Raw genomic sequence first — 111,509 nt, forward strand, 5'->3', positions numbered from 1 at the left:
GGCCAGCACTACAACCATCTCCATTTCTGGAACTGGATGAAGAAGGACGGCGGCGGCAAGAAGCTTCCGAGCAAGCTGCAGGCGGCGTTTGATTCCGACCTCGGCGGCTATGACAAGTTCCGCGCCGATTTCATCGCTGCCGGCACGACGCAGTTCGGTTCCGGCTGGGCCTGGGTCGCGGTCAAGGATGGCAAGCTCGCCATCTCCAAGACCCCGAACGGCGAGAACCCGCTCGTCCATGGCGGCGCGATCCCGATCCTCGGCGTCGACGTCTGGGAGCACTCCTATTACATCGACTACCGCAACGCCCGCCCGAAGTACCTCGAGGCGTTCGTAGACAGCCTGATCAACTGGGACTACGTCCTGGAGCAGTACGAGAAGGCCGTCTGATCCCACGGATCGGATTTGAATACGGAAACCCCGGCCTTGCGTCGGGGTTTTTCGTTTTCGGGGGAGCGTCTAGTGCGCTCCGGCGAGGCCTGCCTGCGCCAGCCATTCGCGCATCAGCGCGTCGGCGCGTCCGGCCAGAGCGGGACCATATTGTGCCGCCTCCCGCCGCAGGGCCGGGATATCGATGCCGGCGCCTGCCAGCTCGGCCGCATGGCCGACCAGCCAGCGCTCGAAGCGCGGGCCGGTATCCGCCTCGGGATGGAACTGCAGGGCGAGGATCGATGGCCCGAGCGAGAAGGCCTGCTGCGGGCAGGGGCCCGTCGACGCCAGATGAATTGCCCCCTCCGGCAGGTCATAGGTATCGCCGTGCCAATGCAGCACCGGGCCGCCTTCGAGATGACGCAGCGGGCTTTCGGCACCGGCAGGGGTCAGCGTCACCGGCGCGAAGCCGATTTCCTTGACCCCGGATGGGAACACACGGCTGCCGAGCGCCGCCGCTATCAGTTGCGCCCCGAGGCAGAGGCCAAGCGTCGGGCGGCCGGACGCCAGCCTTCGGGCGATGAAGTCGCGCTCCGCCCTGAGGAAGGGATAGGTCTCGTCCTCATAAACGCCGATCGGCCCGCCGAGCACGACCAGCAGGTCGGGCGCCAAGGGATCGCCGGCCAGGAAATCGGCGTCACCTGCATCGCGATAGGTGATGGAGAAGCCTGCATCGGCGAGGGCCGGCGCGAACACGCCAAGGTCCTCGAACTGGACATGGCGGAGCGCCAGGACTGTCTTCGGCATCGTTTCGATCTGTCATTCGGGGAAATGGTGGCGGGACCGGAACGGTGGGCGCTCCGGTCGTCCAGCAGGTAGGAAAGGGCGGCTCAGAACCTTGCCGGCAAGCCTTGCGCGCAGCGGGTAAAGTTCATCAGACGGGGCCATTCGGTCTGGGTGTCGTAAAGCCAGCGCTTGCATTCCTTCTGGGTGCGGAAGCAGCCGACGCCCCAGGCGGGCTCCAGGCCGCGATCCCAGACATCCGGCTTCGAGCCGGAAAAGCGCGAGAACCAGACTTTTCGCGCGCCGAGCGACGCGGCGAGCGCCTGACAATTGCCCTGCGAAACATTCTGCCCGTAGCTCAGTCCGAAGAAGACCTGCGCGCTAGCGGGCGCAGGCACCGCAAATGCGCCTGCGAGTGACGATGCAACCAGCGCCATTGCCGCCAAACGTTTCATCGAAATGCCCTCGATTGTGCTTGGCAATTAAGGTGCGGCAGCGCTCGACGAAGTCAAGCGCCGCCGCGTTTTCGAGGAGAACGATCAGCCGTTACCGATGATCTTGCTGGCCACGACCTTGATGGCGAAGGCGGTCGAGAAGGCCGTCTCCTTCAACCGGTCGAACCGACCGGAAGCGCCGCCATGCCCGGCGTCCATGTTGGTCTTCAGCAGCAGCAACGCGTCGCCGGTCTTCTTTTCGCGCAGCTTGGCGACCCACTTCGCCGGTTCCCAATAGGTAACGCGGGGATCCGTCAGGCCGCCGATTGCCAGGATCGGCGGATAGTCGTGGGCGCCGACATTGTCATAGGGCGAATAGGCCGCGATGGTTTTGAAGTCCTCGGCGCTCTCGATCGGGTTGCCCCATTCCGGCCACTCCGGCGGAGTGAGCGGCAGCGTGTCGTCGAGCATGGTGTTGAGCACGTCGACGAAAGGCACTTCGGCGATGATGCCGCCGAACAGGTCCGGCTGCAGGTTGGCGACGGCGCCCATCAACTGGCCACCGGCCGATCCGCCCCAGGCGACGATCTTGCCGCGAGCGGTGAAGCCTTCCTTCGCCAGATATTCACCGGCGGCAATGAAATCCGTGAAGGTGTTCATCTTCTTTTCGCGACGGCCATCCGCATACCAGCGGAAGCCCTTGTCCTTGCCGCCGCGAATATGGGCGATGGCATAGACAAAGCCGCGATCGACCAGCGACAGCCGCGAAATCGAGAACGAGGCGGGAATGGTGATGCCGTAGGCGCCATAGCCGTAGAGCAGGCAAGGCGCACTGCCGTCGAGCGGCGTGTCCTTGTGGTAGAGCAGCGACACCGGCACCGTCTCGCCATCGGCCGCCTTAGCGAACACGCGGCGCGTGACATAGTCGGCCGGGTTGTGACCGGAGGGGATTTCCTCTTCCTTGCGAAGGGTCCGTTCGCGGGTCGCCATGTCGTAATCATAGACTCGCGACGGCGTCGTCATCGACGAATAGGTGAAGCGCAGCGTCGAGGTATCGAACTCGTAGCCGTCGCCCATGCCGAGCGAATAGGCTTCCTCGTCGAAGGCGATCGAATGTTCTTCGCCGGAAGCGAGCACCCGGACGACGATGCGCGGAAGGCCGGCAAAGCGTTCCAGCCGGACCATGTAGTCCTGATAAACCGTCATGCCGAGGATCAGCGTGCCGGGATTGTGCGGCACCAGATCGACCCAGTTTTCGCGACCGGGCGAGGCGACCGGCGCGGTAACGATCTTGAAGTCCTCGGCGCCGCCGGCGTTGGTCAGGATGTAGAGCTTGTCGCCGCTGTGATCGACGGAATATTCCTCCGCCGTCAGCCGCTCGGCGATCAAATGGTGCGCGCCGGTCGGGTCTTCCGCGTCGAGCAAATAGACTTCCGATGTCTCGTGATCATGGCTGTCGATCAGGATGTAGCGCGCCGACTGCGTCTGGCCGACACCGAGGAAGAAGCCCGGATCCTTTTCCTCGAAGACGAGCACGTCTTCCGCCTGCGGCGTGCCGATGACATGGCGGTAGATGCGGCAGGGGCGGTGGTTGTCGTCGAGCACGGTGTAGAACAGCGTGTTGCTGTCGGCAGCCCAGACGCCGCCGCCGGTCGTCGCCTCGATCGTGTCGGAGAGATCCGCGCCGCTCTCGATGTCGCGCACATGCAGCGTGTAATATTCCGAGCCCTTGTCGTCATAGGCAAAAGCAAGGCGCTTGTGATCGGGGCTGTGATCGGCGCTGCCGAGGCGGAAATAGGCGCGGCCCGCCGCCATCTGGTTGCCATCGAGCAGGATCGTCTCCGGGCCGGCTCCGTCGCGCGCCGTCCGTACGACCAGCGGCTGTTCGGCGCCTTCGGTGAAGCGCATCGCATAGGCAAACGCGCCATCGGGCGAGGGGACGGAAGAGTCGTCCTCCTTGATGCGGCCGCGCATTTCCGCGAACAGCTTGGCCTGCAACGCTTCGGTTTCCGCCATCGCGGTCGCCGTATAGGCATTTTCGGCTTCGAGATAGGCGCGGATGTCGGGCGCGAGCAGGGAAGGGTCGCGCATGACCTCCTGCCAGTTGCCGGCGCGCAGCCAGGCATAGTCATCGGTGAGCGAGATGCCGTGATGTTCTGTAGTCACGGGGTGCTTGGCGGCGAGCGGCGGTGTCACGAGTGAGGATACTCCGGCGGAAAACGGAAGTTGAAACGTGGAAACGAGGACGGTCGATCGGGCGAACGGGATTCGGCGCCCTCAGCGCGGTGGGGAAGCATCGTCGACAACAACCTTCTCCCGCATCCAGGATACGCGAGCGAAAACGGTGGCTTCCTCCCCATTCGACGATGGCAGGCGAAGCGGGGCGCTCACCAGGTCGAGATGATCTCCATCCAAGGTGTAGTACCGGACCTGATCGCTGCCAACCCAGGGCGGAAACCAGGCGATGTCGACATGTGTCACCAGCCGGTTGGGCGGTTCGATCCGGTAGCGGCCGGAATAGGCGACTAGCGACTGGAATGCCGCCGCTTGTTCGGCCTCGGTCCTTGGCAGGGGCCGATCGCTCGGCGTCATCAGGGCGAAGAAGCGGCCATCGGCGTGGAAAAGGATGGTGCCGGACGGATTAGCCCCGAACGGTTCGCTGCGCTCACCCGTATTGATGGTCTCGAAGACGAAGGATTTCAGCGTCCACGATCCAAGTAACCGGTCCCTGTCCATCGCCGCGCCTCGCCCTGGCGGGTTGCCGGAGAATGCCTCCGGCGCCCCGTGTCGTTTAGCTCTGGCTGTCGTCCGGCTTCAGCTTCAGCGCGGTGCCGTTGGTGCAATAGCGCAGGCCGGTCGGGTTCGGACCATCGGGGAACAGATGGCCGAGATGCGCCTCGCAACTGGCGCAGACGATTTCGGTTCGCACCATGCCATGCGAGACATCCGTCACTTCGCCCACCGCCACATCGTCGACGGCCGCGAAGAAGCTCGGCCAACCGCTGCCGGACTCATACTTGGTCTCGGAGCGGAACAGCGGCGCGCCGCAGGCGACGCATGTGTAGAGGCCAGCGCGCTTTTCATGGAGGTAAGGGCCGGTGCCAGGCCGCTCGGTCGCCTGCTGGCGGGTCACGGCATATTGCTCGGGCGTCAGTTCCGCCCGCCATTCGGCATCCGTCTTCTCGACCTTGGTGCGTCCGGCGTCGGGGCGATCGGTGGTGGTCATGCGCGCTCCTGTTGATTGGCGGTCGCCAAGGCGGTCCGCAAATCGCAATCGGGTGAAACACAAGCTGAGACCTCTAGATAGGCCATCGGCGCGATTTCACAATCTGCCATGTTCATGTTGTCGCGTTCGTCGAAGAGCCAGCCAACTTGTCTTGGGCTGACCGTCCCAGCGTGCTTTACCTGTGTCTAACCATCGAATCACGCGCGCCTTGCGGGATGTCCGAGCAGAAGGAGCCGACTACATGCTGCGCACCGCTAGTCTTGCTCTGGCTCTGTTTGCCTTCTGGCTGCTCTTGTCGGGCCACTACACTGTGTGGCTGGTGATTTCCGGCCTGGTCATCTCGATCCTGCTCGCTCTAGCGGGGCGCAAGCTCGGCTTTGCCGACGAGGAAGGGCATCCGATCGATCGGCTTTTCTCCGGTTTGATCTATTGGCCGTGGTTGGCGCGCGAGATCGTCAAGTCGTCGATTTCGGTGACCAGGATCATCCTCGATCCGAAATTGCCGATCTCGCCGCAGCTTTTCCACACCAAGGTGTCAGCCCGCACGTCCATCGGCGTCGCGACCTATGCCAATTCGATCACGCTGACGCCCGGCACGATCACCGTCGGCGTCGACCGCGAGCACGACCGCTTCCTCGTCCATGCGCTGACCAAGGCGGGCGCCGACGATGTCGAGGCAGGCGATATGGATCGCCGGGTCCGGCGTTTCGAGGGGAGGGCGGAATGATCGCCGCAGCCCTCCTGGCCGTGCTCGTCGCCATGGCGCTGGTCGTGGTGCGCGCCTTGCGCGGGCCAACCACTTTCGACCGGCTGCTGGCCGCCAATTCGATCGGCAATCTCGCGATCGTCGTGCTGGCGCTGTTCGGCTTTCTGACCGAGCGGCCGGAATTCCTTGATCTCGGCCTGACCTACGCGCTGCTCAATTATGTCGGCATCTTCGCCGTGCTGAAGTTCTTCCGGCACGGCTCGCTCGGTGCCGAGGCGGAGGCCGACAAGCCATGATCGACCTTGTTCGCGAAATCGCAGCCGGACTGTTCCTGTTCGCGGGCGCGTTCTTCCTGCTCGCCGGCGCCATCGGCATGAACCGGATGCCGGATCTGTTCACCCGCATGCACGCGGCTTCCGTCGGCGACACGCTCGGCGTCAGCCTGATGCTGATCGGCATGGTGTTTTTGGCCGGTTTCACGCTGGTCACGGTCAAGCTCGTCTTCCTGCTGGCTTTCCTGCTGTTCATGGGGCCGGTGGCCTCGCATGCCCTTGCTGCGGCGGCGCTGCAGGCGGGCGTCAAGCCGTTGCTCGCGAGCGAACGCACGAAGAAGCCGAGCGGAAAGCGCAAGCCGTCGTCGGTGAAGGGGAGCGGCAAGCCATGATCGAGACTGCCGTCACCATCATCCTTCTGTTGCTGCTGGGTGCCGTCACCATCGGCATCGTCCGGGTGCGCGGGCTGTTCGCCGCCGTGGTGCTGCTCGGAATCTACAGCCTGCTGATGGCGACCTTGTTCATTGTGCTCGACGCGGTGGACGTCGCCATGACGGAAGCGGCTGTCGGCGCCGGTGTATCGACCGTCTTCTTCCTCGGCGCGCTGTCGCTGACCGATACCGTCGAGGCGTCCGCCAAGCGCCCGCAGATCATGCCTGTGGTCGTTGCGCTGGTGACAGCCGGGGCATTGCTCTGGGGCTTGAGCGATCTGCCGGAATTCGGCTCGCCCAATCAACCGATCCACAGCCAGGGCGCGGATTACCTCGCCCGGTCGATACCGGAAACCGGCATTGCCAACGTGGTCAGCGCGGTGCTCGCCAGCTATCGCAGCTTCGATACGCTGGGCGAAACCACCGTCGTCTTCACCGCCGGCATCGGCATCCTGGCGCTGTTGCGGCGTCGGCGGGGCGAGGGGAAAAGCTGATGCGGCTCGATGTTGTCCTGCACGTCACGACCAAGTTCATCCTGGCGCCGCTGCTGCTCTTCGCCCTCTACGTTCAGTTCCATGGCGATTACGGTCCGGGCGGCGGCTTCCAGGCCGGCGTCATCGCGGCCGCCGCGATCATCCTCTACGGCTTGATCAATGGACTCGGCCCGGCGCAGAAGATCGTGCCTGTCGGCCTGCTCGAAGTGCTGATCCCCGGCGGCGTGCTGATCTATCTGAGCGTCGGCATCGCCGGCATGCTGCTGGGCGACAATTTTCTCGACTACAACCATCTCGCCCATGACCGCGTGCATGGCCAGGAATGGGGCGTCTTCCTCGTCGAGATCGGCGTGTTCGTGACCGTCTTTTCGACAATGATCGCGATCTTCTATGCGTTTGCCGGCCGGAGGCGCTCGTGATCGCGCATTTCAGCCAGATAGCCACTGTTTTCCTGATGGTCGCCGGACTTTACGTCGTCATCGCGCGCGGCAATCTGATCAAGAAGCTGATTGGCCTCTCCCTGTTCCAGACCTCCGTCTATCTCCTCTACATCCTGCCGGGAAAGGTGCTGGGCGGCACCGCGCCGATCCTCGACGCCGGTTATTCGGTCTATGCCAACCCGCTGCCGCACGTGTTGATCCTGACGGCCATTGTCGTCGGCATCGCCACGCTCGCGCTTGGCCTGACGCTGGTTGTCCGGATCAAGGAAGCCTACGGCACGATCGAGGAAGATGAGATTTTCGCCAAGGATGGTCCGCGCGCGAAGGTTGATCCCAAAGTCTCGAAGGCTAGCGTGAGCCCGCTCAACAAGACCGGCCGTGGCGGGAAATCGGCATGATCGCCACGCACCTGCCGGTCCTTCTGATCCTCGCCCCGCTGCTTGGCGCCGTTCTGGCGGCGCTGTCACGCAACGGTTTTGCCGCCTGGCTGATCGCGCTTGTCGCCTCGGCGCTGACGGCGACGTTTTCACTGGCGCTGTTGTGGCGCGTGCAGGCGGAAGGCGTCATTTCCTATCGTCTCGGCGGCTGGGCGCCCGAACTCGGCATCGAGTATCGCATCGATGCGGTCAATGCCTTCATCGTCGTTCTGATCGGCATCGTCGCCTTCCTGACGATGATCTTCGCCCGCCGCAGCGTGCTCGCGCCCGAGCGCATCGCGTGGTTCTACACGATGATGCTGCTTTGCGTGGCGGGCCTGCTCGGCATCTCGGTGACCGGCGACGCCTTCAACGCCTTCGTCTTCCTCGAGATTTCGTCGCTTTCGACCTACACGCTGATCGCATTGGGGCGGGATCGCCGGGCGCTGGTCGCCGCCTATCAATATCTGATCGTCGGCACCATCGGCGCGACCTTCTATGTCATTGGCGTCGGCCTGCTCTACCTTATCACCGGCACGCTCAATCTCGGCCTGATCGTCGAGCGGCTTGGCGCCATCGAAAGCTCGCGCGCGCTCATCGTCGCCGAGGCGTTCATCGTCGTCGGAATCGGCCTGAAGCTGGCGCTATTTCCGCTGCATGCCTGGCTGCCCAACGCCTATGCCTATGCGCCGTCCAGCGCCGCGGTATTGCTCGCCTCTACGGCGACGAAGGTGGCGATCTACCTGCTGGCGCGCTTCCTGTTCACGGTGTTTGGCGGCCATGTCGATGTCGGGCAGGTTCCGCTCGGCTCGATCCTGATCGGGCTGTCGCTGGCGGCGATGTTCATCCCGTCCGCCGCCGCCGTTTTCCAGAATGACATCAAGCGCGTCCTCGCCTTCTCGTCGCTCGGGCAGATCGGCTACATCACGCTCGGCCTGGCGCTCGCCAATCCGACCGGCCTGACCGGCGGCCTGCTGCATCTCTTCAATCACGCGCTTATGAAGGGCGCCGCCTTCATGGCCATCGGCGCGATCGTCCTGCGCACCGGCACGGCCAAGCTCGATGAACTCTCCGGCATCGGCCGCACCATGCCCTGGACTGCCGGAGCGCTCACCGTGGCCGGTCTTGCCCTGATCGGCGTTCCCGGCACCAGCGGCTTCGTCTCGAAATATTACCTCATCCTTGGATCGATGGAGGCGGGGCTCGGCTGGCTGGCGATCCTGATCGTCGCGAGCTCGCTGATCGCCGTGCTCTATGTCGGCCGCATCGTCGAGGTGATCTGGTTCCGCGAACCGGCGCTTGCCGCACGCGAAGCCAGCGAAGCGCCGGGCGAACTCCTGCTGCCGATGCTCATCCTTGCCGGTGTGACGATCTATTTCGGTCTGGATGCCGAATGGCCTGCCGGGCTGGCGTCCGCTGCGGCGCAAGCGCTGCTCGGGGTGGCGCGATGAACGGTCTCGCCCTCAATGATGCCATGCTGCTTGGCTGGGCGCTGGCGCTGCCCGCATTGGCGACGCTCGCCATCCTGCGCCTCGACCGCTGGCCGAATATTCGCGAGGCCGTGACGCTGATCGCCTCGGTGCTGCTCTTCGCCGTCGTCATGGCCCTGACAACCCGCGTACTGGCCGGCGCGCGGCCGGAACTGCACCTTGCCTCCGTCGCGCCCGGCCTGACGCTGGCGCTCAAGATCGATCCGCTCGGCATGCTGTTCGCCGCCGTCGCCGCAACGCTGTGGATCGTCAATTCGCTCTATTCGATCGGCTACATGCGCGGCAATGAAGAGCCGCGCCAGACGATCTTCTATGCCTGTTTCGCCATCGCCATCTTCGCCACCATGGGGCTGGCATTTTCCGGCAACCTGTTCACGCTGTTCGTCTTCTACGAGATCCTGTCGCTCTCGACCTATCCGCTTGTCACGCACAAGCAGACTCCGGCGGCGATGCGGGCAGGGCGGGTCTATCTTTTGACCCTGATCGGCGCGTCGATGGTGCTGTTGCTGCCGGCAATTGTCTGGACCGGCCTTGTCGCCGGCACGCTCGATTTCCGTACCGGCGGCATTCTCTCCGGCAAGCTCGGCGACGGCGCGCTGGCCTTGCTATTCGCGCTGTTCGTGTTCGGCGCGGCGAAGGCGGCGGTCATGCCGCTGCATCGCTGGCTGCCGGCGGCGATGGTGGCGCCGACGCCCGTCTCCGCGCTTCTCCATGCTGTCGCCGTGGTCAAGGCGGGTGTCTTCACCATCCTGAAGATTGCCGTCTCGGTGTTCGGCATCGAGACGCTGCAGACGAGCGGCGCCAGTGAATGGCTGGTCTATGTCGCCGGCTTTACCATCATCGCTGCCTCGGTCGTCGCCCTGCACGCCGACGATCTGAAGCGCCGGCTCGCCTATTCAACCATCGGCCAGCTTTCCTACATCGTGCTGGCGGCGGCCCTCGCATCGCCCGTCGCCGTTATCGGCGCGGCGTTGCACATCGCCGCCCATGCCGTCTCGAAGATCACCTTGTTCTTCGCCGCAGGCTCCGTTTACACGGCCGAGCATGTGACCAAGATCAGCCAGATGGACGGCATCGGCCGCCGCATGCCCTGGACGATGGGCGCTTTCGCTATCGGCGCGCTGTCGATGATCGGCCTGCCGCCAACGGCGGGCTTTTTGGGGAAATGGTTCATCCTCGATGCAGCGACCGGCGCTGCCAACTGGTTCGCGGTCAGCGTCATTGTCGTCTCGACGGTGCTGAATGCGGCTTATTTCCTGCCGATCCTGACGCGCGCCTTCCTGCGTCCGGCCAACGGGCCGAGGCAGGAAGCGCCGTTGCCGATGGTGATCGCGTTGACGGTCACGGCCGCTGGAACCGTGCTGTTGTTCATCTTCCCCAGCGTGCCGTTCCGTCTCGCTTCTATGATCGTGGGAGGGTGAGATGCGCTGTTTCGGAAGCAAGACCCTCACTCAACCCTCTCCCGCAAGCGGGCGAGGGCTTTTGGGCCCGCGCGCTTCAGCAGCAACCCTGTCGAATGTGCACGCTCTGGAGAACTGCCTCGCCCGCTTGCGGGAGAGGGTTGGGGTGAGGGGCTTTCCTGAATCCACCGTCGGGAGCCCCCCATGACCGTCACCGGTCGCAAGATCCTGTTCGCCCTCGTCGCCGTTCTCGCGCTGCTGGTCGTCGTCGATTCCTTCGTCACCCATCACCCCAGCTTCGGCATCGACGGCACGCCGGGCTTTGCCGCCTGGTTCGGCTTGGTCAGCGCGGCCATCGCGGTTGTGGTTGCCTATGGCTGGGGATTGCTGATGCGACGTCCGGGGGAGCGTGCAGATGACTGAGACCTTCGGGCCGCTGTCGCCCGCCCTCATCCTGATCCTCTCCGGATTGCTTCTGCCACTCCTGCGCGGCCCGTTGCGCAACGCTCTGTTCCTGTTCGCGCCTGTTGCGGCCCTCGTGCTCGTCTGGGCGTTGCCGCTGGAACCGGGACTCGCGATCGACTGGCTCGGCCTGCACCTCGTGCCTCTCGCATCCGACAATATGTCCCGCATCTTCGGAACAGCCTTCGGCATCGCGGCGATTGCCGGCGCGCTCTATGGCGTTTCGCAGCCCAGCGTCACCGAGAAGGCCGCGGCTTTGGTCTATGCGGGTGCGGCGCAGGGCATCGCCTTTGCCGGCGATCTCGTAACCCTGTTCGTATTCTGGGAAATCCTGGCAATCGGCTCGACGCTGGTGATCTGGTCGAACGGCAACACGCGCGCCGGGCTGCGCTATGCGCTGATCCATGTGCTGGGCGGCGTGCTGTTCTTCGCTGGCATCTCCGCGGAGATTTCCGCCTCCGGCAGTGTCGCGATGCACGCCATGCGCGCCGACACGATCGGCCGCTGGCTGATGCTGTCCGGCATTCTCGTCAATGCCGGCGCGCTGCCGCTCTCGGCCTGGGTCGCGGACGCTTATCCGAAGGCATCATGGTCCGGCGCCGTGTTCCTCTCTGCCTTCACCACCAAGGCGGCGGTTCTGGTGCTGATCCGTCTCTTCCCGGGCGAGCCGGCGCTGCTCTGGATCGGCCTTGCCATGGCGATCTACGGGCTGATCTATGCCCTGCTCGAAAACGACATCCGCAAGCTGCTTTCCTATTCGATCGTCGGCCAGGTCGGCTTCATGGTGGTGGCGGTGGGCATCGGCTCGCCGCTGGCGCTGGCCGCCGCCGCGCTCCATGCGCTGGCGCATATTCTCTACAAGTCACTGCTGATGATGGCCGCCGGCTCGATCCTGCGCTCGACCGGCGAGACGCGGCTGACCGAGTTGGGCGGGCTGTTCCGCGTCATGCCGTTCACGGCGGTGGCGATGCTGGTCGGCGGCTTTTCGCTCGCCGCCATGCCGCTGACGGCTGGATTTATCAGCAAGTCGGCAATCTTCGCGGCGCTGGCGGAAGATCAGGCGCGGTTCTACTGGTTCGCGCTTATGGCGATCTCGACAGGTTCCGTCCTGTATATCGCGCTGAAGCTGCCCTGGTTCGCGTTATTCGGGCAGCGCAGGAGCGATGTGGCGGTCGAGCCCACGGGCTCGATGAAAGCTGCGATGGGCGGGCTCTGTGCGTTGATTGTGGCGCTTGGTTGCTTTCCGGCCTGGCTCGAAAGTCTTGCGCCGGAAATCGTCGGTGTACCGATCCTGACGGTCGATCACATCCTGTTCCAATGGCTGATGTTAATCGCCGCAAGTTGCATATTTATCGGCTTGTTCGCGTTACTTCGGCCAAGTGTTGGATCTACGCTTGATGTCGATTGGCTATGGCGCGAATTGCCGCGTCAGGTAATTCCGTTCTCGAATGGCATTCGTGATCGCTTCCGCAAACCCGCCGATCGCGGGCTGAGCCAAGCGAAACAGGGGATAGCCTTGTTTTCGCAAGCGTTTCAGTCGCGTCTGCGAATGGCGGGCAACTGGCGAACCGGCGAAGTGGCCGCCTGGGCGACGGCGCTGTTGGCAATCTATGTGTTGATCGCGGCATTGTGAATGGCGTTCAGAGGCCGTTGTGTGATCACGGGAAGATTGGCCGAGACGAATCGCCGCGACCACAAAGATGTGTCATCGGCTATCAATGCACGGACTTAGCGCTTGTCTTTGCGGAAGCTGACTTATATAGCTGCCACGAAGTAACGGATTTAGCGCGCCAATGGCCACTGTCGATGCTTGGATTTTCCGGCTCTGGCGCCCGCGTAGCTGCAAGCTCTGAATTTCTTCGTTACAGAATTTGTTATGAAACAACCGAAGCTAGGGTAACCCATGATTGAAAAAACGGCAGGAAGCGATCTCATCGATCTGACGGCAGATATCGTCTCCGCTTATGTCAGCAACAACTCGGTTTCGGCTCAAGATCTCCCGGGTCTGATCACGGAAGTCTATCAGGCTCTGAATCGCACCCATGGCGGCGTTGTCGAGCCCGAGCCCGAGCCCCAGAAGCCGGCCGTGAACCCGAAGAAGTCGGTATTCCCGGATTTCATCATCTGTCTCGAAGACGGCAAGAAGTTCAAGTCGCTGAAGCGCCACCTGCGCACGCACTATGACCTGTCGCCGGAAGAGTATCGCGAGAAGTGGGGCCTCCCGGCCGACTATCCGATGGTCGCTCCGAGCTACGCCGCAGCCCGTTCCGAGCTGGCGAAGAAGATGGGTCTCGGCCAGCAGCGCAAGCGCCGCCCGTAGTCCTGATCGATTGAAATCTCAAAAGGCCCGGCATCCGCCGGGCCTTTTTTGTTTGGGCCACTCCAGCGCGCCGCACTGTTACGGCTGCAATTGCCGTCTTTCGCCTTCATAGGCCTGATGCAGAGCAATGTGGCGGTTGAGGTCGTAGGTCCAGTGGCCGGCCCGGCCGCGCATTCGCTCGGCTCTTAGCGCCCGGGCGAGCCTGGCCAGAATTCGCCGTCGCGCCGCCTCGCTTTCGTCGGCAAGCTCCGTTGGGGGCAGGGGCAGCAGGCGTGGCAGGGAAGTTTGGCGTTGATAAAGCGCGATGCCGGCCCCGATCACCGCGTCGATCGCGTGATGGGCGCTTCGACGCATTCGTGCTCGCAAGGCTGGTTCGTCGGGACAAGCGGTGGCTTCCGTCATGACTGGCTCCTCTTTCGAAGGCCGTCATTTTCGCTCTGCTCGCGAGTTGGGGGATAAACAGGCTGTCTATCCTCCTCTCGGCACGTCCGGATGGATGTCCGGCGCGCTCCAAAATTCTATCCCCGGCAAAGGAGTTTGGATCTAAACTGCGTTAGGTTTAAATTCCTAGTGTAGTCGAATAGGAGGTTCCCATGAGCGTACAGGTGGATCGAGCTGAGCATCGCGACAGCCGTTGCCGCCGCGCGCGGGCCGAGGGCACCAGACGGATGCTGGTGTCGCTGGTCGGTTCGGCGCTTTCGGTGGATCGGGATCGGCTTTGCGCGGCCGGTCGCGGCACGGCCGAGGAAGCCTATGCGCGTCAGATCGCCGTCTATATCGCCCATACGACGCTGGGGCTTTCCTATACCGAGGCCGGCCGGCTGTTCGGGCGCGACCGGACCACGGTTGCGCATGCCTGCCGCATCATCGAGGAACGCCGCGAAAGCCCGCGCGTCGATCAGTTCGTCGATCGTTTGGAGCGGGCGGCCTGCGGCAATACTGCCGAGAGGAGGGCGTGATGGCGACGCGCGAAACCGACCGTCTGGCCCGTCGCCTGGCGACGGCAGGCGCCCGCATCGAGCCGGAAGGCGAAGGTTTCGGCCTCGTGTCGCCCTTGACCGCCCGGCGCGCTGTCGTCGAGACGGCGAGCGTCCGGTCGGTACTGGCGGATGGGGCACTGGAGACCGATGGTGCGGGCTATGTCCTCTCCCGCGCCGGCCGGGCCAAGGTTCGCCGGATGCTTGCCGGTGGCGAGGACTTTTCCGTCCAACATCAAAGTCGCGCGCAACAAGCCATCGAGATGGACGGGGCGCATGTCACCGTCCTGGTCGACCAGAGCGAAAGCCCGCTCTCATGGCTGCGCAGTCGCAAGGGGCGCGATGGCAAGCCGTTGATCGACGACGCCGCCTTCGGGGCGGGGGAGCGTTTGCGGGCTGATTTCACGCGGGGCCAATTGATGCCGCGCGTGACCTCGAACTGGTCGGCGGCGGTGGCAAGCGGAAGGCGCGGCGGGGCGGGCGGCATGGCCGATCTGACTGAATCGGCGCTTTCGGCGCGGCTGCGGGTCGAGCGGGCGCTGGCGGCGACGGGGCCGGAATTCTCCGGCATTCTTGTGGACTTTTGCTGCTTCCTGAAAGGCATCGAGGAAATCGAACACGAGCGCGACTGGCCGAAACGCTCGGCCAAGCTGGTACTGCAACTGGCGCTTTCGGCGCTCGCCCGGCACTACGGCCTTGGCGCCAGCGTGAAAGCTCGTCCGTCAGGCGGAGGCGTTCGCCACTGGGGAACCGACGACTTCAAGCCGACCGCCGGCTGATCAGGCCGCGGCTTCGGCCGCCGCTTCCGTCTTGATGCGATTAACCATCGAGCGCAGGCCGTTGGAGCGCTGCGCCGTCAGATGCTCGCGCAGGCCGATTTTCTCAAACACCGCTTCCGCGTCTGTCGCGACGATTTCGGCAGCCGGACGACCGGAGAACAGCGCGATCACGATCGCGACGAGGCCGCTGACGATCAGCGCATCGCTGTCGCCCTTGAAGTCGAGATGCGGGCCGTCGGCCTCCTGCCGCACGTCTTTCTGCAGCCAGACCTGGCTGGCGCAGCCCTGCACCCGGTTGGCCTCGTTGTGGGCTTCGGGCGAAAGTGGCTCAAGCGTGCGGCCGAGTTCGATCAGATAGCGATAGCGATCATCCCAATCGTCGAGAAAGGCGAAGTCGTCGAGAATCCGGTCGATGGGCGAAAGCGTCGTGGTGATGTTCATGGCACCCCGCATATAGCGTCTCGCGCGTCGCTGTGAAACGGCAGACGCAGAAAAGAATGCGGGTTTCGCCAAGCGGGGCCGAGTGGGAAAAGCTCAGGCCTTGCGCTCATGCGGCGTCGGAGCGTGCCAGTTTGGCTCGACATCGGAAGGTGTCAGCGTGCCGCCCGAATTGGCGCCGGGAAGGATGGGCGTCGCGGCGGAGAGCGATCCGTCGATGGTGCTGTAGATCAGCTGCGCGCCATAGCGCGCCTTGGCGCCGAACGCTGCAAGCGCCGCGCCACCATTGGTGCAGACGTCCGGCTGGCGTTCGCACATGCCGGAAAGATCGGCGACGGCGCCGCGGGCGGCAAGCAGGGCATCGATGGCGTCGACACGCGGCGCCTGGACACCGTGGCTTGGATCGCCGGGGATCATCAGGACGACGACCGAAAACCAGAATGCTGCCCGCAGGATAAACATGGATCCGGTCCTTCCGCCTTCATGGGTGCCGCGTCGCCTCGGCTCGCCCGGGGCTCTTGATTGTCACCCTAGTCGAAGCAACTGAAGGCTAGGTTCAGGGAAAACGCAGCAATTGAAAGAGCTTGGTCAGGATCGGTTAACCATGGTGAGGCGCTTCTACTGGGGCTTGCTCGCCGGCTTTAGGGTTCCCTTAAGCGGGGACTGCCATGATGCGGGCATTGCCGGAAGGTCCTGCGCGTTGCCTTCGCAGCGGGCCGGAAGGCCGGAACGAGCGTCATTGGTGTGTTGTGTATGACGGTTTCATTCGAGCCTTTGCGGCGAATCATCGACGGGCTGGTCCACAGCTCGGCGGCTGACGATTCGCTGATTGCCGCGCGCCATCGCGCCTTCATCGCGGCGCATCTGGCGGTCGGGCTCGGCGTTCTCCTGCTGTTCCCGATCTGGCTGGCGCTGGCCGGTCGGCCTTCCTTCGTGTCCGCGCTCGCCTTTGCCTGGCTCGCCGCGCCGCTGCCGATCGCCGCGTTCCTGTCGCGCACCGGCCGCTATGGCGAGGCGCATCTCCTTTCGGCCCTGGCGCTCGCCGGTCTCGTCGTCTGGGGCGGCGCGCTGACCGGTGGTCTTGGCTCGCCGGCGCTGGTGCTGCTGGCGATCGTGCCGGCCGAGGCTGCCTTGTCTGGTTCGCGCCGCATCACGCTGGCGTCGATCGCGATTGCCGCCTTCGCACTCATTGGTTTGGCCCTCGTGGCACTCACCGGCTTGATGCCCGCGCCGCTGGTTGGATCCGCCTCCTTCGCGCCGATATTGATCGCCGCCGCCATCCTTTATGGCTGCGGTCTTGCGCTGCGCATCGAACTGGTCCAGCGCGTCGCGGAAGGGGCCGCTCGCGATGGCGAGGCGCGCTACCGGATGCTGGCCGACAACACGATCGATCTCGTCACCCGCCACAATAGCGTCGGTGCGGTCGAATTCGCCTCGCCTGCCACCCGCTCGATGCTCGGCTGTTCTTCGGCGGAATTGATCGACCATGGCCTGTTCGACCGGGTCCATGTCGCCGACCGCCCCAGCTATCTCCATGCGCTTTCGGAAGCCGACCGCACCCACGAACCGCGCACCGTCGAGTTCCGTCTGCGTCGAGCCGGAAGCGAGGGGACGGCAGGCTTCATCTGGGTCGAAATGCGCTGTCGTCCGGCGCTGGATGCCTCGACCGGCACACGCACGGTCGTCGCGGTGATGCGCGACATCACGGCGACCCGCAGCCAGCAATCCGCATTTGCCGAGGTTCAGTCCTCCGTCGACCAGGCCAACCAGTCGAAGGTCGCGTTCCTGGCCCATATGAGCCATGAACTGCGTACGCCGCTCAACGCCATCATCGGCTTCTCGGAGCTGTTGCAGCGTGAGCTGTTCGGCAAGTTCGAAATGGCGCGCCACCGCGATTACATCCGGTTGATCCATTCCTCCGGCGAGCATCTGCTGCAGGTGGTCAACAGCGTCCTCGACATGTCGAAGATCGAGGCCGGCAAGTTCGATGTCGTGGCGGTGCCGTTCCCGGTCGTGCCGGTGATCGACAGCGCGCTCGACATGGTTGCGCAGCAGATCGCCAGCCGGGGCGTCAGGCTCGTGCGTCGGATCGATCGCGACCTGCCGGACATCGTCGCCGACCGGCGCGCCTGCCGGCAGATCCTGCTCAACCTGCTGTCCAATGCCGCCAAGTTCACGGAGGCCGGCGGCACCGTGACGGTCACGGCCTCACTGGAGCACGGCGATCTGGTGATCGAAGTCCGCGATACCGGCATCGGCATCGCCGCCAACGACCTGCCGCACATTGGCACGCCGTTCGTCCAGGCAGACGCCTGCGCCGATCGGCGCGGCGAAGGCACGGGCCTTGGCATCTCCGTCGTCAAGGGCCTGGTGGCGCTGCAGGGCGGCACGTTCAGGCTCGAAAGCGAAGCCGGACGCGGCACGGTCGCGACTGTACGTCTGCCGGTGCGCCCGGAGCGCGCAATGATCCCGCGTGCCGATTCCGCCGATATGGTCCTCCAGCAGAGGGAGCGCAGGCGTGCGTGAGCGTCAGGCGCCAGCCAAGCGGAAGCGTCCCTCGGCCGCCCGGTCTCGTCCGGTCGTGCAGGAGAGCGAAAGCCTGCTTGGACGGCTGGCCGACAAGGTCATTGAGAATCCGGGGCGCGCGGGCGGTTTCACCCTGATTACGATCGCCGTGACGGCGATCGTCTCCAACGCCGCTTTCCTGCAGACCAAGCATCATCCTGACCCGCTCTTCGTCACGCGCGAAGTCGCCGAGAGACCCATACTCGACATCGGCCCGGCCACGGCTTCCGTGCCGCTGCCGAAGAGCCGCCAGACCGCGACGGTGCGGTTGCCGGGAGCCGCCAATCCGGCGCAGCCACTGCCGCAGGCGATTTCCGCCTCGTCCAGCAGTGCCGCCCCGGTGGTCAATCTCGTCGCCGCCACGCAGAAGGCGCTCGCGGATGCGCGGCTCTATGATGGTGCCGTCGATGGCGTCATGGGTCCGCAGACAAAGGCAGCCATCTCCGCCTTCGAGAAGAAGATCGGCCTGATCCCGACCGGACAGCCAAGCGCCCGGCTGCTTGGCCAGATGCGCAAGGGCACGCCGCGCGCCCAGATCGCCGATCCGATTTCGACCGGCTCGATCGACGATTCAGCCGAGCGCGAGCGGATGACGCGGGTCCAGGCCGCGCTGAACGAGATCGGCTATGGTCCGATCGAGACCGACGGCCATGGCGGCGGCAAGACAGCCACGGCCATTCGCCGCTTCGAACTCGACAACGGCCTGCCACTGACTGGCGCTGCCGGTGACGCCGTCATCGCCAAGCTGGTGATGATCGGCGCCATGAATACGCTGTGAAGATTCCGAGGCAGCCATGCGCGTGACATCCGGCCTCTGGGTCGCGGCCTATATCCGCCGTGCCTTCGTCGAAGGAGCGTTCGCGGCCGTGGTGCGGCGCGGGTCGGAAGAAGCGGGCGCCATTTTCGTGGTCGTGGACTGGCTGGATGGTACCGTCGACCTGTACGGCCCCGCGCCGCAGACCGCCTTCGATGATGGCAAGCCAACAGACCGGTTGTTCAACCGGATCGGCGATCGGATCGATCGGCTCGCGATGCAGGAGCGGATCGCGTCGGAAACGCGGTTCGATTCCGATATCTGGGTAGTCGAGATCGAGGATCGCCAGGGGCGGTCCTTTCTCGAGATCGCCGCCGACTGACGTCGCCTCAGGCGATCTTTTCCGCCCATTTCACGCGCTCGTTTACGCCTTGGCGTTCTGTCGCGACAGGGCGAGAATCCTTGCGCGGAACGTCCGCGAAATGAGGCTGGTGCACGGGTTCGGCCTCGGCATCGCCGCGCCAATAGCCCACCAGCTGGTTCGCAGCGGGCTGAGCGACGCCCGACAGCAATTCCGTCAGCCGGAAGAAGGCTTCGACCGCGTCGCGCATCACCGGATTGGCGAAAAGCAGCACCTGCTGCGCCTCGGTGTCGGACAGGCCGATGGCCTTCAGCAAGACGACAAGCGCCTCGCCGGACGGATCATCCAGCAGTGTCGTGACCTGGTCGATGTCGAGCCGGAGCCCTTCGGAAAGCGCCGCGATCAGCGCTTCGCGCTGGCGTTGGCGCGCCAGCATGGGAAGGCGGGCTCGACTCAGCGCCGCGCGAAACGCGTGGTCGACCTGCATCGAGGAGGGCTTTGGGATTGAGATCTGCCCCGGCGACAGCGCAGCGATCAGTGCCAGCCGATCGGCGCGGTCGAGGTGCAGGAAGGCAACTGCCGGATCGCCGGCAACCACATCGTCTGCCTCGGAGGACTGTGCGTCAGCGACAACCGGAGTGTCTTCGAGAAAGGCCATTTCCGGCACCGCCGGAGCGGGCTCGGTCGTAACCTCGGTCGGCGTGCCGGCTGCAACTTTGGCGGCAAGATGCGGAGTCTGGGCGGGTATCTCGACGGCTGCCTGAGCTTCAACAGGCGGTGGCGGCGTGGCAGCAGTCGGGCCGGCAACCGGCTTCAGCGTCGGCCGCAAATGGCCGGGCTGTCCGATTTCGGAGGCAAGCGCGCTCATTTCCGCGCTCAGGCTCGCGGTCAGGACGCGGGCTGCGGCGAGCGCCGAAAGCGGTTCCGACGCCGTTTTCAATGGCGGGTGATTCGTTTGTTCCGAAACGGGCTGGACAACATCTGGCGCGATTGCGGGTGTTTCGGCCTCGAACTCGGTCGGCAATTGCAGAATAGGCTCGGCGATTTCGACGGCCGGAATCTCGGCTGTCTCTATCTCGAATGGCGGAATCGTTGGCGCGAGCGGCGCCTCTTCGGCAACCGCCGGCAGCAGAGCGATGGTCTCGGCGTCGCCAGTCATCCGCAGGGCGCCGATGATATCCGGCGCGAGGTCGTGGCGCGATGCGATCATCCGGTAATGCGCCGGGCCGGTGGCGGCCATGATCGCCAGCAGATCAAACGAATTCAGGTCCGGCGCGTGACGCAGGATCGGGGAGGCGATCTCGGGCAAGTCCTTGCCGAGCAACCGTAAAATCGCGCCGGGCGTGTCCGGGTGACGCGCCAGCCGCTCGGCCACGAAGGCGCGATCGGCAGACGTTACCTTGGTTAGGAAATGCGCCGCCAGTTCCTCGAAGCGGCGAATGCCCGTCTGGTCGTGCGTCTTGTCGAGCACGAACAATTCCGTCGTCGCCCGAAGCAACGCGGCATCGCGGCTTTGCTGGCTCGATACGGCCATGGCCATGAGTCCATCCGAAAAATGCGAGGGATGCATGATGACGCGTTACCCGAAGAGCAGTCGACGCGATCGCAAATTCCGTCCGGGTGCCCCGATCGCCAAGCCCTGGCCGATCATGACGAAAAGTTGTTAGCGATCCGTTAACCTTGCCGGTTGGTAAATGATGCTATTGTTGATGAGAGCGTCCGCCGGGCTAATGGGGCGACGATGCAGCCGGACGGACCTCCAAGGAGGTCACATGGGCACCATCCTGAGCTACTCGGGCGATCGGCGTAGACGCGTCCGGTCCACCCTGCCGCGACAGGGAACTTGCGAGATCATCATTTTCACGGGCGTACGGATTGAGCGGTCGCGTCCTGACCGTCCCCCCTTGCCGCAACTCCCGCTTGCACAGCAGCCGAAGCCCGGCCGCGGCGCTTGATCGACTATTGTTTCTCGTCGCCGGGATCGGCGGGGGGAGGGGCATCGGCCGATGGCAGCTCGGCCGAGCAACTGGCGGCGCGCAACATCGTTTCCGCCCGGCCGACCAGCGTCGGGTCGGCGACAAAACTGCGGATCAGCGCAAAGCCGCGCGTGATCGGCACCTCGATGACGATCGACTGGTCGAGCGCCGCGATCGGGTTCTCGCGCAGTTGCGCCATCTGCACCGGCGTCGCGATCACCAGGTCGATGTCGGCGCGTTCGGCCGAGCGGTCGTTCAGGCTGTAGACATTGCTGCCGCGCCGGTTGAACACCGCGATTGACCAGAAATCCTCCGGCATCGCCGCCTTGATGCGGATCGGCCCGTCCTCGAGCGAAAAGCGGCAGGCGGCATAGGCCATTTGCGGATCGAGATAGGGCAGCGGTTCCGTGCCCGGCTCCGACATCGGCAGAAGATGAAACGCGCCGTCCTGGCCGAAGCGACCAAGCGAGGTCCAGGCGTCGCGATTGGCGAAATCGGGCATCAGCAGGATCACGGCGATGTGGATGATACCGCCGAGCAGCAGGCCGCCTATGACATAGAGCAGGGTGCGGATCACGGACATCCGACCCTCTCGATCGCCGGCACGACGATGGCGCCGATGGTCGCGCCGCCGGCCAGCGGCGTGTCGTAGAGGCGCAGGATCAGCCGGAACCGGTCTTCCGTCGTCACCGGCAACCAGTTGCCCGGCTGTGCCGAGCGCGACACGGCGATGGTGAAGCTGCCGTTTTCGTGGCGCAAAACCTCGCGCGAATGAAACACCGTGCGCTGGGCCGGGTTCTCCATCAGGTGCCCGTCGCCGTCATAGACGGTCAGCGTCCAGAGCCGCGCCGGCGGCGTCTGGCCGGTGATGCGATAGGTGCAGCCGCCATTCAACCGCGAGCCCTGGTCGTCGGCATCGGCCGAGAAGGCGAGGCCTTCGCCGGCGCCGAGCGGCACTTCGCCGGTGCGCGCCAGCATCGCCGCCGTATAGGGGTCGGCGTCCGCGCTGCCGGTATCGGGCCATGCCGTCCAGGCGCCGCGCGTCACCGCCCCGAACATCCGTTCGCGGTCGAGCACGAGCGCGGCCGAGCCGAATCCGACGATCACGGCGATGGCAATGGCGATGGCGAGGTTGATGAGAAGTCGCAAGAACAGGCCTCGAAGCGGAGTGTGGCGAAGATAGCGTGGCCGAACGCCGGGCGATAGCACGGTTGATGCAAACCATCGGCGGATGCACGCCGCTTTGCATGACCGCCGCAAGAAACGGGTTGCCACCGAAGGGCAAGGCGGGCAGAGCAGGCGGGTGTTCCGCAACCTCCCGAGGCGATGATGACGACGGCGATCCGCCAGACGATGACGCGCGGCGACTGGGCCCTGCTGGCGACCCTCTCGGCGCTCTGGGGCGGTTCGTTCTTCTTCAATTCGGTCGCCGGCAAGGCGTTGCCGCCCTTCACAATCGTGTCGCTGCGTGTCGGCATCGCGGCGTTGATTCTGATCGCGCTGATCCGCCTGACGGGCAAGACGCTGCCGGAAGGCTGGCGGGTCTGGCGCGTGCTGTTCGGCATGGGCCTGATCAACAACGTCATCCCGTTTTCGCTGATCGTCTGGGGCCAGACCCAGGTGCCGAGCGGGCTCGCCTCCGTGCTCAATGCCACCACGCCGTTCTGGACGGCGCTGGTCGTCAACTTCCTCACTGCGGACGAGAAGCTGACGGCGGCAAAGCTCACCGGCATCGCCATCGGCGTCGTCGGCGTCGCGGTGCTGATCGGCCCCGCCGTCTTCCTCAATCTCGGTTCGCATGGGCTTGGCGAATTCGCGATTCTGCTGGCAACCCTCAGCTACGGCTTTTCCGGCGCACTTGCGCGGCATCTGCCGCGCCTCGGCGTCGCGCCGATGACGGCCGCGACCGGGCAGATGATCGCCGCGACGACGATGATGGTGCCGCTGGCGCTGATCTTCGATCGCCCCTGGCAGCTGGACATGCCGGGCTGGCATGTCTGGGCGGCCATCCTCGGCCTCGCCGCGCTCTCGACCGCGCTCGGCTACCTGATCTTCTTCCGCCTGCTCGCCCGCGCCGGCGCGACCAACACCTCGCTGGTGACGCTGCTGGTCCCCGTCTCGGCGATCCTGCTCGGCACGCTGGTGCTGAACGAGACGCTGGAGCCAAAGCATTTTGCCGGCATGGCGCTGATCGGCCTGGGGCTGCTGGCGTTCGACGGCAGGGCGTGGCGCACGCTGCGGGCGCGCCGCGCCGTCGAAGCCACGTGACATCAAGAGTGGCGGCACGCTCCGTCGGCTCCCTCGCCCACGCAGTGGGAGAGGGCGGGGGTGAGGGTCTTGCTTTCCTCTAGAAGGCCTGCGTGCAACCCGGCGCCGCCGCGTCGCCTTCAGCCCAGCACGGCGCGCACGAAAGCGCCCATCTCGGCCAGCGAGCGACGCCCATCGGCAAGCTGCGGATAGAACAGGTGCCAGGCGTGGATCATCTGCGGCCAGACCTGCAGGCTGGTTCGCACATCGGCGGAAGCCGCGACGCCGGCCAGCCGGATCGCATCCTCGAGCAGCGTCTCGTCGGACCCGACCTGGATCAGCAGCGGCGGCAAGCCCTTGAGATCCGCATGGATCGGCGAAACCAGCGGATTGCGGGGATCGGCGCCATGCAGATAGGCCGTCGCCAGTTCCTGCAGATACGGACGCTGGATCAACGGATCGACCGCCGCCTTGCTCTCCATCGTGGCAGCAGACATTTCGAGATCCACCCAGGGCGAGGCGCACCACGCGCAGGCGGGCAGGGGCGTGCCCGCATCGCGCAGCGAAACCAGCGTCGAGATCGCCAGCCCGCCGCCGGCGCTCTCGCCTGCCAGCACGATGTTTTCCGGCAGAAACCCTTGCGCCAGCAGGAAGCGATAGCCTGTCAGCGCATCCTCGAGCGCCGCCGGAAAGGGGTTTTCCGGCGCCAGCCGATAATCTAGCGCCAGCGTGCGCGTCCCGGCTTCCCGCCCGGCCTGCGCCAGCATGTGCCGGTGGCTCCGGATCGACCCGGCGGCATAGCCGCCGCCATGCAGGAACAGGATTGCGCGCTTCGGATCGGCATCGGGCGTCAACGTCCATTCCGCCTTAACGCCATCCGCATCCACCGGCTTGACGACGACATCCGCCGGCATGTCGTAGCGCGCCGTCAGTCCATCCAGCCGCTTCCGCCGCCCCGCCAGATCCGCCGGCCGCTCCCCCGCCGCCAGCAGGGCGCGAACGGCTGCGATTTCTGTGGCTGTGTCGGTCATTTTTGCCTCCCCCGGTTTGAGTTCGATCCCTCGACCGCCCGGACGCGGATGTCCCAGCGGAGCCGATCGTTCGCCCAAGATTTGCGCGCGCCGTTCCGGTAGCGTCAATACGGGATGCGGAAACGGCAGTTGGAAGGATTGGGGCGCGTCGAAGGACGGATTCAGTTTGACAGCGGGGCGCTGCCTCCTTGGAGCCGAACCATGTTCGCCGGCATGGCGCTGATCGGCGGCAGGGTAAGCAGACGGTGACGGCGTGACGACGTCGCGGGTGAAAGTTGTGAGGGCTGTGTTGCAAAGCGTTGACAGGGGTCCCGCATGGCCGCTTTAGGACTAGTAACTGTCATTTGGCTGTCGACCCCATTCCCGCCATTCACGATCAAACTCGGGTAACGTGAAAGCCGTCGTCTCCCCACCCCTGATCGTCATCTGAAACGGGCGGATTCATAAGCTCGCCGAAGTCGCGAAAGATTCCCAATGTGTCACCGCAAGCGGATGCTCACTCCAGGTTCCCATTTTACCGGTTTTCAGCGATCAGCGTTACGGTTAGATATGCGGTCGCAAGCACGCGGCCGCCGATATTTTTGCAGAAAGAGATTTAGACCGTGGCGATTTCCTCTTTCCAGCTGAAATCAGCGCAGTTCCTTATGAATGGGGGTGTTCCACAGGTCATTGATTTCCTCGGACCCAATGCACACGCCGACAGGTCGCATATAACACTGATTACAGGAGCCAATGGCAGTAGTAAGAGCCGGATATTGGCAAGCGTTGTGGATCGCTTCTGCGAACTCCACGATGAGAGTTCCGAAAAAAAGGTATCAAAACGGTACAGCACGTCTGGAACTCACGGACTTATTTGTGAGAGAATCGACAGTCGAGGAGACCGGGCCAGAGATACTCACAATAACTTACATCGCACCGTTCTGCCGACAAAGATCTTAGTGCTGTCCAATCTTGTTATGGACCGATTTCGCTTTGTATCAAACGACCCCAACGATGATCAGTTTTACCAGTATCTCGGTGTAAGGCAGGCAACAAACCTGATGACAACGGGCTCAATGCAACGCTCCGTTGCTGAGGCTGTTATGCGGCTCTATGCAGATGAAGCCAAACGCGATCTGTTCCAAGGTTGGGCCGAGTTGGTGTTTGGTAGCACCCGTGAAATTGCCCTCACTTTTGATCGCGTCTCAATTTCGCAGATCGAGAAGTTTCTGTCAGAGGCAGATCCTGTGAACGCCTTGGTCGAGCGGATGGCCCGCGTGCGGGGTAGCGCTAGGCCCAGCGATGAACGGCTGCTTGAGGGCGCCAGCAAGTCAGCTCCGCAACTCATCCATTTTTTCAGTATCTCCTCAGCCGAACTGAAAATGTTGAAAGCCTCGGGGGTAGAGGACTTAGCCGCCCTGGCCTTAGGTTAAGGTTAGATGCGTTGAGCCACACCGCTCTGCTTGAGTTGGCAGAACTACAGCCGGCGGTTGCGACAGCCATTAGAGGTCGGTTTTTTTCTTGGCCGACTGTAGCGATTGAAGGAGACGCCTGGCAGGGCTGGACGGAATTCGGACAGTTAAGCTCAGGGGAGCAGAATATTCTATCTACCGGGGCAAAACTCATCGCACACGCCGAGCCTGGCTGTTTGATCGCGGTCGACGAACCTGAAGTAAGTCTCAATACCGCGTGGCAACAACACTACACCGACCTCGTCTCTCGATCTCTGTCAGAGGCTCCGGGAAGCCACGTATTAATCGCCACCCATTCGCCGCATCTGATATCCAGCCTGCCATTCGGCGAGTCCAGTATTGTACAGATAGAGCGAAACAAAGAGCGGCTAAAAGCTTCAACCATCGATGCCGAATTTGAAGGTTGGGGGTCTGAATCAGTGCTGTATCAAGTTTTGGATATTCCATCTGCTTCAAGCTTTGGATTCCAAAGGGAGTTGGCATCTATACTTTTGCACATTCAAGAAAATGGAGCAGACCGAGACCGTCTCGATGAATTCTTGGAAAAGGCGAATCGTCTGAATTTCGAAGGCGCAGACGCACTGGCACAGGTTATCGCGTCAATAAGAGATTACCGAGACGATTTGGTATGAAAAAGTTGAGCGTTCCGCAAATCCAATGGAGTACTGTCCGTTTCTTGCGCTGTAAGCTCTTGGATATTCCGACTGCCCAGGTTTTATGGAAGCGTAGGGATGGAAGATACAAGATTTTTAAAGATAGCATAACGACAACAATGTTGGCCGCGCAATCAAAGCGGTGTGCATATTGCGGCACCCGTCTATTCGAGAAGAGGCCCCACAGAGATCATATCGCCCCCAAGAGCCCCCATTACCGCTGGACATTTTGGCCAGCCAACCTAGTCTTGGCCTGCTATTGTTGTAACGTTGATTGTAAGGGTGAGACCGATACAGTCGCGGCGGCAGCGTCTAGTTATCGGCGCACCACCTTTTCCATCGTACATCCGTTCTTTGACGATCCTGCTGACCACCTGAACTTTGGAGTGGCTGATAGGGCCATACTGATCAGTCCAAAGAACGGTTCGGCGAAAGGGGCCGAGACGATCAGGCTTTTCAATTTGATGGACCCTGAACGTGCCAAGGAACGAGCTAAAGATGTTCTCTTGGATGACGATATCCAGCATCTCCAAGGCGTCACTCGGGATTTGTTTATTGCCGCAACCGAAGAGTTGCGTAGCAATAGAATTGTCATGAAGACATGACGCGATAGAAATATTTCTCGCATTGTACGCAAGAACTCGGGCCAAATTTATATAGGGGTGTGGTGCTTGGAGCAGTATGAACTGCCAGCTTGGGGACGAATTATCGCAGGTTGGCGCCGGAGCGGAGGTCTGCTCGGGGCCGGTTAGAACTGTGATTGCCATAAATGGCCGTCCGCTTCGATTACTCGGAACCGTAAGCAGACTGTCTCCTATCTGCCCCAGCTTTGCCAACCGCAGCGTCCGCTTTCCCTCGAAACCGCTGGAAACCCGCTAGCCCGCTTCCCACCCCATCTCGGACATTGCCGGCAGGTGGGCGGTCGACATCTTCCTCGATCCTTTCGCGGTCACGCCGCGCCGAGCCGAGCTCTAGTGCCCCCGCGTCGTAAGGCCCGGCCGGCCGGGGCGCGCCCTCTTTGTGCGAACCGGCATCCGCTTCGTTGAAAAAGAATGCCTAGCCGGATGTCGGCGCGGACCGGTTGTCCAGCGCTTGCCTGAGGTTTGCGCGCGCCGTTTCGTTGCGGCTCATCATCAGCGCGATCGCGGCTTCCGAAGCCTTGTCCGGGTGGCCGGCATCGAAGGGCGGGGCGGGGTCGTATTCGATCGCCAGCTGGATCGCCTTGGCGACTTCCGCACCGGCAAGCTCCGCGACGATGGCGAAGGCGAAATCGATGCCCGAGGTAACGCCGCCCGAGGTGAAGACATTTCCGTCGCGCACGACGCGCGCTTTCTCATGCCGGGCGCCGACCCGCGGCAGCAGGTCGACATAGGCCCAGTGTGTCGTGGCGCGACGTCCCCGGAGCAGGCCGGCCGCGCCGAGCAGGAAGGCGCCGACGCAGACGGACGTCACATAGTCGGCGCGCTCGCCCTCGCGGCGGATGAAATCGATCGTCTCGTCATCGGCCAGCGCATCGACGACGCCCGCGCCGCCGGGCAGGCAGATAAGGTTCAGCGGCGGACAATCCTGGAAGGTGCAGCTCGGCAGGATGCCGAGCCCGCGATCGCTCATAACCGGCAGCCGCGTTTTCGCGATGACATGGGTTTTCGCGTCCGGGAACGGGCTGGGCGCGGAAAGCGACGGCGGCGTTCCCAGCCGGCTCAAAACCTCGAACGGCCCGGTGAAGTCGAGCTGGGTCATGCCGGGGAAGATCACGAAGCCGACGTTGAAGTCCGACATCCAAACCCCCTCCGGATGCGCCGCGATCCGGTCCCGCTGCCTAGGCCGGCAGGACGAGCACCTTCGTGTCGACGGGCGTGCGCGCATAGAGGTCGAGCATGTCCTGCGTCAGCAGGCCGGTGCAGCCGCTGGTCACGCCGGTTCCGATCGAGCGCGCCACGCGCGTGCTGTAGATCGTGTAAAGCGTGTATTTGCCGTCCTGGTAGAGGTAGAGCGTGCGGGCGCCGAGCGGATTGTCGGGGCCTCCGGGCATGCCGGCGGCATATTTGGCCGCCTCGGGCTGGCGCGCGATCATCTCCTTGGGCGGCGTCCAGGTCGGCCATTCGGCCTTGCGGCCGACATAGGCCTCGCCGCTCCACAGGAAGCCCTCGCGGCCGACATTGGCGCCGTAGCGCGTGGCGTTGTCGTTGCCCTCGATGCGGTAGACATAGTGCTTGGCGGGATCGATGATGATCGTGCCCGGCGCTTCCTTGCTGGGATAGCGCACGGTGCGGCGGTAATATTTCGGGTCGACCTTGCTGATATCCACCGCGGCAATCGGGAATTTGGCGTCGGCCACCGGTCCGTAGGCCCGGACGGCCTCCGAATAGCTCATGCCGCCCGAAGACGCGCAACCGGCGAGGCTCAGCGCGCCGAGGCCGGCAGCGGAGCCGATCAGAAACGAGCGGCGGTTGAGCGCTGCAGGCGCAGCCGCCTCCGGCATCGGGCCACCCTCGGCCACCATGTTGTCCATATCCATGATCTCGGCGTTTCCCGTATCTGCTGCCCGACCAGCGACTTGCCGAACTGAGATTGCCGTCAAAACGCTCGATTGGCAAACCCGGGCCTTCGCTGCGCTGAAGGTGATCGAGGATGACGGCATGATTGTGTCTGTCGGGTTGTTGTTCGCCAGGCTGCAACTGGGCCCTCTCACGATCAATCCAGAGGGCGGCAACGCGTCAATGCGCTGTGCAAGCCGCGAGACTCAGCTAAAGCAGGCGGGTGTGCATTGGGACCCAAGCGAAGTTGATGGCGGAGACGGATCTCTATCTTCCACTGAAGGCCTTCATGGAAGGCGCCGGCTATTCCGTCAAAGGCGAGGTCAATGGCTGCGACCTGGTCGGCGTGAAAGACGGCGACCCGCCCGTGCTCATCGTTTGCGAGATGAAGCTGAGCTTCAATCTTGAACTGGTCATGCAGGGCGTCAACCGGGCGGCAGCCTGCGACGAAGTCTGGCTTGCAGCGCGATCCTCCAAGACCGGGAAAGGTCGGGAGCACGATGCGCGGTTCCGCAATCTGTGCCGGCGGCTTGGTTTCGGGCTCATCGCCGTCTCGGCATCCGGCGCTGTGGACGTCATCCTCGAACCCTTCGTCGCGACGCCGCGCCGAGATCCCAAGCGACGCTCCCGGCTGCTCGCGGAGCACAAGCTCCGGGTCGGCGATCCCCAGATCGGCGGCGGGCGCGGCAAGCCGATCATGACTGCCTACCGGCAGGACTGCATTTTGTGCGCGACGTCGTTGCTGACCGGCCCCCAAAGCCCGAAGCAGTTGAAGACGCTGGTTGCGAGAGCTCCGACAATCCTGCGGAGCAATGTCTATGGCTGGTTTGTCCGGGAGAGCAGGGGAGTCTACGGGCTGACGGAGCTTGGCCGGGCCGCCGTCCAGCCGGCGTAGAGCGCAAGCGGCTTCACCGTGTGGATCGCCGTTGCCCGGTTTTGGCGCGGGCGATCCACGGGTTTCAGGGGCGAGGGCGCTTACTTGACGGTGATTGCCAGGCCGCTGAGATCGGCATTGACCTGAAGGCCGACCTGCTTGCCGGTCAGTTCGAGCCGCGCGCCCTTTTCGTTCGTCATGACGATGACCTGGGCGCCCTTGCCGACCGCGCCGCCGCCGCCAACCGCGGCATAGGCGCCGGTCACGTCGCTGGCGCGGCGGATATTGCGCACGGTGCCCTGGAAATAGGTCTTGGAGGCGCCGAAGGCGAGGCCGCCCGAAATGCCGGCGATCGAGACGGGATAGCGGCGTCCCTTGAAGGTCAGCGTCCCGTCGCCGCCGGAACCGCCGACGAAGAAGGCAGCCTTGAAGACGGAGAAGCGGATCGTCCCGCTGTCGGCATGCGCGGCGGTGGCCATGCTGACAGCCCCGGCGGCGATGACGGCAACCGCGACCGAACGAATTCTGGACGAAATCATCATGATGGGAGGTTCCTCAAGGTTACCGCTTCCCCAGCGGCAGGGTTTTTCAGCATCGTATCCAATTCAACAATTGAACAGTCTCGTCCGTCATTGGTTCCACGCAAGCGGCTGGAATCTGGCCCTAAAACGCCGGTCGCGCATAGTAAGGCAGTTGCCTTAGTTTTCTTGACCGACGCGCTTTTCCGGTTTACTAAGGCATATGCCTTACCATTTAGCCCCCCTCGACCTTGCCTTTCACGCGCTCAGCGACCCGACCCGCCGCGCGGTGGTGTCGCGGCTGGCGGAAGGGGAGGTGGCGGTGAGCGCCCTGGCCGAGCCTTTCGACATGGCGCTGCCCTCCTTCGCCCAGCATTTGAAGGTGCTGGAGGATTGCGGGCTGATCGTCAGCGAGAAGCGCGGGCGCAGTCGCTGGTGCCGGTTGGTGCCGGCGCGCTTCGACGAGGCGGCCGACTGGATGGAGGCGGAGCGCCGGCGCTGGACGGAGCGGATGGATCGCCTGGAAATCTACCTGGACAAGAAGGGAGAGGACGATGAAGGACATGGCCAACCCGTTTGAGACCTGGTCGCTCGATCGTGAGATCGTGGTGGTGAAGCTGCTCAACCACCCTCGCGAAAAAGTCTTTGCCGCCTGGATGGACCCGAAGGCCCTGGCCGAATGGTATGGCCCGGCCGGCCTCGCCATCGAGAGCCACGAGGCCGATATCCGCGAGGGCGGGGTTTGGCGGTTCGATATGGTGGGCGTGTTCGAGGGCCGGGAACAGCGCTTCCCGAACCTGATGCGCTTTCTGGAGATCGTGCCGAACGAGCGGATCGTGATGGACTATGGCACGCCCGACCCCGACGATCCCGACCGGTTTCGCGCCACGGTGACCTTCGACGAGCAGGCCGACGGCAAGACGGTGCTGACCCTGCGCCAGCTCCATCCCAGTCCCGAGCGCCGCAAGGTGGTCATCGGCTTCGGCGCCGTGGAATACGGATTGCAGACCCTGGACGGGCTCGCAGCCTGGCTGGACGGCTGATCCTTGCGCCGATCAGATCGCGCGGCCTGCGGGTGATGGCAGCCTCTCCTCGCAGCTTCACCCTGCCTTCAGCAGCGAGAGAAATTCCTGGGCCGCCTTGCCCAGCGGGGTCTGTTTCATCCAGCGGGCGTAGAGCGGCAGTTTCAGGCCGTTCGTCACATTGGTGAAGGGCAGGATCCGGATGCTGCCGTCTCGGCGCAGCGGCTCGGCGATGGCCAGCGGCAGGTTGGCCCAGCCGAGGCCCGCCTTCACCATGTTGACCGCCATGGCCTGATTGTCGGTGCGCCAGTAGGTCGGCGCAATCAGCTGGCGGAAATTGGAAAGCGGAAGCTCGCCGCTGGCGATGACAATCTGGCGATGCTGAAACAGATCATCGAGCCTCAGCGTCTCGGCCGTCAGTAATTCCGAATCGTGTTGTGCCGAGACGACCGCGACCAGCGTCTCCGTGCCGACAAACTGGAAATCTTCCTGAAGGCTGGTCTCCAACTCGCCATAGGCGACGCAGAGATTGATCTCCGAATTGCGCATTCGGCGAAGAATGTCGTCATGCGGCGCCGCCACCACCTCGATCGTCAGCAGCGGATAGTGGCCGGCGACGACCGAGATCGCCTTCATCAGCCTGGAACTGTCTATCTCCGCGCCGACACCGATTGACAGCCGCGTCTCCAGCCCATCGGACAAGCCGGCGGCGTGGGCGTCGAGTTGCTTCAGCTGTTCGGCGATCAGGCGGGCCTGCGGCAGCAGGGCCTGCGCTGCCTGCGTGGGAAATACCTGCCGGGCGCGACGGTCGAACAGCGCATAGCCAAGCTCGGCCTCCAGATTGCCGATGCCCATGCTGACGGCGGACGGAACCCGGTGCAAAGCGCGGGCGGCGGCCGAAAACGAGCCGTGATCGATCACCGCCAGGAAGAGTTCGATGCTGTCGCTGGAGAACATGATGTCCATCATCTATCAATCGAATTGATAGATAGCAACTTTTTCTATCTCGAAAAGCGTCTATAAGCCGCCAACTCCAGCCGGGTTCCGGCGTGTTGCAAGAGGATTTTTCGGTGCAGGGTGTTCTACGCAGAGTGGTCTATATCTCGACGTTCGAGGTTACCGGGATCATCATATCCGCGCTCATACTGGCGTATCTTTCCGGCACCGCGCCCTCGCATACCGGTCCGCTCGCCGTCATGACCTCGGCGCTCGCCGTCACGGTGAACCTTGCCTATACGAGCTTGTTCGAGCGCTGGGAGGCGAGCCGCCCGGTTCGGTCGCGCTCGCTAGGCCGCCGCGTCCTGCACGCACTCGGCTTCCAGATCACGCTGCTGGTGTTCCTCATTCCGCTGATGGCGTGGTGGATGGATATGTCGCTCGTCGAGGCGCTGATCCTCGATACAGCGCTGATCGTGTTTTTCCCGGTCTACATGTTCGTCTTCAACTGGGTGTTCGACACGATCTTCGGCCTGCCCGACGCCGTCACCAAGGGTTTTGATCAGGAAGCAGGCGAGGCGGCCTGAGCGTCGGGCCCGTCATTCGATACGCGAGCCCGATTTCCACACCCGACCCGCGCTGCTCCTTACCTCTCCCCGAGGGAGAGGTCGGAGCGAAGCTCCGGGCGAGCGTTTAGGAAACCATCCGGTGAGGCCGTAAACCCTCACCCGCCGGCCTTCGGCCGTCGACCTCTCCCTCAGGGAGAGGTGAAGGGATGGTGGCGCCCCCCCCCTTGGCGGACCCGAAAAAAAACTATCCGTAGACGGCAGCCTTGATGGCGTCGGGGTAGGGGCCGTTGACGCCGGCCAGCGCCGTGTTCGAGAACGACACCACCGACAGCTTGCGGACCGGATCGACGAACCAGGAATGGCCGTAGACGCCGCCCCATTGCCAGGTGCCGGGCGAGAACGGCGAGGCGCTGGCGGCCGGATCCCAGGTGATCGACCAGCCGAGGCTGAAGCCGCGTCCGGGAACCGTGGTGTCGAATTTGCCGATCGCATTGGTCGACAGCAGCGCCAGGCTTTCGGCGGAAAGAACCGGGCCGCCGCCCCGCCGCATCGCTTCCAGGAAGGCCAGGATGTCGCCGGCCGTGCCGAACATGCCCGCGCCGCCTGAAGGGAACGAATTCGGATCGAAATTGCGGTTCGGCGCGAAAGTGACGGTGCCCATCTTGCCGGTGACGGGCTGATGCTCCGCCATCACCACCGGGCGGGGATCGCCATCGGCATAGGCGGCGGCGAGGCGGCTCCGGTCGGTCGGCAGGAACGCGGTGTCGGTCATGCCGAGCGGTTTCGTCACGCGGTTGGCGACGATATCGGGCAGGCTTTCGCCGGTCGCCTTTTCGAGCACACCACCCAGCACGTCGATGCCGACCGAATAGTACCAGGCCGTGCCCGGCGCAAAGGCCAGCGGATGCGCGGCGATCTTGGCGAGGTTTTCTTCCATGCCGCGTCCCGGCTGGTCGAGCCCCTCCGAGATGCCGGCTGATTTGTCATAGCCGTAGATCAGCCCGCTCGTATGGGTAAGCAGGTGGCGCAGCGTGATGACGGGTTCGCTGCCATCGGCAAGCTTTGGCCGGAAATCCGGCAGGAAGCGCGTCACCGGATCGTCAAGGCCGATCACACCCGCTTCCGCCAGCGAAAGCGCGGCGGCGGCGACCAGCGGCTTGGTGACGGAAGCGAGGCGGAAGATGGTGTCCTCGGTGGTGCGGCGACCGCTCTCGCGATCGGCATGGCCGGCTGTGCGCCGATAGACCAGTTCGCCATCTTCCGCGACCAGCACGACGGCGCCGACGATCACTTCGTCCCGGATCGCCGCGTCGATGACTGCATCGAGCCGCGCGGCGCGCTTGTCCTGGGCAGCGGTTAGGGCGGTATCGACGGCGGCCATGGAAAACTCCGAGACGAGAAACGGGGCGACAGAATGATCAGGAAGACGGCGCGATGCAACCCAGCGTCAAAGACGGAACGGTTGCATCCGGACTGAGCGCGCAGGGGCGCGGCGGACAGCCCGTTCGGGGGCTGGACGAGAAAGTCCCCGCGCTGGTCTGCACGGGGACTTCGGGAGCATAGCGCGCGAGGCGTCGATCAGAACTTGTAGTTCAGGCCGAACTTGACCGTCTGCAGCGAGGAGAGGTCGGCGTTCAGCCGGCTCCCTGGTCCAAACACCTCGACGTTGTATTCTTTCGAGCCGAGATCGGCATAGAGATACTCGACCTTGGCGGTGACGTTGTCGGTGACGGCATATTCGACGCCGGCGCCGACCGTCCAGCCGGTGTGCATCTGGCTGTCGCCAACGCCAAAGTTCGGAAGGCCCGGATAGCCACTGACGTCCAGGCCGGATTTGGCATTGGCCCAGGCGAAGCCGCCCGTGACATAGGGCAGGAAGCGGTCGATGGCATAGCCGGCGCGGGCGCGAACCGTGCCGAGCGCGGTGATCTTCGTATAGGCGGTAAACAGGCCGCCATCGGGACCCGGGGCCGCGAAGTCATCCTTGAAGTCGGCAAAAGCGGCGTCCGCTTCGAGGCCGAGAACGATCTGGTTCGAGAGCTGGTAATTGTAGCCGATCTGGCCACCGCCGAAGAAGCCATCCGGCTTGTTGCCCGCGCCTGCGGCATCGGTCAAATCATTGTCGAGGTCGGCCCAGCCATAGCCGGCATGGACGCCGGCGTAGAAGCCGGTCCAGCTGAAGACCGGAGCGGCGATGACGACGTCCTCGGTGACCACTGTCAGGTCCGCCGCATGGGCAGTCGATCCGAGCCCGAATGCGGCGACGAAAGCCAGGCCGAGTGCGTGCTTGATCATGATGTTTCCCCCAAGAGTTGAGAGAACGTAGCTGGAATGACGTGCGCCGTCCGTGCCCGACGAGCAACACCCTATATTATTGGTCCGAAATCAAAATGACCGCCAATACGACGGTTGCCACAGTGTTTCGCCATAAAAATGGCGGCGCTGCCGTGGCAACGCCGCCGTCTCGAAGGAGCTCTGATCAGAACTTGTAGTTCAGGCCAAACTTGACCGTCTGGAGCGAGGAGAGGTCGGCGTTGTACTGGCCGCTTCCGCCCAAAACATTCGCGGTGAAATCATTCGAGCCGAGGTCGGCATAGAGATATTCGACTTTGGCGGTGATGTTGTTGGTGACGGCATATTCGAGGCCGGCGCCGATCGTCCAGCCGGTGAAGACCTGGCTGTCGCTGGAGCTGACGTTTGAAGCGTTCGGGATGTTGCTGGCGATGTAGACCTCAGACTCTGCGTTGGCCCAGGCAAAACCACCCGTCACATAGGGGAGAAAGCGATCGACGGCATAGCCGGCGCGCGCGCGAACCGTGCCAAGCGCCGTGATTTTGCTGCGGGTGCCAACTTCGAAGTACTGGTCTCTGTCGCCTATGCGCAGGGCGCCGTTGTCCTTCAGGTCGGCGAAAGCGGCGTCTGCCTCGATACCGAGCACGATGTTGTTGGAGAACTGGTAGTTGTAGCCGAGCTGGCCGCCGCCGAAGAAGCCATCCGGCTTGTTGCCATTGCCCTCGCCGTACGTATCGGTCATTTCGCTATCGAGTGTGGCCTTGCCGTAGCCCGCGTGGACACCGGCGTAGAAGCCGGTCCAGTTGAAGGACGGGGCCGCGATGACGACGTCCTCGGGGACGACTGTCAGGTCCGCCGCATGGGCCGTCGAACCGAGGCTGAAGGCGGTCGCGAAAGCGAGGCCGAATGCTTGCTTGATCATAATGTTCCCCAAGAGTTGGAGGAACGTCTAGCCGGAATGAAGCGCACCGTCCGTGGCCGACAAGCAACATATTAAATTATTGAACTGAAATTGAAATTTCTGACAATGCGAAGGGAGACAAAGTGTTTCGCCATAGAAACGGCGGCGCTGCCATGGCAACGCCGCCGTCTCGAAGGAGCTCTGATCAGAACTTGTAGTTCAGGCCGAACTTGACCGTCTGCAGGGTGAGGTCGGCGGAGACCGGCGTTCCGAGGTCGAAATCCGTCGAGCCGAGATCGGCATAGAGATATTCGACCTTCGCCGTGATGTTGTTGGTGACGGCGTATTCGAGGCCGGCGCCGACGGTCCAGCCGGTGGAGGTCTGCTTGTCGGACGCGCTGTTGTCGATCGCGACTACCCCGTCCGCCGTCACGACCCGACGAAAGTCGAATTCGGTCTTCGCCCAGGCAAGGCCGCCTGTGACATAGGGCAGGAAGCGGTCGAAGGCATAGCCGGCGCGGGCGCGCACCGTGCCGAAGGCGTCGATCTTGGTGTTGTAGTCGAGGGCAAAGGATGTGTCCGCCGGGTCGCCGAGCAGGACGGAGATATCGTCCTTCTGGTCGCCGAAGGAAGCGTCCGCCTCGATGCCCAGGACGATGTTGTTCGAGAATTGATAATTGTAGCCGGCCTGGGCGCCACCGAAGAAGCCGTCCGGCTTCTGGCCGCCATAGGCGTCGGTCGGCTCAGACTTGAAGTCGCCCCAAGCATAGCCGCCATGGACGCCGATATAGACGCCGGTCCAGGTGAATATCGGCTCCGGCGCGGGCAAGGGCGCTGGCGCCAGGTCTGCGGCGTGGGCCGTGCCGGCCAGCCCGAGCGCGATGGCGAGCGCGATTGCGGTCTTCATCCAATAGCCTCCGTGATCCATTCTCGTCTAAAGGAACGATAGTGGATCTAGCCATGACGAAAGGGTGAACGTCGAGCGATAAACGAACCCTTCCCCGTTATAGTTGTGGTCCTGTTGCAATATTACATAGTTAGTTAAACTATACGTAAGTATATATTTGGAATATAGTTTTGATCTGATTTTTTAATGGCGACAAATTGTTCTGAAAATCGGTCGAAGTTCAGAGGGCGTCCGCCGTCCGGCTATGACCATGCCGGTGGCTTTGCGCGGTCGGGCCGGAAAATGGCCACCCCGACTGATGTCAGGGCTGCGCCGTCTCCGCGCCGAGCTGGGCGGCGCGGATGTTCGGCTCGGACTCGAAGTAAACCGCCTGCAGCGGCTTCAGCGGCGGCGCTGTCTGGAACAGCTTTTCGAGCGCAAGCAGTCGCTCGGTCGTTCGGGCCGAAAGCGAAAGCGGGCGCTGGTTCGCGTCGGTGCTGGCGATGGCGGGCGCCGGGCGCGGGCCGTCGGATGCCGGTTCGTCGATAAAGGGGATCGGCTTCAGCTCGATGCCGTTATGGGCATAGGTCATGACGCGCTTCCACGTCTGCGCCGGCAGCGAGCCGCCGGTCATCTTGTTCGACGAGGTGAAGTCGTCATTGCCGAACCAGACGCCGCCGACATAATTGCCGGTGAAGCCCATGAACCAGGCGTCGCGATAGGCGTTGGTCGTGCCGGTCTTGCCGGCCGTCTTGATGCCTTCCAGCTTGGCGCCGCGGCCGGTGCCGCGTTCGGGAACCTGGCCCAGCATCTCGTTCATCATGCCGACGACCTTTTCGTCGAGCACGCGCTCGGGCGGGGCGACGTCGCGCTTGCGGTCGAAGACCACCTTGCCCTGGCTGTTGACGATCTGGGTGAAGGGATAGGGCGTCGCCTTGAGGCCGCCATTGGCGAACACGGCATAGGCGCCCGTCATGTCGACGACGCGCACATCGGTTGCGCCCAGCGGCAGCGACTTCGAATTGATGATGTTGGTGGTGATGCCCATCTTGTGGGCCAATTCGATGATCGCCGGCCGGCCGACAGCGCCGGCAAGACGCACGGCGACGGTATTGAGCGAATGCACCAGCGCGGTGGTGAGCGGGATCGAACCCATGAAGCGGCCGCCATAGTTCTTCGGCGACCAGTTGCCGATCGAGATCGGCGCGTCGACGACGATGCTCTTCGGCGTGTAGCCGTGCTGGATCGCCGCCGTATAGACGAAGGGCTTGAACGAGGAGCCCGGCTGGCGCAGCGCATCGGTGGCGCGGTTGAACTGGCTGTCGCCATAGTCGCGGCCGCCGACCATCGCGCGGACGGCGCCATCCGGCTCCGCCACCACCATGGCCGCTTGGCTGACGCGGTAACGCTCGCCGGAATCGCGCAAGGCCCCCTCGATGGCTTCATCAGCGGCGGTCTGCAGGTTCATATCGACGGTCGAGCGGACGATCAGGCTGCGATCGCCATTCGGCACCTGTTTCTTGGTCTCCTCGAACGCCCAGTCGAGGAAATAGTCGGGCGAGGCGTCGGCGGCGCGGCGGACCACGTCGGCGGGCTTGCGGCGAGCCCCCATCACCTGGCCCTCGGTCATGAAGCCAGCCTGCACCATGTTGGTGAGCACGTCATTGGCGCGGGCGCGCGCCGCCGGCAAATTGACATGCGGCGCCCAGCGCGAGGGCGCCTTGTAGAGGCCGGCGAGCATGGCGGACTCGGCCAGGTTGATATCGCCGACCTTCTTGCCGAAATAGAATTCCGCCGCCGCGGCTGCTCCCGAATTGCCGCCGCCCATATAGGCGCGGTCGAGGTAGAGCTGCAGGATATCGTGCTTGGAAAGGTTGCTCTCCAGATAGAGCGCGAGGAAGGCTTCCTTGATCTTGCGGTCGAGCGAGCGCTCGTTGGTCAGGAACAGGTTCTTCGCTAGTTGCTGGGTGATCGACGATCCGCCCTGGCGCACGGCGTCGTTGCGCAGATTCTCGACCAGCGCGCGCGCGGTGCCGATGATGTCGATGCCGAAATGGGTGTAGAAGCGCCGGTCCTCGGTCGCCAGCGTCGCCTTGATCAGGCTGTCCGGCATGTCTTCCAGCGGCACGGCGTCGGAATGGCGCGCGCCGCGCTTGCCGATCTCGGCGCCGTAGCGGTCGAGGAAGGTGACGGAATAATCCGATTGCGCCAGCCAGTCCTGCTTGGTCGCGTCGAAGGCGGGCAGGGCCAGCGTCAGCATCACGATAGCGCCGCCGGTCGCCATGGTCAGGCCGTCGCCCAAGAGCTCGAACGGCGCGCGGCGCCAGCCGGTCATGCGGAAGCGCCGGGTGAAGCGCGACAGCGCCTCGGCTCCGTCCTTCAGCCCGGTCCAGATCCGATAGAGCGTGGAATCGATATAGGCATCGATCTCGATCAGCCGCAGCGGCCGCTTCGGCTCAGCGGGTGTATCGGAGGGAGCGTTCGGGGCGCCGGAGGCAGAGTTCGGACGACCCGCGCCTGGCAGGCGGGAGTGGATCCAATCTGAAATGCGATCCCAAAGCTTGCGCAAGGCCTGTTCCAATAACCCTCGAATGGTTCTAAAAGGCGGTCGAACATTGCATTCCCAGCGCTTGGCCGCGCCATTCGGAATGCCCGGTGATCGGACCGCCTCAAGCCCAGGCTGGTTTTCGCCGATTGACAGAGGATACGCAATCTCCATGCCCGTGCAAGGAAAGGACGCACCCGATGCTGCGACCTCCGCGCCACAGGATGCCGCAACGGTAGTCTTGCCATCGAGCTCCCCCCTGCCGTCGAGCGACCCGCTTTTGTCAGTCGGCGACCAAGCTTTGCCTGCAAGCGACGAAACGCCGTTCTGGAAGCGGCTGACGCTGGAGGAGATGAGTTCGACGCAGTGGGAATCGCTCTGCGACGGCTGCGCGCGTTGCTGTTTGAACAAGCTCGAGGATTGGGACACGGGTGAGATCGTCTGGACGGCGATCGCCTGCGAACTGCTCGACGATGAAACCTGCCGTTGCCGCGATTATCCGAACCGGCATGATTTTGTTCCCGATTGCATCCCGCTCGATCCCGAGACGGTGCGCACGCTGACCTGGCTGCCGCCGACCTGCGGCTATCGCCTGATCGCCGAGGGACGCGACCTCTACTGGTGGCACCCGCTGGTTTCAGGCGATCCGGAAACGGTGCACGAAGCCGGCATTTCAGCGGCTGGCCGGACGGTGAGCGAGAGCGACATTCCGGTCGAGGAATATGAAGAGTTCATCGTCGCCTGGCCGGGCGAGATCCCCGAGACGGAAGCGCCGAAGGGGTAGGGCACACTCATCCGTCCTTTACCTCTCCCTGAGGGAGAGGTCGGAGCGAAGCTCCGGGTGAGGGTTTAGGAAACCATCCGGTGAGGCCGTAAACCCTCACCCGCCGCACTGCGTGCGTCGACCTCTCCCTCAGGGAGAGGTGAAGTTCGCGCCTGTTGCCGGGTTCTTCCCGGCGAACCTCCCGATGTTTCGGCTGTATGGATCCCTGCTTTCGCAGGGATGACGGGGAGGGTGTCATGGCCTTGGCGAGGACGCCGCCGGAGGATGCGTCACCGGGGGGCGCCTACCCACCCATCCGAAACCTCTGCCGATACTGGCGCGGTGTCACGGAACGTTGCGCCTTGAACTGGCGATTGAAATTGGCCAGCGAGTCATAGCCGACATCGTCGGCAATCATTGCGATCGGCCGGGTTCCGCCAGAGAGCAGCGCGCAGGCGGCGCCGATGCGCAATCTTGCCAGGTAGCTAGTCACACTTTGGCCGGTGTGACGCAGGAACAGCCGGTGCAGGCCGGAAGGGCTCAGCGCCGCGATGTCGGCCAGCGCTTCGATCGTCAGTTTCTCGGCATAGTGACGATGCACATGATCAAGAACCCGGTCGATGCGGCCGCGATCGACGGGCTTGTCCGGCGCAGGCAAAGCGAGCGGCGAGGCCAGCGGTTCGGCTTCCGCATCGCGCGAAAGCAGCGTCAGCACTAGCAGAAGCTGGATCAACCGCTCGTCCGGCGGCAGCGTGAACAGTTCCTCGATCAAGGGGCGCGCACTTGAGGCGGTGGCGGCCGAGAACTGCAGCCCCGTCTGGGCCCGCGCCAGCATGGCGGCTACGGCGCGCAGTTCGGTGAACACGCCGCCGAGCGGCGCCGTCCATTGCGGCAAAAACCACATCACCAGCGCCACATGCGGTTTGGCAGCCTCGACCTTCTCGGCCGAGCACCAGCTATGCGGCAGATTGGGCCCGACCAGCACGAGGTCGCCGTCGTCATAGCTGCCGATATGGTCGCCGATGAAGCGCTGGCCGCGCGAGTTCAGCGTCATCGTCAATTCGAACTCGGGATGATGATGCCACTGGAACGGGATTTCGCCGTCGAGACGGCGGTTCAGCGTCGCCCAGGAGGCGTCTTCCGGCAGCGCCAATCTCTCAAGAAACGGCCTCATCTGGATCTCGCTGGCTCGTTGACGCTGGAATCGTATCAGTTTTCGCCGGGATCCGCGAACACGCGCGCCGCCGTCTCGCTAATCTTGCGTCAGAAGCATCCGAGAGGGATGCGGGAGATCAGGGAGAGAAATGATGTCCATGGCCGCCAAGCGCGACAGCCACCCGACGACGCACCAGGAAACGCAGCTGAAGGACATCGTGAAGACGCTGCCTTTGCGCGTCCTGAGCGAAGCCGACTGGCAGCACTGGACCACCAAGGGCTATGTCATTCTCCGCCAGGCCGTGCCGAAGGAGAATGTCGAGCGGCTGGTCGAGCTGCTCTGGCAGTTCGACGAGAAGGACCCCGCCGATCCGGCCACCTGGTATGCGCCGCAGCGCCGCGATCACCTGATGAAGGAGCTGAATGGCACAGGCATGCTGGAGATCTACAATCACCAGTATCTCTGGGACAATCGCCAGCAGCAGCGGGTCTATGATGCCTTCGTCGACATCTGGGACCGCGAGGACCTATGGGTGACGATCGACCGCGCCAATCTCAATCCGCCGAAGAAGGTGAAGGGCAATCCGAACGGCTTCATCCATTGGGATGCCGACACCTCGCTGGTTCCAGCTCCGATCGGCGTGCAGGGCGTTTTGAGCCTGAAGAAGCAGGACGGCGACGTCGGCGGCTTCCAGTGCATCCCGGAACTGTTTGCCAATTTCGATGCATGGGTGAAGACGCAGCCTGAAGACCGCGACCCGATGCATCCCGACACGACGGGGCTCACGATCACCAATATCGAGATGGAAGCCGGCGACTTGCTGATCTTCAATTCGCTGCTGGCCCATGGCGTCCGGCCCAACCATTCGGACGACCGCGTCCGCATGGCGCAGTACATTTCCATGCATCCCGCCGAAGAGGCGAATGTCGCCGAGCGAGCCGAGCGCATCCGCCTCTGGCGCGAGCATGACCATCCGCAGCGCGAAGCCTTCCCGGGCGACCCGCGCGAATGGGAAAAGCATAATGCCGAAACGGCGACGCTCTCGCCGCTGGGCGAGAAGTTGCTGGGCCTGAAGAGCTGGAACGAGTAGGGGGCGACCCGCAGGGTTGCCGCGCACTACGCGAGACGCCCGCTCGATGGGCGTCTCTAGCTCGCTAGCCGAACCGGGCATCCTGTCCGCGCAGCCGGGCGACGTCGCGCTTGGGCGAGAGCTGGTGGATGCGGACATAGTCGCGCGAGAATTGCGACGGGCTTTCATAGCCGACCGCAAAGCCGGCCTCGGCCGCCGTCAGGCCGTCCATGACCATCATCCGGCGCGCTTCCTGCAGCCGGATATGGTTGCGGAACTGCAGCGGCGTCATGGTCGTGACAGCGCGAAAATGCTCGTGAAAGCTCGACAAACTCATGCCCGCCATGGCAGCGAGATCGTCGACGGCGAATGCCTCCCGATACGACCCGCGCAGGAAGCGGACAACGCGCTCGATCTGGCCCAGCCGGCCTTCGCCGCTGGCGATCTGGCGCAGCAGCGCGCCATGCGGGCCGGACAGGATCCGGTGCAGGATTTCCCGTTCGGCGAGCGGGGCGAGATGCTTCGCCTCGGCTTGATCTTCCGTCAGAGCCAGCAATCGAACCGCCGCATCGATCAGGCCGGGCGTCGCGGCGCTGGTTGCCAGCGGTGAAGCTTGCTCCGCTGCCGGCATGTCCGCCCGCGTCGTGACGATCTCGGAAAGCAAAGCGCGGTCGAGTTCCAGCCGCAGGCAGAGGAAGGGCGCCTCGGGGCTCGCCGATACCACGGCGCCGATGACGGGCAGGTCGATGCCGACGATGAGAAAGCTCGATGGATCGTAGAGAAACGGCCGGCCGCTGATCGTTACCTGCTTCCGGCCCTGGGCGACGAGGCAGATGGACGGAGGGTACAGCGTGTGCACCGGCTCGGTCCGCGACGATGATCGGACAAGGCTCACCCGTTCCAGCGTCGTCTCGACGATGCCGTCTTCCGGCGCAAGGCGGCCGATCAGATCCGCCAGATCATTGCAATTTTGCATGCGGGCATCATCGATTGCGCGGCCGCGCAAGGCAACCTGATTTCGACCGGTTCGGACGATCGTGCAAGAGTCTCGGAGTTCCGTTCTACCGCCCGGCGGGCGGGATGGGCGATGTCGGTGTGTCTTCAAAAGGAGCACGACATGACGGATATCCGGAACAAGGTTGTTTTGATCACGGGCGCCAGCAGCGGTATCGGTGCCGCCCTGGCCCGCGAACTGGCAGCGGCCGACGCGAAGCTGGTGATCGGCGCGCGGCGCACCGATCGCATCGAGGCGCTGGCAGCCGAACTGGAAGGGGCGGGCGGAACCGTGCTGGCGAAGTCGCTCGATGTCACCGATCGCGACAGCATGAACCAGTTTGCCCAAGCGGCGCTCGATGCCTTCGGACGCATCGACGTGATTGTCAACAATGCGGGCATCATGCCGCTGTCGCCGATGGCATCGCTCAAAGTTGACGAATGGGACCGCATGATCGACGTCAACATCCGCGGCGTGCTGCATGGCATCGCGGCGGTGTTGCCCGTGATGAACCGGCAGGGCGCGGGCCAGATCATCAATGTCTCGTCGATCGGCGGGCTTGGCGTGGTGCCGACCGCCGCTGTCTATTGCGCCACCAAATATGCCGTGCGGGCGATCTCGGATGGCCTGCGGCAGGAGAACGACAGGATCCGCGTCACCTGCGTCTATCCGGGCGTCGTGGAATCGGAGCTCGCCGGCACGATCACCGATCCGGTCGCGGCGGCGGCGATGGTCGCCTATCGCAGCATCGCCCTGAAGCCGGCGGCGATCGCGGCCGCCATTGCCCATGTCATCGGCCAGCCGGCCGATGTCGACACCAGCGAAATCGTCATCCGTCCGACGGCGAGCGCCTAGGGAAGAGCCGAGGGCGGCGTCGTTCACGCGTCCGTGATCGGCGTCGCCCTTTGATATCGCCCGCCGCGCGCCCATTTCTGGGAGGCCCCTCCCGGGGGCATCCATTGCGAGACGAGCGGGTGTCATGGCCAGGGTGCCTTGCCTGCTTTCCGTCGCACAGCGGATTTCGATTCCGGCTGGATGCGCGTGCCGCAAAGGGCGTCGCTTCCGGCCTCCTCATCGAAGGACGACACCATGCCAAACGACATCAACGCCGCAGCGTCCGGTCAGTTTTTGATCGGCGGTGATTTGCCCGTCAACCGGCTCGGCTTCGGCGCCATGCGCATCACCGGCGACGGCATCTGGGGCGACCCCAAGGATATCGCCGAGGCCAAGCGCACGCTGAAGCGCGTCCCGGAACTCGGCATCGACCTGATCGACACCGCCGACAGCTACGGCCCCTATGTCAGCGAGGATCTGATCGCCGACGTCCTGCATCCTTACAAGAACCTCGTCATCGCCACCAAGGGCGCGCTGACCCGGCATGGTCCCAATATCTGGCAGGTGGTCGGCCGGCCGGAATATCTGCGCCAGGCCGTGCTGATGAGCCTGCGCCGGCTCAAGATCGAGCGCATCGATCTCTGGCAGTTGCACCGGATCGATCCGCGCGTGCCGCAGGACGAGCAGTTCCAGGTGATCGCCGACATGCGTCGGGAAGGCCTGATCCGCCATGTCGGCCTTTCGGAAGTCTCGGTTGCCGAGATCAAGGCGGCGCAGAAGTTCTTCCCGGTCACGACGGTGCAGAACCAGTACAACCTGGTCGATCGCAAGAGCGAGGCGGTGCTCGATTTCGCCGAGGCCAACGATATCGGCTTCATCCCCTGGGCGCCGCTCGCCTCCGGCAATCTTGCGCGTCCGGGCTCGGCCCTGACCTCGATTGCCGAAAAGCTCGGCGCGACGCCGGGTCAGGTGGCGCTCGCCTGGCTGCTGAAGCGCTCGAAGGTGATGCTGCCGATCCCCGGTACGGGCAGCGTCAAGCACCTTGAGGAAAACACCGCCGCCGCATCGCTCAAGCTGTCCGACGAGGATTTTGCCGCCCTCGACACGGAAGCCCGCCGCGCCGCCTAGGCCGTCCGTTCCCTCCTGCCGGTCGCGGGTTTCCCGCGGCCGGCGCGATCAGGCCGGCACATAGGTCAGCCGGATCACGCCCTCGTCGAGAGGGTCTGTTGAAACCAGCTTGAGCGGCGGGCAAGGCCCGGCGAAGAAGGGCGTACCGCTGCCGAGCACGACGGGATGCAGATAGAGCCGGTATTCATCGACAAGGCCTAGTTCGGTCAGGCCCTGCGCCAGCTTCGGTCCCGCGACGGCGATCTCGCCGGAAATCTTCTCCTTCAGGCCGCGTATCGCCGCCTCGAAATCCTCGCCGAGCAGGGTCGCATTGGCGCCGACCGATTTCAGCGAGCGTGACACGACCCATTTGGGCTGGCGCCGCCAGGCGGTCGCGAACGCCCGCTCGGCCGCGCTCCATTCCGGCCGATCCTCATCCCAATAGCGCATGATCTCGTAGATGCGCCGGCCATAGATGCTGCCTGCGAGGCCGTCGACATGCTCGGTCCAGTGGCGAAAAAGGGCTGGGCCCGTCGCCATCGCCTCATGGTCGACATAGCCGTCGAGCGACTGGTTCATTCCAAAGACGAGCTTCGCCATGCCGGGCCACTCCTGACGTTAGGTCACCAGACTAGCCCGGGACTGTGCCCGCATGAAATGGAAACGATCGGGTGGCGCGCGCGGGGCTTTTGGGTCCAGAGTGCAGGGATGGGTGATCCCCGGCCGGCGCACCGGCCGCCCCCCGGATCGCGCCCGCCCGACTGCCTCAGGAGCCCGCCATGGAATATACCCGTCTCGGTCGCACCGGCCTTGAAGTTTCCCGACTTTGCCTCGGCTGCATGAGCTATGGCGACCCGGCGCGCGGCAACCATGCCTGGACGCTGCCGGAGGCGGAAAGCCGGCCCTTCATCAAGAAGGCGCTCGATCTCGGCATCAATTTCTTCGACACCGCGAACGTCTATTCCGACGGCTCGAGCGAGGAGATCGTCGGCAAGGCGCTGCACGATTTCGCTAAACGTGAAGAGGTGGTGATCGCCACCAAGGTGCATGGCCGCATGCGCCCCGGTCCGAATGGCGCCGGCCTGTCGCGAAAAGCGATCCTGCACGAGATCGACGAGAGTTTGCGCCGCCTCGGCACCGATTATGTCGACCTCTACCAGATCCACCGTTTCGACTATCAGACGCCGATCGAGGAGACGATCGAGGCGCTCGACGAGGTCGTGAAGATGGGCAAGGCCCGCTATATCGGCGCGTCGTCGATGTATGCGTGGCAGTTCGCCAAGATGCTGGCAATGCAGGAAAATCGCGGTCTCGCCCGCTTCGTCTCGATGCAGGATTACGTCAACCTGCTCTATCGCGAGGAGGAGCGCGAGATGCTGCCGCTCTGCGCCTCGGAGGGGATCGGCGTCATTCCCTGGAGCCCGCTCGCGCGAGGCCGGCTGACGCGCCCATGGGACGAAAAGACGGCCCGCGCCGAGACGGACGAATTCGGCAAGGGGCTCTACTCCCGCACCGCCGACGCCGACAAGCTGGTGGTCGAGGCGGTCGCGCGTGTCGCGGCGCAGCGCGACCTTCCGCGCGCCCAGATCGCGCTCGCCTGGGTCTTGTCGAAATCGGTCATCTCCGCGCCGATCGTCGGCGCGACCAAGATGCAGCATCTCGACGACGCGGCGGCGGCGCTGTCGATCCGCCTCGACGAATTCGAGATCGCCGCGCTGGAAGCCGCCTATATTCCGCATTCGGTGGCGGGGTTCGTCTGAGGGACGGGCTTGTCTGAGGAGGCAGGTCCACAACGTCCGGACGCGTCAGAACCTGTCCTCGCTCGAAGGCCGTCAAGCGAGGCCGGATGGTGGTGCCATCGGGTGTCGCGTGCGTCGGCGGGCGGGCATGGAGGAAGCCGTCCGGACCTGCTAGACGTGCCGGAAATTCCAGCGCCATCCAGAGGATTTCACAGTGATCCAGCCCACGGCTACCTTCAAAGAGAACCTGCGATTGCTGCCCTCGACCGACGGTCTTGCCCGTATCGACCTCATCGATCCGGCTGGCGCGGTCGTGGCAACGATCGAAAACCAGCCGGGCAAGCAGGGTTCGCTGGCTGTCTATCAGTATCTCCAGCAGAGTTTTGGCGCGCTCCATGCCGAAGCCGCTGCCCATGGCCTAGACGTCTTTGCCGAGCACACGACCGATGCCAGGAACCGGCCGGGCGCTCATCCCAATGTCGACCGCCTGCTGGAAATTGTTGGCGGGGCCGCCCCGCTCAGCATCGGGCTTGTCGCTGCCTGATGCAGGCACCCCCGGCCTCATGGGCCAGGCGGTGACCCTGGGACCATGAACGGAAACGCCTTCGCAAAATGCCTGCGTTCGGACGTCCGGTCATGACGGATGGCAACGACCGGCACGGCCGCCATTGCCATCCGCATCGTGGTCGGGAAGCTGGACTCTCAGGTCCAGCTTGGCATCCAAGCATCAATGTAGCGGGCTCCAAAGCCGCCCTTCGGCAGGATGTCGCGGATTTTTGCGAGATCGGCCTCGGTAAGCTGGACCTCGGCGGCGCCGACATTTTCCTCGATCCGCTCGCGGCTGCGCGTGCCGGGAATGGGGACGATATCATCGCCCTGGGCGAGCAGCCAGGCCAGCGCCAATTGCGCAACCGTCGCGTCCTTGGTGGCCGCGAGCTCCGTCAGTTGCCGGACCGCCTCGACGTTGCGCTCGAAATTGCCCGGCTGCCAGCGCGGGTCGGTGCGGCGCATGTCGGTTTCTTCATACTGGTCGGCAGGTTTGGCCGTGCCGGTCAGGAAGCCGCGCCCGAGCGGGGAATAGGGCACGAAGCCAATTCCCAGCTCGCGCAGGAGGGGGAACAGCACTTCGACATCGCGCTCGAACAGCGAATATTCGGTCTGCAGCATCGCGACCGGCTGAACGGCATGGGCGCGGCGGATGCTCTCCGGTCCGGCTTCGCTCAGGCCAAAATGCTTTACCTTGCCGGCCTGGATCAGGTCCTTGACCGCGCCGGCCACGTCTTCGATCGGCACGTTGTGATCGACGCGATGTTGGTAGAGCACGTCGATCTGCTCGATTCCGAGATAGCGCAGGCTGTTCTCGGTCACCTCGCGAATATGCTCCGGCCGGCTGTCCGTACCGTATTCCTTCGTGAAGCCGAACTTGGTCGCGATCACGATGTCATCCCGGAAGCCTTTGACGGCCTTGCCGACGATCCGCTCGTTTTCGCCCCAGCCATAGAGTTCGGCGGTATCGAAGAAGGTTACGCCGAGTTCGAAGGCCCGCTGGATGGTGGCGATGCCTTCGCTTTCGTCGCTTGCGCCATAGGCGAGCGAAATACCCATCGCGCCATAGCCGATCTCGGAAACGATGGGGCCGTTAAGTCCTAGCTGTCGCTTTTTCATGGATCTTGTCCCGCTGTGAACGTGCGGGCTGCATGTGGTCGGGCGGTGATCCGGCCTCAAGCCGAAAAATCCCGATCTTTTGCCTGATCCTGCCAAAGGGGCGGGCGACACCGGAGAGATCGCCCTTTACCGCGGATTCCGATCGGCCGAGTATCCGGCTGTTCAGGAAGCGCGCCAATGGATGCGATTGCCGCCGCGAGATCTGCCTTTGCCGAGAGTTTGCGACGGCTCGTGCCGCTGCGCTCCGCCGCTGTTGTCGAGGCCTTCGGTCGCGTCCCGCGCGAGCGTTTCGTCGGGCCGCCACCATGGCGGATCAAGGATCCGTTCGCGGCGTACGACTATTGGACCGTGACCGGCGCAGATCCGAGCGCGCTCTACCAGGATGTGCTGGTGGCGCTGGATCGTGCGCGCGGCATCAACAACGGACAGCCGAGCCTCTGGGCGCTGGTGTTTGATAGGCTCGCGATCCGCCCGGGCATGAGCATCATCCATCTGGGCTGTGGGACCGGCTATTACACCGCCATTCTCGCGGAGCTGGCGGGGGCCGAGGCTGCGATACTCGCCATCGAGATTGATACCGACCTCGCCGGACGGGCGCGGGAGGCGCTGCGACCCTGGCCGCTGGTGCGCGTCGAACTCGCCGATGGCGCGCGGATGAAATTGTCGCCGGCCGACTGCATCGTCGCCAGCGCCGGCGCGACGCATCCGCTCGCCGGCTGGCTCGACGCACTGAAGCCCGGTGGCCAACTGCTGTTCCCGATGACGTCGGCGCGGGGGCCGGGCGGGATGCTGCTGGTCTCTCGCCGGGATGGCGGGGGCCATGCGGCCGAATTCCTCTGCGGCGCGGCGTTCATTCCCTTTCTGGGCGCGCGCGACGAATGGGTCGGCGATCGCCTCGGCCGGGCGCTGGCGATCGACCGGGGGAACGCCGGTCCGCTCGCTCCGCCGCGATCGTCACGCCGAGGGTTCCAGCTGCTGGCTGCATGGAAACGGCTGGTGCCTGTCGCGGCAGGAGCCGGCTGGGCGCCCCGATTCCAACCGTTGAGTTGGAACCGGGGCGCAAGTGTTGGAAGCGGGCAGGCCTGGACCTACCTCGCCGTCCACCCGCCATCGACCAGAAGGGTCTGGCCGGTGATCATCGAGGCGGCGTCGGAGGCGAGGAAGACGACGACGCCCGACACTTCCTTCGGCTGGCCGATCCGGTGCAGGGCGGCGATGCGTTCCAGCACGTCGGCGTGGAAAGCCGGGTCAGAGAGCATGTCGGCCGTGCCGTCGGTACGGATGAAGGTCGGCGCCACGCAGTTGACGCGGACATTGTGCTTGCCCCATTCGACCGCGAAGCACTTGGTCATATGGCTGACGGCGGCCTTGCTCAGGCAATAGATCGCCTCGCCCGGCAAGGCGATCGCGCCGGCCTGCGAGCCCATGTTGACGATCGCGCCGGATTTTCGCGCGATCATGTGGCGGCCGACATATTGCGACAGGAAGAAGGTCGATTTCACATTCAGGTTGATGGTGAAATCGAACTCGTCCTCCGGAAAGTCCTCGATCGGCCCCTCCGTGCCGCCGCCGACATTGTTGACGAGGATGTCGATATGGCCGAGCGCGGCGATGGCGCTGTCCACGGCGCCATAGGCCTGCTTCAGGTCGAGAACGTCCATCTGCAGCGGGATCGCCTTGCGTCCCATCGCCTCGATTTCCGCGACAAGCCCGGCATCGGCCTTTTCGTCGCGCAACCCCAGCGCGATATCCGCGCCGGCGGCAGCCAGCGCCAGCGCGGTGGCGCGTCCCAGTCCGCGCGCGGCGCCGGTGACAAGGGCCGTTCGGCCGGTGAGATCAAAACTCGGCAGTTCGCTCATCAGGTTCCCCTCCCAGGAATGCTTGATTGGCGGGAAGGATAGAGCAGGGGGAAGCGCTTGTCTGGAGCCGGTTTGGGTGAGGGGGCATTGTCTTTGCAAGATGAGATAGGAAAATAATCCTTGACACCGTGGCGCTGCTCCGGTAGGGTTCAGGCATAGTCGAAGAGTTGCGTTCAGCGGTTGCTGGCAGCGATAGGCTTTCTAATTCTCTCCCCACCATTCCCACACTCGCCGTCATCCCGGGCTTGACCCGGGATCCATGCAGCCGGGTTGATGGTCGCGCGAACCTGCCGAATGCGCGGCTGGATGGATCCCTGCTTTCGCAGGGATGACGGCGAGCGTGGGGTAGAGGTTGCGCTCCATTCGGCGCCCACGGCCGCGAACTTGCCACACCGCCACAGCCTGTCGAGGCAAAAAAGAATGCCTGAACTGAGCCTCGACCAATGGGCGGCGATCCGTGTTGCCTATGAGACGACGGCTGTCGGGCTTCGGGATATCGCCGCGACTTATGGCGTCAGCCATGTCTCGGTTGCCAAACATGCCGAGCGTGAAAGCTGGCTGCGGCCGGGCGAGGCGCCGCCGCTGCCGGATGGCGCGGCCGAAGAGAAGCTGGTGGCGCGGCTCTATCGAACCTTTGAACGACAGGTCGCCGAACTCGAACTGCGCTTCGCCAATGGCGAGGGCGGCGTCGAGGAGAAGGACGCCCGCACGCTTTCGGTGCTGGCCCGGACGTTGGAAACCTTGGCAAAGCTGCGGGAGGGGACGGACGATGCCGGTGCCGCCGCTCCCGTCGATATCGAAGCCCTCCGGGCGCGACTTCAGAAGCGCCTGGAACAGCTCGATGCGGAAGGGGAGCCGGCCGGATCGCCTGCTGGCGGAACTGCGGCCGGAGGAGATCGAGGCGTTCCAGTTTGATTGGGAATTTTGGGCCCGCGACGACCAGCTTCCGCCGCAGGGCGATTGGCTGAGCTGGCTGATGATCGGCGGGCGCGGCGCGGGCAAGACGCGCGCCGGGGCCGAATGGATCCGTGGCCTTGCCACCGGTCGTCCAGGTTTTGCCTCGGTACCTGTCGAGCGGATCGCCCTGATCGGCGAGACGCTGGCCGATGTGCGCGACGTGATGATCGAAGGCGTCTCGGGGCTGCTCTCCGTCCATCGCCGGCATGAACGGCCGAACTGGCAGCCGTCGCGCCGCCGGCTCGAATGGCCGAACGGCGCGGTGGCGCTGTGCTTTTCGTCGGAAGACCCGGAAAGTCTGCGCGGGCCGCAATTCGAGGCGGCCTGGGCCGACGAACTGGGCAAATGGCGCTATCCAGAGGCCTGCTGGGACATGCTGCAATTCGGCCTCCGGCTGGGCTCGTTGCCGCGCCAGCTCGTCACGACGACGCCGCGCCCGATCCCGCTTTTGAAGCGGCTGCTTGCGGCTGAGCGGACGGTGATCACCCGCGCCGGCACCAGCGCCAACCTCGCCAATTTGGCGCCGGGCTTTCTGGATCGCGTCGTCGGGCGCTATCGCGGCACGCGGCTTGGCCGGCAGGAGATCGACGGCGAGTGGATCGAGGATCGCGCCGATGCGCTGTGGAGCCGCGACGACATCGAGCGGGCGCGTGTCGATCAAGCGCCGGCGCTGATGCGGATCGCGGTGGCGATCGACCCGCCTGCCTCGAGGCGGAAGGGGGCCGATGCCTGCGGGATCGTCGCCTGCGGCCTGGCCGAGGACGGCACTGCCTATGTGCTGGCAGATCGCAGCCTGGCCGAAGTGAAGCCGGCGGCCTGGGCGGCGGTGGCTGTCGGGCTGTATCGGGCGCTGGATGCGGATCTGCTCGTCGCCGAGGTCAACCAGGGCGGCGACATGGTGGCGAGCGTGATCAACGAGGTGGATCCGGCCGTGCCGGTCACCTCCGTGCGGGCGACGCGCGGAAAATATCTGCGGGCCGAGCCGGTGGCGGCGCTCTATGCGCAAGGCCGGGTGCGCCATGCCGGAACGTTTCCGGCGCTGGAGGATGAAATGGCCGATTTCGGCCCGGAAGGTCTCGCCAATGGCCGTTCGCCGGACCGGCTCGATGCGTTGGTATGGGCGTTGACGGCGCTGATGCTGCGCGCGCCGGGCGAGCCCAGGATCCGAACGATGTGAGGGGTCTGGCGGCGCCTCTCGATGGAAGACGGTTGTCTTGGCGCGCGAATCCCCGGATGCATCGGATGGAAGCTCGGCCGATGGCGCTGTTGTCGCGCGGCTTGGCCATGTCGTTCAGAATGGGGTGGGACGCAGCCGATGGAACTGCTGAGTCAATTGTCGTCGCCGATGCAGTCTCTCTTGTTCGCTGGCCTCGGGCTGGTTTTCTATCTGTTCGGCCGGCTCGCGCTGCGGCTCATGGCGTGGCACGCCGGCCGTGACGGGCTCTCGATCCCGCAGCCGGCCTTTCTGGGAACCATCGCCACCGCCTGGGCGCTGTCGCTCGGCTTCATTGCCGCCGACATCTGGGCGGTCAACGCCAGGGCCGACCAGGCGACGAGCATGGAGCGCTCGGCAATTGTCCACATGCTGCGCAGCAGCGAACCGGATGTGCTCAATTCCAGCAAGCTGACCGAGGGCATCAGCGCCTACCGCCGGCAGGTTGCGGCGAAGGAGTGGCTGCAGGGCAAGAACGTGTCGCCGGACGAGGCGGTGGAGGCGGCGCTGCATGACATCAGCGGCGAGATCGCGCGGCTCGCACGCAGCGATGCGCCGTCCTCGCTCATCGGGCAATTGATTCACGACTTCAACGACTTGCAGGAAGCGCGCAACCTGCGTCTTTCGGTCGGCAATACCTCGGTCGACTATTACAAGTGGTATCTCGTCATCTTCCTGACGCTGCTGACCGCGATTACCATCGCCTCGACACATGCCGACAGACCGCGCGCCGGCAGGCGGGCGCTGGCGATCTATGCGATCACGGCTTCGATGAGCCTCTGGATCCTGGCCATCCACGCCAATCCGTATTCGGGGGTGGAGGAACTGCACCCGTCCTTGCTCTTCGCCAACCAGAAGAACGCCCATGGCGCGCTCGACGGTCTCTAGCCGGGAGTCAGCCCGCCGTGGACGCTGAAAGTTCCATCGACTGGCGGGCGACGATAACCCGGTCGCGGCCGGAGCGCTTGGCTTCGTAGAGCGCGCGGTCGGCCTCCGCCAGAACGCGGTCCGTGCTGGCGGCGCCCGGCCCGGTGGCCGCGAGCCCCGCGCTGACGGTGCAGTTGAGGCGCTCTTCGGCGTGGACAAGGGCCACGAACCGGGAGCGCACGTCTTCGGCATGGCGCAGGGCGGCGTCCGGCGCGGTATCCCGGAGGATCAGGGCAAATTCCTCGCCGCCGATCCGGGCGGCCGAAGCCGAGGCGGGAAGATTCGCCTGCAGGGCGAGCGCGAACAGGACGATCACTCGGTCGCCCATCGCATGGCCATGCGCGTCATTGATCGACTTGAACTCATCGATATCGAACAGCACGGCGATGCTCGAAGGCGGCAATTCACTCTCATGCGCCTCGAACAGGGCGCGGCGGTTCAGGAGACCCGTCAAGGGGTCGGTAAGAGCCTCCTGCCGGTGGGTTCGGACTGTCCGAATCTGGCTCAGCGCCATTGTCATGGCGCCCAGCGCCGGGATTGCTCCGATCACCAGCAGGATCGAGAGATCCTGTGCCCAGTTTCGCGGCGGGCCGAGGACCACCATGCCGTCGCGCGTCAGCACCAGCACCGCGCGGGGCAGGAACGATAGGCCGACGAGCAGATAGAGGGCAGCGATGGCGAGCGTTGTCATCGGGGCTTGCTCGCGCGCCTGCCAGAACTGATGCGATATCAGGAAAAGCAACGCCGCCGAGGCCATGAAGCCGACGGCATAGACGACGCCGTTATAGCCGAGAACAAACGGCAGGAGCGTCAGGGCTACCGAAACGAAGGTTGCTATCGCGATCCGTCGCCAGGGCGACGTTCCGAGCCGGAACTGCGCCGCGCTGCCATAGAGACTGGCCTCTCCCGCCAGCAGCAGGACGAAGGCGATGCCGAGCACCCAGGACGAGGGACGGAAGCTGTCGAGGGTCGAAAACCCGACGCTGATGGCGATCAACAAGGCGCCGAGGGCACAGGTGAACAGGAAGCCGTCCCGCCGCGAGGTCTTCCAGGCAGCGAGCAGAATGACGGCCAGGAAAGCCGCGGAAAAGCCGATAGCGACGAGGAGCGAGGCGAAGTCGAGCACCGGTGAGTCCTCTTGGGCCGGATGGTCTTGAGGCGGGGATACTGGCGCCGGGATGCTTTGGCGAGCGCTCTGGAAGAGGCAGGTTCCCAGGCAGCGCCTTCAACTCCGACTCGACGTCGAGTTTACGGCCGGAACGTAAGGCGAAGTGACGCCCACGTCGATAGGTTGTCTGTTCCAGCATGAACGCAAAGCGGTTGTAGGGCCAGTCCCTTACCCAACCCTCTTCGGAAAGCTCGCAATTGTAACTTTTGGCCAAGGCGCGCGGGCGCTCGAGGCCGGTGAAATCGGCTCCTTCTTCGAAAAGGGGGGGCCTTGGTGGGGAGGCCTCGGCATCTCCCGACAAGCTGTTCGATCGGAGACGCCATGAAACCGAACCTTCTTACCCGCCTGTTCGGCGGAAGCGTTGCCGCGCCCGAGGCAAAGGCGTCGCGCGCCGGACCGCTGATCGCGCTGCAAGGGCAGGGCCGTGCGGTCTGGACCTCGCGCGACCTCGCCAGCCTCGCCCGCGAAGGCTTTATGAAAAACGCCATCGTCTATCGCGCCATCTCGATGATCGCGGAAGCCGCGGCTTCCGTACCGTGGCTCGCCTATGAGGGCGAGGCGGAGAGACCGGATCATCCGTTGCTGGCGCTGCTGTCGCGTCCGAACGGTCGCCAGTCGGGAAAAGCCTGGCTGGAGGCGCTTTATGGCAATTTGCTCGTTTCCGGCAACGCTTATGCCGAGTTGGTCCAGCTTGGCGGCTCGCCTGCCGAACTGCACGCGCTGCGGCCGGACCGGATGAAGGTTGTGCCGGGGGGCGATGGTTGGCCGGAGGCCTATGAATATTCCGTCGCCGGGCGGACGGTGCGCTTTCCCGTCGAGGACGGGCTGTCGCCGATCCTGCATCTGCGACTGTTTCATCCGCTCGATGATCACTATGGCTTTGCCCCGCTGGAAGCGGCGGCGATCGCGCTCGATCTGCACAACGCCGCCGGCGCCTGGAACAAGGCGTTGCTCGACAATGCGGCGCGGCCTTCCGGCGCGTTGGTCTATCGCGGCGAGGGCGGCGCCAATCTGAGCCAGGAACAATTCGAACGGCTGAAGCGCGAGCTGGAAGCGAATTATACCGGCGCGGTCAATGCCGGTCGCCCGCTATTGCTCGAAGGCGGGCTCGACTGGACGTCGATGGCGCTGACGCCGCACGACATGGATTTCATCGAGGCGAAGAATGGCGCGGCGCGCGAGATCGCGCTCGCCTTTGGTGTGCCGCCCATGCTGCTCGGCATTCCCGGCGACAACACGTTTGCGAACTATGCCGAAGCCAACCGCGTGTTCTGGCGGCAGACGATCTTGCCGCTGCTTGGCCGCACCGCCGATGCGTTGACCAACTGGCTTGGACCGCATTTTCCCGGCGCGATCCGGCTGGGTTTCGACGTCGATGCCATCGAGGCGCTGTCGGTCGAACGGTCGGCTCTCTGGAGCCGGGTCGGTGCGGCGGACTTTTTGTCGAAGGACGAAAAACGCCAGGCAGTCGGCTATGGCGCGGCGAGGCCGGGGGATGGCGAAGGAGAAGGAGACGAGGGGTGGACGACTTGACCCGCGCCTTTGCCAGCCGCGGCGACCTCGCGCATCTGGCGCTGTTCCTCTGGGCTTCTGGCGCCAGCGGTTTGCTGGTCTGGGCGCTGCGCGAGCTGGCGAGTTCGAACCGCCGCTTCAACGACTTCGTTGCCGAGATCGCACGGCTGAATCGGTTTTTTAATGATCGGCGGTAAGGGACTGCGTTGACTCGGTTTTCTTCTCCCTCTCCCGCGAAGTGGGAGAGGGCTGGGCGAGGGTTCTTTGGAGGTGGAACGACGGCGGGACGCGCATCGGATTAAGCTCAACGCGTCCCTACGCCCACCGCCGTCATCCTCGCGCAGGCGAGCATCCATGCAGCCGAAGCCTCGGGAGGTTCAGGCGGTCCAATGCCGCCGGCCTTCGCACTGCGATCCGTGAACCCGGCTGCATGGATCCTCGCTTTCGCGAGGATGACGGCGAGTTAGGGGCAGGCGCCGAGCGTCAATTTGATGGAGTGAACGAATGGCCGCCATGCTGAACCGCATCCTGCAACGCCTGGCACCGGACCACAGAAAGGTTTTCCGCGATTTTGCTGGCGCGTTGGAAAAGCTGCTGGCGCGCCCCTGACCGACAACGCCCCGATTTTAAGCCGGCCGGACTCCCTCGCCCGCAAGGCGGGAGAGGGCTGGGGTGAGGGGCCTTCCTTCGCCTGAATCAGCCTCTGAACCGAAGCCGCCAAACCTTTGATCCGACTCCCCCTTCCACGCGGAACATTTCCGCGAAGGAGACCGCATGGCCTTTTCATCTCCGTCCGCGCTCGAAACCAAATTCGCCGCCGCCGACCTCTCCGGCATCGATGGCGAGGGCGTCTTCTCTGGCTATGCCAGCCTGTTCGGCACGGCTGATCTTTCCGGCGATCTCGTCCTGCCCGGCGCGTTCAGGCGCTCGATCGCTGCCAGAGGCGCGGCCGGTATCCGCATGCTCTACCAGCACGATCCGGCCGAGCCGATCGGCGTCTGGATGGAGATTCGCGAGGATCCGCGCGGCCTGTTCGTCAAGGGTCGGCTGATGGCCGACGTGGCGCGGGGACGCGAGGTGGCGAGCCTGATGCGGGCCGGCGCGCTGGACGGGCTCTCGATTGGCTTCAAGACCGTCAAGGCCCGCGCCGACCGCACGGCGGGCGTCCGCAAACTGATCGAGATCGACCTTTGGGAGATCTCGGTCGTCACCTTCCCGATGCAGCCCGACGCCCGCGTCTCGAGCGTCAAGACCACAGGCCTGGCGGCGCGGATGCGCCGGGCGGCCCGCTCCCTCCACCCGACCAGCCTTTCCCTCCACCCCACAAGGACAAATCGATGACCGAGATTTCCGGCTCTGCTCCCGAGGCGAAGGCAGCCGAGAGCGGCGACGTTTCCGCCGCCTTCGACGATTTCATGCGCGCCTTCGAGGCGTTCAAGGACACCAATGACGAGCGGCTCTCCGAGATCGAGACCAAGTTGACCGCCGACGTCGTCACCACCGACAAGCTCGACCGCATCAACAAGGCGCTGGACGAGCTGACGCTGAAGGGGCGCCGTCCGCCGCTTTCGGCCGAGCGCGGCACGGCGCGGCCTTCCGAGCACAAGCAGGCGTTTGAAAGCTATGTGCGCGGCGGCGACGAGGACGGTTTTCGAAAGCTGGAGCAGAAGGCGCTTTCGGCCGGGACCAATGCCGATGGCGGCTATCTCGTGCCGATCGAGACCGAGACGGAGATTGGAAAACGCCTCGCCGCGATCTCGCCGATCCGCGCCATCGCCGATGTGCGCCAGGTCTCGACCGGCACCTATCGCAAGCCGTTCATGACGGCGGGGCCGGCCGTTGGCTGGGCCGGCGAGACAGACAGCCGCTCCCAGACCACCTCGCAGACCATCGCGGCGCTCGATTTCCCGGCGATGGAGCTCTACGCCATGCCGGCGGCCACCGCCGCGTTGCTCGACGATAGCGCCGTCAACATCGACGACTGGATCGCCGCCGAGGTGGAAAGCGCCTTCGCGGCCCAGGAGGGCACGGCCTTCGTCTCCGGCGATGGCAGCAACAAGCCGAAGGGCTTCCTCTCCTACACCACCGCCGCCGAAGCGAGCTGGGTCTGGGGCAAGCTCGGTTATGTCGCGACCGGCACGTCCGCAGCACTTCCTTCCAGCAATCCGTCCGATGTGCTGGTCGACCTGATCTACACGCTGAAGGCCGGTTACCGCGCCAATGCCCGTTTCGTTCTCAACCGCCGGACGCAGGCGACAATCCGCAAGCTGAAGGACGCTGACGGCCATTATCTCTGGCAGCCGGCGGCGGTGGCGGGCGGCGAGGCGTCGCTGATGGGCTTCCCGGTGACGGAAGCCGAGGACATGCCCGACATCGGCGCCAATTCGCTGTCGCTCGCCTTCGGTGATTTTCGCCGCGGCTACTTGGTGGTGGACCGCCTCGGCGTCCGCGTCCTGCGCGATCCCTATTCCGCCAAGCCCTACGTCCTCTTCTACACCACCAAGCGCGTCGGCGGCGGCGTCCAGGACTTTGACGCGATCAAGCTGCTGAAATTCGGCACGAGCTAGGGGCCGACAACACCCTTGCTGCAGGCGGGCGAGTGGCCGCGCAGCTTTTCTCCCGGCGAGCGTCCACCATTTTTCGTTTCATCTCGCCGTCATCCCCGCGCAGGCGGGGAAACCAAAGGCCGGCCCCGGTTCCCTCCCATCGGGGTTGGCCCGGAGCGGCGCCTGCCGGTTGCGGGCGCCGCTCCACCTCACGATTTCGCATTCCATCCAAGGAGCCATCATGACCGCAGCGCTTGTATCCGCGCCGGCGACCGAGCCGGTGTCGCTAGCCGATGTGAAGGCGCATCTGCGCGTCGACGGCACGGCGGAGGATAGCCTGCTGCAAGCGGCGATCCTGGCGGCGCGCACCCATGTCGAAAGCGAGACGCGGCGAAAACTGATTGCCCAGGGCTGGCGGATCTATTTCGATGAATGGCCTTCCGGCCGCACCATCGACCTCCCCATCGCGCCGCTGATCTCCGTCGATGCGATTACGCTCTACGACATTGTCGGCGTGGCGCAGATCCTTGACCCGGACGCCTATCGCGTCGACGCCGCGCGCCTGCCGCCGCGCATCGTGGCAAGGCTCCGGCCACAGGCGGGCCTCTACGACAACGGCATCGAGATCGACGTCACCGCCGGCTATGGCGTTTCCAGCCTCGCCGTGCCGGCAGCGCTCCGGCAGGCAATTCTGATGCTGGTGGCGCATTGGTACGAGCATCGCGGGGCGGTTGGTTTTGATCGCGCCGGCGATGTCGCGCCCCTCGGCTTCGAGGCGATGGTTGCGCCCTATCGGGTCCGTTCGCTGTGAACGGTTTTGACCCCGGCCAACTTTCGAGCCGCGTAACTCTGGAGCGGCAAATCCGGGTGCCCGACGGCGTCGGCGGCGCGACAACCGACTGGGAGGAAGTCGCGACAGTTTGGGCGGCGATCGAGCCGGTCGCGGCCGGCGAGACTTTTTCGTCAGATCGGCTCGCGACCCGGATCACGCACCAGATCACGCTGCGCTTTCGCGCGGATGTCGAAGGCGGCATGCGTGTGCGGCATCGGGAACGGATCCTGCGGATCGCGTCCTGGCGCGACCCGGACGAAACCAGGCGCTTTCTCATCCTTGATGCGGTGGAGGAGCGGTCATGAACGCTCGCAGCCTGACCGGATCGGCGCTGACGGCGGCGTTGAGGAAGGCAGTCGATCCGGCCATCTCCGCCGCGCTCCAGCGCAACGCCGAACGGTTTCGGGCGGTGTTGGAAGAGGATCGAGATGCACCTTCACCTCTCCCTGAGGGAGAGGTCGGCCCCCAGGGCCGGGCGAGGGTTTATGGCCTTGCCGGAGAGTTCCCTAAACCCTCACCCGCCGCACTTCGTGCGTCGACCTCTCCCTCAGGGAGAGGTGAGGGTCGAACTCGGTCGTCGGGCTTCGCTGCGCCTCGATCGGTTCTCTCCGTTGGTGTCGCCGTGAGCGGCGAAAACCTCTTCGCCCGCGAATTTGGCGCGCTCGATGCTGCAGCCGATCCCGTCATCGTGCCCGCCATTGATCGCCTGAAAAGGAGACCGCGATGATCGCCGCGCTCGATTTGCAGGCGGCGCTGGTCGCCTGTCTCCTGGCCGATACCGATCTCGCCGAGATTGTCGGCGACCACATCCATGACGGCGCGCCGCGCGCCACGGCCTTTCCCTCGGTGACGTTGGGCGAAACCGGGCAAGCCGACTGGTCTAGCGACAAGGAGCCGGGTGGCGAGGTTCGGCTCGCCCTGCATGTCTGGTCGCGGGAGATCGGCAAGCGCGAGGCCTGGACGATCATCGGTCATCTGATGCGGTTGCTGCATGACGCACCACTGTCGCTGGACGCGCACGCGCTGGTGACGATCCGCGTCACCTTTGCCGAAGTTCGGCTCGACCCGGACGGGATGACCGAGCATGGCGTGGTGCGGATCGCGGCCCTTATCGAGGACTAGGTTTTTCGCGCCAGCCAGTCGGGCCGCAGGATCGCCATCACCAGTTCGTCATGATGCTCGCCGCCGACAAAGGCGCTGCCGCGCGAAATGCCTTCGGCCTGGAAGCCGACCGATTCATAGGCGCGGCGGGCGCGCAGATTGTGTGGAAACAGGCCGAGCGAAAAGCGATGCGCCTGCGTCTCGCCGAAGACGCGCTCGATCACGCCGCGCAGCAGCGCCGTACCAAAACCCTTGCCGGGCTCGGCAACCGCGATCCGCCTCAGAAGCGTCGACCGTTCCGGCGCATTCCAGTCGCGCAGCAGCGCGAAGCCGACCGGTTCCGCCGTGCGCGCGACGAAATAGGCATAGCGCGGCTCGGCCATCGCCTGAGCGTGCTGCTCCGGTTCCCATCGCCCGACAAGGTTTTCGAAACCCGGCCGCCGCTCGGTCGCGACGATGAACGGAATGTCGCTTTCCGTGGCGCGGACAATTTCGACATGGGGCATCGGCACAGGCTCCGGCAGCGCGAAACACGATCAAACGCAGGATAAGGGGATAGAGGATGACCGCGCAGAAGGGCAAGGATCTGCTCCTAAAGATCGACACCACCGGCTCCGGCGACTTTTCGACGGTGGCCGGCATGCGGACCCGCCGCTTCGCGCTCAATGCCGAGACGGTCGATATCACCGACACGGATTCCGCCGGCCGCTGGCGCGAGCTTCTGGCCGGCGCTGGCGTGCGCCGCGCCAGCGTTTCCGGCTCCGGCATTTTTCGCGATGCCGCGACAGACGCCGCCATCCGCACGCTGTTCTTTGACGGTGCGATCCGCGATTTTCAGCTGATCGTGCCGGATTTCGGCACGCTGGAGGGGCCGTTCCAGCTGACTGCGCTCGATTATTCCGGCGAGCATGACGGCGCCGTCACCTATGAGATCGCGCTGGAATCGGCCGGTCTCGTCAGCTTCACGGCGGCCTGATCATGGCAAACCGGCATCGCGGCGAGATCGACGCTCAACTGGACGGCAAACCGCATGTGCTCTGCCTGACGCTTGGTGCGCTGGCGGAACTGGAAGCGGCCTTCGGCGCGGAGGATCTTTCGGCGCTGGCCGCCCGCTTTGGCGAGGGCAGGCTTTCGGCCCGCGACGCGATCCGCGTCATCGGGGCTGGCCTGCGCGGCGCTGGGGCGACGATTGACGATCACCAGGTCGCGGCAATGCGGACCGAGCATGGCGCCGCAGGGTTCGCGGCGATCGTCTCCGAACTGCTCGGCGCGACGTTTGGCGGGCGGGGGGCGTGAAGCAAGACCCTCACCCCAGCCCTCTCCCGCAAGCGGGCGAGGGAGTCTACGGCGGGCTCCCTTCTGGTATCAGCACGGCTTTCGAAGAAGGCCCGGCCGCATCTGCCGAAGCTCGACCAACTCCCTCTCCCGAGAACCGGGAGAGGGCTGGGGTGAGGGCCTTGCTTCCTTCTTATCCCTCGACAGACGTTCCGCCCTTTCCCTGGCGCGAGGCGATGGCGATCGGGTTTGGCGTGCTGAAGCTTTCTAGCCGCGATTTCTGGGCGCTGACGCCGCGCGAGCTGGCTGCCGCTGTCGAGGGGCTGACTGGCCATGTTGGGGCGTCGATGGATCGGGAGACGTTCGAGGATCTGGCGCGGCGGTTCCCGGACGGGGGCGCCTCCTGACGGCCCTTCGGGCTCCTCAGGATGTTGAGGCTCAGGGCTGCCCTTTTAAGGAAGAAAGCTGGAACAAGGAGTCCCCATGCCGACACCGATCGACGAACTCTCCGTCCGGATCACCACCGACACCTCCGCCTTCACCGCCTCGCTGGATGGCCTTGCCAAGCAGGCGGACGGCTTCTCCGGCACGATCTGCCGGGCATTTCGCGATGCCGTTATCGGCGGCAAGGAATTTGACGACATCCTCAAAAACCTGGCGCTGCGCTTCTCGACGATCGCCTTGAACGCAGCGCTCAAGCCGATCGAGAGCGGGATCGGCGGCTTGCTTTCCGGCCTGGTCGGGTCGCTCGTTTCGCTCGGCGGTGCAAAGCCCTTTGCCAAGGGCGGGGTGGTCGCGAGCCCGACCTATTTTCCGCTTTCCGGCGGGCTGGGGCTGATGGGCGAGGCGGGCGCGGAAGCGATCATGCCGCTTTCGCGCGGGCCGGATGGGCGGCTTGGCGTTTCGGGCGGTGGCGCGCCGGTGACAGTCAACATCGCCATCCAGACACCGGACGCCAAGAGCTTCCGAAAATCCGAGGCGCATGTCGCCGCGACGCTGGCGCGCGCCGTCGGGCGCGGCCGAAGGGGGCTTTGATGCCGCTGATCCCTGCTTTTCACGAGATCCGCTTTCCGACCAACATCGCCTTTGGATCCTCCGGCGGGCCAGAGCGGCGCACCGAGGTGGTGACGCTCGGTTCCGGGGGCGAACGGCGCAATGCCCGCTGGGCGGAATCGCGCCGACGCTATGATGCCGGCTATGGCGTGCGGTCGCTCGCCGACCTGCATCAGGTGATCGCGTTCTTCGAGGAGCGTCGCGGAAAGCTGTTCGGGTTTCGCTGGCGCGATCGTGCCGACGATTCCTCCACTCTGCCAGGCTCGGAACCGTCCGCGACCGATCAGACGCTTGGCGTTGGCGACGATGCGAAGATGGTCTTTGCGCTGAAGAAGACCTATGGCGCGCTGCATGCGCCCTATGAGCGGGCGATCGCGAAACCGGTCGAGGGCAGTGTGGTGCTCGCGGTTGACGGTGTCGCTACCGAGGATTTTGCCGTCGATCCGGCGACCGGGCTCGTGACGCTCGCCGAGGCCCCGGCCGACGGCGCGATCGTTTCCGCCGGCTTCCGCTTCGACGTGCCGGTGCGTTTCGACTCTGACCAGCTCGTCATCAATCTCGCCGCCTTCGAGGCCGGCGAAATCCCGTCGATCCCGATCGTGGAGATCCAACCATGAGGTCGATCCCGGAGGGTCTCGCCGCGCACATTGCCGGTGACGCTTCGACGCTCTGCCATGGCTGGCGGTTGACGCGAAAAGACGGTGTTGTGCTGGGCTTCACCGATCACGACCGCGATCTGGTCTTCGACGGCGTCATCTTCGAGGCGGCGACCGGGCTTTTGGCCAGCGAGGCCAGCGCCGAGACCGGCATGGTGACGGGCGGCATGGAGGTCGCCGGCGCGCTGATCTCCGACCGGTTGTCGGAAACCGAGCTTGCCGCCGGCGCCTTCGACCACGCGAAGATCGAGACGTTCCTGGTCAACTGGCAATCGCCGGATGAACGGCTGCTGCTGCGCGTCGGCCATATCGGTGAGGTGCTGCGGGAGGACGGCGCGTTTCGGGTCGAGATCCGAGGCCTTGCCGCCGGGCTGGACGAGCCGCAGGGCCGCGTGTTTCGGGCTGCGTGCGACGCCGATCTCGGCGATCAACGCTGCAAGGTCGATCTCGACGATCCGGTTTTTCGCGGTAGCGGAACAGCTGTCGCGGCTTTTGACGGGCGGCGCTTCACCGTCTCGGGGCTTGATGCGTTTGCAAGCGGCTGGTTCGAACGCGGCACGCTTGTCTGGACCAGCGGCGCCAATGAAGGCCGTCGCGCCGTTATCAAGATGCAACGTCTCGCCGCCGGAGCGCTGACGATCGAGCTTTGGAACGCGATGACGGAGGCAATCCTGCCCGGCGACGGGTTCACCATCACGGCGGGCTGCGACAAGCGTTTCGAGACCTGTCGAGAGAAATTCGCCAACGCGCTGAATTTTCGTGGCTTTCCCCACATGCCCGGTAACGATTTTGCTCTCGGCTACGCCAGGAACGGGGGGCGCAATACAGGCTGAGCCAGGCTGACAGCGTCTGCATCTCCTCCACCCAACTCTCCGTCATCCCCGCGAAAGCGGGGATCCATACAGCCGAGGCGCAGGCATCCGAAGCGCCCCTGAACCCGGCTGAATGGATCCCGGGTCTCCGCCCGGGATGACGCCGGAGGGTGAAAGACGGCGCACCGCGAGGTCCCCATGACCGAAATATCCCGCCAAGCCATCGTCGCCACGGCCATGGCCTGGCTCGGCACGCCTTATCGGCATCAGGCTTCGCTGAAGGGCGTTGGCTGCGACTGCCTCGGTCTCGTGCGCGGCGTCTGGCGCGAGCTCTATGGCGACGAGCCCGAGGCGATGCCGGCCTACACTGCCGATTGGGCCGAGGCGCGCGGCGTCGACACCTTGGCCGAGGCGGCCGGGCGGCACATGCCACCTGTCCCTCTTGATGAGGCCAGGACCGGCGACCTGCTGCTGTTTCGCTGGCGAACGGGACTGCCGGCCAAGCATGCGGCGATCCTGATTGCGCCGGATAGCTTCCTTCATGCCCATGACGGCGCTTCCGTCGCCACCGCTGCCCTGTCGCCCTGGTGGCGGCGGCGCGCCGCCTTCACCTTCCGCTTTCCCGGAGTGACCGACTGATGGCAACGCTCGTTCTGCAGGCGGCCGGCGCCGCGATTGGCGGTCTGTTCGGGCCGGTCGGCGCGATCCTCGGCGGCGCCGTCGGCGCCATGGCCGGCTATGCCGTCGACCAGACCCTGTTTGGCCAGAACATAGAGGGGCCACGCCTTTCCGATCTCTCGGTACAGCGCTCGGAGGAAGGCACGCCGATCCCCCGCGTCTATGGCCGCGCCCGGCTGGCGGGGCAGGTGATCTGGGCGACGCGGTTTCAGGAAGTGAAGGAAGAGGAGGGCGGCAAGGGCGGGCCGACGGTCACCACCTATTCCTACTATGCCAATTTCGCGGTCGGGATCTGCGAGGGGCCGATTGCCCGCATCGGCCGTGTCTGGGCCGATGGCGAATTGATCAATCTCGCCGACCTGCATCATCGCGTGCACCTCGGCCATGACGACCAGCCGGCCGACAGCCTGATCGAGGCGAGGCAGGGCGCGGCCGGAACTCCCGCCTATCGCGGCACGGCGATGGTGGTGTTCGAGCGCCTGCCGATCGGCGATTTCGGCAACCGGCTGCCGCAGCTTGCCTTTGAAGTGTTCCGGCCGGTTGGCGGCGTCGAGGACGAGATCCGCGCGGTCGTCATCATCCCCGGCGCGTCGGAATTCGCCTATGACCCGCTGCCCGTCTACACCTCGAAGGGGCCGGGCCGCCGGGTCACGATCAACCGCCATGTCGACGGCGCGCGCACCGATTGGGAAGCCTCGATCGACGAATTGCAGGCGCTTTGCCCCAATCTCGAGCGAGCAGCGCTCGCCGTCTCCTGGTTCGGTGACGATCTTCGCGCCGGCCATTGCACGGTCGCGCCCCGCATCGAAGATTTTTCGACTGTTACGAGCCCGACCTCGTGGCATGTCGCCGGCCTTTCACGCGCCGGGGCGAGGGCGGTCAGCCGCATCGACGACCGCCCGGCTTTTGGCGGCACGCCATCCGACGCCAGCGTCATTCGTGCCATCCTGGACCTGAAGGCGCGCGGCATCGCCGTCACCTTTTATCCGTTCCTGATGATGGACATCCCGGCCGATAACGACCTGCCGCATCCCTACTGGGATGCGACCCAGCCCGCCTATCCTTGGCGCGGCGAGATCACCGCTTCAATCGCGCCGGGTCGGCCGGGGACGCCGGACCAGACCTCTGTGGCCGCAACCGAGATTGCCGCTTTTGTCGGCACGGCGGCGCGGACGGATTTTTCCGTCTCGGGCGGCGCTGTGCATTATTCCGGCCCGGATGAATGGACCTACCGGCGGATGGTCCTGCACGCGGCAAACCTCTGCAAGGCGGCCGGCGGCGTTGATGCCTTCCTCATCGGTTCGGAATTGCGCGGGCTGACCACGCTGCGCTCCGACGCCTCGACCTATCCGTTTGTCGCAGCACTCCGCGCGCTGGCGGCCGATGTCCGGGTCATCCTGCCGGCGGCGAAGATCACTTATGCCGCCGATTGGAGCGAGTATTTTGGCCACCAGCCGGGCGACGGCTCCGGTGACGTAAACTTCCATCTCGACCCGCTCTGGGCCGATGCGGCCATCGACGCGATCGGCATCGACAGCTATGTGCCCTTGTCCGACTGGCGCGACGGCTACGATCATCTCGATGCGGCGACGGCCGAAAGCGGTCGCGATGTCGATTATCTGCGCGCCAACATCGCCGGCAGCGAGGGCTTCGACTGGTATTATGCCAGCGACGCCGACCGGCTCGCGCAGGTTCGCTCGCCCATCACCGACGGCGGAGCCGGAAAACCCTGGGTGTTTCGCTACAAGGATCTCGTCGGCTGGTGGTCGAACGAACATTTCGACCGTCCGGGCGGCGTCGAGGCGGCGACTGCCACAGACTGGACGCCGCGATCAAAGCCGATCTGGTTCACCGAGATCGGCTGCGCCGCGATCGACAAGGGCGCCAACGAGCCGAACGTCTTTCCCGATCCAAAGGTCGGCGGCTCTCTGCTGCCGCATTTTTCCAATGGCAGCCGCGATGCACTGATGCAGGAGCGCTTTCTCGCCGCCGTGCTCGGCTATTGGGATCCTGCTTCGCCCGATTTTTCCTCGAGCCACAATCCGGTTTCGCCCATCTATGGCGGACGCATGGTCGACGCCACCCGGACCTATGTTTGGTCCTGGGATGCGCGACCGTTTCCGGCCTTCCCGCAGCGAACCGATGTCTGGTCGGATGGCGGCAACTGGCAGACCGGCCATTGGCTGAACGGCCGGCTCGGCAATCTGACGACGATCCGGCTGATCGAGCGCATCCTAGGGGACTATGGTTTCGAGCCCTATCGCATCGGCGATCTCGAGGGGCTGGTCGATGGCTTTGTCATCGCCCGTCTCGGTTCGGCTCGGCAGGCTTTGCAGGGACTGGCTGAGGCGCTCGGTTTCGAGGCGGCGGAATCGGGCGAGGTCGTTCGCTTCGTCAGGCGCGGATTGCCAAGGCTGGCGCTGACGAGCGCCGATCTCGTCGAGGAAGGCGAGCAGCCGCTTCTCGCCATTCGCCGGGCGCAGGAGACGGAGTTGCCGGCCGAGCTTGCCTTCGGCTTCATCGACGGCGCGAGCGATTATCGCGACCGGGTCATCGCCTCGCGTCGGCTGGAAGCGGCGAGACGCCGGCAGGCTGCGCTTTCGACCGGCATTGTCACGGACGACGCGCTCGCCGTGGCGCTGGCCGATCAACGCCTGCAGGAAATCTGGGATGGCCGCGAGACGGTGTCGCTGGCGTTGACGGATCGCAGGCTGGCGATCGAGCCGGCCGATGTCGTGACGCTGGTCCGGCCCGAAGGACAGATCAGCTTTCGCGTCACCAAGGTAGAAGATGGGCTGGCGCGGCGCATCGAGGGCAGGACGGTCGATCCGTTCGGCTCCGGCGTCCCGACCGCGGGCCTGGTCGGCGGCATGCCGGACGCGTCGGCCGATCCCGGTCCGCCAGACGTCGTCATCCTCGATCTGCCGTCGCTGGTGGCGACCGAGAGCGGCGCGGCGGCGCGGATCGCCCTGTTCGCCGATCCCTGGCCGGGCGCGTTTGGCATCTCGATCGGTTCGGCGAGTTCCGGCTTTCCGCTGCGCCAGATCCTTCCGCAACGCGCGGTGATGGGCAGAATTGCGGCCAGCGTGCCGCCCGGGCCGGTTGGACGCTGGGACACCGCGACCATTTTTGACGTCGCTCTCCCGGCCGGAGCGCTGGCGAGCCTGCCGGAAGAGGCGGTCCTGAACGGTCGCAACATCGCGGCAATTGGCAGCGAGGCGGATGGGTTTGAAGTCATTCAGTTCCGTTCCGCGGAGCTTGTTGGGGATGGGCGCTGGCGGGTCTGGGGGCTGCTGCGCGGGCAGGGCGGCACGTCGGATCTTGCGGCGCTGGGTCATCCGGCCGGCGCGCGCTTTGTCCTGATCAATGCGGCGACGCCCTTGCTGGATCTCAATCCGGCAGAAATCGGTCTCGCCCGCACGCTTCGGGCCGGGCCGCTGGCAATTGCCTATGATCCCGACCGCTTTTCGTCGCAGGAGTTTGTCATCGCCGGCCGGGCGTTGCTGCCCTTTGCGCCGGCGCATCTTCGCGGTCGCCGCGATGCGGCCGGCGATGTTGCGCTCAGCTGGATCCGTCAGACGCGGATCGGGGGCGATGGCTGGGAGGCGGTCGAAGTCCCGCTCGGCGAGGTTTCGGAGGCCTACCGGATTGAACTTTGGGAGGGCACGACGCTCCGGGCCAGCTTCGACACGACGACACCCACACTGACGCTTTCCGCCGTGGATCTCGCCGCGAGACTGAGCGCGCCGGACGCCGATTTTACCGCCCGCGTGGCGCAACGGAGCGCAACGGCGGGGCCAGGAATTGCAACGGAGGTCCTCGTCCATGGCTGATCAGTCCGCGCATCTGGCGCTTCCCTTTCTGGCGCCGTCGCAGGCCCAAAAGCACGTCACCCATAATGGGGCGCTGCGTCGCCTCGACGGGCTCGTGCACCTCGCTGTCGAGTCGGTTGCTGCGATTGCACCACCCGGTTCGCCGGTCCAGGGCGAGCGCCACTTGTTAGGGGCCAGCCCGACAGGCGATTGGACCGGGCGGGGCGGCGATCTCGCCGTCTTCGCCGATGGCGCCTGGTGGTTCGCGACACCGCAGATCGGCTGGCTGGCTTATGACAAGGCGAGCGAGACGCTACTGGTGCTGAAAGCGGCGGGTTGGACGAGCGTTTGACCCCAGATCCGCCGTCTCGTTCTCGCTCCCGGCTCGGCGTCATCCTCGCGAAAGCGAGGATCCATTCATCCGAAGCCTTGGGAGTTTCGAAGGACTCTCGGCGGCCGACCTCCCGTAAGCCCGGCTGCATGGATCCTCGCTTTCGCGAGGATGACGGCGAGAGTGGGCTTGGGGATGGAGCGCGGCGTGGGTGGCGCACGCGGCCAAACAAACGAAACCACCAACCTCACGGAGATCATCATGAGCGATCCCTTTGCTGGGGCGGCGTCGGGCCTTTCGGGTCCGGCGACGCGCCATTTCGCCATCACCCCGTCGAACAGCGCCGATCTCGCCATCCGGCCGCGCGCGCTGGTGTTCCAGACCGATGGCGATGCTGTCCTGCGCGACGAGGCGGGGACGGACGTCACCTACAGCCGCTATGCCGGCGATATCCTGCCGATCCGCGCCGTCCGCGTGCTGGCGACCGGCACGACGGCGACCGTTGTCGGGTGGATCTGATGCGGATGCCCGGTCTTGGCTTGTCCGGCGCGGGAAGCGCCGGGCGACGGGTGGCGCCGCCTTCCGGCCTCGGCTTTCCCTTCGCGGATTATCCGCTGGCTGTCCGTCGGCGCGGCGGCCGCTTCGTGACCGACTTCAAGCCGGAGACCCATGCGGCGGCGGCGCTCGCCGGTCCGGAATATTTCGTCGATATCGCCACCGGCAATGACGGCAATCCCGGCACCAGTTGGGGCGCGGCGGTCAAGTCGATCTTCGTCGCCACCCAGCTCGGCAATGCCGGCGGCGTGCCGTTTCATGTGTCGGTGAGGGCCGGCGTCTATTCCCGCGCCAACAGCTTTACCAATAGCGGCCCGATGGTGATCCCGACGCAACCGGCGGCCTATCGCGCTGTCGGCGGTCGCGTCACCTGCTGGGCCGGAGGCGATCTCGGCTGGTCCGGCTCGCCAGACGCCACCTACGGCAATTGCTATGCGGTCGCCCGCTCCAATGTCACCGCCGTGCTCGATCTGGCCCATGCCAACGGATTCGGCGAGCCGGCGGAACTGGTCCGCGTGACAGATGCCTCCGCCTGCAACGCGACGGCGGGCTCGTGGGCGCAGGTCGGCGGTACGCTCTACGTCCATCGCGCCGATGGCGTCGCGCCGACCAATGCCACGACGCGCGTGCTGCTGGTCGTCGATGCCTTCGTGCTCGATGGCACGGCAAAGTCCGCCTACCTGGAGGGCTTCGATTTCCAGGGCGGAGCGAATGGCGGCGTCTTTGTTCAGGGCGTGGCGACGCGGTCGCTCGTCTTCGTCGATTGCTCGGCCCGCTATGCCGGCGGCCCCAGCCACCTCTATGACGGGTTTCGCGTGTTCGACACCACTGGGCTCGTCGCCTTCGTGCGCTGTGTCGCGGCCTCGAATGCCAAGGACGGCTTCAACCTTCATTGGGGGCAGGGCGGCACGCCGTCGCTGTATCACCTGACGATCGATTGCCGTGCCTATGGCAATGGCCGCTACGAGAGCCAGTCCAACAACGGGCTGACCAGCCATGACGGCCTGACCGGCATCGATGTCGGCGGGCGCTATCACGACAATTTCGGCGCGAATGTCGTTTCCAATAGCGCCTCGCGGCTCTGGTGCCTTGGCACCGAGGCACACGACAGCCTGGGGGATGGGCCACGCGGCGGAGTGGTGGAACCCGTCGATTTCAACACGCAGGAAACGACCCGTTTCTGGCTGGAGCGGACGAAAACATCGGGATCCGCGAGGTCGCTGGTCGCCGGCGATACGTCAACGATCCGCTTGCGGCAGCATCGCGCCGAGACGGGGCAGGCACAGCTTGCCGATGTCGGCGCAACGATCGCCACGTACTGACCAAGAAAGTCGTCGGGGAAAAAATGAGCCCGCCGCTGGGGGGGGATAAGCGGCGGGCTCCTTCCGGCTTTGGGGCCGGGAGCGAGGTGCCTGGGCATCTCGAGACATCAACCCGGCCGTGTGGACTTGGTTCCCGACAATTCGGTGCGTTTCAGGAATTATTTGCATCAGTTCGGCGCGAGGTATCGGCATGGCGGAAATCAGTCCGGCGGGGCTCGAACAGCTCATCGCCGAAGAAGGAGATGTGCTGCGCGCCTATCGCGACGTGGCGGGTGTCTGGACCATCGGCGTCGGCCTGACGGCGGCATCCGGCGTCGTCGTGCCCAAGGCGGGAATGACGCTCACCAAGGCGGAGAGCCGGAAGCTTCTCGTCCGCGCCCTGGCCAGCGGCTATGAGCCCGCCGTCGCCAAGGTCATGCCCGGAGCGCCGGCGCATGCCTTCGATGGCGCGGTGTCGTTTCATTTCAACACCGGCGCCATCGAACGCGCCTCGTGGGTGAAAGCCTGGCGTAGCGGCGACAAGGGCGCAGCGCGAAGTGGTCTCGCTGCCTGGAACAAGGCCGGCGGCCGCGTGATCGCGGGCCTGACCCGCCGCCGCGCGCGCGAGGCGGACCTGATCCTCGACGGTCGACGCACCGTGCCGGGCCAGGCGTTCGGCGGGCTTCGGCGGGGCGATGAAGGCGAAGCGGTTCGCGCCCTGCAGGACGATCTCGTCCGTGCCGGACTGTGGGGTGGCCCGGTTGATGGCGTCTTCGGCGCCTCGACGGAGAAGGCTGTTCGCGCGTTCCAGGCTTCCCATCCGAACCTGACCGTCGACGGGATCGTCGGCCCCGCGACGTTGGCGCAAATCGCGCGGGTGCTTGCGGCGCGCAAGGGGCTCGCCGCCACGGCCGCCGGCGGAACGCTGGCAACCGGCGGCGCGGTCGCGGTTCAGGTCGAGGGCTCCATCCCCGATCCGTCGTTGCTGCCGAACGGGATTGTTCTCGCGGTGGTGTTCGTCGCCATCGCGGCGCTGAACCTTGTTGCCTGGCGATATCGCGACGAGATCCGCTCCCTCATCCGTCTCAGGAGGTCATGATGATCCGGCTGCCCACGCTCAATCCAGTCGATATCGTGCTTGGCGCGCTGGAAGGCGCTGTGAACCGGATGGTCGGTCGCGCCGACAATCCGCTGAGCCGGGACATGGCGCCGCGCATCACCAAGGCGATCGTCGAGGAGATCATCGCCGATCCCGCCGTGATCCATGTCGCGAACGCGGAGCCGTGGTACGCTTCCCGCGTCACCTGGGGCGCAATCATCGCAGCGCTGGCACCGATTCTGGGATTTGGTCTTGGCCATGCGATCTCGGCCGAGGATCAGGCGTCGCTGGGAGAGGTCGCGGTGGCGATCGGTACGCTGGCGGGCGCGGGACTGACACTTTACGGCCGCTGGCGGGCCCGCGCGATTCTGCTTGGAAAGTGATAGAGTTCGCGCAAAAGTTGTCAGCATTCAGGTCGTGTTCATATCAAGGCGCTTAGGAAAGGCGCATGTCGAAGAACTTCATCGTAATCATCTTCCTGGCGGCCATCTTCGTCTGGTTCGGATCCCCCCAATATGGTCCGACAGCAGCGTATGGCGACTCATGCCTGTCGCAGGGCGAGGCGCGGCAGGCTGTGCAGAAGGGTGACGCCATATCTTTGAGCGAAATCCGTGGTTCATTGGCGGGCGATGGTGGTGAAGTGGTTTCGGCCCAGCTCTGCAAAGCCGGCAATCGCCTCGTCTATGTCGTCAATGTCTTGGGCAATGGCGGCGAAGTGAAGCGCGTGCGCGTCGATGCCCGCACCGGTTCGATCATGGGGCGCTGAAACAGCACCCGCCGCGAATGGATGATTGGCTCCAAAGCAATGCGAATTCTCGTCGTTGAAGACGATCCGGATCTGAGCCGCCAGCTCACCGAGGCCCTGAAGACGGCGGGCTATGTCGTCGATTCGGCCAAGGATGGCGAGGACGGTCATTTCCTGGGCGATACCGAACCCTATGACGCGGTCGTGCTCGATATCGGCCTGCCGCGCATGGATGGCATCAGCGTGCTGGAAGCCTGGCGCCGCGCCGGCCGGAAGATGCCTGTGCTGATCCTCACGGCGCGTGACCGCTGGAGCGACAAGGTGCAGGGCATCGATGCCGGCGCCGACGACTATGTCGCCAAGCCTTTCCACATCGAAGAAGTGCTGGCCCGCATCCGCGCGCTGGTGCGCCGCGCCGCCGGCCATGCCACCAACGAGATCGAATGCGGCCCCGTCCGCATCGATACCAAATCCGGCCGCGTCACCGTCGATGGCAACCCGGTGAAACTCACCGCGCATGAATACAAGGTGCTCGAATATCTGATGCACCATCGCGACCGTGTCGTGTCGCGCACCGAGTTGATCGAGCATCTCTACGATCAGGATTTCGATCGCGATTCCAATACGATCGAAGTGTTTGTTGGTCGCTTGCGCAAGAAGGTTTCCGGCGATCTGATCGAAACCGTGCGCGGCCTCGGCTACCGGATCGTCTCGCCAGGAACGGCCTCGGCCGGCGGCGCCGACTGACATGCGGGTCCATTCGCTCGCGTTTCGGCTGATCGCCGGCGCGTCGCTCTGGAGCGCCGTGGCGCTGGTCGTGGCCGGCGTGATCCTGACCTCGCTTTACCGCGACACGGTCGAGCGCGCCTTTGACGAGCGACTTTCCGTCTATCTGAAAACGCTGGTCGGCAACCTCGCGACCCAGCCGCCTGGCCAACTGGGCGACCCCGGCAATCTAGGCGAACAGCGTTTCGAGCTGATCTATTCCGGTTGGTACTGGCAGATACGTCAGGCCAACGGCGCCGTGCTGCTCGCCTCGCGCTCGCTGTCCACCGATACGCTGGACCTCGCCAATGCGACGTCCCGCAGCTCCGTCGACGGCGTCGAACGCGCGACGATGGAAGGGCCGGACAAGCAGCAGCTGCGCGTCTTGCAGCGGACGATCACCTTCGATGTCGACCATCGCTACGACGTGCTGGTCGCCGGCAATGCGTCGGAGTTGCAGGAGGAGATCGCCGACTTCCGAACCAGCGTGGCGCTGACGCTGGCGGTCTTCGGCATCGGCCTCGTCGCCTCGACGGCGTTCCAGATCCGCTGGGGATTACGACCGCTCGATCAGGTCCGGCGCGGACTGGCGGCGCTTCGAAGCGGCAAGGAGCAGAGCCTTGATGGTCCGTTCCCGGCCGAGATCGAGCCGCTCGCCAAGGAACTCAACGCGCTGATGCACTCCAACCAGCAGATCATCGAGCGGGCGCGCACCCATGTCGGCAATCTGGCGCATGCGTTGAAAACGCCGCTTTCCGTCATCACCAACGAGGCGCGTTCGGATCAGGGCAAGCTGGCCTCGAAGGTCGGCGAGCAGGCCGAGATCATGCGGATGCAGATCAACCACCATCTCGATCGTGCCCGTATCGCGGCGCGCTCGCAGGTGATCGGCGCCGTGACGGAGGTCGAGCCTGTGCTCACGCGTCTCGTCCGCGCCATGCGCCGGATCCATGAAGATCGCGGCCTGACCATCGACCTCCATGTTGCCGAGGCCGCCCGCTTCCGGGGCGAGCAGCAGGATCTCGAGGAGATGATCGGCAATCTGGTCGATAATGCCTGCAAATGGGCAAGCTCGAAGGTCGCCATCGAGGTCGCTTACATTCCCGCTGCCGAGGATTTGGACGGCTCGCTGATCGTCCGCGTCGACGATGATGGGCAGGGCCTGACGGCGGAAGAAATGCTGGAGGCGACCCGACGCGGCAAGCGCCTCGACGAGAGCAAGCCGGGCTCGGGCCTAGGCCTCTCGATCGTCACCGATCTGGCGGCGCTTTATGACGGCGCGTTCGAGATGGATCGCTCGCCGCTCGGGGGATTGCGCGCCGAAGTCCGACTGCCGGCGGCATAATTGGCAGGACGTCCGTCGGCATGAGCTGAGTTGGCGTGGGTCCGTATTTCCGCCATGCTGGTGTTGGATGTGCGATCCCGTGTTTGGGGTGCTGTCCGTGCGAATCGTGCGGGCATACGAGGTATTTGAACATGCGGCTTGGTGGTTTGTTTGTCTTGGGCGCGATGGGCGCCACCCTGGCCGGCTGTGTCAGCACGGGTCCGAATGAGGGCGTTGGCACGATGGGCGGCGGTCGTGTTGCCCCGACGGCGGCAGGCGCGCTGGTCGGCGGTGTTGCCGGCCAGTCGATCGGCCGCGGACTCGATGACCGCGATCGCCAGCGTGCCGAAGAGGCCGAATTCCATGCGCTCGATTCGGGGCGGCCTGGTTCGCCCGTTGTCTGGAGCGGTGGCCGCGAAGGGTATCGCGGCGAGGTTGTTCCGGGGCCACGCTATCGCGTGAACAACTATGATTGCCGCGATTATACGCACCGGATCTGGACCGGTGGCGAGCCGCAGGTCGCCCGAGGCACGGCCTGCCGTCAGGATAATGGCGCCTGGCGACCGATAAGCTGACCCCACCGCTGGGAGACTCGGGTTCCCGCCGCGACAGAATGCGTCGTGCGCCGTCGCGGCTGACAGGCTAGAACGCGTCCAGGAACAGATCATGCTTCTTTGGATCGCCATGGCCGTGTTGACGGTCGCCGCCTCGCTTGCCGTGCTCATTCCCCTGGGCAGGCCGACCCGTGCCACCTCGGCCAATGCGGGCGCCGCGCGCTCGATCTATCGCGATCAGCTCGATGAACTGGCACGCGACCGCGAGCGCGGCCTGATCGGCGAGGGCGAAGCCGAGGCCGCGCGCATCGAGATCTCCCGTCGGTTGCTCAACAGCGATGCCGCAGGCTCTGGTACTCCTTCCGCGCCGCAGGCCTACCGCATCGAGCGCCTCATCGCCGTCGTCGCCATCCCCTTGATCGCCATCGGCGCCTATCTCTATGTCGGCTCGCCGCTATTGCCCGACAGCCCGTTCGCCAGCCGGCAGGCCCAGGAGAGCGGGCAGGGCGGCGTTGACGAACTGATCGCCAAGGTTGAGGCGCACCTCGCCGCCAATCCCGAGGACGGGCGCGGCTGGGAAATCCTCTCGCCGATCTACATGCGGCTCGGACGCTATGATGACGCCGTGCGCGCGCTGGGCAATGCCAAGCGACTGCTCGGGTCCACCGCCGAGCGCGAATCGCTTTACGGCGAGGCGCTGACGCGGGCGAGCGGCGATGTCGTTACCGAGGATGCCCGCGCCGCCTTCGACAAGGCGCTGAAATTCGACCCGGACGAGCCTCGCGCCCGCTTCTACCTCGCCTTGTCGCTCGGCCAGTCCGGCAGCAAGGACGAGGCCATCGCCGCCTGGAACGCGCTGATCGCGACGACGCCGGCCGATGCGCCGTGGCTTGCGTCCGCCCGCGCCGAGCTGGCGAAGCTGCAACCGACATCGACCGTTCCGCCGGACGCGCCCGGCGCCCCTGCCGCTCCGGGTCCGACTGCCGAAGATGTCGCCGCCGCTGCCGAGCAAAGCCCGGTCGAGCGTGAGCAGATGATCAACGGCATGGTCGCCGGGCTCGCCGCGAAGCTCGAGGCCGATCCGACGGATACGACTGGATGGGAGCGCCTTTTCCGCGCCTACATGGTCTTGGGTCGGACGGATGACGCCAAGGCGTCGCTCGCGCGGGCGAGGAACCAGCTGATCGAAAAGCCGGACCTTCTCGCGGTGGTCGAGAAGTCGGCGCACGATATTGGCATTGGCAAGGATTGATCGTTCGACATGACGCGTAAGCAGCGCCGCCTGACCCTCATCAGCCTTGCCGGAATCGTGCTGGCGAGCGCGGTCGGGCTCGTGCTCTTCGCTCTATCGGACGGCATCACCTTCTTCACATCGCCCTCGGACGTGCTGGCCAACCGGCCGTCGCCCGAACAGCGCGTGCGACTTGGCGGCCTGGTCGAGGTCGGCAGCGTCGTCAAGGAGGCCGATGGGCTCGTCCGCTTCGCGGTGACCGATGGCAAGTCGAGCCTGCAGGCGCGGTACGTCGGCATCGTGCCGGACCTGTTCCGCGAGGGGCAGGGCGTCGTGGCAGAGGGCAAGGTCGATGCCAATGGCGTCTTCATTGCAGATACCGTTCTCGCCAAGCATGACGAAACCTATATGCCGAAGGAAGTCGTCGAGGCTCTGAAGCAGAGTGGCGAATGGCGTCCGGAAGACGGCGCTGCGCCGCAGGCGGGGAACCCATGATCGTCGAACTCGGACACTACGCACTCGTTCTGGCGCTGATCCTGGCGCTTGCGGGCGGCACCTTGCCGTTTTGGGGTGCGCTGCGCGGCGACGAGCGGCTGATGACGATCGCCTCGACCACCTCGATCGCCCAGTTTGTCTTCGTCGCCATGAGTTTCGGCGCGCTGACTTACGCCTATGTCGTCTCCGACTTTTCCGTCCAGAACGTCGTCGAGAATTCGCACACCCTGAAGCCGCTGCTCTACAAGATCTCAGGCGTCTGGGGGAACCACGAGGGCTCGATGCTGCTCTGGGCTCTCATCCTGGTGCTGTTTGGCGGCCTGGTCGCGCTCTTCAGTGACAATCTTCCTTTGAAGCTGAAGGCGCTCGTGCTGGCGGTCCAGTCGTGGATCAGCGCCGCCTTTCTGCTGTTTATCCTCGTCGCTTCCAATCCGTTCCTGCGGCTCAATCCAGCGCCGTTCCAGGGGCGGGATCTCAATCCCGTCCTGCAGGATGTCGGCCTCGCGATCCATCCGCCGCTGCTCTATCTCGGCTATGTTGGCTGCTCGATCTCCTTCGCCTTTGCCATCGCCGCCCTCATCGATGGCCGCATTGACGCGGCATGGGCGCGCTGGGTCCGGCCGTGGACACTGGCAGCCTGGTGCTTCCTGACGCTCGGCATCGCCATGGGCTCCTACTGGGCCTATTACGAGCTCGGCTGGGGCGGCTGGTGGTTCTGGGATCCGGTCGAGAATGCCAGCTTCATGCCGTGGCTCGCCGCCACCGCGCTGCTGCATTCGGCGATCGTTATGGAGAAGCGCGAGGCGCTGAAGATCTGGACGATCCTGCTCGCCATCCTGACCTTCTCGCTGTCGCTGCTCGGTACGTTCCTGGTGCGGTCCGGTGTGCTGACCTCGGTGCATGCCTTCGCCACCGACCCGACGCGCGGCATCTTCATTCTCTGCATCCTGTGCGTCTTCATCGGCGGCGCCTTCTCGTTGTTCGCCGCTCGCGCCGGCACGCTCAGCCAGGGCGGCCTGTTCGCGCCGATCAGCCGCGAGGGTGCTCTGGTCCTGAACAACCTGCTCCTTACGGCCGCCTGCGCCACCGTGCTGGTCGGCACGCTCTATCCGCTCGCGCTTGAAGCGATCACCGGCGAGAAAATCTCGGTCGGCGCACCGTTCTTCGACATGACTTTCGGCCCGATGATGGTGCCGCTCCTGATTGCCGTGCCGTTCGGGCCGATGCTGGCGTGGAAGCGCGGCGATATCGTCGCTGCCGGCCAGCGCCTGCTGTTTGCCTTTGGCGCTGCGATGGCGGTGATGATCGTCGGCCTCGCGCTGATGGGCACGCCTTCGGCGCTGGCGTTGTTCGGCGTCGCGCTTGCCGTCTGGCTGATGGTCGGAGCGCTGTCGGAAATCGCCTTCCGCATCAAGCTCGGCCGCGCCAGTCTGGCCGAAAGCTGGCGTCGTGGCGCAGGCCTGCCACGCTCGGCCTGGGGCACGATGGTGGCCCATTTCGGCGTCGGCGTTACCGTGCTTGGCGTCATCGGCGCCACGGCCTGGCAAAGCGAGACGATCGCCTCGTTGAAGCCCGGCCAGTCGATGACGATCGATGGGCGCACACTGACCATGGACGGCTTCGTGCCGATTAGCGGCGGCACCTTTACCGGTACCGGCGTCCGCTTCTCGGTACGCGAGGGCGGCAATCTGGTCGCCGTCCTCGAGCCGGAGAAGCGGATCTACACCGTGCAGAACATGCCGACGACGGAATCGGCGATCAAGACGTTCGGCTTCTCGCAGCTTTACGTCTCCGTTGGCGATATCGCAGCCGACGGCTCGACCGTGGTGCGCGTCTACTGGAAGACGCTGGTCGCGTTGATCTGGCTCGGTTCACTGATCATGACGGCCGGCGGCGTGCTGTCGCTCTCCGACCGGCGGTTGCGCGTCGGGGCGCCGAAGCCTGCCCGGCGCTCGCTCGCCATTCCGGCGGAGTAGCCCCATGCGTCGCCTCCTGCTTGCCCTCGTCCTGATCGTTTCAGCGCTGCCGGCCTTCGCCGTACGGCCGGACGAGATCCTCAAGGATCCGGCGTTGGAGGCGCGGGCTCGTGCGCTTTCGGTTGAGCTGCGCTGCCTGGTCTGCCAGAGCCAGTCGATCGACGATTCCGACGCCACCATCGCGCACGACCTGCGGGTGCTGGTGCGCGAGCGGCTGGTGGCGGGCGACAGCGACGACCAGATCAAGTCGTTCCTGGTCGACCGCTACGGCGAATATGTGCTGCTGAAGCCCCGCCTGACCTGGCATACGATCGTGCTTTGGGGCGCGGCGCCGACGCTGCTGGTCATCGGCGGCGTGCTGTCCTTCGGCCTGTTCCGTCGCCGTCGCGCGGCATTGCCCGCGACCAGCCTGACGCGGGACGAAGAGGCCCGGGTCGAAGCGCTCCTGGCGCGCGAAGAATAGGCATCGGCCAACATTACCAACCTTTCATGATGGTGACAGAGCGCTGTAATCTTCGGTGCTCCATTCTCCGACGTATGAGCAGTAGCCCCCCGCGCTGCTTGCCTTGAAATACGTGACGGAGATAATCATGACCGAACAGAATCCCGCTCCGAAGTCCACCCAGACCAGGCTGCGCAGCCGCGCCTTGCTCGGCACGGCGCTCGCCGCCCTGATCGTTGGCGGCATTGCGGGTCAGGCCGTGGTCAGCTCCCAGACCCCGGCATATGCCGAGGCCGTGCGCGTCCAGCCGCAGCAGCAGCTCCCCTCGTTTGCCGACCTCGTCGACAAGGTGAAGCCCGCCGTCGTCAGCGTTCGCGTCAAGTCGACGATGACCGCCGCCGACGAAGCTTCGGCCGACGGCTTCCCGAATGCCGACCAGTTCCCGCCCGGCTCGCCGATGGAGCGCTTCTTCCGTCAGTTCCAGGATCAGCAGCGCGGCCCCGAGGGCAAGGCTCCGAACCGGACGCAGCGTCCCAAGCAGCGCCAGTCCATTGGTCTCGGCTCCGGCTTCTTCATCTCCGAGGACGGCTACGTCGTCACCAACAACCACGTCGTTGACGGCGCCACGGAATTCACCGTCAGCAATTCGGACGGCAAGGAATTCAGCGCCCGCCTGATCGGCACCGACGAGAAGACCGATCTCGCGCTTCTGAAGGTCGATGACGCCGCGAAGTTCACCTATGTCGAATTCGCCAAGGGCACTTCCCGCGTCGGCGACTGGGTCGTGGCCGTCGGCAATCCGTTCGGTCTCGGCGGCAGCGTGACGGCCGGTATCGTCTCGGCTCTCGGCCGTGAGATCGGCGCCGGTCCGTATGACGACTTCATCCAGATCGACGCTTCGGTGAACAAGGGCAACTCCGGTGGTCCGACCTTCAACCAGGCCGGCGAAGTGATTGGCATCAACACCGCCATCTATTCGCCGTCGGGCGGCAGCGTCGGCATCGCCTTCGACATTCCGGCAGCGACCGCCGAGCGTGTCATCAAGGACCTGAAGAACCACGGCGAGGTCGTTCGCGGCTGGCTCGGCGTCCAGATCCAGCCGGTCAGCCAGGAAATCGCCGACAGCCTGAACCTGAAGGAAGCCAAGGGCGCGCTCGTCAGCGAGCCGCAGGAAGACGGTCCCGCACTGGCCGCCGGCATCAAGTCCGGTGACGCGATCCTGACGGTTGACGGCAAGACCGTCGATGACGCCCGCAACCTGGCCCAGATCATCGCCGGCTACTCGCCGGACACCACGGTGAAGCTCGGCATCTGGCGCGGCGGCAAGCCTGAGGAAGTCAGCGTCAAGCTCGGCAAGCTGCCGGGTTCCGAGAAGCAGGCGAGCGCCAAGCAGGCCGAGGACAAGACGGCTTCGGTTGCCGATCTCGGCCTTTCGCTGACCGCAGCGCCGGACGGCAAGGGCGTCGTCGTCTCCGATGTTGATCCGGATGGATCGGCTGCGGAGCAGGGCATCCAGACCGGCGACATCATTCTCGCCGTCGGTGGCAGTGAGGTCACGCGTCCCGGCGACGTCGAGCGTGAGGTCGTCGATGCTAAGAAGCAGGGCATGAAGGCAGTGTTGATGCGGGTCAAGTCCGGCGATCAGACGCGCTTCGTGGCTCTCCCCTTCGGGAAGGCCTAAGCCCTCCGCCTGAAAGCCCCGGGGAGCGTTGGTGAGCCCCTCAGCGTTTCCTCTGGGCCTCGGCAGGCGGGAGATATCCCGCCTGCCTCTTTTTTATGGTCACGACATTCTGCCCCCAATTGCGAAAAGCGGCTAACGTCACGCCATGCGAATCCTGCTTGTCGAAGATGATCGTGAGACCGCCAGTTATCTCGTCAAAGCGTTGCGGGAGGCAGGCCATGTGCCGGACCACGCCGCCGACGGCGAGGAAGGCGCGTTTCTCGTCGATACCAACAAATACGACGTCATCGTCGTCGACCGTATGCTTCCCAAGAAGGACGGGCTGACGCTGGTCGAGGAAACGCGGCGCAAGGGCAACGACACGCCCGTGCTTATCCTCTCGGCGCTCGGCCAGGTCGATGACCGCGTAACCGGCCTCAGGGCCGGCGGCGACGACTACCTCGCCAAGCCCTATGCCTTCTCCGAACTGCTCGCCCGCATCGAAGTTCTGGCGCGCCGTCGCAAGCCGGGCGAAGCGGAGACGTTGCTGAAGGTCGGCGAACTGGAGCTTGACCGCCTTAGCCATCTGGTCAAGCGCGGCGACATCAACATTCCCCTGCAGCCGCGCGAGTTCCGCCTGCTCGAATATCTCATGAAGCATGCGGGCCAGGTCGTGACGCGCACCATGCTGCTCGAGAACGTCTGGGACTATCACTTCGATCCTCAGACGAACGTCATCGACGTCCATATCTCCAGGCTGCGCTCCAAGATCGACAAGGGTTTCTCCGAACCGCTGCTGCATACGGTTCGCGGTGCGGGATACATGGTTCGTGACGGGGTTCGGTAAGGTTGTCCGCACGACGGCGTTCAAGCTGTCTGCGATCTATTTCGTGGTCTTCTCGGTATTCGCCATCGCCTTTGTCGGCTGGATCACGCGCGAGACCGATCACTTCCTGACGCAGCAGGTCCGCGACACCATCGAGGCCGAGATCGGCGTGCTGGCCGATGAGGGACTGCGCAGCGGCATGACCGGCATCGTCGCCGCCATCGAGCAGCGCAGCCGCATTCCCGGCGCCAGCCTCTATGTCGTGACCGATTCACAGGGGCGGGTCGTTGCCGGCAATGTCACCGAGGTGCCGGCGGCCCTGCTGAAGCTCAGCGGCCTCGACCCGGTGACGATCCCCTACAAGCGGCTCGAAGGCGAGAAGACGCATCACATCGCCATGGTGCAGGTGCTGCCGCTGCCGAACAATTTCCGCATGCTGGTCGGTCGCGACATCAGCGAGATCGAGCGCATCCGCGAGGTGATCGGCAAGGCCATGATCAGCGCCGTCGTGCTGCTGATCTTCCTGGCGCTGGTGTCGTGGTTCTTCGTCAGTCGGCGCGTGCTGAAGCGGATCGATTCGGTTACCGCGACCAGCCGCCAGATCATGGCCGGCGATCTTTCCGGCCGGCTGGAAGTGACCCCGGCCGGCGATGAGTTCGATCGTCTGGCCGAAAACCTCAACGCCATGCTCGATCGGATCGTGCATCTGCTGCACGGTCTGAAGGACGTTTCCGACAACATCGCGCATGATCTGAAGACGCCGCTCACGCGGCTGCGCACCCGTGTCGAGGCAACGCTGGCCGGACCGGCCGAGGTCGAGACCTATCGGACGGCGCTCGAAGCGACCATCGAGGAATCCGACCAGCTCATTCGCACCTTCAATGCGCTGCTGATGATCGCGCGCGTCGAGGCCGGATCGCCGGATGGCGCCCTGGGGCCGCTCGATATGGCGCAGATCGCCGCCGATGTCGTCGAGTTCTACGAGCCGGTCGCGGAAGAGGCGGGCGTTGCGCTGACGATCTCCGCCGAAGGACCGCTGCCGCTTCATGGCAGCCGCGAGCTGATCAGCCAGGCGCTGACCAACCTCCTCGACAACGCCATCAAATATGTGGCGAGCGGTGATCCGGCCGAGCCAAATCCGACGATTGCGGTCGAGGCGCGGCAGGTCGACAACGAGATTGTCGTCTCTGTCGCGGACAATGGTCCCGGAATTCCGGAATCGGAACGTCATCACGTGCTGCAGCGCTTTGTCCGACTTGAAAAGAGTCGTTCACAGCCGGGCAGCGGCCTCGGGCTCAGCCTTGTCGATGCGGTCGTGAAGCTCCACCATGGTACGGTCGCCATGAGCGATGCCGGGCCGGGACTTGTCGTCACGTTGCGCTTTCCGGCGGAGACCTGAAGGACCGGATGATGGAAGCAACTCAGTCCCGATCGACGGCCCCGTTTATCGGTTCATCGCTTGCCACATCCATAAAGACCGATATCCGTCCGCCAAAAGCCGCGCGCTCCCGCGAGATTCTCGGCGATCTGCAGGCCGAGGCCAAGGACGCTGGTGTCGGACCGGCCCTGGCCGAGCTGTTGCAGGCCGACAAGCAACTCGGTTCGTTTCTGGCTGCCGTGTTTGACGCTTCGCCCTTCCTGCGCGAGATTGCCCGCTCGGACGCGACGCGCCTGGTCGCCATCCTCGCCAGCGATCCGGACGAGCATTTTTCCCGGTTGATGGGGGAGGTCGCAGGATACTGGCGCGATACCGACGAGGCGGCTCTGATGACGCGTTTGCGTCAGGCGCGCGCCGAAGTGGCGCTGCTGGTGGGCCTTGCCGATCTCGGCGGCATCTGGCCGGTTGAGCGCGTCACCGGCGCGTTGACGGCCTTTGCCGAGGCCGCGGTCAGCGCCACGGTCGACTTCCTGCTCGCGGACGCGCACGCGGCCGGCAAGCTGACACTGAAGCACCCGGAAGAGCCATCGCGTAGCTCGGGCTGGATCCTTCTCGGCATGGGCAAGTGCGGCGCGCGCGAGCTCAACTATTCAAGCGACATCGACCTGATCGTCCTGTTCGATCCCGAGCGGGCGCAGGTGGCCGATCGCGACGAGATCGGCGCGTTGTTCGTCAAGATGACGCGGCGGCTGGTGAAAATCCTGCAGGAGCGGACGAGCGACGGCTACGTGTTCCGTACCGATCTTCGCCTGCGGCCGGATCCTGGCTCGACGCAGGTCGCGATCTCGACGCTGGCCGCCTTCCTCTATTACGAGGCGAGAGGCCAGAACTGGGAACGCGCCGCCATGATCAAGGCGCGGCCTTTCGCCGGCGACATCGAGGACGGCGACGCCTTTCTGGCGGAACTGGCCCCCTTCATCTGGCGCAAATATCTCGATTTCGCCGCCATTGCCGACATCCATTCGATCAAGCGCCAGATCCACGATCATCGCGGCCATGACTCGGTCGCCGTCGCTGGCCACAACATCAAGTTGGGGCGCGGCGGCATTCGCGAGATCGAGTTCTTCGTCCAGACCCAGCAATTGATCGCCGGTGGACGCGACCGCGAACTGCGCGGCCGTCGCACGCTCGACATGCTGGAGATCCTCAGGGAGAAGGGCTGGATCGCGGACGAGGCGGCCGAGGACATGGCGCGCTGCTATCGCTTCCTGCGGGCGATCGAGCACCGATTGCAGATGATCGCCGACGAGCAGACCCATACGCTGCCGGATAGCGAAGAAGAGCTGGATGTCATCGCCCGACTGATGGGCTTCAAGACGGTGAAGGCCTTCTCCAAGGCCCTGGTCGATACGCTGGAAACGGTGCGCGACCATTACATCCAGCTGTTCGAGGCGGCGCCGTCGCTGTCTTCGACCCTTGGCAGCCTCGTCTTCACCGGCGACGACGAGGACCCGGAGACCGTCGCGACGCTCGGAAGCCTCGGCTACAAGAATCCGCACGAGGTCAGCCGGACGATCCGCGGCTGGCACTTCGGCCGCTATCCTGCGATGCGCTCGGCTGCCGCGCGCGAACGGCTGACGGAGATCACGCCAGCGCTGCTCGAGGCCTTTGCCACCACCGACAATGCCGACGCGGCCTTCAATGCCTTTGACCGCTTCCTCGCCCGCCTGCCCGCCGGCGTTCAGCTTTTTGCGCTGCTCGGTTCCAATCCCGGCCTGCTGAATTTGCTCGCCACGATCATGGGAACCGCGCCGCGCCTGGCCGAAATTGTCACGGCGCGCCCGCATGTTCTGGACGCCGTGCTCGATCCGGCCTTCTTTGGGCGCTTGCCCGATAAGCAGACGCTGACGGAACGGCTCAGGAATATGCTGGCCGAGGCGGTGTCGCTGGAGGACGTGCTCGACCGCGCCCGCATCTTCGGTAAGGAGCAGGGCTTCCTCATCGGCGTGCGCGTTATCGTCGGTTCCGTCAGCACGCGCGCCGCCGGCATTGCTTATTCCGATCTCGCCGATCTGCTCGTCTCGACCCTGTTCGATCACGTCAAGGCGGCTCTCGAAGCGCAGCATGGCCGCATCGCCAAGAGTCGCATTGCGCTGCTGGCGATGGGGAAGTTTGGCGGGCGCGAGATGACGGCCTCGTCCGATCTCGACCTGATCCTGCTTTATGATTTTGCCGAGACGGAAACCGGCTCGGATGGCCCCCGTCCTCTATCGGGCAGCCAGTACTACGCCCGCCTGACCCAGCGCCTGATCGCCGCCATTTCCGCGCCGACCGCCGAGGGTTCGCTCTACGAGGTCGATTTCCGGCTGCGCCCTTCCGGCAATTCCGGTCCGCTCGCCACCCATATCCGCTCCTTCGTCGAGTATCAGACCAAGGAAGCCTGGACCTGGGAGCATATGGCGCTGACCCGGGCTCGGCCGATCCATGGCGACGCAACGCTGATCGCCGAGGCCCAGGAGAACATCCGCGCCATCCTGTCCGCGCCGCATGATCCCAAGAAGGTGACGCGCGATGTGCTGGAGATGCGGGCGCTGCTGGAAGAGGAAAAAACGGCCGAGGGGCCGTGGGATCTGAAGCAGGTGCCGGGCGGCCAGGTCGACATCGAGTTTATCGCGCAATACCTGCAACTGGTCCACGGCACATCCCATCCCGAGATCCTCGACGTCGAGACGGAGACGGTGTTGGCGGCGGCGTCGCGGACCGGACTGCTTCCCGCAACCGAGGCGGAAATCCTGCTGACGGCGTTGCGCCTCTACCAGCGTCTGGTGCTGATCCTGCGGCTTTGCGTCGAGGGACCGTTCAAGGCGAGCGAAGCGCCACGCGGCTTGCTGGATCTGCTGTCTCGGGCGGGCGAACTGCCTGATTTCGCGACGCTGGACGCTCACGTCCAGGCGACCCAGAAGGATGTCCGCGCCTCTTTCGAGCGGATTATCGGGAAGGTTCGGCGGAAGCCCCGAGCCTGAGAGCGACGCCGGCCGACGCACCGGTCGGCGGCTCCAGCTGGGCGGTCTGCAGCAGCGGCAGGCGGATCGAGACGATCGTGCCCTTGCCCTCCTGGCTGCGGATGCGCATCGCGCCGCCATGCAGCTCGGCCAGTGAGCGCGTGATGGCCAGGCCGAGGCCGGAGCCCTTGTGGCTCTTGGTGAACTGGTTCTGCACCTGTTCGAACGGCCGGCCGAGCTTCTTCAGCGCTTCCTTCGGAATGCCGATGCCATTGTCTTCGATGGTCAGGGTCACGGCGCTGCCGATCTTGCGGGCGCGGACGCTGATGTGGCCGTTCTCCGGCGTGAACTTCACGGCATTCGAGAGAAGGTTCAACACCATCTGCTTGACCGCGCGGCGGTCGGCATGGAGGCCGAGCGCGCCTTCGAGGTCGGCTTCGATCACGACCTTGCGGGCGGACGCTTCCGGCGACATGACGCGGGCCGCCTCGTCGACGATCTCGTCCAGCATCAGCGGCTCCATGTCGAGCGTGATGCGGCCGGCCTCGATGCGGGCCATGTCCAGCACGTCGTTGATGACGTTGAGCAGGAAGTTGCCGCTGGCGTTGATGTCCTGGCAGTACTCGCCGTATTTCGGCGAACCGAGCGGCCCGAACAGGCCCGACTGCATGATCTCCGAGAAGCCGATGATGGCGTTGAGCGGCGTACGCAACTCGTGGCTGATATTGGCCAGGAACTCGGACTTGGTCCGGTTGGCGGCCTCGGCGCGATCCTTCTGCTCCGAATAGCGCTCGGCGAGATCGACCATCTCCTGCGCCTGCTGCTCCAGCTTCTGGCGCGACTGGCGCAGGTCCGCGATGGTCGCCATCAGGCGGCGCTCGCCGTCGATCAGCTTTTCCTCGTGGCGCTTGATGGTGGTGATGTCGGTGCCGACCGACACGAAGCCGCCATCCTTGGTCCGACGTTCGCTGATCTGGAGCCAGCGGCCGTCATTCAGCTGTGCCTCGAACGAACGGGCGCCTTCCTCGGCGCGGCCCTCATTCGGGACCTGCGCCCGCACAACCGGCTGCTGGCCGGCGGCGATGACCTGCGCATAGGGAGTGCCGGCCTCCAGGGCAGAGTTCGGAATTCCGTGCAGTTGCTGGTACTTCGAATTGCACATCACAAGACGGTTTTCCGTGTCCCACAGCACGAAGGCTTCGGAAATCGTCTCGATGGCGTCGCGCAGGCGGATGTCGGCGGTGCGCGAGCTTTCGGCCAGGCGCATCTGGTCGGTCACGTCGACGGCGATGCCGATCAGGTGCGGCTCGGTGCCGTCGGCATCGACCAGTTCAACGCGGATGCGCAGCCAGACATAGCTGCCGTCAGCCTTGCGCATGCGGAACATGCGGTCGACCGTCGTCTCGTTGGCGTCGTAGAGCGCCTCGACGAGGTTCATCAGGTCGCCATCCTCGGGATGGACCAACTCGTTGATTTCGCCGAAACCGAGCAGCGTGTCTCGCGGTGGTAACCCCAAAAGCTCGAACATCGACTTCGACCAGAACAGGCGCCCCCGGGCGACATCCCAGTCCCAAAGCCCACATCGGCCGCGGCGCAGCGCCGTGTCGAAGCGGTCATAGGTCTCCTGGTAGATGATGTCGGCTTCCTGGGCGCGGGCCGACTGCGAGAAGTAGCCGTAGAGGATGACCAGCAGGATGCCGCTGGTGCCGACAAAGACGGAGACGTTGAGCGAAACGTCGGCGCGCCAGTCGCGATAGATCGCGGGCAGGGGCGTCGCGACGGCAACGAAGCCGAGGCGGCCGCTCAGGTGGCGCAGTGTGGCGAAAGCAGGCTGGTCGCCGTCGATGTCGACCTTGAGCACGCCGGCGCGGTCCCCGAAAATGACCAGCGGCTGCGCGCCGCTGACGATCTCGGTGAAGTTGCGATCTTCCTCCATGGCCGAGCGCGGCGCGGTGGCAATCACGCGACCGGTGGCGTCAGCGACATAGATGCGCTGACCGGCATTCGCGGCGCTCTGCGGCAGGACATTGTCGAGCGCGTTCTGGACCGCCATCTGGTAGCGGTCGGTCGGCAGCGCCGCCTCCGCCTGATCAAGCGACTGGGCGAGGAAGGATGCGACCATGCCCATCATGTCGCGTGCCTGGTTCTCCCGCTCCATACGAAGATCGTAGAGCTGGACGAACCGCGCGAGAGCCACGATCAGCAGGAAGAGGATGATGAGGACGGGGATGCAGCGACGCAGGATCGGCTCGGACGAGACAAGCTTTTCGTAGGCCGGCTTGGCGAGTAGCCGAGCGTGACCTTTGATCATCTGCTTGCGTCGAAACAATACCCCTGCAATAGGCATGCGCTCGCTCGCAGACGCACTGGCTGTCTCTGCCCGCGCCATAGAAGCCCCCTGATATCAGCTATCATCGGGCCAGTCCCTTGCCCCGAATCACCCCCATTTGAATCGACGCGAATCGCATTGTCCAGAGGCGCGTTAGGGTTTCGTTAAGCATAATTTCGAGAGCGTGGCGGCGGGGAATCCAGGCGCCGCGGCACCCGGATTCACTTTGACTTAAAAGGCCGATTTTCGCCTGCCGAACGCTTAGGCAAGCGTCCGCGTAACGATGTCGAGCGTGTCGGGGGAAAGGTCCTTCGCCGCGGCGATCCGGCGCAGCGCCGCCTCGGCGCGGGCCCTGCGAACGGGTTCCAGAGCCCGCCAGGATCGGAAACTGACCAGCAGCCGCGCCGTCGTCTGCGGATTGCGCTTGTCGAGGTCGAGCGCGAAATCGGCGAGGAAGTCGTAGCCAGCACCGTCCGCGCGGTTGAACTGCGTCTGGTTGGCGCCCGCGAAACTGCCGACGAGAGCGCGGACGCGGTTCGGATTGTTCGGCGAATAGGAGGGATGCTTCAGCAGTGCCTTCACGCGGTCGAGCGTATCGGGTGCGGGAACCGTCGCCTCCAGCGTCAGCCACTTGTCGAGCACGAGCGCGTCGTTTGCATAGCGGTCGTGGAAGGCGTCGAGCACGGCGCGCCGCTCGGGCAGGGCCGCCTGCGTGATGGTGGCGAGCGCCGCAAGGCGATCCGTCATGTTGGTGGCGGCCTCGAAATGGGTCAGTGCCGCGGCGATCGCGTCCGGAGAGCGACGGGCGAGGCGCAGGTCGAGCAGCGTGTTGCGCAGCGCGCGACGGCCGGCGCTGGTCGCGTCCGGATGGAAGTCAGTCTCGCCAGAGAGCCGGGCATAGTGCCGTTCCAGTCGGTCGCCGAGACCGGTGGAGATCGCCAGGCGCAACGCAGTCCTCGCTGCGGCGATAGCCTCCGGGTCGACGTCCTGGCCCAGTTCCCTCGCAATGTCGGCCTCGCTGGGAAGCTGCAGCACCTGCGCGCGAAACGCCGGCTCCAGCGTATCGTTGTCAAGGACGCCGCCGAGCGCGTCGATCAGCGCCGGCTCGACCTTGGGCGCGCGGCCGGCGATCTGTTCTGCCGTGCCGGCCACCAGATTGCGCATCGCCAGGGTTTGCACCGCCTGCCAGCGATTGAACGGATCCGTATCGGTGCGGGCCTGGAACAGCAGATCGGATGCGGAAATGTCGATGGCGAGGCGCACGGGCGCCGAGAAGCCGCGCAGCAGCGACGGGACCGGTCGTCCGCCGACACCTTCGAAAACCAGCGTCTGGCTGGCTTCCGTCAGGTGGATGATGTCGCGATCGACCCGACCGCCGCTGACCGAGGCATAGTCCATGTCGTCGCCATTCGGTCCGATCAGCCCAAAGCGGATCGGCATGTGCATCGGGCGCTTCTGGCTTTGGCCGGGCGTCGCAGCAAGGCTTTGGGTCAGCGTCAGCTTGTAGGACTTGGCCGCTTCGTCGTAGGCGCCTCGCGCCACGATCTGCGGCGTGCCTGCCTGTGAATACCAGAGCTTGAACTGGCTCAGGTCGACGCCGGTGGCATCAGCGAAGCTTGCAAGGAAATCCTCGATCGTCGCGGCGTCGCCGTCATGCCGCTTCACATAGAGATCCATGCCCTTCCGGAAGTCGTCGGGGCCAAGGATGCTCTTCAGCATGCGCACGACCTCGGCGCCCTTCTCATACACGGTCGGCGTGTAGAAGTTGCTGATTTCATGGTAGATTTCGGGCCGCACCGGGTGGGCGAGCGGGCCGCCATCCTCGGGGAACTGGCGCGCCTGCAGCGTGCGCACATCGGCGATCCGTTTGACCGCGCGCGAGCGCATGTCGGACGAAAATTCCTGGTCGCGGAAGACCGTCAGGCCTTCCTTCAGGCAGAGCTGGAACCAGTCGCGGCAGGTGATGCGGTTACCGGTCCAGTTGTGGAAATACTCATGCGCGATGACGCCCTCGACATTGGCATAGTCGGCGTCGGTCGCGGCATCGGGGTCGGCCAGAACGTATTTGTCGTTGAAGACGTTGAGGCCCTTGTTCTCCATCGCGCCCATGTTGAAATCGGACACGGCGACGATGACGAAGATATCGAGATCGTATTCAAGGCCGAACACGTCCTCGTCCCACTTCATCGAGCGCTTCAGCGCGTCCATGGCGTAGGTGCAACGCGCTTCCTTGCCATGCTCGCAATAGATGCGCAGCTCGACATCCCGGCCCGACATCGTGGTGAAGCGATCGGTGATGACACCGAGATCGCCGGCGACCATGGCGAACAGGTAGGACGGCTTGGGGAAGGGGTCGTGCCAGATCGCGAAGTGGCGATCGGTGCCGGGAATGTCGCCGCTCTCGACCGGATTGCCGTTGGCGAGCAGGATCGGTGCGTCGGACTTTTCTGCCTCCAGCCGCGTCGTATAGACTGCCAGCACGTCGGGTCGGTCGAGGAAATAGGTGATGCGGCGGAAGCCCTCGGCTTCGCACTGCGTGCAATAGGTGCCGCTGGTGCGGTAGAGACCCATCAGCTTGGTGTTGGCGGCGGGATCGACGATCGTCTCGATCTCGAGCGTGAACGGTCCCTTCGGCACGTCGGTCAGCGTCAGCAGGCTCGGCGTCGCGATGTAGTGGCTGGCCGGAACGGCGACGCCATCCAGCTTCAAGCCTTTCAGCACAATCTCGTCGCCGATGAGTTCGAGCCGGCCCTTTCGGGCCTCTTCGGTGTTAGCGCGGATGGAGAGGGTTGCCGTGACGCGGGTTGCCGGCGGGTCGAGCTGGAAATCCAGGGCGACCGTATCAATGGTGAAAGCGGGAGCGCGATAGTCCTCGAGCCGGAAGGGGGCGGCTTCGGTTTTCATGGTGATACTCCCGTCAGCGACCGGCTTTGCCACGGCCAACTTGTTCGATCTCCAAGATAGGGGCTTCAACGGAGCGTCGCTATGGCAAAGGCCGAATTCCCCCGAAACTACGGATCCACGCGCAGGTGTTCTTCAATCCCGAACGCTTTGCATTCAGCGCGATTTGTCCGCACTGCCCTGAACTTTCGGCCCATGGGCGACGCGCCGTCCCAACTCTGAGTTGCCTACCTCAATTTCTGATGATATTTCATCACCAGGGAGGAATACCTCGTGGGCAAGACGACGCTGCAAGACGTCGCCCGGGAGGCTGGCGTCAGTCTCGCGACGGTCGATCGCGTGCTGAATGGGAGGGCCGGCGTCCACGCGCGAACGGTGGAGAAGGTGCAGACTGCTGTCGATCGGCTGAACTATCAGCCGGATCGGATGGCGTCGCGCCTCGCACGCGGTCGTGACTACCGTTTCGAGGTCATCCTTCCGATCGGCGCCAACGACTTCATGCGCGTGCTGGAGGCCGAGTTCCGCGCCACCGCCGAGCGTTTCGTCCAGGAGCGCGTGCTGCTCAACATCACGCTGGTCGATGTCTTCGATGGTGAGGCGCTGGCCGTCGCCTTGGAGCGGCTGCCTTCCGACATCGACGGCGTCGCGGTCGTGGCGCTCGATCATCCGGCCGTCGCCGAAGCCATCAACACCATCGCCGATCAGGGCATCGCCGTCGTGACGCTGGTCTCCGACCTGCCGGGGACGCGTCGCGCGCATTTCGTCGGCATCGACAATTCCGCCGCCGGCCGCACCGCCGCCAGCCTGCTCGGCCGCTTCCTGGGCAGCCGCAAGGGCAAGGTCGGGCTGATCGCCGGTTCGCTGGCGCTGCGCGATCATATCGAGCGCCAGTATGGCTTCGAGCAGGTCGTGGCGCGCGAATATCCCGATCTCGAAGTGCTGCCGGTACGCGAAGGGCGCGACGAGGATGACCGCGTCCAGCGCGTCGCCGAGGCATTACTGGCCGAGCATGATGATCTCGTCGGCATCTACAATGTCGGCGCCGGAACGACGGGCGTTGTCGCCGCGCTCGAGAAGATCGGTCGCAGCCGCGATCTCATCTTTGTTGCGCATGAGTTGACTGCCGCCAATCGTCGCCATCTGATCCGTGGCTCCATCGACGCCGTCATCAACCAGGATCCGGGCCACATGGCCCGCAGCGCCGCGCGCATCCTGCTGGCGATGCGCGAGGGCATGGAGATCGTTCCCGGTCAGGAGCGTATCAAGATCGACATTTTCATCCGGGACAATGTGCCGTAGCGGGCGATTGCTCCAGTGTTCAACCGACGACGGACGCAAGTCCGAAATGCAATATCCGAAGGAGGTTTTCGATGAAGACGATCAAGGGGCCGGCCATTTTCCTGGCCCAGTTCGCGGGCGATGCGGCCCCGTTCAATTCGTTCGACGCGATCTGCGGCTGGGCGTCTTCCCTCGGATACAAGGGCGTGCAGATCCCGACCTGGGATAGCCGTCTGATCGATCTGAACAAGGCTTCCGAATCGAAGGACTATTGCGACGAGCTGGCCGGCACCGCCGCCAAGCATGGCCTCGAAATCACCGAGTTGGCCTCGCACATCATCGGCCAGCTGGTCGCCGTGCACCCCGTCTATGACGAACTGATGGATGGTTTTGCCATTCCCGCCGTTCGCGGAAATCCGAAGGCGCGCCAGGAATGGGCCGTCGATCACCTGAAGCGTTGCGCGAAGGCTTCGAAGAATCTCGGCCTCAAGGCGCATCCGACCTTCTCGGGCGCGCTCGCCTGGCCGTTTCTCTACCCGTTCCCGCAGCGTCCCGCCGGCCTGGTCGAGGAAGCCTTCGCCGAGCTCGGCAAGCGTTGGACCCCGATCCTCGACGTGTTCGATGAGAACGGCGTCGACGTCGCCTATGAGATCCATCCCGGCGAAGACCTGCATGATGGCATCACCTACGAGATGTTCCTCGAAGAGGTGAAGAACCATCCGCGCGCGAACCTGCTCTACGATCCCTCGCACTTCGTGCTGCAGCAGCTCGATTATCTCGACTACATCGACATCTATCACGAGCGCATCAAGGCGTTTCACGTCAAGGACGCCGAGTTCAACCCGACTGGCCGCCAGGGCGTCTATTCGGGCTATCAGAGCTGGGTCAACCGCGCCGGCCGCTTCCGTTCGCTCGGCGACGGCCAGGTCGACTTCGGCGCCATCTTCTCGAAGCTCACCGCCTATGACTTCGACAGCTGGGCCGTGCTTGAATGGGAATGCGCGCTGAAGCATCCCGAGGACGGCGCGCGCGAAGGCGCCGAGTTCATCAAGGCGCACATCATCCGCGTCACCGAGCACGCCTTTGACGATTTTGCCGGCTCCGGCACCGACGAAGCGGCCAACCGCCGCATTCTCGGCATCGCTTAAGCCCCGGCAACGCATCCAGGATTGGAGAAAACAATGGCAATCGGAGCCAGTAAGGAAGAAACCGCCGGCCGTCGCATCCGCCTCGGCATGGTTGGCGGCGGGCAGGGCGCCTTCATCGGCGCCGTCCACCGGATCGCGGCCCGCATGGACGACCAGTATGAGCTGGTCGCCGGCGCGCTGTCGTCGGATCCGGCCCGCGCCAAGGCGTCGGCCCAGGATCTCGGCATTGCCGAGGACCGCGCCTATACCTCGTTCGAGGAGATGGCCAAGGCCGAAGCCGCCCGTCCGGACGGCATCGAGGCGGTGTCGATCGTCACGCCGAACCACGTCCACGCCCCGGCCGCCAAGGCGTTCCTGAACGCCGGCATCCACGTCATCTGCGACAAGCCGATGACGCTGACCGTCGACGAATCCAAGGAACTCGTCGAACTGGTGAAGTCGTCCGGCAAGATCTTCATGCTGACGCACAACTACACCGGCTATCCGATGGTCCGGCAGGCCCGCGCCATGATCGCCAATGGCGATCTCGGCGAGATCCGTCTCGTGCAGGCCGAGTATCCGCAGGATTGGCTGACCGAGCGGGCGGAAGCCTCCGGCACCAACAAGCAGGCCGAATGGCGCACCGATCCGGCCCGTACCGGTGCCGGCGGCTGCATCGGCGACATCGGCACGCATGCCTACAATCTGGCCTGCTTCGTCACCGGCCTCGAGATCGACCAGCTGCTGGCGCAGCTCTCTACCTTCGTCGACGGTCGCCTCGTCGATGACGACGTGCAGATCCTGCTGAAGTGGAAGGGCGGCGCCAAGGGCATGCTCTGGGCCAGCCAGGTGGCCGTCGGCCACGAGAACGGCCTGAAGCTGCGCGTTTACGGCACCAAGGGCGGCATCGAGTGGACGCAGGCGGACCCGAACTATCTCTGGTTCACCAAGTTCGGCGACCCGAAGCAGCTGCTGACCCGCGCCGGCGCCGGCGCCTGGCCTGAGGCGGCCCGCGTCAGCCGCGTGCCGGGCGGCCATCCGGAAGGCTATCTGGAAGGCTTCGCCAACATCTACACCGAGGCAGCCCGCGCCATCCATGCCGCCCGCGACGGTAGCGCGGTCGATCCGGCCGTGACCTATCCGACGGTCCAGGACGGCTTGGTCGGCATGCAGTTCATCGAAGCCGCCGTGGCATCGTCCAAGGCCGGCAACGTCTGGACCAAGGTCGGCTGATGGCAACCGCTGAAGGGAGTGAGACGGTGACAACTGGGAAGCCGCCCCTCCTGGAAGCGGTCGGGATTTCCAAATCGTTCGGCCCCGTCGAGGTGCTGGGAGACATCAATCTGTCTCTCATGCCCGGCGAGGTCCACGCCATCATTGGCGAGAACGGTGCCGGAAAATCCACGCTGATGAAGATCCTCGCCGGCCATTTGCCGTCGACGAGGGGCGAACTGAAGCTCGACGGGAAACCGGTCGTCCTGGCCGGCCCCGTCGATGCGGAAGCGCGCGGCATCGTGCTGGTGCACCAGGAAATCCTGCTCGCGCCGGATCTGACTGTCGCGCAGAACATCTATCTCGGCCGCGAAGTCCGGAAGGGCCTGACGCTCGACGACAAGACGATGAACAAGGGCGCGGCCGAAGCGGTTCGCGCGCTCGGCATCGACATCGATCCGACCATCGCCGTCGGCCGCCTGTCGATCGCCCAGCGCCAGCTGGTGCAGATCGCCCGCGCGCTGCTGGTGCCGCACCGCGTCGTCATTTTCGACGAGCCGACCGCCTCGCTGACCCTGACCGAGACCGATGCGCTGCTGCGCGTCATCCTCGACATCAAGAAGAAGGGCGCCGCCGTCCTCTACATCTCGCATCGTCTGCCGGAGGTGAAGGAGATCGCCGACCGCGTGACGGTCTTGCGCGACGGCAGGCTGATCACCACACGCCCGGCCGAAGGGCTGGAGGCTGTCGACATGGCGCGGCTGATGGTCGGCCGCGACGTCGCCAAGCTCTATCCCGACCGGGTCGCCACCACGGCCGTCGACTATGCGCTTGAGGTCGACGGTATGAACGTACCCGGCTATGCGCATGATGCTTCCTTCAAGCTGCGCCAGGGCGAGATCCTCGGCTTTGCCGGGCTGGTCGGCGCCGGTCGCACGGAATTGCTGGAGGGTGTGGTCGGACTTCGCACCTCGCATGGCAAGGTCAGGCTGAACGGCAAGCCGGTGCACTTCGTCACCGTTCGCGATAGCCTGCGCGCCGGCATTGTCTATCTGAGCGAGGACCGGAAGGGCAAAGGCCTGCTGCTGGGGCAAAATCTTGGTATCAACCTGACGCTCGCGGGCCTCAGCCAGTTCGTGCGCGGGCTGCTTATCGACCGCCGCAAGGAAGCCAAGGCGCTCGACGGCGCGATCGCCGAGTTCGACATCCGCACCCGCAACAAGGAATTGCTCGCCGGCCAGCTTTCGGGCGGCAACCAGCAGAAGCTCCTGCTCGCGAAGATGATGCTGCTGAACCCTCAGATCGTCATCATCGACGAGCCGACCCGCGGTATCGACATCGGCACCAAGGAACAAATCTACAAGTTCATCGCCGAACTGGCGGAAAGTGGAAAATCGGTCATCGTCATCTCGTCGGAGATGCAGGAGGTGATCGGCATCTGCGACCGCATCCTGGTGATGCGCAACGGGCGCATCGTCGGCGAGGTGAGCGGCAATCACATGACCGAAGACGAGATCGTCGTTCTGGCGACTGGCGTTACATCGAGGGAGGCCGCCTCGATGGCGGAACAGGCATGACCGATACGACAAGTTCTGCCCCGCCGCGCCGATCCTGGCGCGATATCGACCTTCGGGCCGTTGCGCCCTTCGTTGCGCTGGCGCTGCTGCTGGTGCTCGGGAGCTTCGTCAATCCGAACTTCCTCGGCTTCGACAACCTCTCCAACGTGCTGACGCGCAGCGCCTTCATCGCGATCATCGCGGTCGGCGCCACCTTCGTCATATCGGCCGGCGGGCTCGATCTTTCCGTCGGCTCGATGGTCGCCTTCGTCGCCAGCCTGACGATCATGTTCCTGAACAGCGGCATGATCGCCAATCCATTTCTGATGCTGGTCGCCGCCATGTTGCTGGCGATGGGCATCGGCGCGCTCTGCGGGCTTGCCAACGGCTTGATCACCACGGTCGGCCGCATCGAGCCCTTCATCGCGACGCTCGGCACGATGGGCATCTATCGCGGCCTGACGACCTGGCTGTCGCAGGGCGGCGCCATCACCATGCGCAATTCAGAGTTGCAGCAGCTCTATCGGCCGGTATACTTCGGCAAGATCTTCGGCGTGCCGTTTCCGCTGGTAGCCGTGGGGCTCAGCGCGATCGTCGGCGCCTTCGTGCTCTACCGCACGGCCTTCGGTCGTCACGTCGTGGCTGTCGGTTCCAACGAGGATGTCGCGCGCTATTCGGGCATTCCGGTCAATCGCGTCCGCAACGTCACCTACGTCATCCAGGGCCTCTGCGTCGCCGTGGCCTGCCTGCTCTACATCCCGCGCCTTGGCTCGACATCGGCCACGACCGGCCTGATGTGGGAATTGCAGGCGATCACGGCGGTCGTGGTCGGCGGCACGGCGCTGCGCGGCGGCGTCGGCCGGATCTGGGGCACGATCTGCGGCGCCTTCATTCTGGAGATCGTCGGCAACATCATGCTGCTGTCGAACTTCGTCAGCGAATATCTGCTTGGCGCCATCCAGGGTGCCATCATCATCATTGCGATGCTGGTCCAGCGCTCGCTGGTTCGGCGGTCGTGAAGAAAGGCCGGGTTTTCGGGTCGCCCGGCACTCTGATGCCGATCCGGGAAAACAGGGAGGAGAACCAATGCGCAAATCGATAATCGGGCTCACCGCCGTCGCCATGGTGGCGCTGATGGGCGCCGCCCAGGCCGAGGACAAGAAGGTCACGATCGGTGTGTCGATCCCGGCCGCCGACCACGGCTGGACCGCGGGTGTCGTGTTCCATGCAGAGCGCGTCGCCAAGCTGCTGATGGCCGAGCATCCGGGCCTCAACGTCATCGTCAAGACCTCGCCCGATGCGGCCAGCCAGGCCAATGCGGTGCAGGATCTCGCAACGCAGGGTCTTGATGCGCTCGTCATCCTGCCGTCCGATCCCGATCCGCTGGTCAACGCGATCAAGGAAGTGAAGGACGCGGGCAAGTTCGTCACCATCGTCGACCGCGCCCCGAGCAACAACGACAACTCGATCCGCGATCTCTATGTCGCCGGCAACAACCCGGCGCTCGGCCAGACGGCGGGCGAATACATCAAGGCGCAGACCCCCGACGCACAGGTCGTGGTCATCCGTGGCTTGCCGATACCGATCGACCAGCAGCGCCAGGACGGCTTCGACAAGGGCATTGAAGGTTCGAACGTCAAGGTTCTCGATCGCCAGTTCGGCAACTGGAACCGCGACGACGCCTTCAAGGTCATGCAGGACTTCCTGACCAAGCACCCGAAGATCGATGTCGTCTGGGCTCAGGATGACGACATGGCCGTCGGCGTGCTCGAAGCCATCGACCAGGCCAAGCGTACCGACATCCAGTATGTCATCGCCGGCGCCGGCTCGAAGGACATGGTCAAGAAGGTCATGGACGGCGACAAGATGATCCCGGTCGACGTTCTCTATCCGCCGGCGATGATCGGCACGGCGATGGCGCTCACCGCCGCCAATTTCTATGACCAGGTCCCGGTCCGTGGCACCTACATCCTCGACGCCACGCTGATCACCAAGGACAACGCCAAGGACTTCTACTTCCCCGACTCGCCGTTCTAATCGGCTGGTCTACCTGAACGTCCTGACCCTCTCCCGCCATGCGGGGGAGGGTTTTTTTGTTGGGAATCCGGCGGGTCGCCCGCATTGCCCGCCCCAACCTCGCCGTCGTATCTGCGAAGCCGGATCAGCGGCGGTTAGGACCTCATTCGGCTAGCAACGCGGCGCGGATGGATGGATCCCTGCTTTCGCAGGGATGACGACCGAGGTTGTTGAGCGTCTCTGCCATCCGTTCCAAGCCCACCGGTTTGCACCCTGCCCGAATTACCACCTTCGCCGGTATCACTCCGTTCGCCTGGGCCTCGCCCGTTGGACCCCGCCCGAATTCCCAACCTCGCCGTCATCCCTGCGAAAGCAGGGATCCATGCAGCCGGGGTCGTTGCCGCGCCTATCTCCCGATATTTCTGTTGAATGGATCCCGGGTCTTCGCCCGGGATGAGCGGAGTGGAGGCGCGTGGGAAAAACGGGGCTGAAAGGCCCGCGGCCTAAAGCGGCAGCAGATCCGTGTTCTTGACCTCTTCCATCACCGCATAGGTGTGGGTCTCACGCACGCCGGGCAGCGACAGCAGGCTGTCGGAGAGGAAGGCGCGATAGGCGTTCATGTCGCTGACGCGGGCCTTGATCAGGTAGTCGAAGCCGCCGGCCACCATGTGGCACTCCATCACCTCGGATGCGCGGCGCACGGCGATGGCGAAATGCTCGAACACGTTGGGCGTCGTCCGGTCGAGCTTGACCTCGACGAAAACCAGCAGGCCAAGATCCAGCTTTTCCGCCGAAAGCCGGGCGTGATAGCCCTCGATATAGCCCTCGCGCGTCAGCCGCTTGACCCGGTCGGCGGTCGCGGTCGGTGACAGGTTCACCTTGGCCGCCAGTTCCAGCGTGGTGATGCGGCCATCGGCCTGCAGGGCCTTCAGGATGGCGCGGTCGGTGCGGTCCATGTCGGATCGGTCTTTCTTCGTATGCAGGAGAATGGCCGGCTCAGCGCAGGTCGAGCCCGGCCAGGAAGCGGATCAGTGTTTCGTTGAACAGACGCGGCCTCTGTAGTGGCGCGAAATGGCTGACGCCGTCGAGCCAGGTCAGCGTCGCGCCGGGAATGCTCTGGGCAAGATAGCGGGCATGGTCGGCACGGATGAACTCGTCCATCTCGCTCTGGACGATGGCCACCGGGACCGGGATGTCGCTAAGATCGTCGGCGGAGTAATCCGGCTGGGTCCGCTGCATCTGGGAAACCGCGTCGGAAAAGGCGCCGAAATCGTCGGGTGTTGGCGACAATGCCGCGTAGTCCTTCACATGCCGCGCGAAGCAGTGGTCGATGACCGGGCTCGCCTGGAAGGGCTTTGCTCCGCTCGGATCCATGTTGCAGGCAAAGAAGAAGACACCCGCGACACGCTCGGGACGCCGGCGAGCCAGAACGAGGCCGGTGCAGGCGCCGTCGCTCCAGCCGACGATGGCTGGCTTGGCCAGATGCAGGTGGTTCATCACCGCGAGGACATCGGCGGCCATCAGCTCGTAGGAATAGGGCTGCTTGTCACGCGTGCTGCGTCCATGCCCGCGGCTGTCGATGAGGATGGGACGATAGCCGGCTTCCAGCAGCGCCGGAACCTGATAGCCCCAATTGCCGCTATTGCCGAGCCCGCCATGCAGCAGGATCACCGCCGGTCCGGCGCCGTAGCTCGCGCCCCAGATCCGCGCGCCGCTGTTTTCGACCACAAAGGTCTCTCCGGCCGGGGGCAGGGGCAAGGCGCCCTGTGCATCGAACAGGCTGAGATCGTCGTCGCTGATGTCCATTCCGAGAACCGCCTGCTGTGCGCCATGACGCCCCCATCAAGCACGGTAGAGATATTCGCGGGTAATTGCCAATAGGCCGCGATAGTCCCGGATTGGGCTATCGTCAAACCCCAAAACAACGGATCCATCGACGCTAGACTGCGAACATCGCAACCCGGAGTTTCCTCGATGCCGCTCCCCGCCGCCCTTGAACCCTTTCGTGCTCCTTATGCCGGCGACGACGCCGCGCTGATGCGCCAGGCAATCCGGGGCTCGATGCTCGACGCCACCGCCGAGGCGCGCACCGATCGGCGCGCGACAGCTTTCATCGAGGCGATCCGCGGCCAGTCCGGCGCGGTCGGCGGCATCGAGGATTTCTTGCGCGAGTTTGGGCTTTCGACCCGCGAGGGGCTGGCGCTGATGGTGTTGGCCGAGGCGCTGCTGCGCGTGCCGGATGCCGCTACCCAGGACCGGCTGATCGAGGACAAGCTCGGCGGCGCCGATTGGAGCGAGCATAGCGGCAAGGCCGAGGGCTGGTTCGTTTCGGCTTCGACCTGGGCGCTTGGCCTCTCCGCTCGCATCGTGACGCCGACCGACAGCGCCGACGGCATCATCGCCGGCCTCGTCAAGCGCGTCGGCACGCCGACCGTGCGCACCGCGACGCGCCAGGCGATGCGATTCCTCGGCTATCACTTCGTCCTCGGCCAGACCATCCAGGATGGTCTGAAGCGCGCCAAGGCGCTGGAAAAGCAGGGTTTTCGCTATTCCTACGACATGCTGGGCGAGGGCGCCCGCACGGCCGAGGATGCGCAGCGCTATTTCGACAGCTACGCCATGGCGATCGACGCCATCGGCAAGGCCGCCGGCAAGAAGGCGTTGCCCGATCGTCCGGGCATCTCGGTCAAGCTTTCGGCGCTGCATCCACGCTACGAGGCGGTCAACCATGCCCGCGTCATGGCGGAGCTGGTGCCGCAGCTGGTGAAGCTGGCGGCGCAGGCCAAGAGCTACGACCTCAACTTCACCGTCGATGCGGAAGAGGCCGATCGGCTGGAACTGTCGCTCGACGTGATCGCGGCGGCGTTTGCCGATCCCTCGCTCGCCGGCTGGGACGGCTTTGGCCTCGCCATCCAGTCGTATCAGAAGCGGGCAGGCGCGGTGATCGACTGGATCGGCGAGCTGGCCTCGAGGCTCGACCGCAAGATGATGGTCCGCCTGGTCAAGGGCGCCTATTGGGACACCGAGGTGAAGCGGGCGCAGGAGCGCGGGCTCGACGACTATCCGGTCTTCACCCGCAAGGCCGCGACCGACCAGAACTATCTCTTTTGCGCACGGAAGCTGCTCGACCTACGCCCCCGCATCTTCCCGCAATTCGCCACCCATAACGCACTGACGGTTGCCACCATCCTCGAAATGGCAGGCGAGGCGACGGGCTTCGAGTTGCAGCGGCTGCACGGCATGGGCGAGGCGCTGCACAAGGCGGTGCATGAAAGCGTGCCGACCGTCTCGACCCGCATCTATGCGCCGGTCGGCGGCCATCGCGATTTGCTCGCCTATCTGGTCCGCCGGCTGCTCGAAAATGGCGCAAACTCTTCGTTTGTCGCCGTAGTCGGCGACCGTTCGGTGCCGATCGCCAGCCTGCTGGTCCGGCCTGATACGACGCTCGAAGGTGGTGCCCGGGCTCGCCACCAGCATCTGCCGCTGCCCGCTGATCTCTATGGCGCCTCGCGCAAGAATTCGGCCGGCCTCGAATTTGGTTCCGAGACGGTGCTGGACGCGCTGGTCGATGGCATGAAGGCGCATGACGGCACGGCCTTGGTTGCCAAGCCGATCGTTGCGATTTCAATCGAAGACATCAAGCCGACACCCGTCTTGAGCCCGATCGATGGCCGGACGGTTGTCGGTTCGGTCGCCAATTTGCCTGTCGAGGCGGTCGATGCCGTCATGCGCGCGGGGCAAGCGGCATTTCGGGACTGGTCTGCCAAACCCGCTGAGGATCGCGCCGTCATCCTGGAGAAAATGGCGGATTTGCTGGAGGAAAACCGCGATCGGCTGATGAGCCTGCTGGCTCGCGAAGCCGGTAAGACGATGCCGGACGGCCTTTCCGAAGTGCGCGAAGCGGTGGATTTCTGCCGTTACTACGCTGCCGAGGCGCGCCGCCACTTCGCCGACCCGATCCGGATGCCCGGCCCAACCGGCGAGCGCAACGAACTCACCTATCGCGGTCGGGGTGTCTTCGTCGCCATTTCGCCGTGGAATTTTCCGCTCGCCATCTTCCTTGGCCAGGTGACGGCGGCGCTCGCTGCCGGCAACGCGGTCGTCGCCAAGCCGGCCGAGCAAACGCCGATCATCGCCTTCGAAGCGATCCGGCTGCTGCATGAGGCCGGCGTGCCGGTCGGGGCCTGCCAATTGGCGACCGGCGACGGCCGCGTCGGTGCTCAGCTTGTAAACCATCCGTTAACCCTGGGCGTCGCCTTCACCGGTTCGACGGAGACGGCCTGGTCGATCAACCGCGCGCTTGCCGCGAAGAAGGGACCGATTGTCCCGCTGATCGCCGAGACGGGTGGTCTGAATGCCATGATCGTCGATGCGACGGCGCTGCCGGAACAGGTGACGGACGATGTCATCGCCTCGGCCTTCCGCTCGGCTGGTCAGCGCTGCTCGGCGCTGCGCATTCTCTATCTGCAGGAGGATGTCGCAGACCGGATGCTGGAGATGATCGAGGGCGCTGCCGCCGAACTCACCCTCGGCGATCCACGCAAGGCCTCCACCGACCTCGGCCCGGTGATCGACGCCGAGGCGAAGGACAATCTCGATCGCCATATCGCGCTGATGCGCAAAGGCGAGACGGTGCGTTTCGAGGGCAGGGTGCCGAAGGCCGGGACCTATGTCGGTCCGACCATCGTCGAACTCAAGGAGGCGAGAACGCTCGACCGCGAGGTGTTCGGGCCGATCCTGCATGTCGTGCGCTGGAAGGCTAGGGATCTGGACAAGGTGATCGAGCAGATTGCCTCGACCGGCTACGGGCTGACGCTCGGCATCCATAGCCGCATCGACGACACGGTCGACGCCGTGGTGGCCAAGCTCGCTGTCGGCAATGTCTATGTGAACCGCAACGTCATCGGCGCTGTCGTCGGGACGCAGCCCTTCGGCGGCTCCGGCCTTTCCGGCACCGGCCCGAAGGCCGGAGGTCCGAACCACCTGCTCCGCTTCGCCGAGGAACAGGTGCTTTCGGTCAATACAGCCGCAGCGGGTGGCAATGCATCCCTGATGGCTATGGGCGACGGCTAGGCCGCGACAATTCGCATTTCCTGTAGGAACTGAACGCCTAGCCGCGAGATTAATACGGAATTCTGAATATCAACCCTTGTCATCAAGGGGCATGGTTGCAATCCTGACGCGAGTGACATTTTTTGTCTGCGCGCTTTGGGAGGAGCATCATGATGAGAATGGAGAAGAGGGCCGCCGTTCGGGCTCGCCTGTTGTCGACGACACTGCTTTTGCTTGGCTGTTCGTTTCCGTTCGCCGCGGCCCAGGCCTTTCAGGGTGGGACGGGTAATGACGGCGCTTCGGGCAACTCGAGCAGCATCGCCATTTCCGGGGCCGGCGACGCTGCGGTCACCAACAACACGAATTATTCGATCGCCATAGGCGGCGGCGCCACGATAGCCCCCGGTGCGAACTACTCGAATGCCATCGGATTCGGCAACACGATCGGAGCTGACTCTTCGGCGTCTACGGTCGTCGGCATCCAGTCGTCGATCGGGACGAACTCGAATAGCGCGAATGTCTTCGGTCGTTCGTCCACGATCGGTAACGACTCCAACGACTCGACGGTCGTCGGCACCGGATCCAGCATCGGCGACAGCTCGGTCGGTGCGCTGGCGTCGGGACGCAATGCGGCTGTCGGCGACAACTCCACGGCCGCGACGGCCGTGGGTAATGGCGCGACGGTCGGCGATCTCTCCAACAGTGCCTCCGCGATTGGCGCTGGGGCCACGGTAGGCGACGGTTCGTCGGCCTCGAGCGCCATCGGCGTGGGCGCCACGGTTGGCGACGGCTCGCAATCCGCCAATGCGATTGGCCGCAGCGCCAGTGTCGGTGACAACGCGACGGATTCGACCGCGATCGGCACACTCGCCAGTGTTGGCGATGGATCGGTGCGCGCCCTGGCATCCGGCCACAACGCCTCGGTCGGAGAGGGCTCTAGCGATGCCTCGGCCGTCGGAGCCAGCGCATCGGTCGGAGACAATTCCGGCTTGGCCCAGGCTGTGGGTGCCGGCGCGACTGTTGGCGATGGTTCCGGCGCGGCGAGCGCCATCGGCGTGGGCGCCACGGTTGGCGATGGCTCGCAATCCGCCAATGCGATTGGCCGTAGCGCCAGTGTTGGTGACAACGCGACGGATTCGACCGCAATCGGCACACTCGCCAGTGTTGGCGATGGATCGGTGCGCGCACTGGCTTCCGGCCACAACGCCTCGGTCGGCGAAGGTTCAAGTGATGCCTCTGCTGTCGGCGCAAGCGCATCGGTCGGAGATGGTTCCGGTTCGGCCCAGGCCATCGGTGCCGCCGCGACTGTTGGCGATGATTCCAGTGCGTCGAGCGCTGTCGGCGTCGGCGCCTCCGTTGGCGATCGGTCCGAGAGCGCCAACGCCATCGGCCGCAGCGCCAGCGTTGGCGACGATGCCGGCGATTCCACCGCGATCGGCACGCTGGCGAGCGTCGGCGACGGATCGGAACGTGCGCTGGCTTCCGGATACGATGCCTCGGTCGGCGAGGGTTCGAACGATGCCTCGGCTGTCGGATCCTCGGCCTCGGTCGGCGACAACTCGTCCTATTCGAGCGCGTTTGGCGCCTCGGCAAGCGTCGCCAGCGGCGCGCAATATTCGAACGCCTTTGGCTTCGAAGCGAGCGTCGCAACGGGCGCCAGCTATTCCAACGCCTTCGGTTATCAGGCAACGGTCGGCGTCGGCGCGACCAATGCCGTGGCTTATGGCTCCGGTGCGACCGTTGGCGATGGCGCCAGCGGCGCGGTAGCGATGGGCTATGGGTCCAACGTTGCGACCGCCGGTTCCGTCGCGGTTGGCGCCGGCGCCACGGTGACGGGCCAGAATTCGGTGGCCATCGGTCAGGGCTCTGTCGCCAGCCAGAACAACACCGTTTCGGTGGGCGATGTCGGCAGCGAGCGCCGCATCACCAATGTCGCGGCCGGCGTCGCACCGACCGACGCGGTCAATGTGAACCAGTTGAACCAGGCCTATGGCGATCTGTCGAACCAGATCGGCTCGGTCCAGAACGAGGCCCGGCGCGGTATTGCCGCCGCCGTCGCGCTCAGCAGTCCGCTGATGCCTTCGGCACCGGGCAAGACGACGGTGAATGGTAGTGTCGGCATGTTCAAGAGCGAGGTCGGCTTTGGCGTGAGCCTGGCTCATCGCCTCGATTTTTCGACGCCGGTCATGCTTCATGCCGGCTACAGCAATGGCGGCGGCGATGCCCATGTTGCCCGGGTCGGCGTGGCCTTCGAGTTCTAGGTCGCGTTCGAAGGAAACGTGTTTGAAAGTTCCGATCCGTTAACAAGTCAGGGGGCGGCGTTTCCATGAGACGTTGGAGCCCCCTGGCGCCGTCAGGGCGGAGCCACATGGCGATCCGTCGTCGCGATCCGTCTTGGCGATCCGTCTTCAAGGTTGGCGATCCGTCTTCAAGGAATGAACGGGAATGAGAATCTGTAACCGGCCTGGCCGCGCATGGCTCGGCTTGCTGGCCTTGCTGCTGTCGGCCGGGACTGCCGCCGCGCAGCAGGCCCAGCAGCCACCCGTCCAGCAGCCGGCGCAGACACCGCGCTGGGACGGCCTGCCGCTCATGAAGCTTGAGGCCTTTTATCGAGGCCCGCTGATGGACACGGTGATCCAGCGCTGGCGCGATCCGGTCGATGGCTCGATCTGCTATATTTACATGCCGATCTCGGCCGAGCATTCGCAGACGCCGAATTCGCCCTATGTTCAGTACGGGGCGAACCAGATCGGATCGATCAGTTGTTTTGCGCAACCAATGGCTGCGCCGGCCGTTGCACCCGCGCCGGCCCAAAGCCGGAACTCCAAGCCCAAGGCTCCTGCACCGAAGCCGCGGGAGGCGCCGGCGCCATAGGAACATTGTGCGGTGCGTTGTGCGCCGCACGCCATCTGCTATAAGCACGCGCGGCCGCCGGTAGGTGCGGTGAATGAGATGACCAGTTCATGGCTCTGAATGCGCAGGGGTCCAACACCGGGACCCCGTCTCCGGCTCTGGTGAATGATGCACCGGCCGGGGCTGTCTCCGACGACAACAATGTCGGCGGCACACCTGTCGCCCATACTGGCTTTTTCACTTTGGCGCTCGGCTCCGTCGGAGTCGTCTATGGCGATATCGGCACCAGCGTCATCTATGCGCTGCGGGAAGCCCTCCATGCCGCCAGCCGTGCTCATGGCGAACTGATCCGCGAAGATGTCATCAGCGTGATTTCGCTGATCATCTGGACGCTGACGATCATCGTCACGCTCAAATATGTCGTCATTTTGCTGCGCGCCGACAATAACGGCGAGGGCGGCACGCTGTCGTTGATGGCGCTCGCCTCCCGCACCATGGGCAAATCCGCGCCCATCGTCTTCGTGCTCGGCGTGGCCGGCGCCGCGCTGTTTTATGGCGATGCGGTCATCACGCCGGCGATTTCGGTGCTCTCCGCCGTGGAGGGCCTGACGCTGGTGACGCCGGCCTTCGATGGCTACGTCATTCCGATTACCATCGCCATCATCACCGCCCTGTTCATGGTGCAGCGCTACGGCACGGCCAAGGTCGCCAGCTGGTTCGGCCCGATCACGGCGGTATGGTTCATCGTGATGACGATCGGTGGCTTCCTGCATATCGCTGATGATCCCGGCATTTTCGCCGCGCTGAACCCCTATCACGCCGTCCGCTATGTCACGACGCATGGCCATACCAGCCTCTTCGTCATCGGCGCGGCCTTCCTGTCGGTGACCGGCGCCGAGGCGCTCTATGCCGATCTCGGCCATTTCGGCCGCAAGCCGATCCAGGCCGCCTGGCTCGCCTTCGTCTTCCCGGCGCTGGCCGCCAACTATCTCGGCCAGGGCGCGCTCGTCCTCGCCAATCCGGCCGCCGTCAGCAATCCGTTCTACCTGCTGTTTCCCGAGTGGGCGTTGTTGCCGGTCGTGCTGCTGGCGACGATGGCGACCGTCATCGCCTCGCAGGCCGTCATCACCGGCGCTTTCTCGATGACCCGCCAGGCGATCCAGCTGAAGCTGCTGCCGCGGATGGAAATCGAGCATACGTCCGAAACGCATGTCGGCCAGATCTACATGCCGCAGGTCAACACGCTGCTGATGGTGGCCGTGTTGATCCTGGTGATCACGTTCGGCTCGTCCAGCAAGCTTGCGACCGCCTATGGCATCTCGGTCACGGCCGAAATGGTCATCACCGCCTGCCTCGCCTTCATCGTCATCTGGCGCTTCTGGCGCTGGCCTATGTGGGTGGCGGCGCTGGTGATGGCGCCGTTCCTGATCATCGATCTGGTCTTCTTCGGTGCCAATCTGATCAAGGTCACCGAGGGTGGCTGGCTGCCGCTGGCCTTCGCCTTCATGATCATGTTCATCATGCGCACCTGGGTGCGCGGCACCAAGATCCTGTTCGACAAGAGCCGTCGCGGCGACGTGCCGTTGAACGATCTGGTCAAGAACCTTGAAAAGAGCAGCGTGGTCCGGGTTCCGGGCACCGCGGTGTTCCTGACCAGCGATCCCGAGACTGCGCCGTCCTCGCTGCTGCACAGCCTGAAGCACTACCGTGTGCTACATCAGAGGAACGTGCTGCTGACGGTGGTTACCAGCAATACGCCGCGTATCGACGATGCCGACCGCGTGCGGGTCGAGGAAATCAACGACAGCTTCACGCGGGTGTTCATGAGCTTCGGCTACATGGAGACGCCGAACGTGCCGAAGGCGCTCAGCCTTTGCCGCAAGCAGGGCTGGAAATACGACATCATGTCGACGTCGTTCTTCCTATCGCGCCGTTCGATCAAGCCGGCAAGCCGCCATCTGTTCGCGCGCATCCAGGACAAGCTGTTCATCAAGCTGGCGATCAATGCCAGCGACGCGACGGAGTATTTCCATATTCCGACCGGCCGCGTCGTCGAGATCGGCACGCAGATGACGATCTGATCCGGCAGGGACGTCATGCCGACGTCCCGCTTGTCCAACGATCGAAAAGGCCGCCGCGAGCAATCGCGGCGGCCTTTTTCTGTTGCGTCGCGCTTTTCACCTCTTCCTCAGGGAGAGGTGAAGGACGGCGCTCGCGTTTCAAGCAGATGGATCTCCTCCTGGCGTGGTCAGGCCGGGGCCGACTTGTTGCGGCGAAGCGTGAGCAGGACAGCCGAAACGAGGAAGTAGAAGGCACCGAACGCGGCATAGGGCGCGATATCGAGGATGCTTGGCACAGCGGTTCCCAACGACTGCTTGATGAAGAAGCCGCCCGCCAGGGACGACTGCGCGCCGCTCAGAATCATCGCCCACTGCGCGCCGTAGGATTTCCAGCGGCGTACTCCCGTGGCGAGTTGGAGGAGGCCGGAGAAGATCGCCCAGGCGCCGAACACGCCGAGAACGGCGTTCATGCTGCCAAGCGATGCCGCCACGCCGGCGGTGGTTGCGGCGCTCACTACCAGGTTGAGGGCTTGGGTTCGGTTCTTCGCCAGTCCGCCATTATTGGCAGCGTCGAACCAGTTCGCCGCGGCGTCCCAAGCGGGATAGACGACAAGAAGGGCAGCGGCGGCGAGCGGCTCGGTCGCTCCGACCGAGAAGGCCGCCGCGACCCAAGCCGCTGAGAACGCTGCGCGAGCGAAATAATAATTCCGCAATTTGGCCGAGCCTGGCTGCGCGACGGGGTGAGGGAACGGATGCTCGATACCTTGTGAAACCATTTTAGCTTTCAATCTACCTTCTAGTTGGTAGGTGAGCTTATGCCGATTGCGAAGCCGATGGCAAGTGGCTATCTTCCGATTAGAAGGTAGGGAAAATGACGCAATCGACGGCTGACCAGATCATCCATGAGGCGCGCAACCTCATCATGAGGCGCGGATATAACGGGTTCAGCTATGCCGACATCGCCGACGCGGTCGGCATACGGAAGCCGAGCATTCACCACCATTTCGCTGCCAAGAGCGATCTGGCGATCGCCGTCGTCGAGCAGTCGCGCGCCATTATCCTCGCGCATATCGAGCAACTTGCGGACGTGGAGCCCGACGCGGTGGCGCAGCTGCGCGCCTATGCGACCTATTGGGAACGGTGCATCGCGGACGACTCCGCGCCGTTCTGCGTGGCAGCAATGCTCGCCGCCGAGCTTCCGAGCCTGCCGGATGATCTTGTCGCCTCGGTGCGGGCGCATTTCCGCGACCTGACGGATTGGCTTGCCCGCATCCTCGCCTTAGGGGTGCGTCAAGGGAGCGTGCGCCTTGACGGCAATCCCGAGCAGGAAGCGGACGCTTTCCTGTCGGCCATCTACGGGGCGATGGTTTCGGCGCGGGCTTTTGGCGATCCCGGCCGGTTTGCCACCATCACCGAAACGCTGCTCACACGCGTCGTTCGGCTCCACTAGGGTATTTCATCGTATCTGGTGGACGTTCGGGGACGCAGCGCCCGGCATGGCGACTGTCTGATATGGGGTGGGAAGGGGAACGGCCGCTTGTGGGTGGGCAGAGCAAGCACGCGGACGTACGGTCAGCCACTACGAGCTACAACTCTGCGCCCTCATTTCAGACGTTAAGTCCAGCCACGAATGCAGCTGGAGGCGGACATTGCGACGGTCTTGGTCAGGTAGGTCACCGCAATGATCTTAGATGTCGACGGCGTGCCGTGGCTACTAGATGATGGATGGCGATGACAGCAACGAGACGATGCGCCCGAAGCGACGCACCTTCAGTCAGGCTGCGTCGATCCTCTTCGCGGCTTGGTAAACTTCGCCTTGATGGCGTCCTGACGCGCCCTCCGGCCGCCGTAGACGTCTTCCAGTGCTGTTTCGAGGATGTCGAAGGCGTCGATGCAGTCCACCAGCGTCAGTCCCAATTTATGGCTTCCGTCGTTGCCAATATCCTTTAGCGCAAGCATCGTATCGTGGTGACCGAAGCCTCGCTTTTCCCATTCTACCAGTCGGTTGTGCAATGGGACAAACTTGCCTTGAGGTGTTTCCCGGGCGATGCCAGCGTGAGTGACAATTTCCTCGACCGATATTCGCAGCTTGTTGATGCAGGAGCCTGCGTCGGTCCAGAGGAGGTTGAAGGCCCTTTCAATCTGCTCCTTGACCGCT

Annotated in this window: 112 protein-coding genes and 1 pseudogene (2 of these 113 running past the window's edge); 79 read left to right on the forward strand and 34 right to left on the reverse strand. The window is 64.6% G+C overall.

Annotated features, from left to right (window positions below; genetic code table 11):
• Nucleotides 1–390, forward strand: the 3' portion of a protein-coding gene (locus tag OSH12_RS00820; RefSeq protein WP_266341600.1) for a superoxide dismutase. The gene continues 213 nt to the left of window position 1, outside the view; only the last 390 of its 603 coding nucleotides appear in the window; its start codon lies beyond the left edge, outside the window; it ends in the stop codon at nt 388–390.
• Between the two features lie 69 nt (nt 391–459).
• Here OSH12_RS00820 and OSH12_RS00825 read toward each other — a convergent pair whose 3' ends face one another.
• The 5 genes from OSH12_RS00825 to msrB all read right to left on the reverse strand — a co-directional run bounded on the left by OSH12_RS00825 (nt 460) and on the right by msrB (nt 4,812).
• On the reverse strand, nt 460–1,176 hold the full coding sequence (locus tag OSH12_RS00825) for a glutamine amidotransferase (protein WP_266341601.1): 717 nt from the start codon (nt 1,174–1,176) through the stop codon (nt 460–462).
• Between the two features lie 83 nt (nt 1,177–1,259).
• A complete protein-coding gene (locus OSH12_RS00830) occupies nt 1,260–1,607 on the reverse strand; it encodes a hypothetical protein (RefSeq protein WP_266341602.1) in 348 nt (115 codons plus the stop codon).
• An 84-nt stretch (nt 1,608–1,691) separates the two neighbouring features.
• On the reverse strand, nt 1,692–3,782 hold the full coding sequence (locus OSH12_RS00835) for a S9 family peptidase (protein WP_266341603.1): 2,091 nt from the start codon (nt 3,780–3,782) through the stop codon (nt 1,692–1,694).
• 81 nt (nt 3,783–3,863) lie between these two features.
• Entirely contained in the window at nt 3,864–4,322 is a 459-nt protein-coding gene (locus OSH12_RS00840) for a lipocalin-like domain-containing protein (protein WP_266341604.1), read from the reverse strand.
• A 55-nt stretch (nt 4,323–4,377) separates the two neighbouring features.
• Nucleotides 4,378–4,812 carry a peptide-methionine (R)-S-oxide reductase MsrB gene (gene msrB / locus OSH12_RS00845; protein WP_266341605.1) on the reverse strand — a complete coding sequence of 145 codons (435 nt, stop codon included), beginning with the start codon at nt 4,810–4,812 and terminating at the stop codon, nt 4,378–4,380.
• A 241-nt stretch (nt 4,813–5,053) separates the two neighbouring features.
• Here msrB and OSH12_RS00850 point away from each other — a divergent pair, with 241 nt between their 5' ends.
• The 11 genes from OSH12_RS00850 (at nt 5,054) to OSH12_RS00900 (ending at nt 13,243) form a co-directional block, all read left to right on the forward strand.
• Nucleotides 5,054–5,539, forward strand: a complete 486-nt coding sequence (locus tag OSH12_RS00850; protein ID WP_266341606.1) for a Na+/H+ antiporter subunit E — start codon at nt 5,054–5,056, stop codon at nt 5,537–5,539.
• Nucleotides 5,536–5,814 carry a monovalent cation/H+ antiporter complex subunit F gene (locus OSH12_RS00855; protein ID WP_266341607.1) on the forward strand — a complete coding sequence of 93 codons (279 nt, stop codon included), beginning with the start codon at nt 5,536–5,538 and terminating at the stop codon, nt 5,812–5,814. Before OSH12_RS00850 ends, OSH12_RS00855 begins: the two co-directional genes overlap by 4 nt.
• Nucleotides 5,811–6,182: a monovalent cation/H(+) antiporter subunit G gene (gene mnhG, locus OSH12_RS00860; protein WP_266341608.1), complete on the forward strand. Its 372-nt coding sequence runs from the start codon at nt 5,811–5,813 to the stop codon at nt 6,180–6,182. The genes OSH12_RS00855 and mnhG overlap by 4 nt, the downstream gene beginning before the upstream one ends.
• Complete coding sequence (locus tag OSH12_RS00865) at nt 6,179–6,715, forward strand: DUF4040 domain-containing protein (protein WP_266341609.1); 537 nt, start codon at nt 6,179–6,181, stop codon at nt 6,713–6,715. Before mnhG ends, OSH12_RS00865 begins: the two co-directional genes overlap by 4 nt.
• Nucleotides 6,715–7,134 (forward strand): Na(+)/H(+) antiporter subunit B, encoded by a 420-nt coding sequence (locus tag OSH12_RS00870; protein WP_266341610.1) that lies wholly within the window; start codon nt 6,715–6,717, stop codon nt 7,132–7,134. The genes OSH12_RS00865 and OSH12_RS00870 overlap by 1 nt, the downstream gene beginning before the upstream one ends.
• Nucleotides 7,131–7,553, forward strand: coding sequence for a cation:proton antiporter subunit C (locus tag OSH12_RS00875; protein ID WP_266341611.1), 423 nt, complete (start codon nt 7,131–7,133; stop codon nt 7,551–7,553). Before OSH12_RS00870 ends, OSH12_RS00875 begins: the two co-directional genes overlap by 4 nt.
• A complete protein-coding gene (locus OSH12_RS00880; protein WP_266341612.1) occupies nt 7,550–9,022 on the forward strand; it encodes a monovalent cation/H+ antiporter subunit D family protein in 1,473 nt (490 codons plus the stop codon). Before OSH12_RS00875 ends, OSH12_RS00880 begins: the two co-directional genes overlap by 4 nt.
• A complete protein-coding gene (locus tag OSH12_RS00885) occupies nt 9,019–10,482 on the forward strand; it encodes a monovalent cation/H+ antiporter subunit D family protein (protein WP_266341613.1) in 1,464 nt (487 codons plus the stop codon). Before OSH12_RS00880 ends, OSH12_RS00885 begins: the two co-directional genes overlap by 4 nt.
• A 183-nt stretch (nt 10,483–10,665) precedes the next feature.
• The gene (locus tag OSH12_RS00890) at nt 10,666–10,884 is read left to right on the forward strand and encodes a hypothetical protein (protein WP_266341614.1); all 219 of its coding nucleotides are present in this window, start codon (nt 10,666–10,668) and stop codon (nt 10,882–10,884) included.
• Nucleotides 10,877–12,556 carry a proton-conducting transporter transmembrane domain-containing protein gene (locus OSH12_RS00895; protein WP_266341615.1) on the forward strand — a complete coding sequence of 560 codons (1,680 nt, stop codon included), beginning with the start codon at nt 10,877–10,879 and terminating at the stop codon, nt 12,554–12,556. The genes OSH12_RS00890 and OSH12_RS00895 overlap by 8 nt, the downstream gene beginning before the upstream one ends.
• A 270-nt stretch (nt 12,557–12,826) precedes the next feature.
• Nucleotides 12,827–13,243: a MucR family transcriptional regulator gene (locus OSH12_RS00900; RefSeq protein WP_266341616.1), complete on the forward strand. Its 417-nt coding sequence runs from the start codon at nt 12,827–12,829 to the stop codon at nt 13,241–13,243.
• A 78-nt stretch (nt 13,244–13,321) separates the two neighbouring features.
• On the opposite strand, the gene OSH12_RS00905 is transcribed toward OSH12_RS00900, so the two are convergent.
• A complete protein-coding gene (locus OSH12_RS00905; protein ID WP_266341617.1) occupies nt 13,322–13,645 on the reverse strand; it encodes a hypothetical protein in 324 nt (107 codons plus the stop codon).
• 191 nt (nt 13,646–13,836) lie between these two features.
• Between OSH12_RS00905 and OSH12_RS00910 the strand changes: the two genes are divergently transcribed.
• On the forward strand, nt 13,837–14,202 hold the full coding sequence (locus OSH12_RS00910; RefSeq protein WP_266341618.1) for a helix-turn-helix domain-containing protein: 366 nt from the start codon (nt 13,837–13,839) through the stop codon (nt 14,200–14,202).
• Complete coding sequence (locus OSH12_RS00915; RefSeq protein WP_266341619.1) at nt 14,202–14,999, forward strand: DUF6456 domain-containing protein; 798 nt, start codon at nt 14,202–14,204, stop codon at nt 14,997–14,999. Before OSH12_RS00910 ends, OSH12_RS00915 begins: the two co-directional genes overlap by 1 nt.
• Here OSH12_RS00915 and OSH12_RS00920 read toward each other — a convergent pair whose 3' ends face one another.
• Nucleotides 15,000–15,440: a SufE family protein gene (locus OSH12_RS00920; protein ID WP_266341620.1), complete on the reverse strand. Its 441-nt coding sequence runs from the start codon at nt 15,438–15,440 to the stop codon at nt 15,000–15,002.
• Nucleotides 15,441–15,533: 93 nt separating this feature from the next.
• On the reverse strand, nt 15,534–15,899 hold the full coding sequence (locus OSH12_RS00925) for a DUF5330 domain-containing protein (protein WP_266341621.1): 366 nt from the start codon (nt 15,897–15,899) through the stop codon (nt 15,534–15,536).
• 291 nt (nt 15,900–16,190) lie between these two features.
• On the opposite strand from OSH12_RS00925, the gene OSH12_RS00930 reads away from it, so the two are divergent.
• Genes OSH12_RS00930 through OSH12_RS00940 form a run of 3 tightly spaced genes read left to right on the forward strand, consistent with a single transcriptional unit; the run spans nt 16,191 to nt 19,138 of the window.
• Nucleotides 16,191–17,963, forward strand: coding sequence for a PAS domain-containing sensor histidine kinase (locus tag OSH12_RS00930; RefSeq protein ID WP_266341622.1), 1,773 nt, complete (start codon nt 16,191–16,193; stop codon nt 17,961–17,963).
• The gene (locus OSH12_RS00935) at nt 17,956–18,780 is read left to right on the forward strand and encodes a peptidoglycan-binding domain-containing protein (RefSeq protein ID WP_266341623.1); all 825 of its coding nucleotides are present in this window, start codon (nt 17,956–17,958) and stop codon (nt 18,778–18,780) included. Before OSH12_RS00930 ends, OSH12_RS00935 begins: the two co-directional genes overlap by 8 nt.
• Before the next feature lie 16 nt (nt 18,781–18,796).
• Nucleotides 18,797–19,138: a DUF1491 family protein gene (locus tag OSH12_RS00940; protein ID WP_266341624.1), complete on the forward strand. Its 342-nt coding sequence runs from the start codon at nt 18,797–18,799 to the stop codon at nt 19,136–19,138.
• Nucleotides 19,139–19,145: 7 nt separating this feature from the next.
• On the opposite strand, the gene OSH12_RS00945 is transcribed toward OSH12_RS00940, so the two are convergent.
• From OSH12_RS00945 to OSH12_RS00955, 3 genes are all read right to left on the reverse strand, one after another.
• A complete protein-coding gene (locus OSH12_RS00945; RefSeq protein WP_266341625.1) occupies nt 19,146–20,657 on the reverse strand; it encodes a hypothetical protein in 1,512 nt (503 codons plus the stop codon).
• Between the two features lie 419 nt (nt 20,658–21,076).
• Nucleotides 21,077–21,676, reverse strand: a complete 600-nt coding sequence (locus tag OSH12_RS00950) for a DUF1254 domain-containing protein (protein WP_266341626.1) — start codon at nt 21,674–21,676, stop codon at nt 21,077–21,079.
• Complete coding sequence (locus OSH12_RS00955; RefSeq protein WP_266341627.1) at nt 21,667–22,242, reverse strand: DUF1214 domain-containing protein; 576 nt, start codon at nt 22,240–22,242, stop codon at nt 21,667–21,669. Before OSH12_RS00955 ends, OSH12_RS00950 begins: the two co-directional genes overlap by 10 nt.
• A gap of 180 nt (nt 22,243–22,422) precedes the next feature.
• On the opposite strand from OSH12_RS00955, the gene OSH12_RS00960 reads away from it, so the two are divergent.
• Nucleotides 22,423–23,361 carry a DMT family transporter gene (locus OSH12_RS00960; protein WP_266342417.1) on the forward strand — a complete coding sequence of 313 codons (939 nt, stop codon included), beginning with the start codon at nt 22,423–22,425 and terminating at the stop codon, nt 23,359–23,361.
• A gap of 119 nt (nt 23,362–23,480) precedes the next feature.
• Here OSH12_RS00960 and OSH12_RS00965 read toward each other — a convergent pair whose 3' ends face one another.
• Complete coding sequence (locus OSH12_RS00965; RefSeq protein ID WP_266341628.1) at nt 23,481–24,371, reverse strand: alpha/beta hydrolase; 891 nt, start codon at nt 24,369–24,371, stop codon at nt 23,481–23,483.
• A gap of 602 nt (nt 24,372–24,973) precedes the next feature.
• On the opposite strand from OSH12_RS00965, the gene OSH12_RS00970 reads away from it, so the two are divergent.
• The 3 genes from OSH12_RS00970 to OSH12_RS00980 are packed head-to-tail and all read left to right on the forward strand — an operon-like array spanning nt 24,974 to nt 27,080.
• The gene (locus tag OSH12_RS00970; RefSeq protein ID WP_266341629.1) at nt 24,974–25,783 is read left to right on the forward strand and encodes a hypothetical protein; all 810 of its coding nucleotides are present in this window, start codon (nt 24,974–24,976) and stop codon (nt 25,781–25,783) included.
• An 11-nt stretch (nt 25,784–25,794) separates the two neighbouring features.
• Nucleotides 25,795–26,454: an AAA family ATPase gene (locus OSH12_RS00975; RefSeq protein WP_266341630.1), complete on the forward strand. Its 660-nt coding sequence runs from the start codon at nt 25,795–25,797 to the stop codon at nt 26,452–26,454.
• The gene (locus OSH12_RS00980) at nt 26,451–27,080 is read left to right on the forward strand and encodes an HNH endonuclease family protein (RefSeq protein ID WP_266341631.1); all 630 of its coding nucleotides are present in this window, start codon (nt 26,451–26,453) and stop codon (nt 27,078–27,080) included. The genes OSH12_RS00975 and OSH12_RS00980 overlap by 4 nt, the downstream gene beginning before the upstream one ends.
• A gap of 451 nt (nt 27,081–27,531) precedes the next feature.
• On the opposite strand, the gene OSH12_RS00985 is transcribed toward OSH12_RS00980, so the two are convergent.
• Together OSH12_RS00985 and OSH12_RS00990 are read right to left on the reverse strand one after the other, a co-directional pair.
• Nucleotides 27,532–28,254: a DJ-1/PfpI family protein gene (locus OSH12_RS00985; protein WP_266341632.1), complete on the reverse strand. Its 723-nt coding sequence runs from the start codon at nt 28,252–28,254 to the stop codon at nt 27,532–27,534.
• A 40-nt stretch (nt 28,255–28,294) separates the two neighbouring features.
• Complete coding sequence (locus OSH12_RS00990) at nt 28,295–28,993, reverse strand: L,D-transpeptidase (protein WP_380223983.1); 699 nt, start codon at nt 28,991–28,993, stop codon at nt 28,295–28,297.
• A gap of 308 nt (nt 28,994–29,301) precedes the next feature.
• Between OSH12_RS00990 and OSH12_RS00995 the strand changes: the two genes are divergently transcribed.
• Nucleotides 29,302–29,907 (forward strand): DUF2161 domain-containing phosphodiesterase, encoded by a 606-nt coding sequence (locus OSH12_RS00995; RefSeq protein WP_323180575.1) that lies wholly within the window; start codon nt 29,302–29,304, stop codon nt 29,905–29,907.
• Nucleotides 29,908–29,987: 80 nt separating this feature from the next.
• Here the strand turns inward: OSH12_RS00995 and OSH12_RS01000 are convergent, their stop codons facing one another.
• Nucleotides 29,988–30,428, reverse strand: a complete 441-nt coding sequence (locus OSH12_RS01000) for a lipid-binding SYLF domain-containing protein (protein ID WP_266341634.1) — start codon at nt 30,426–30,428, stop codon at nt 29,988–29,990.
• Nucleotides 30,429–30,627: 199 nt separating this feature from the next.
• Here OSH12_RS01000 and OSH12_RS01005 point away from each other — a divergent pair, with 199 nt between their 5' ends.
• Together OSH12_RS01005 and OSH12_RS01010 are read left to right on the forward strand one after the other, a co-directional pair.
• Entirely contained in the window at nt 30,628–30,984 is a 357-nt protein-coding gene (locus tag OSH12_RS01005; protein WP_266341635.1) for an ArsR/SmtB family transcription factor, read from the forward strand.
• On the forward strand, nt 30,959–31,447 hold the full coding sequence (locus OSH12_RS01010; RefSeq protein ID WP_266341636.1) for an SRPBCC family protein: 489 nt from the start codon (nt 30,959–30,961) through the stop codon (nt 31,445–31,447). The genes OSH12_RS01005 and OSH12_RS01010 overlap by 26 nt, the downstream gene beginning before the upstream one ends.
• A 57-nt stretch (nt 31,448–31,504) precedes the next feature.
• Here the strand turns inward: OSH12_RS01010 and OSH12_RS01015 are convergent, their stop codons facing one another.
• Nucleotides 31,505–32,395: a LysR family transcriptional regulator gene (locus tag OSH12_RS01015; RefSeq protein WP_266341637.1), complete on the reverse strand. Its 891-nt coding sequence runs from the start codon at nt 32,393–32,395 to the stop codon at nt 31,505–31,507.
• Nucleotides 32,396–32,496: 101 nt separating this feature from the next.
• Here OSH12_RS01015 and OSH12_RS01020 point away from each other — a divergent pair, with 101 nt between their 5' ends.
• Entirely contained in the window at nt 32,497–32,949 is a 453-nt protein-coding gene (locus OSH12_RS01020) for a PACE efflux transporter (RefSeq protein ID WP_266341638.1), read from the forward strand.
• Nucleotides 32,950–33,175: 226 nt separating this feature from the next.
• Here OSH12_RS01020 and OSH12_RS01025 read toward each other — a convergent pair whose 3' ends face one another.
• From OSH12_RS01025 to OSH12_RS01045, 5 genes are all read right to left on the reverse strand, one after another.
• Nucleotides 33,176–34,312 carry a serine hydrolase domain-containing protein gene (locus tag OSH12_RS01025; RefSeq protein WP_266341639.1) on the reverse strand — a complete coding sequence of 379 codons (1,137 nt, stop codon included), beginning with the start codon at nt 34,310–34,312 and terminating at the stop codon, nt 33,176–33,178.
• Between the two features lie 197 nt (nt 34,313–34,509).
• Entirely contained in the window at nt 34,510–35,301 is a 792-nt protein-coding gene (locus OSH12_RS01030; RefSeq protein WP_266342419.1) for an outer membrane protein, read from the reverse strand.
• Nucleotides 35,302–35,410: 109 nt separating this feature from the next.
• Nucleotides 35,411–36,145: an outer membrane protein gene (locus OSH12_RS01035; RefSeq protein ID WP_266341640.1), complete on the reverse strand. Its 735-nt coding sequence runs from the start codon at nt 36,143–36,145 to the stop codon at nt 35,411–35,413.
• A 184-nt stretch (nt 36,146–36,329) separates the two neighbouring features.
• Nucleotides 36,330–37,031: an outer membrane protein gene (locus OSH12_RS01040; RefSeq protein WP_266341641.1), complete on the reverse strand. Its 702-nt coding sequence runs from the start codon at nt 37,029–37,031 to the stop codon at nt 36,330–36,332.
• A gap of 301 nt (nt 37,032–37,332) precedes the next feature.
• Nucleotides 37,333–39,579, reverse strand: a complete 2,247-nt coding sequence (locus OSH12_RS01045) for a transglycosylase domain-containing protein (RefSeq protein ID WP_266341642.1) — start codon at nt 39,577–39,579, stop codon at nt 37,333–37,335.
• Between the two features lie 277 nt (nt 39,580–39,856).
• Between OSH12_RS01045 and OSH12_RS01050 the strand changes: the two genes are divergently transcribed.
• Nucleotides 39,857–40,339 carry a YcgN family cysteine cluster protein gene (locus tag OSH12_RS01050; protein WP_266341643.1) on the forward strand — a complete coding sequence of 161 codons (483 nt, stop codon included), beginning with the start codon at nt 39,857–39,859 and terminating at the stop codon, nt 40,337–40,339.
• 283 nt (nt 40,340–40,622) lie between these two features.
• Here OSH12_RS01050 and OSH12_RS01055 read toward each other — a convergent pair whose 3' ends face one another.
• Nucleotides 40,623–41,492 (reverse strand): AraC family transcriptional regulator, encoded by an 870-nt coding sequence (locus OSH12_RS01055; RefSeq protein WP_266341644.1) that lies wholly within the window; start codon nt 41,490–41,492, stop codon nt 40,623–40,625.
• A 133-nt stretch (nt 41,493–41,625) separates the two neighbouring features.
• Between OSH12_RS01055 and OSH12_RS01060 the strand changes: the two genes are divergently transcribed.
• Complete coding sequence (locus OSH12_RS01060; RefSeq protein ID WP_266342420.1) at nt 41,626–42,564, forward strand: phytanoyl-CoA dioxygenase family protein; 939 nt, start codon at nt 41,626–41,628, stop codon at nt 42,562–42,564.
• 64 nt (nt 42,565–42,628) lie between these two features.
• Here OSH12_RS01060 and OSH12_RS01065 read toward each other — a convergent pair whose 3' ends face one another.
• Nucleotides 42,629–43,519, reverse strand: coding sequence for an AraC family transcriptional regulator (locus OSH12_RS01065; RefSeq protein ID WP_266341645.1), 891 nt, complete (start codon nt 43,517–43,519; stop codon nt 42,629–42,631).
• Between the two features lie 141 nt (nt 43,520–43,660).
• On the opposite strand from OSH12_RS01065, the gene OSH12_RS01070 reads away from it, so the two are divergent.
• Both OSH12_RS01070 and OSH12_RS01075 read left to right on the forward strand, forming a co-directional pair.
• The gene (locus OSH12_RS01070; protein WP_266341646.1) at nt 43,661–44,392 is read left to right on the forward strand and encodes an SDR family oxidoreductase; all 732 of its coding nucleotides are present in this window, start codon (nt 43,661–43,663) and stop codon (nt 44,390–44,392) included.
• A gap of 234 nt (nt 44,393–44,626) precedes the next feature.
• Nucleotides 44,627–45,499, forward strand: coding sequence for an aldo/keto reductase (locus OSH12_RS01075; protein ID WP_266341647.1), 873 nt, complete (start codon nt 44,627–44,629; stop codon nt 45,497–45,499).
• A 48-nt stretch (nt 45,500–45,547) separates the two neighbouring features.
• On the opposite strand, the gene OSH12_RS01080 is transcribed toward OSH12_RS01075, so the two are convergent.
• Nucleotides 45,548–46,078, reverse strand: coding sequence for a dihydrofolate reductase family protein (locus OSH12_RS01080; protein ID WP_266341648.1), 531 nt, complete (start codon nt 46,076–46,078; stop codon nt 45,548–45,550).
• Nucleotides 46,079–46,257: 179 nt separating this feature from the next.
• On the opposite strand from OSH12_RS01080, the gene OSH12_RS01085 reads away from it, so the two are divergent.
• Both OSH12_RS01085 and OSH12_RS01090 read left to right on the forward strand, forming a co-directional pair.
• On the forward strand, nt 46,258–47,238 hold the full coding sequence (locus OSH12_RS01085) for an aldo/keto reductase (protein WP_266341649.1): 981 nt from the start codon (nt 46,258–46,260) through the stop codon (nt 47,236–47,238).
• 193 nt (nt 47,239–47,431) lie between these two features.
• Nucleotides 47,432–47,761, forward strand: a complete 330-nt coding sequence (locus OSH12_RS01090; RefSeq protein ID WP_266341650.1) for a DUF2322 family protein — start codon at nt 47,432–47,434, stop codon at nt 47,759–47,761.
• 158 nt (nt 47,762–47,919) lie between these two features.
• Here the strand turns inward: OSH12_RS01090 and OSH12_RS01095 are convergent, their stop codons facing one another.
• Complete coding sequence (locus tag OSH12_RS01095) at nt 47,920–48,882, reverse strand: aldo/keto reductase (protein ID WP_266341651.1); 963 nt, start codon at nt 48,880–48,882, stop codon at nt 47,920–47,922.
• A 177-nt stretch (nt 48,883–49,059) separates the two neighbouring features.
• Here OSH12_RS01095 and OSH12_RS26225 point away from each other — a divergent pair.
• Nucleotides 49,060–49,686 (forward strand): annotated as a pseudogene (locus tag OSH12_RS26225) (protein-L-isoaspartate O-methyltransferase family protein); the annotation flags it as partial.
• Nucleotides 49,687–49,970: 284 nt separating this feature from the next.
• Here the strand turns inward: OSH12_RS26225 and OSH12_RS01105 are convergent.
• Complete coding sequence (locus tag OSH12_RS01105; RefSeq protein ID WP_266341653.1) at nt 49,971–50,741, reverse strand: SDR family NAD(P)-dependent oxidoreductase; 771 nt, start codon at nt 50,739–50,741, stop codon at nt 49,971–49,973.
• A gap of 420 nt (nt 50,742–51,161) precedes the next feature.
• On the opposite strand from OSH12_RS01105, the gene OSH12_RS01110 reads away from it, so the two are divergent.
• The 3 genes from OSH12_RS01110 (at nt 51,162) to OSH12_RS01120 (ending at nt 53,799) form a co-directional block, all read left to right on the forward strand.
• Nucleotides 51,162–51,656 (forward strand): hypothetical protein, encoded by a 495-nt coding sequence (locus OSH12_RS01110; protein WP_266341654.1) that lies wholly within the window; start codon nt 51,162–51,164, stop codon nt 51,654–51,656.
• Nucleotides 51,583–52,875 carry a DNA-packaging protein gene (locus OSH12_RS01115; protein ID WP_266341655.1) on the forward strand — a complete coding sequence of 431 codons (1,293 nt, stop codon included), beginning with the start codon at nt 51,583–51,585 and terminating at the stop codon, nt 52,873–52,875. Before OSH12_RS01110 ends, OSH12_RS01115 begins: the two co-directional genes overlap by 74 nt.
• A 138-nt stretch (nt 52,876–53,013) precedes the next feature.
• The gene (locus tag OSH12_RS01120) at nt 53,014–53,799 is read left to right on the forward strand and encodes a bestrophin-like domain (protein ID WP_266341656.1); all 786 of its coding nucleotides are present in this window, start codon (nt 53,014–53,016) and stop codon (nt 53,797–53,799) included.
• A gap of 7 nt (nt 53,800–53,806) precedes the next feature.
• Here OSH12_RS01120 and OSH12_RS01125 read toward each other — a convergent pair whose 3' ends face one another.
• Nucleotides 53,807–54,964, reverse strand: coding sequence for a GGDEF domain-containing protein (locus OSH12_RS01125; protein WP_266341657.1), 1,158 nt, complete (start codon nt 54,962–54,964; stop codon nt 53,807–53,809).
• Between the two features lie 363 nt (nt 54,965–55,327).
• Between OSH12_RS01125 and OSH12_RS01130 the strand changes: the two genes are divergently transcribed.
• The 8 genes from OSH12_RS01130 (at nt 55,328) to OSH12_RS01165 (ending at nt 61,018) form a co-directional block, all read left to right on the forward strand.
• On the forward strand, nt 55,328–56,539 hold the full coding sequence (locus OSH12_RS01130; protein WP_266341658.1) for a phage portal protein: 1,212 nt from the start codon (nt 55,328–55,330) through the stop codon (nt 56,537–56,539).
• Complete coding sequence (locus OSH12_RS01135; RefSeq protein ID WP_266341659.1) at nt 56,527–56,715, forward strand: hypothetical protein; 189 nt, start codon at nt 56,527–56,529, stop codon at nt 56,713–56,715. The genes OSH12_RS01130 and OSH12_RS01135 overlap by 13 nt, the downstream gene beginning before the upstream one ends.
• 577 nt (nt 56,716–57,292) lie before the next feature.
• Complete coding sequence (locus tag OSH12_RS01140) at nt 57,293–57,859, forward strand: HK97 family phage prohead protease (protein ID WP_266341660.1); 567 nt, start codon at nt 57,293–57,295, stop codon at nt 57,857–57,859.
• Nucleotides 57,856–59,085: a phage major capsid protein gene (locus tag OSH12_RS01145; protein ID WP_266341661.1), complete on the forward strand. Its 1,230-nt coding sequence runs from the start codon at nt 57,856–57,858 to the stop codon at nt 59,083–59,085. Before OSH12_RS01140 ends, OSH12_RS01145 begins: the two co-directional genes overlap by 4 nt.
• A 220-nt stretch (nt 59,086–59,305) precedes the next feature.
• Nucleotides 59,306–59,875, forward strand: coding sequence for a head-tail connector protein (locus tag OSH12_RS01150; RefSeq protein WP_266341662.1), 570 nt, complete (start codon nt 59,306–59,308; stop codon nt 59,873–59,875).
• Entirely contained in the window at nt 59,872–60,201 is a 330-nt protein-coding gene (locus OSH12_RS01155; RefSeq protein ID WP_266341663.1) for a phage head closure protein, read from the forward strand. Before OSH12_RS01150 ends, OSH12_RS01155 begins: the two co-directional genes overlap by 4 nt.
• A complete protein-coding gene (locus OSH12_RS01160) occupies nt 60,198–60,623 on the forward strand; it encodes a hypothetical protein (RefSeq protein ID WP_266341664.1) in 426 nt (141 codons plus the stop codon). The genes OSH12_RS01155 and OSH12_RS01160 overlap by 4 nt, the downstream gene beginning before the upstream one ends.
• Nucleotides 60,620–61,018, forward strand: a complete 399-nt coding sequence (locus OSH12_RS01165) for a DUF3168 domain-containing protein (RefSeq protein ID WP_266341665.1) — start codon at nt 60,620–60,622, stop codon at nt 61,016–61,018. The genes OSH12_RS01160 and OSH12_RS01165 overlap by 4 nt, the downstream gene beginning before the upstream one ends.
• On the opposite strand, the gene OSH12_RS01170 is transcribed toward OSH12_RS01165, so the two are convergent.
• Nucleotides 61,015–61,503 carry a GNAT family N-acetyltransferase gene (locus OSH12_RS01170; RefSeq protein ID WP_266341666.1) on the reverse strand — a complete coding sequence of 163 codons (489 nt, stop codon included), beginning with the start codon at nt 61,501–61,503 and terminating at the stop codon, nt 61,015–61,017. The genes OSH12_RS01165 and OSH12_RS01170 overlap by 4 nt on opposite strands.
• Nucleotides 61,504–61,559: 56 nt before the next feature.
• Between OSH12_RS01170 and OSH12_RS01175 the strand changes: the two genes are divergently transcribed.
• The 25 genes from OSH12_RS01175 to OSH12_RS01295 all read left to right on the forward strand — a co-directional run bounded on the left by OSH12_RS01175 (nt 61,560) and on the right by OSH12_RS01295 (nt 86,988).
• The gene (locus OSH12_RS01175) at nt 61,560–61,973 is read left to right on the forward strand and encodes a phage major tail protein, TP901-1 family (protein WP_266341667.1); all 414 of its coding nucleotides are present in this window, start codon (nt 61,560–61,562) and stop codon (nt 61,971–61,973) included.
• 2 nt (nt 61,974–61,975) lie between these two features.
• A complete protein-coding gene (locus tag OSH12_RS01180) occupies nt 61,976–62,293 on the forward strand; it encodes a gene transfer agent family protein (RefSeq protein WP_266341668.1) in 318 nt (105 codons plus the stop codon).
• Between the two features lie 152 nt (nt 62,294–62,445).
• Nucleotides 62,446–62,679 carry a rcc01693 family protein gene (locus tag OSH12_RS01185; protein WP_323180576.1) on the forward strand — a complete coding sequence of 78 codons (234 nt, stop codon included), beginning with the start codon at nt 62,446–62,448 and terminating at the stop codon, nt 62,677–62,679.
• Nucleotides 62,680–62,755: 76 nt separating this feature from the next.
• Nucleotides 62,756–63,307, forward strand: a complete 552-nt coding sequence (locus OSH12_RS01190) for a phage tail tape measure protein (protein WP_266341669.1) — start codon at nt 62,756–62,758, stop codon at nt 63,305–63,307.
• Nucleotides 63,307–63,942 carry a DUF2460 domain-containing protein gene (locus tag OSH12_RS01195; RefSeq protein WP_266341670.1) on the forward strand — a complete coding sequence of 212 codons (636 nt, stop codon included), beginning with the start codon at nt 63,307–63,309 and terminating at the stop codon, nt 63,940–63,942. The genes OSH12_RS01190 and OSH12_RS01195 overlap by 1 nt, the downstream gene beginning before the upstream one ends.
• Nucleotides 63,939–64,814, forward strand: coding sequence for a DUF2163 domain-containing protein (locus OSH12_RS01200; protein WP_266341671.1), 876 nt, complete (start codon nt 63,939–63,941; stop codon nt 64,812–64,814). Before OSH12_RS01195 ends, OSH12_RS01200 begins: the two co-directional genes overlap by 4 nt.
• 177 nt (nt 64,815–64,991) lie before the next feature.
• Nucleotides 64,992–65,432: an NlpC/P60 family protein gene (locus OSH12_RS01205; protein ID WP_266341672.1), complete on the forward strand. Its 441-nt coding sequence runs from the start codon at nt 64,992–64,994 to the stop codon at nt 65,430–65,432.
• Nucleotides 65,432–69,304: a baseplate multidomain protein megatron gene (locus OSH12_RS01210; protein ID WP_266341673.1), complete on the forward strand. Its 3,873-nt coding sequence runs from the start codon at nt 65,432–65,434 to the stop codon at nt 69,302–69,304. Before OSH12_RS01205 ends, OSH12_RS01210 begins: the two co-directional genes overlap by 1 nt.
• The gene (locus OSH12_RS01215) at nt 69,297–69,635 is read left to right on the forward strand and encodes a DUF2793 domain-containing protein (protein ID WP_266341674.1); all 339 of its coding nucleotides are present in this window, start codon (nt 69,297–69,299) and stop codon (nt 69,633–69,635) included. The genes OSH12_RS01210 and OSH12_RS01215 overlap by 8 nt, the downstream gene beginning before the upstream one ends.
• A gap of 240 nt (nt 69,636–69,875) precedes the next feature.
• Complete coding sequence (locus OSH12_RS01220; protein ID WP_266341675.1) at nt 69,876–70,133, forward strand: spike base protein, RCAP_Rcc01079 family; 258 nt, start codon at nt 69,876–69,878, stop codon at nt 70,131–70,133.
• Nucleotides 70,133–71,491, forward strand: a complete 1,359-nt coding sequence (locus OSH12_RS01225) for a hypothetical protein (RefSeq protein ID WP_266341676.1) — start codon at nt 70,133–70,135, stop codon at nt 71,489–71,491. Before OSH12_RS01220 ends, OSH12_RS01225 begins: the two co-directional genes overlap by 1 nt.
• Before the next feature lie 190 nt (nt 71,492–71,681).
• Entirely contained in the window at nt 71,682–72,569 is an 888-nt protein-coding gene (locus OSH12_RS01230) for a glycoside hydrolase family protein (RefSeq protein ID WP_266341677.1), read from the forward strand.
• On the forward strand, nt 72,566–72,952 hold the full coding sequence (locus tag OSH12_RS01235) for a hypothetical protein (protein WP_266341678.1): 387 nt from the start codon (nt 72,566–72,568) through the stop codon (nt 72,950–72,952). The genes OSH12_RS01230 and OSH12_RS01235 overlap by 4 nt, the downstream gene beginning before the upstream one ends.
• A 65-nt stretch (nt 72,953–73,017) precedes the next feature.
• The gene (locus OSH12_RS01240) at nt 73,018–73,335 is read left to right on the forward strand and encodes a PepSY domain-containing protein (protein ID WP_266341680.1); all 318 of its coding nucleotides are present in this window, start codon (nt 73,018–73,020) and stop codon (nt 73,333–73,335) included.
• A gap of 39 nt (nt 73,336–73,374) precedes the next feature.
• A complete protein-coding gene (locus tag OSH12_RS01245; protein ID WP_266341682.1) occupies nt 73,375–74,061 on the forward strand; it encodes a response regulator transcription factor in 687 nt (228 codons plus the stop codon).
• 1 nt (nt 74,062) lies between these two features.
• Nucleotides 74,063–75,424: an ATP-binding protein gene (locus OSH12_RS01250; RefSeq protein WP_266341683.1), complete on the forward strand. Its 1,362-nt coding sequence runs from the start codon at nt 74,063–74,065 to the stop codon at nt 75,422–75,424.
• A 131-nt stretch (nt 75,425–75,555) separates the two neighbouring features.
• Nucleotides 75,556–75,978: a hypothetical protein gene (locus OSH12_RS01255; RefSeq protein ID WP_266341684.1), complete on the forward strand. Its 423-nt coding sequence runs from the start codon at nt 75,556–75,558 to the stop codon at nt 75,976–75,978.
• A gap of 91 nt (nt 75,979–76,069) precedes the next feature.
• Entirely contained in the window at nt 76,070–77,209 is a 1,140-nt protein-coding gene (ccmI, locus tag OSH12_RS01260; RefSeq protein WP_266341685.1) for a c-type cytochrome biogenesis protein CcmI, read from the forward strand.
• Between the two features lie 9 nt (nt 77,210–77,218).
• Entirely contained in the window at nt 77,219–77,683 is a 465-nt protein-coding gene (gene ccmE, locus OSH12_RS01265; RefSeq protein WP_266341686.1) for a cytochrome c maturation protein CcmE, read from the forward strand.
• Nucleotides 77,680–79,659, forward strand: coding sequence for a heme lyase CcmF/NrfE family subunit (locus OSH12_RS01270; RefSeq protein WP_266341687.1), 1,980 nt, complete (start codon nt 77,680–77,682; stop codon nt 79,657–79,659). The genes ccmE and OSH12_RS01270 overlap by 4 nt, the downstream gene beginning before the upstream one ends.
• 4 nt (nt 79,660–79,663) lie before the next feature.
• Nucleotides 79,664–80,122: a cytochrome c-type biogenesis protein gene (locus tag OSH12_RS01275; protein ID WP_266341688.1), complete on the forward strand. Its 459-nt coding sequence runs from the start codon at nt 79,664–79,666 to the stop codon at nt 80,120–80,122.
• Between the two features lie 127 nt (nt 80,123–80,249).
• On the forward strand, nt 80,250–81,782 hold the full coding sequence (locus OSH12_RS01280) for a Do family serine endopeptidase (protein WP_266341689.1): 1,533 nt from the start codon (nt 80,250–80,252) through the stop codon (nt 81,780–81,782).
• A 145-nt stretch (nt 81,783–81,927) separates the two neighbouring features.
• Nucleotides 81,928–82,608: a response regulator transcription factor gene (locus tag OSH12_RS01285; RefSeq protein WP_266341690.1), complete on the forward strand. Its 681-nt coding sequence runs from the start codon at nt 81,928–81,930 to the stop codon at nt 82,606–82,608.
• Nucleotides 82,592–83,986 carry an ATP-binding protein gene (locus OSH12_RS01290; protein ID WP_266341691.1) on the forward strand — a complete coding sequence of 465 codons (1,395 nt, stop codon included), beginning with the start codon at nt 82,592–82,594 and terminating at the stop codon, nt 83,984–83,986. Before OSH12_RS01285 ends, OSH12_RS01290 begins: the two co-directional genes overlap by 17 nt.
• An 11-nt stretch (nt 83,987–83,997) precedes the next feature.
• A complete protein-coding gene (locus tag OSH12_RS01295; RefSeq protein WP_380224343.1) occupies nt 83,998–86,988 on the forward strand; it encodes a bifunctional [glutamine synthetase] adenylyltransferase/[glutamine synthetase]-adenylyl-L-tyrosine phosphorylase in 2,991 nt (996 codons plus the stop codon).
• On the opposite strand, the gene OSH12_RS01300 is transcribed toward OSH12_RS01295, so the two are convergent.
• Nucleotides 86,954–89,278 (reverse strand): PAS domain-containing sensor histidine kinase, encoded by a 2,325-nt coding sequence (locus tag OSH12_RS01300; RefSeq protein WP_266341693.1) that lies wholly within the window; start codon nt 89,276–89,278, stop codon nt 86,954–86,956. The genes OSH12_RS01295 and OSH12_RS01300 overlap by 35 nt on opposite strands.
• A 279-nt stretch (nt 89,279–89,557) precedes the next feature.
• A complete protein-coding gene (gene pepN, locus OSH12_RS01305; RefSeq protein WP_266341694.1) occupies nt 89,558–92,200 on the reverse strand; it encodes an aminopeptidase N in 2,643 nt (880 codons plus the stop codon).
• A 270-nt stretch (nt 92,201–92,470) separates the two neighbouring features.
• On the opposite strand from pepN, the gene OSH12_RS01310 reads away from it, so the two are divergent.
• From OSH12_RS01310 to OSH12_RS01335, 6 genes are all read left to right on the forward strand, one after another.
• On the forward strand, nt 92,471–93,496 hold the full coding sequence (locus tag OSH12_RS01310) for a LacI family DNA-binding transcriptional regulator (protein WP_266341695.1): 1,026 nt from the start codon (nt 92,471–92,473) through the stop codon (nt 93,494–93,496).
• Nucleotides 93,497–93,567: 71 nt separating this feature from the next.
• On the forward strand, nt 93,568–94,623 hold the full coding sequence (locus OSH12_RS01315; protein ID WP_266341696.1) for a sugar phosphate isomerase/epimerase family protein: 1,056 nt from the start codon (nt 93,568–93,570) through the stop codon (nt 94,621–94,623).
• Between the two features lie 33 nt (nt 94,624–94,656).
• Nucleotides 94,657–95,835, forward strand: coding sequence for a Gfo/Idh/MocA family protein (locus OSH12_RS01320; RefSeq protein ID WP_266341697.1), 1,179 nt, complete (start codon nt 94,657–94,659; stop codon nt 95,833–95,835).
• Complete coding sequence (locus OSH12_RS01325) at nt 95,835–97,391, forward strand: sugar ABC transporter ATP-binding protein (RefSeq protein WP_266341698.1); 1,557 nt, start codon at nt 95,835–95,837, stop codon at nt 97,389–97,391. The genes OSH12_RS01320 and OSH12_RS01325 overlap by 1 nt, the downstream gene beginning before the upstream one ends.
• Entirely contained in the window at nt 97,388–98,389 is a 1,002-nt protein-coding gene (locus OSH12_RS01330) for an ABC transporter permease (protein ID WP_266341699.1), read from the forward strand. Before OSH12_RS01325 ends, OSH12_RS01330 begins: the two co-directional genes overlap by 4 nt.
• Before the next feature lie 67 nt (nt 98,390–98,456).
• Nucleotides 98,457–99,407: a substrate-binding domain-containing protein gene (locus OSH12_RS01335; protein WP_266341700.1), complete on the forward strand. Its 951-nt coding sequence runs from the start codon at nt 98,457–98,459 to the stop codon at nt 99,405–99,407.
• A gap of 482 nt (nt 99,408–99,889) precedes the next feature.
• Here OSH12_RS01335 and OSH12_RS01340 read toward each other — a convergent pair whose 3' ends face one another.
• Together OSH12_RS01340 and OSH12_RS01345 are read right to left on the reverse strand one after the other, a co-directional pair.
• On the reverse strand, nt 99,890–100,342 hold the full coding sequence (locus OSH12_RS01340) for an Lrp/AsnC ligand binding domain-containing protein (RefSeq protein ID WP_323180577.1): 453 nt from the start codon (nt 100,340–100,342) through the stop codon (nt 99,890–99,892).
• 40 nt (nt 100,343–100,382) lie between these two features.
• Nucleotides 100,383–101,192 carry an alpha/beta fold hydrolase gene (locus tag OSH12_RS01345; RefSeq protein ID WP_266341701.1) on the reverse strand — a complete coding sequence of 270 codons (810 nt, stop codon included), beginning with the start codon at nt 101,190–101,192 and terminating at the stop codon, nt 100,383–100,385.
• A gap of 168 nt (nt 101,193–101,360) precedes the next feature.
• On the opposite strand from OSH12_RS01345, the gene putA reads away from it, so the two are divergent.
• The 4 genes from putA (at nt 101,361) to OSH12_RS01365 (ending at nt 109,372) form a co-directional block, all read left to right on the forward strand.
• Entirely contained in the window at nt 101,361–104,459 is a 3,099-nt protein-coding gene (gene putA, locus OSH12_RS01350; protein WP_266341702.1) for a bifunctional proline dehydrogenase/L-glutamate gamma-semialdehyde dehydrogenase PutA, read from the forward strand.
• Between the two features lie 149 nt (nt 104,460–104,608).
• Nucleotides 104,609–106,699: a YadA family autotransporter adhesin gene (locus tag OSH12_RS01355; RefSeq protein ID WP_266341703.1), complete on the forward strand. Its 2,091-nt coding sequence runs from the start codon at nt 104,609–104,611 to the stop codon at nt 106,697–106,699.
• A 223-nt stretch (nt 106,700–106,922) separates the two neighbouring features.
• On the forward strand, nt 106,923–107,312 hold the full coding sequence (locus OSH12_RS01360) for a hypothetical protein (RefSeq protein ID WP_266341704.1): 390 nt from the start codon (nt 106,923–106,925) through the stop codon (nt 107,310–107,312).
• A gap of 89 nt (nt 107,313–107,401) precedes the next feature.
• Entirely contained in the window at nt 107,402–109,372 is a 1,971-nt protein-coding gene (locus OSH12_RS01365) for a potassium transporter Kup (protein ID WP_266341705.1), read from the forward strand.
• A gap of 167 nt (nt 109,373–109,539) precedes the next feature.
• On the opposite strand, the gene OSH12_RS01370 is transcribed toward OSH12_RS01365, so the two are convergent.
• The gene (locus OSH12_RS01370; protein WP_266341706.1) at nt 109,540–110,127 is read right to left on the reverse strand and encodes a DUF308 domain-containing protein; all 588 of its coding nucleotides are present in this window, start codon (nt 110,125–110,127) and stop codon (nt 109,540–109,542) included.
• A gap of 95 nt (nt 110,128–110,222) precedes the next feature.
• Between OSH12_RS01370 and OSH12_RS01375 the strand changes: the two genes are divergently transcribed.
• Nucleotides 110,223–110,801 (forward strand): TetR/AcrR family transcriptional regulator, encoded by a 579-nt coding sequence (locus tag OSH12_RS01375; RefSeq protein ID WP_266341707.1) that lies wholly within the window; start codon nt 110,223–110,225, stop codon nt 110,799–110,801.
• A gap of 320 nt (nt 110,802–111,121) precedes the next feature.
• Here OSH12_RS01375 and OSH12_RS01380 read toward each other — a convergent pair whose 3' ends face one another.
• Nucleotides 111,122–111,509 carry the 3' portion of a DUF4145 domain-containing protein gene (locus OSH12_RS01380; RefSeq protein ID WP_266341708.1) on the reverse strand. Its footprint extends 347 nt past the window's final position, so only the last 388 of its 735 coding nucleotides appear in the window; its start codon lies beyond the right edge, outside the window; its stop codon occupies nt 111,122–111,124.

The organism is Kaistia terrae, from assembly GCF_026344005.1.
Taxonomy (GTDB): domain Bacteria; phylum Pseudomonadota; class Alphaproteobacteria; order Rhizobiales; family Kaistiaceae; genus Kaistia; species Kaistia terrae.

Coding starts and splice junctions, on each gene's coding strand:
- OSH12_RS00965 (WP_266341628.1), bottom strand. CDS start 24,371: ATGACCGACACAGCCACAGAAATCGCAGCCGTTCGCGCCCTGCTGGCG.
- OSH12_RS01150 (WP_266341662.1), top strand. CDS start 59,306: ATGACCGCAGCGCTTGTATCCGCGCCGGCGACCGAGCCGGTGTCGCTA.
- OSH12_RS00985 (WP_266341632.1), bottom strand. CDS start 28,254: ATGTCGGACTTCAACGTCGGCTTCGTGATCTTCCCCGGCATGACCCAG.
- OSH12_RS01275 (WP_266341688.1), top strand. CDS start 79,664: ATGCGTCGCCTCCTGCTTGCCCTCGTCCTGATCGTTTCAGCGCTGCCG.
- OSH12_RS01115 (WP_266341655.1), top strand. CDS start 51,583: ATGCGGAAGGGGAGCCGGCCGGATCGCCTGCTGGCGGAACTGCGGCCG.
- OSH12_RS01165 (WP_266341665.1), top strand. CDS start 60,620: ATGATCGCCGCGCTCGATTTGCAGGCGGCGCTGGTCGCCTGTCTCCTG.
- ccmI (WP_266341685.1), top strand. CDS start 76,070: ATGCTTCTTTGGATCGCCATGGCCGTGTTGACGGTCGCCGCCTCGCTT.
- OSH12_RS01145 (WP_266341661.1), top strand. CDS start 57,856: ATGACCGAGATTTCCGGCTCTGCTCCCGAGGCGAAGGCAGCCGAGAGC.
- OSH12_RS01060 (WP_266342420.1), top strand. CDS start 41,626: ATGTCCATGGCCGCCAAGCGCGACAGCCACCCGACGACGCACCAGGAA.
- OSH12_RS01120 (WP_266341656.1), top strand. CDS start 53,014: ATGGAACTGCTGAGTCAATTGTCGTCGCCGATGCAGTCTCTCTTGTTC.
- OSH12_RS00840 (WP_266341604.1), bottom strand. CDS start 4,322: ATGGACAGGGACCGGTTACTTGGATCGTGGACGCTGAAATCCTTCGTC.
- OSH12_RS00855 (WP_266341607.1), top strand. CDS start 5,536: ATGATCGCCGCAGCCCTCCTGGCCGTGCTCGTCGCCATGGCGCTGGTC.
- OSH12_RS01095 (WP_266341651.1), bottom strand. CDS start 48,882: ATGAAAAAGCGACAGCTAGGACTTAACGGCCCCATCGTTTCCGAGATC.
- OSH12_RS01110 (WP_266341654.1), top strand. CDS start 51,162: ATGCCTGAACTGAGCCTCGACCAATGGGCGGCGATCCGTGTTGCCTAT.
- OSH12_RS01065 (WP_266341645.1), bottom strand. CDS start 43,519: ATGCAAAATTGCAATGATCTGGCGGATCTGATCGGCCGCCTTGCGCCG.
- OSH12_RS00980 (WP_266341631.1), top strand. CDS start 26,451: ATGAAAAAGTTGAGCGTTCCGCAAATCCAATGGAGTACTGTCCGTTTC.
- OSH12_RS00920 (WP_266341620.1), bottom strand. CDS start 15,440: ATGAACATCACCACGACGCTTTCGCCCATCGACCGGATTCTCGACGAC.
- OSH12_RS01000 (WP_266341634.1), bottom strand. CDS start 30,428: ATGATGATTTCGTCCAGAATTCGTTCGGTCGCGGTTGCCGTCATCGCC.
- OSH12_RS01105 (WP_266341653.1), bottom strand. CDS start 50,741: ATGAGCGAACTGCCGAGTTTTGATCTCACCGGCCGAACGGCCCTTGTC.
- OSH12_RS01315 (WP_266341696.1), top strand. CDS start 93,568: ATGAAGACGATCAAGGGGCCGGCCATTTTCCTGGCCCAGTTCGCGGGC.
- OSH12_RS00870 (WP_266341610.1), top strand. CDS start 6,715: ATGCGGCTCGATGTTGTCCTGCACGTCACGACCAAGTTCATCCTGGCG.
- OSH12_RS01280 (WP_266341689.1), top strand. CDS start 80,250: ATGACCGAACAGAATCCCGCTCCGAAGTCCACCCAGACCAGGCTGCGC.
- OSH12_RS00905 (WP_266341617.1), bottom strand. CDS start 13,645: ATGACGGAAGCCACCGCTTGTCCCGACGAACCAGCCTTGCGAGCACGA.
- OSH12_RS01245 (WP_266341682.1), top strand. CDS start 73,375: ATGCGAATTCTCGTCGTTGAAGACGATCCGGATCTGAGCCGCCAGCTC.
- OSH12_RS01055 (WP_266341644.1), bottom strand. CDS start 41,492: ATGAGGCCGTTTCTTGAGAGATTGGCGCTGCCGGAAGACGCCTCCTGG.
- OSH12_RS00950 (WP_266341626.1), bottom strand. CDS start 21,676: ATGTCCGTGATCCGCACCCTGCTCTATGTCATAGGCGGCCTGCTGCTC.
- OSH12_RS01320 (WP_266341697.1), top strand. CDS start 94,657: ATGGCAATCGGAGCCAGTAAGGAAGAAACCGCCGGCCGTCGCATCCGC.
- OSH12_RS01285 (WP_266341690.1), top strand. CDS start 81,928: ATGCGAATCCTGCTTGTCGAAGATGATCGTGAGACCGCCAGTTATCTC.
- pepN (WP_266341694.1), bottom strand. CDS start 92,200: ATGAAAACCGAAGCCGCCCCCTTCCGGCTCGAGGACTATCGCGCTCCC.
- OSH12_RS00960 (WP_266342417.1), top strand. CDS start 22,423: ATGACGACGGCGATCCGCCAGACGATGACGCGCGGCGACTGGGCCCTG.
- OSH12_RS01375 (WP_266341707.1), top strand. CDS start 110,223: ATGACGCAATCGACGGCTGACCAGATCATCCATGAGGCGCGCAACCTC.
- OSH12_RS00880 (WP_266341612.1), top strand. CDS start 7,550: ATGATCGCCACGCACCTGCCGGTCCTTCTGATCCTCGCCCCGCTGCTT.
- OSH12_RS01330 (WP_266341699.1), top strand. CDS start 97,388: ATGACCGATACGACAAGTTCTGCCCCGCCGCGCCGATCCTGGCGCGAT.
- OSH12_RS01355 (WP_266341703.1), top strand. CDS start 104,609: ATGATGAGAATGGAGAAGAGGGCCGCCGTTCGGGCTCGCCTGTTGTCG.
- mnhG (WP_266341608.1), top strand. CDS start 5,811: ATGATCGACCTTGTTCGCGAAATCGCAGCCGGACTGTTCCTGTTCGCG.
- OSH12_RS01130 (WP_266341658.1), top strand. CDS start 55,328: ATGAAACCGAACCTTCTTACCCGCCTGTTCGGCGGAAGCGTTGCCGCG.
- OSH12_RS01140 (WP_266341660.1), top strand. CDS start 57,293: ATGGCCTTTTCATCTCCGTCCGCGCTCGAAACCAAATTCGCCGCCGCC.
- OSH12_RS00865 (WP_266341609.1), top strand. CDS start 6,179: ATGATCGAGACTGCCGTCACCATCATCCTTCTGTTGCTGCTGGGTGCC.
- OSH12_RS01365 (WP_266341705.1), top strand. CDS start 107,402: ATGGCTCTGAATGCGCAGGGGTCCAACACCGGGACCCCGTCTCCGGCT.
- OSH12_RS01295 (WP_380224343.1), top strand. CDS start 83,998: ATGGAAGCAACTCAGTCCCGATCGACGGCCCCGTTTATCGGTTCATCG.
- OSH12_RS00850 (WP_266341606.1), top strand. CDS start 5,054: ATGCTGCGCACCGCTAGTCTTGCTCTGGCTCTGTTTGCCTTCTGGCTG.
- OSH12_RS00995 (WP_323180575.1), top strand. CDS start 29,302: ATGGAAGGCGCCGGCTATTCCGTCAAAGGCGAGGTCAATGGCTGCGAC.
- OSH12_RS01170 (WP_266341666.1), bottom strand. CDS start 61,503: ATGCCCCATGTCGAAATTGTCCGCGCCACGGAAAGCGACATTCCGTTC.
- OSH12_RS01215 (WP_266341674.1), top strand. CDS start 69,297: ATGGCTGATCAGTCCGCGCATCTGGCGCTTCCCTTTCTGGCGCCGTCG.
- msrB (WP_266341605.1), bottom strand. CDS start 4,812: ATGACCACCACCGATCGCCCCGACGCCGGACGCACCAAGGTCGAGAAG.
- OSH12_RS01025 (WP_266341639.1), bottom strand. CDS start 34,312: ATGGCCGCCGTCGATACCGCCCTAACCGCTGCCCAGGACAAGCGCGCC.
- OSH12_RS01085 (WP_266341649.1), top strand. CDS start 46,258: ATGGAATATACCCGTCTCGGTCGCACCGGCCTTGAAGTTTCCCGACTT.
- OSH12_RS01340 (WP_323180577.1), bottom strand. CDS start 100,342: ATGGACCGCACCGACCGCGCCATCCTGAAGGCCCTGCAGGCCGATGGC.
- OSH12_RS00990 (WP_380223983.1), bottom strand. CDS start 28,993: ATGGATATGGACAACATGGTGGCCGAGGGTGGCCCGATGCCGGAGGCG.
- OSH12_RS00890 (WP_266341614.1), top strand. CDS start 10,666: ATGACCGTCACCGGTCGCAAGATCCTGTTCGCCCTCGTCGCCGTTCTC.
- OSH12_RS00900 (WP_266341616.1), top strand. CDS start 12,827: ATGATTGAAAAAACGGCAGGAAGCGATCTCATCGATCTGACGGCAGAT.
- OSH12_RS00910 (WP_266341618.1), top strand. CDS start 13,837: ATGAGCGTACAGGTGGATCGAGCTGAGCATCGCGACAGCCGTTGCCGC.
- OSH12_RS01035 (WP_266341640.1), bottom strand. CDS start 36,145: ATGATCAAGCAAGCATTCGGCCTCGCTTTCGCGACCGCCTTCAGCCTC.
- OSH12_RS01160 (WP_266341664.1), top strand. CDS start 60,198: ATGAACGCTCGCAGCCTGACCGGATCGGCGCTGACGGCGGCGTTGAGG.
- OSH12_RS01370 (WP_266341706.1), bottom strand. CDS start 110,127: ATGGTTTCACAAGGTATCGAGCATCCGTTCCCTCACCCCGTCGCGCAG.
- OSH12_RS00825 (WP_266341601.1), bottom strand. CDS start 1,176: ATGCCGAAGACAGTCCTGGCGCTCCGCCATGTCCAGTTCGAGGACCTT.
- OSH12_RS01005 (WP_266341635.1), top strand. CDS start 30,628: ATGCCTTACCATTTAGCCCCCCTCGACCTTGCCTTTCACGCGCTCAGC.
- OSH12_RS01225 (WP_266341676.1), top strand. CDS start 70,133: ATGCGGATGCCCGGTCTTGGCTTGTCCGGCGCGGGAAGCGCCGGGCGA.
- OSH12_RS00930 (WP_266341622.1), top strand. CDS start 16,191: ATGACGGTTTCATTCGAGCCTTTGCGGCGAATCATCGACGGGCTGGTC.
- OSH12_RS01180 (WP_266341668.1), top strand. CDS start 61,976: ATGGCAAACCGGCATCGCGGCGAGATCGACGCTCAACTGGACGGCAAA.
- OSH12_RS00940 (WP_266341624.1), top strand. CDS start 18,797: ATGCGCGTGACATCCGGCCTCTGGGTCGCGGCCTATATCCGCCGTGCC.
- OSH12_RS01175 (WP_266341667.1), top strand. CDS start 61,560: ATGACCGCGCAGAAGGGCAAGGATCTGCTCCTAAAGATCGACACCACC.
- OSH12_RS01335 (WP_266341700.1), top strand. CDS start 98,457: ATGCGCAAATCGATAATCGGGCTCACCGCCGTCGCCATGGTGGCGCTG.
- OSH12_RS00945 (WP_266341625.1), bottom strand. CDS start 20,657: ATGGCCATGGCCGTATCGAGCCAGCAAAGCCGCGATGCCGCGTTGCTT.
- OSH12_RS01255 (WP_266341684.1), top strand. CDS start 75,556: ATGCGGCTTGGTGGTTTGTTTGTCTTGGGCGCGATGGGCGCCACCCTG.
- OSH12_RS01070 (WP_266341646.1), top strand. CDS start 43,661: ATGACGGATATCCGGAACAAGGTTGTTTTGATCACGGGCGCCAGCAGC.
- OSH12_RS01250 (WP_266341683.1), top strand. CDS start 74,063: ATGCGGGTCCATTCGCTCGCGTTTCGGCTGATCGCCGGCGCGTCGCTC.
- OSH12_RS01075 (WP_266341647.1), top strand. CDS start 44,627: ATGCCAAACGACATCAACGCCGCAGCGTCCGGTCAGTTTTTGATCGGC.
- OSH12_RS00925 (WP_266341621.1), bottom strand. CDS start 15,899: ATGTTTATCCTGCGGGCAGCATTCTGGTTTTCGGTCGTCGTCCTGATG.
- OSH12_RS00895 (WP_266341615.1), top strand. CDS start 10,877: ATGACTGAGACCTTCGGGCCGCTGTCGCCCGCCCTCATCCTGATCCTC.
- OSH12_RS01200 (WP_266341671.1), top strand. CDS start 63,939: ATGAGGTCGATCCCGGAGGGTCTCGCCGCGCACATTGCCGGTGACGCT.
- OSH12_RS00915 (WP_266341619.1), top strand. CDS start 14,202: ATGGCGACGCGCGAAACCGACCGTCTGGCCCGTCGCCTGGCGACGGCA.
- OSH12_RS01235 (WP_266341678.1), top strand. CDS start 72,566: ATGATGATCCGGCTGCCCACGCTCAATCCAGTCGATATCGTGCTTGGC.
- OSH12_RS01345 (WP_266341701.1), bottom strand. CDS start 101,192: ATGGACATCAGCGACGACGATCTCAGCCTGTTCGATGCACAGGGCGCC.
- OSH12_RS00830 (WP_266341602.1), bottom strand. CDS start 1,607: ATGAAACGTTTGGCGGCAATGGCGCTGGTTGCATCGTCACTCGCAGGC.
- OSH12_RS01300 (WP_266341693.1), bottom strand. CDS start 89,278: ATGATCAAAGGTCACGCTCGGCTACTCGCCAAGCCGGCCTACGAAAAG.
- OSH12_RS01270 (WP_266341687.1), top strand. CDS start 77,680: ATGATCGTCGAACTCGGACACTACGCACTCGTTCTGGCGCTGATCCTG.
- OSH12_RS00885 (WP_266341613.1), top strand. CDS start 9,019: ATGAACGGTCTCGCCCTCAATGATGCCATGCTGCTTGGCTGGGCGCTG.
- OSH12_RS01230 (WP_266341677.1), top strand. CDS start 71,682: ATGGCGGAAATCAGTCCGGCGGGGCTCGAACAGCTCATCGCCGAAGAA.
- putA (WP_266341702.1), top strand. CDS start 101,361: ATGCCGCTCCCCGCCGCCCTTGAACCCTTTCGTGCTCCTTATGCCGGC.
- OSH12_RS01210 (WP_266341673.1), top strand. CDS start 65,432: ATGGCAACGCTCGTTCTGCAGGCGGCCGGCGCCGCGATTGGCGGTCTG.
- OSH12_RS01080 (WP_266341648.1), bottom strand. CDS start 46,078: ATGGCGAAGCTCGTCTTTGGAATGAACCAGTCGCTCGACGGCTATGTC.
- OSH12_RS01220 (WP_266341675.1), top strand. CDS start 69,876: ATGAGCGATCCCTTTGCTGGGGCGGCGTCGGGCCTTTCGGGTCCGGCG.
- OSH12_RS01195 (WP_266341670.1), top strand. CDS start 63,307: ATGCCGCTGATCCCTGCTTTTCACGAGATCCGCTTTCCGACCAACATC.
- OSH12_RS01040 (WP_266341641.1), bottom strand. CDS start 37,031: ATGAAGACCGCAATCGCGCTCGCCATCGCGCTCGGGCTGGCCGGCACG.
- OSH12_RS01205 (WP_266341672.1), top strand. CDS start 64,992: ATGACCGAAATATCCCGCCAAGCCATCGTCGCCACGGCCATGGCCTGG.
- OSH12_RS01010 (WP_266341636.1), top strand. CDS start 30,959: ATGAAGGACATGGCCAACCCGTTTGAGACCTGGTCGCTCGATCGTGAG.
- OSH12_RS01015 (WP_266341637.1), bottom strand. CDS start 32,395: ATGATGGACATCATGTTCTCCAGCGACAGCATCGAACTCTTCCTGGCG.
- OSH12_RS01190 (WP_266341669.1), top strand. CDS start 62,756: ATGCCGACACCGATCGACGAACTCTCCGTCCGGATCACCACCGACACC.
- OSH12_RS01240 (WP_266341680.1), top strand. CDS start 73,018: ATGTCGAAGAACTTCATCGTAATCATCTTCCTGGCGGCCATCTTCGTC.
- ccmE (WP_266341686.1), top strand. CDS start 77,219: ATGACGCGTAAGCAGCGCCGCCTGACCCTCATCAGCCTTGCCGGAATC.
- OSH12_RS01325 (WP_266341698.1), top strand. CDS start 95,835: ATGGCAACCGCTGAAGGGAGTGAGACGGTGACAACTGGGAAGCCGCCC.